General features: G+C 31.8%; 90 protein-coding genes (2 of these 90 cut by a window edge). 55 read left to right on the plus strand and 35 right to left on the minus strand.

Annotated features, from left to right (window positions below; translation table 11 throughout):
• From BMX42_RS07080 to BMX42_RS07150, 15 genes are all read left to right on the plus strand, one after another.
• Window positions 1–139: the 3' portion of an ATP-grasp domain-containing protein gene (locus tag BMX42_RS07080; protein ID WP_091311239.1), read on the plus strand. The gene continues 839 nt to the left of window position 1, outside the view; only the last 139 of its 978 coding nucleotides appear in the window; its start codon lies off the left edge, out of view; its stop codon occupies window positions 137–139.
• 4 nt (window positions 140–143) lie between these two features.
• Complete coding sequence (locus tag BMX42_RS07085; protein ID WP_091311243.1) at window positions 144–788, plus strand: HAD family hydrolase; 645 nt, start codon at window positions 144–146, stop codon at window positions 786–788.
• Window positions 789–793: 5 nt separating this feature from the next.
• Window positions 794–1,726 (plus strand): glycosyltransferase family 2 protein, encoded by a 933-nt coding sequence (locus BMX42_RS07090; protein ID WP_091311247.1) that lies wholly within the window; start codon window positions 794–796, stop codon window positions 1,724–1,726.
• Window positions 1,719–2,351: an acetyltransferase gene (locus BMX42_RS07095; RefSeq protein WP_091311250.1), complete on the plus strand. Its 633-nt coding sequence runs from the start codon at window positions 1,719–1,721 to the stop codon at window positions 2,349–2,351. The genes BMX42_RS07090 and BMX42_RS07095 overlap by 8 nt, the downstream gene beginning before the upstream one ends.
• Window position 2,352: 1 nt before the next feature.
• The gene (gene rffA, locus BMX42_RS07100; protein ID WP_091311253.1) at window positions 2,353–3,477 is read left to right on the plus strand and encodes a dTDP-4-amino-4,6-dideoxygalactose transaminase; all 1,125 of its coding nucleotides are present in this window, start codon (window positions 2,353–2,355) and stop codon (window positions 3,475–3,477) included.
• Window positions 3,478–3,636: 159 nt separating this feature from the next.
• The gene (locus BMX42_RS07105) at window positions 3,637–4,698 is read left to right on the plus strand and encodes an NAD-dependent epimerase/dehydratase family protein (protein WP_091311767.1); all 1,062 of its coding nucleotides are present in this window, start codon (window positions 3,637–3,639) and stop codon (window positions 4,696–4,698) included.
• A complete protein-coding gene (locus BMX42_RS07110) occupies window positions 4,695–6,587 on the plus strand; it encodes a hypothetical protein (RefSeq protein ID WP_091311258.1) in 1,893 nt (630 codons plus the stop codon). The genes BMX42_RS07105 and BMX42_RS07110 overlap by 4 nt, the downstream gene beginning before the upstream one ends.
• Window positions 6,587–7,648, plus strand: coding sequence for an NAD-dependent epimerase/dehydratase family protein (locus tag BMX42_RS07115; protein WP_091311261.1), 1,062 nt, complete (start codon window positions 6,587–6,589; stop codon window positions 7,646–7,648). The genes BMX42_RS07110 and BMX42_RS07115 overlap by 1 nt, the downstream gene beginning before the upstream one ends.
• The gene (locus BMX42_RS07120) at window positions 7,648–8,382 is read left to right on the plus strand and encodes a glycosyltransferase family 2 protein (RefSeq protein ID WP_091311265.1); all 735 of its coding nucleotides are present in this window, start codon (window positions 7,648–7,650) and stop codon (window positions 8,380–8,382) included. Before BMX42_RS07115 ends, BMX42_RS07120 begins: the two co-directional genes overlap by 1 nt.
• Before the next feature lie 64 nt (window positions 8,383–8,446).
• Window positions 8,447–8,992, plus strand: a complete 546-nt coding sequence (locus BMX42_RS07125; protein WP_091311269.1) for a hypothetical protein — start codon at window positions 8,447–8,449, stop codon at window positions 8,990–8,992.
• 46 nt (window positions 8,993–9,038) lie between these two features.
• Complete coding sequence (locus BMX42_RS07130; RefSeq protein ID WP_091311272.1) at window positions 9,039–9,701, plus strand: class I SAM-dependent methyltransferase; 663 nt, start codon at window positions 9,039–9,041, stop codon at window positions 9,699–9,701.
• A 12-nt stretch (window positions 9,702–9,713) separates the two neighbouring features.
• Window positions 9,714–10,973 (plus strand): oligosaccharide flippase family protein, encoded by a 1,260-nt coding sequence (locus tag BMX42_RS07135; RefSeq protein ID WP_091311277.1) that lies wholly within the window; start codon window positions 9,714–9,716, stop codon window positions 10,971–10,973.
• A 1-nt stretch (window position 10,974) separates the two neighbouring features.
• Window positions 10,975–11,787, plus strand: coding sequence for a glycosyltransferase family 2 protein (locus BMX42_RS07140; RefSeq protein ID WP_091311280.1), 813 nt, complete (start codon window positions 10,975–10,977; stop codon window positions 11,785–11,787).
• A 72-nt stretch (window positions 11,788–11,859) separates the two neighbouring features.
• On the plus strand, window positions 11,860–13,071 hold the full coding sequence (locus tag BMX42_RS07145; protein WP_177169137.1) for an O-antigen ligase family protein: 1,212 nt from the start codon (window positions 11,860–11,862) through the stop codon (window positions 13,069–13,071).
• Window positions 13,072–13,220: 149 nt separating this feature from the next.
• Complete coding sequence (locus BMX42_RS07150) at window positions 13,221–13,745, plus strand: acyltransferase (RefSeq protein WP_177169138.1); 525 nt, start codon at window positions 13,221–13,223, stop codon at window positions 13,743–13,745.
• A gap of 7 nt (window positions 13,746–13,752) precedes the next feature.
• Here BMX42_RS07150 and BMX42_RS07155 read toward each other — a convergent pair whose 3' ends face one another.
• Together BMX42_RS07155 and BMX42_RS07160 are read right to left on the minus strand one after the other, a co-directional pair.
• Complete coding sequence (locus BMX42_RS07155; protein WP_091311293.1) at window positions 13,753–14,913, minus strand: glycosyltransferase family 4 protein; 1,161 nt, start codon at window positions 14,911–14,913, stop codon at window positions 13,753–13,755.
• A gap of 9 nt (window positions 14,914–14,922) precedes the next feature.
• Window positions 14,923–15,699 carry a 2OG-Fe(II) oxygenase gene (locus BMX42_RS07160; protein WP_091311297.1) on the minus strand — a complete coding sequence of 259 codons (777 nt, stop codon included), beginning with the start codon at window positions 15,697–15,699 and terminating at the stop codon, window positions 14,923–14,925.
• A gap of 179 nt (window positions 15,700–15,878) precedes the next feature.
• Between BMX42_RS07160 and BMX42_RS07165 the strand changes: the two genes are divergently transcribed.
• From BMX42_RS07165 to BMX42_RS07185, 5 genes are read left to right on the plus strand one after another with little or no spacing between them, the layout of a single operon-like run.
• Entirely contained in the window at window positions 15,879–16,994 is a 1,116-nt protein-coding gene (locus BMX42_RS07165) for a DUF1972 domain-containing protein (RefSeq protein ID WP_091311300.1), read from the plus strand.
• Window positions 16,930–18,282 (plus strand): O-antigen ligase family protein, encoded by a 1,353-nt coding sequence (locus BMX42_RS07170; protein ID WP_091311303.1) that lies wholly within the window; start codon window positions 16,930–16,932, stop codon window positions 18,280–18,282. The genes BMX42_RS07165 and BMX42_RS07170 overlap by 65 nt, the downstream gene beginning before the upstream one ends.
• Window positions 18,283–18,316: 34 nt before the next feature.
• Window positions 18,317–19,300 carry a UDP-glucuronic acid decarboxylase family protein gene (locus BMX42_RS07175; protein WP_091311306.1) on the plus strand — a complete coding sequence of 328 codons (984 nt, stop codon included), beginning with the start codon at window positions 18,317–18,319 and terminating at the stop codon, window positions 19,298–19,300.
• Window positions 19,301–19,349: 49 nt separating this feature from the next.
• Entirely contained in the window at window positions 19,350–20,651 is a 1,302-nt protein-coding gene (locus BMX42_RS07180) for an undecaprenyl-phosphate glucose phosphotransferase (RefSeq protein WP_091311770.1), read from the plus strand.
• Window positions 20,651–21,415, plus strand: coding sequence for a glycosyltransferase family 2 protein (locus BMX42_RS07185; protein WP_091311308.1), 765 nt, complete (start codon window positions 20,651–20,653; stop codon window positions 21,413–21,415). Before BMX42_RS07180 ends, BMX42_RS07185 begins: the two co-directional genes overlap by 1 nt.
• 162 nt (window positions 21,416–21,577) lie before the next feature.
• Here the strand turns inward: BMX42_RS07185 and BMX42_RS07190 are convergent, their stop codons facing one another.
• Window positions 21,578–22,885, minus strand: coding sequence for a phenylacetate--CoA ligase family protein (locus BMX42_RS07190; RefSeq protein WP_091311313.1), 1,308 nt, complete (start codon window positions 22,883–22,885; stop codon window positions 21,578–21,580).
• A 110-nt stretch (window positions 22,886–22,995) separates the two neighbouring features.
• On the opposite strand from BMX42_RS07190, the gene purD reads away from it, so the two are divergent.
• Window positions 22,996–24,267 (plus strand): phosphoribosylamine--glycine ligase, encoded by a 1,272-nt coding sequence (gene purD / locus BMX42_RS07195; protein ID WP_091311317.1) that lies wholly within the window; start codon window positions 22,996–22,998, stop codon window positions 24,265–24,267.
• Window positions 24,268–24,346: 79 nt separating this feature from the next.
• Here the strand turns inward: purD and BMX42_RS07200 are convergent, their stop codons facing one another.
• The gene (locus tag BMX42_RS07200; protein WP_091311321.1) at window positions 24,347–24,580 is read right to left on the minus strand and encodes a DUF6341 family protein; all 234 of its coding nucleotides are present in this window, start codon (window positions 24,578–24,580) and stop codon (window positions 24,347–24,349) included.
• A gap of 44 nt (window positions 24,581–24,624) precedes the next feature.
• Between BMX42_RS07200 and BMX42_RS07205 the strand changes: the two genes are divergently transcribed.
• On the plus strand, window positions 24,625–25,551 hold the full coding sequence (locus BMX42_RS07205) for a DUF6427 family protein (protein WP_091311325.1): 927 nt from the start codon (window positions 24,625–24,627) through the stop codon (window positions 25,549–25,551).
• Here the strand turns inward: BMX42_RS07205 and upp are convergent.
• Complete coding sequence (gene upp, locus BMX42_RS07210) at window positions 25,546–26,199, minus strand: uracil phosphoribosyltransferase (RefSeq protein WP_091311327.1); 654 nt, start codon at window positions 26,197–26,199, stop codon at window positions 25,546–25,548. The genes BMX42_RS07205 and upp overlap by 6 nt on opposite strands.
• Window positions 26,200–26,268: 69 nt before the next feature.
• Here upp and BMX42_RS07215 point away from each other — a divergent pair, with 69 nt between their 5' ends.
• A complete protein-coding gene (locus tag BMX42_RS07215; RefSeq protein WP_091311330.1) occupies window positions 26,269–26,874 on the plus strand; it encodes a DUF4254 domain-containing protein in 606 nt (201 codons plus the stop codon).
• Window positions 26,875–27,906 carry a glycosyltransferase family 9 protein gene (locus BMX42_RS07220; RefSeq protein ID WP_091311333.1) on the plus strand — a complete coding sequence of 344 codons (1,032 nt, stop codon included), beginning with the start codon at window positions 26,875–26,877 and terminating at the stop codon, window positions 27,904–27,906. It abuts the gene before it with no gap.
• 29 nt (window positions 27,907–27,935) lie between these two features.
• Here BMX42_RS07220 and BMX42_RS07225 read toward each other — a convergent pair whose 3' ends face one another.
• Complete coding sequence (locus BMX42_RS07225; RefSeq protein ID WP_091311336.1) at window positions 27,936–28,745, minus strand: hypothetical protein; 810 nt, start codon at window positions 28,743–28,745, stop codon at window positions 27,936–27,938.
• Between the two features lie 376 nt (window positions 28,746–29,121).
• On the opposite strand from BMX42_RS07225, the gene BMX42_RS07230 reads away from it, so the two are divergent.
• Complete coding sequence (locus tag BMX42_RS07230) at window positions 29,122–29,964, plus strand: hypothetical protein (protein WP_091311339.1); 843 nt, start codon at window positions 29,122–29,124, stop codon at window positions 29,962–29,964.
• A 44-nt stretch (window positions 29,965–30,008) separates the two neighbouring features.
• Here BMX42_RS07230 and BMX42_RS07235 read toward each other — a convergent pair whose 3' ends face one another.
• The 3 genes from BMX42_RS07235 to BMX42_RS07245 form a co-directional block, all read right to left on the minus strand.
• Window positions 30,009–31,061: a ferredoxin--NADP reductase gene (locus BMX42_RS07235; protein WP_091311342.1), complete on the minus strand. Its 1,053-nt coding sequence runs from the start codon at window positions 31,059–31,061 to the stop codon at window positions 30,009–30,011.
• Window positions 31,062–31,071: 10 nt separating this feature from the next.
• A complete protein-coding gene (locus BMX42_RS07240; RefSeq protein ID WP_091311344.1) occupies window positions 31,072–31,584 on the minus strand; it encodes an acyl-CoA thioesterase in 513 nt (170 codons plus the stop codon).
• A gap of 64 nt (window positions 31,585–31,648) precedes the next feature.
• The gene (locus tag BMX42_RS07245; protein WP_091311346.1) at window positions 31,649–32,638 is read right to left on the minus strand and encodes an HU domain-containing protein; all 990 of its coding nucleotides are present in this window, start codon (window positions 32,636–32,638) and stop codon (window positions 31,649–31,651) included.
• A 279-nt stretch (window positions 32,639–32,917) separates the two neighbouring features.
• Between BMX42_RS07245 and dprA the strand changes: the two genes are divergently transcribed.
• Window positions 32,918–34,021 carry a DNA-processing protein DprA gene (gene dprA, locus BMX42_RS07250; protein WP_091311348.1) on the plus strand — a complete coding sequence of 368 codons (1,104 nt, stop codon included), beginning with the start codon at window positions 32,918–32,920 and terminating at the stop codon, window positions 34,019–34,021.
• 46 nt (window positions 34,022–34,067) lie between these two features.
• Here the strand turns inward: dprA and trpS are convergent, their stop codons facing one another.
• Entirely contained in the window at window positions 34,068–35,039 is a 972-nt protein-coding gene (trpS, locus tag BMX42_RS07255) for a tryptophan--tRNA ligase (protein WP_091311351.1), read from the minus strand.
• 221 nt (window positions 35,040–35,260) lie between these two features.
• Between trpS and BMX42_RS07260 the strand changes: the two genes are divergently transcribed.
• A complete protein-coding gene (locus BMX42_RS07260; RefSeq protein WP_091311353.1) occupies window positions 35,261–36,001 on the plus strand; it encodes a lysophospholipid acyltransferase family protein in 741 nt (246 codons plus the stop codon).
• A gap of 140 nt (window positions 36,002–36,141) precedes the next feature.
• Here BMX42_RS07260 and BMX42_RS07265 read toward each other — a convergent pair whose 3' ends face one another.
• The 4 genes from BMX42_RS07265 to recA all read right to left on the minus strand — a co-directional run bounded on the left by BMX42_RS07265 (window position 36,142) and on the right by recA (window position 40,063).
• A complete protein-coding gene (locus BMX42_RS07265; RefSeq protein ID WP_091311355.1) occupies window positions 36,142–37,917 on the minus strand; it encodes an outer membrane beta-barrel protein in 1,776 nt (591 codons plus the stop codon).
• 91 nt (window positions 37,918–38,008) lie between these two features.
• Window positions 38,009–38,551, minus strand: coding sequence for an RNA polymerase sigma factor (locus tag BMX42_RS07270; protein ID WP_091311357.1), 543 nt, complete (start codon window positions 38,549–38,551; stop codon window positions 38,009–38,011).
• 6 nt (window positions 38,552–38,557) lie between these two features.
• Window positions 38,558–38,965, minus strand: a complete 408-nt coding sequence (locus BMX42_RS07275) for a hypothetical protein (protein WP_091311359.1) — start codon at window positions 38,963–38,965, stop codon at window positions 38,558–38,560.
• Window positions 38,966–39,058: 93 nt separating this feature from the next.
• Window positions 39,059–40,063 (minus strand): recombinase RecA, encoded by a 1,005-nt coding sequence (gene recA / locus BMX42_RS07280; protein WP_091311362.1) that lies wholly within the window; start codon window positions 40,061–40,063, stop codon window positions 39,059–39,061.
• A 158-nt stretch (window positions 40,064–40,221) separates the two neighbouring features.
• Between recA and trhO the strand changes: the two genes are divergently transcribed.
• From trhO to BMX42_RS07330, 10 genes are all read left to right on the plus strand, one after another.
• Window positions 40,222–41,592: an oxygen-dependent tRNA uridine(34) hydroxylase TrhO gene (trhO, locus tag BMX42_RS07285; RefSeq protein ID WP_091311364.1), complete on the plus strand. Its 1,371-nt coding sequence runs from the start codon at window positions 40,222–40,224 to the stop codon at window positions 41,590–41,592.
• Window positions 41,593–41,766: 174 nt separating this feature from the next.
• Complete coding sequence (locus BMX42_RS07290; RefSeq protein ID WP_091311367.1) at window positions 41,767–42,921, plus strand: PSP1 domain-containing protein; 1,155 nt, start codon at window positions 41,767–41,769, stop codon at window positions 42,919–42,921.
• The gene (locus tag BMX42_RS07295) at window positions 42,911–43,399 is read left to right on the plus strand and encodes a gliding motility lipoprotein GldH (protein ID WP_091311774.1); all 489 of its coding nucleotides are present in this window, start codon (window positions 42,911–42,913) and stop codon (window positions 43,397–43,399) included. The genes BMX42_RS07290 and BMX42_RS07295 overlap by 11 nt, the downstream gene beginning before the upstream one ends.
• Window positions 43,400–43,409: 10 nt before the next feature.
• Window positions 43,410–45,731, plus strand: coding sequence for a penicillin-binding protein 1A (locus tag BMX42_RS07300; protein ID WP_091311370.1), 2,322 nt, complete (start codon window positions 43,410–43,412; stop codon window positions 45,729–45,731).
• Between the two features lie 8 nt (window positions 45,732–45,739).
• Entirely contained in the window at window positions 45,740–46,441 is a 702-nt protein-coding gene (locus BMX42_RS07305; RefSeq protein WP_091311373.1) for a CoA transferase subunit A, read from the plus strand.
• Window positions 46,442–46,443: 2 nt separating this feature from the next.
• Complete coding sequence (locus BMX42_RS07310; RefSeq protein WP_091311376.1) at window positions 46,444–47,103, plus strand: CoA transferase subunit B; 660 nt, start codon at window positions 46,444–46,446, stop codon at window positions 47,101–47,103.
• Between the two features lie 161 nt (window positions 47,104–47,264).
• Complete coding sequence (locus tag BMX42_RS07315; RefSeq protein ID WP_091311379.1) at window positions 47,265–51,212, plus strand: GEVED domain-containing protein; 3,948 nt, start codon at window positions 47,265–47,267, stop codon at window positions 51,210–51,212.
• A gap of 281 nt (window positions 51,213–51,493) precedes the next feature.
• Window positions 51,494–54,988 carry a M4 family metallopeptidase gene (locus BMX42_RS07320; protein WP_091311381.1) on the plus strand — a complete coding sequence of 1,165 codons (3,495 nt, stop codon included), beginning with the start codon at window positions 51,494–51,496 and terminating at the stop codon, window positions 54,986–54,988.
• 197 nt (window positions 54,989–55,185) lie between these two features.
• Window positions 55,186–58,236: a M4 family metallopeptidase gene (locus tag BMX42_RS07325; RefSeq protein ID WP_091311384.1), complete on the plus strand. Its 3,051-nt coding sequence runs from the start codon at window positions 55,186–55,188 to the stop codon at window positions 58,234–58,236.
• An 89-nt stretch (window positions 58,237–58,325) separates the two neighbouring features.
• The gene (locus BMX42_RS07330) at window positions 58,326–59,492 is read left to right on the plus strand and encodes a class I SAM-dependent rRNA methyltransferase (protein WP_091311387.1); all 1,167 of its coding nucleotides are present in this window, start codon (window positions 58,326–58,328) and stop codon (window positions 59,490–59,492) included.
• A 100-nt stretch (window positions 59,493–59,592) separates the two neighbouring features.
• Here BMX42_RS07330 and BMX42_RS07335 read toward each other — a convergent pair whose 3' ends face one another.
• From BMX42_RS07335 to uvrC, 11 genes are all read right to left on the minus strand, one after another.
• On the minus strand, window positions 59,593–61,194 hold the full coding sequence (locus BMX42_RS07335; RefSeq protein WP_091311389.1) for a fumarate hydratase: 1,602 nt from the start codon (window positions 61,192–61,194) through the stop codon (window positions 59,593–59,595).
• Between the two features lie 86 nt (window positions 61,195–61,280).
• A complete protein-coding gene (locus tag BMX42_RS07340; protein ID WP_091311391.1) occupies window positions 61,281–62,726 on the minus strand; it encodes a nucleoside recognition domain-containing protein in 1,446 nt (481 codons plus the stop codon).
• Between the two features lie 4 nt (window positions 62,727–62,730).
• Complete coding sequence (gene pgi, locus BMX42_RS07345; protein ID WP_091311393.1) at window positions 62,731–64,371, minus strand: glucose-6-phosphate isomerase; 1,641 nt, start codon at window positions 64,369–64,371, stop codon at window positions 62,731–62,733.
• A 3-nt stretch (window positions 64,372–64,374) separates the two neighbouring features.
• A complete protein-coding gene (locus BMX42_RS07350; RefSeq protein WP_091311396.1) occupies window positions 64,375–65,610 on the minus strand; it encodes a M23 family metallopeptidase in 1,236 nt (411 codons plus the stop codon).
• Window positions 65,611–65,626: 16 nt separating this feature from the next.
• On the minus strand, window positions 65,627–66,547 hold the full coding sequence (locus BMX42_RS07355) for a tryptophan 2,3-dioxygenase family protein (protein ID WP_091311399.1): 921 nt from the start codon (window positions 66,545–66,547) through the stop codon (window positions 65,627–65,629).
• A gap of 5 nt (window positions 66,548–66,552) precedes the next feature.
• Window positions 66,553–67,326, minus strand: coding sequence for a DUF3108 domain-containing protein (locus BMX42_RS07360; protein ID WP_091311401.1), 774 nt, complete (start codon window positions 67,324–67,326; stop codon window positions 66,553–66,555).
• Between the two features lie 434 nt (window positions 67,327–67,760).
• Entirely contained in the window at window positions 67,761–68,924 is a 1,164-nt protein-coding gene (hppD, locus tag BMX42_RS07365) for a 4-hydroxyphenylpyruvate dioxygenase (protein WP_091311405.1), read from the minus strand.
• Window positions 68,925–68,976: 52 nt separating this feature from the next.
• On the minus strand, window positions 68,977–70,134 hold the full coding sequence (locus BMX42_RS07370) for a homogentisate 1,2-dioxygenase (RefSeq protein WP_091311409.1): 1,158 nt from the start codon (window positions 70,132–70,134) through the stop codon (window positions 68,977–68,979).
• A gap of 299 nt (window positions 70,135–70,433) precedes the next feature.
• Window positions 70,434–71,903, minus strand: a complete 1,470-nt coding sequence (locus BMX42_RS07375; RefSeq protein WP_091311412.1) for an APC family permease — start codon at window positions 71,901–71,903, stop codon at window positions 70,434–70,436.
• A 71-nt stretch (window positions 71,904–71,974) separates the two neighbouring features.
• Window positions 71,975–74,224 (minus strand): patatin-like phospholipase family protein, encoded by a 2,250-nt coding sequence (locus BMX42_RS07380; protein WP_091311416.1) that lies wholly within the window; start codon window positions 74,222–74,224, stop codon window positions 71,975–71,977.
• A 3-nt stretch (window positions 74,225–74,227) separates the two neighbouring features.
• Entirely contained in the window at window positions 74,228–76,018 is a 1,791-nt protein-coding gene (gene uvrC, locus BMX42_RS07385) for an excinuclease ABC subunit UvrC (RefSeq protein ID WP_091311419.1), read from the minus strand.
• Between the two features lie 69 nt (window positions 76,019–76,087).
• Here uvrC and BMX42_RS07390 point away from each other — a divergent pair, with 69 nt between their 5' ends.
• From BMX42_RS07390 to BMX42_RS07410, 5 genes are all read left to right on the plus strand, one after another.
• Window positions 76,088–77,047 carry a succinylglutamate desuccinylase/aspartoacylase family protein gene (locus BMX42_RS07390; protein WP_245748270.1) on the plus strand — a complete coding sequence of 320 codons (960 nt, stop codon included), beginning with the start codon at window positions 76,088–76,090 and terminating at the stop codon, window positions 77,045–77,047.
• 74 nt (window positions 77,048–77,121) lie between these two features.
• Entirely contained in the window at window positions 77,122–78,360 is a 1,239-nt protein-coding gene (locus BMX42_RS07395) for a pyridoxal-dependent decarboxylase (protein ID WP_091311424.1), read from the plus strand.
• Window positions 78,353–78,928 carry a 5-formyltetrahydrofolate cyclo-ligase gene (locus BMX42_RS07400; protein WP_091311430.1) on the plus strand — a complete coding sequence of 192 codons (576 nt, stop codon included), beginning with the start codon at window positions 78,353–78,355 and terminating at the stop codon, window positions 78,926–78,928. Before BMX42_RS07395 ends, BMX42_RS07400 begins: the two co-directional genes overlap by 8 nt.
• A 65-nt stretch (window positions 78,929–78,993) precedes the next feature.
• The gene (locus BMX42_RS07405) at window positions 78,994–79,410 is read left to right on the plus strand and encodes a hypothetical protein (protein WP_091311436.1); all 417 of its coding nucleotides are present in this window, start codon (window positions 78,994–78,996) and stop codon (window positions 79,408–79,410) included.
• A 76-nt stretch (window positions 79,411–79,486) separates the two neighbouring features.
• A complete protein-coding gene (locus BMX42_RS07410; protein WP_245748271.1) occupies window positions 79,487–79,936 on the plus strand; it encodes a septal ring lytic transglycosylase RlpA family protein in 450 nt (149 codons plus the stop codon).
• Window positions 79,937–79,948: 12 nt separating this feature from the next.
• Here BMX42_RS07410 and BMX42_RS07415 read toward each other — a convergent pair whose 3' ends face one another.
• Window positions 79,949–80,416 carry a CYTH domain-containing protein gene (locus tag BMX42_RS07415; protein WP_091311781.1) on the minus strand — a complete coding sequence of 156 codons (468 nt, stop codon included), beginning with the start codon at window positions 80,414–80,416 and terminating at the stop codon, window positions 79,949–79,951.
• Window positions 80,417–80,507: 91 nt separating this feature from the next.
• Between BMX42_RS07415 and dinB the strand changes: the two genes are divergently transcribed.
• The 5 genes from dinB (at window position 80,508) to BMX42_RS07435 (ending at window position 88,527) form a co-directional block, all read left to right on the plus strand.
• The gene (gene dinB / locus BMX42_RS07420) at window positions 80,508–81,584 is read left to right on the plus strand and encodes a DNA polymerase IV (RefSeq protein ID WP_091311446.1); all 1,077 of its coding nucleotides are present in this window, start codon (window positions 80,508–80,510) and stop codon (window positions 81,582–81,584) included.
• 44 nt (window positions 81,585–81,628) lie between these two features.
• Window positions 81,629–81,856: an addiction module protein gene (locus BMX42_RS07425; protein ID WP_091311516.1), complete on the plus strand. Its 228-nt coding sequence runs from the start codon at window positions 81,629–81,631 to the stop codon at window positions 81,854–81,856.
• Window positions 81,856–82,032, plus strand: a complete 177-nt coding sequence (locus tag BMX42_RS14520) for a hypothetical protein (protein ID WP_177169139.1) — start codon at window positions 81,856–81,858, stop codon at window positions 82,030–82,032. Before BMX42_RS07425 ends, BMX42_RS14520 begins: the two co-directional genes overlap by 1 nt.
• A gap of 289 nt (window positions 82,033–82,321) precedes the next feature.
• Window positions 82,322–84,118 (plus strand): translation elongation factor 4, encoded by a 1,797-nt coding sequence (gene lepA / locus BMX42_RS07430; RefSeq protein WP_091311520.1) that lies wholly within the window; start codon window positions 82,322–82,324, stop codon window positions 84,116–84,118.
• A 122-nt stretch (window positions 84,119–84,240) separates the two neighbouring features.
• Complete coding sequence (locus tag BMX42_RS07435) at window positions 84,241–88,527, plus strand: T9SS type B sorting domain-containing protein (protein WP_177169140.1); 4,287 nt, start codon at window positions 84,241–84,243, stop codon at window positions 88,525–88,527.
• A 70-nt stretch (window positions 88,528–88,597) separates the two neighbouring features.
• Here the strand turns inward: BMX42_RS07435 and BMX42_RS07440 are convergent, their stop codons facing one another.
• The 7 genes from BMX42_RS07440 to BMX42_RS07470 form a co-directional block, all read right to left on the minus strand.
• Window positions 88,598–89,002 carry a response regulator gene (locus BMX42_RS07440; protein ID WP_091311527.1) on the minus strand — a complete coding sequence of 135 codons (405 nt, stop codon included), beginning with the start codon at window positions 89,000–89,002 and terminating at the stop codon, window positions 88,598–88,600.
• Window positions 88,992–90,299 carry a sensor histidine kinase gene (locus BMX42_RS07445; RefSeq protein WP_177169141.1) on the minus strand — a complete coding sequence of 436 codons (1,308 nt, stop codon included), beginning with the start codon at window positions 90,297–90,299 and terminating at the stop codon, window positions 88,992–88,994. The genes BMX42_RS07440 and BMX42_RS07445 overlap by 11 nt, the downstream gene beginning before the upstream one ends.
• A gap of 385 nt (window positions 90,300–90,684) precedes the next feature.
• Window positions 90,685–92,115: a pyruvate kinase gene (pyk, locus tag BMX42_RS07450; protein WP_091311535.1), complete on the minus strand. Its 1,431-nt coding sequence runs from the start codon at window positions 92,113–92,115 to the stop codon at window positions 90,685–90,687.
• Between the two features lie 2 nt (window positions 92,116–92,117).
• The gene (locus BMX42_RS07455; RefSeq protein WP_143055614.1) at window positions 92,118–92,609 is read right to left on the minus strand and encodes an IPExxxVDY family protein; all 492 of its coding nucleotides are present in this window, start codon (window positions 92,607–92,609) and stop codon (window positions 92,118–92,120) included.
• Window positions 92,610–92,699: 90 nt separating this feature from the next.
• Window positions 92,700–93,446 carry a ribonuclease III gene (gene rnc, locus BMX42_RS07460; protein ID WP_091311543.1) on the minus strand — a complete coding sequence of 249 codons (747 nt, stop codon included), beginning with the start codon at window positions 93,444–93,446 and terminating at the stop codon, window positions 92,700–92,702.
• A 3-nt stretch (window positions 93,447–93,449) separates the two neighbouring features.
• Window positions 93,450–94,703 carry a beta-ketoacyl-ACP synthase II gene (gene fabF / locus BMX42_RS07465; RefSeq protein ID WP_091311547.1) on the minus strand — a complete coding sequence of 418 codons (1,254 nt, stop codon included), beginning with the start codon at window positions 94,701–94,703 and terminating at the stop codon, window positions 93,450–93,452.
• Window positions 94,704–94,897: 194 nt separating this feature from the next.
• A complete protein-coding gene (locus BMX42_RS07470) occupies window positions 94,898–95,134 on the minus strand; it encodes an acyl carrier protein (RefSeq protein ID WP_007137004.1) in 237 nt (78 codons plus the stop codon).
• Between the two features lie 246 nt (window positions 95,135–95,380).
• Here BMX42_RS07470 and purN point away from each other — a divergent pair, with 246 nt between their 5' ends.
• Both purN and rnhA read left to right on the plus strand, forming a co-directional pair.
• A complete protein-coding gene (gene purN, locus BMX42_RS07475) occupies window positions 95,381–95,938 on the plus strand; it encodes a phosphoribosylglycinamide formyltransferase (protein ID WP_091311551.1) in 558 nt (185 codons plus the stop codon).
• Between the two features lie 6 nt (window positions 95,939–95,944).
• Window positions 95,945–96,424 carry a ribonuclease HI gene (rnhA, locus tag BMX42_RS07480; protein ID WP_091311554.1) on the plus strand — a complete coding sequence of 160 codons (480 nt, stop codon included), beginning with the start codon at window positions 95,945–95,947 and terminating at the stop codon, window positions 96,422–96,424.
• A 97-nt stretch (window positions 96,425–96,521) separates the two neighbouring features.
• On the opposite strand, the gene thiL is transcribed toward rnhA, so the two are convergent.
• Entirely contained in the window at window positions 96,522–97,571 is a 1,050-nt protein-coding gene (gene thiL / locus BMX42_RS07485) for a thiamine-phosphate kinase (RefSeq protein WP_091311557.1), read from the minus strand.
• A 430-nt stretch (window positions 97,572–98,001) separates the two neighbouring features.
• A complete protein-coding gene (locus BMX42_RS07490; protein ID WP_245748272.1) occupies window positions 98,002–98,481 on the minus strand; it encodes a regulatory protein RecX in 480 nt (159 codons plus the stop codon).
• A 184-nt stretch (window positions 98,482–98,665) separates the two neighbouring features.
• Here BMX42_RS07490 and BMX42_RS07495 point away from each other — a divergent pair, with 184 nt between their 5' ends.
• From BMX42_RS07495 to BMX42_RS07520, 6 genes are all read left to right on the plus strand, one after another.
• Window positions 98,666–103,285, plus strand: coding sequence for a putative Ig domain-containing protein (locus BMX42_RS07495; protein WP_091311561.1), 4,620 nt, complete (start codon window positions 98,666–98,668; stop codon window positions 103,283–103,285).
• Between the two features lie 110 nt (window positions 103,286–103,395).
• A complete protein-coding gene (locus BMX42_RS07500; protein ID WP_091311565.1) occupies window positions 103,396–107,436 on the plus strand; it encodes a reprolysin-like metallopeptidase in 4,041 nt (1,346 codons plus the stop codon).
• 149 nt (window positions 107,437–107,585) lie between these two features.
• On the plus strand, window positions 107,586–111,758 hold the full coding sequence (locus tag BMX42_RS07505) for a T9SS sorting signal type C domain-containing protein (RefSeq protein ID WP_091311568.1): 4,173 nt from the start codon (window positions 107,586–107,588) through the stop codon (window positions 111,756–111,758).
• A 135-nt stretch (window positions 111,759–111,893) separates the two neighbouring features.
• The gene (locus BMX42_RS07510; RefSeq protein WP_091311572.1) at window positions 111,894–112,817 is read left to right on the plus strand and encodes a PfkB family carbohydrate kinase; all 924 of its coding nucleotides are present in this window, start codon (window positions 111,894–111,896) and stop codon (window positions 112,815–112,817) included.
• Window positions 112,818–112,887: 70 nt separating this feature from the next.
• Complete coding sequence (locus BMX42_RS07515; RefSeq protein ID WP_091311576.1) at window positions 112,888–114,786, plus strand: amidophosphoribosyltransferase; 1,899 nt, start codon at window positions 112,888–112,890, stop codon at window positions 114,784–114,786.
• Window positions 114,787–115,038: 252 nt separating this feature from the next.
• On the plus strand, window positions 115,039–115,343 hold the start of the coding sequence (locus BMX42_RS07520) for a Crp/Fnr family transcriptional regulator (RefSeq protein ID WP_091311580.1). Its footprint extends 322 nt past the window's final position; the window shows 305 of its 627 coding nt (coding positions 1–305); its start codon is at window positions 115,039–115,041; its stop codon lies off the right edge, out of view.

Raw genomic sequence — 115,343 nt, forward strand, 5'->3', positions numbered from 1 at the left:
ATATTTGTTGGACCAAGAAGCAGACCAGATTAAACCAATAAAAGGAATTGCTACCAGAATTTTATTAGATGTAATTTATCCTGAAGCCACCAATTTCGACGACCTAAATAACAAATCTGCAAAACACAGTATTTATTAAAAAAATGAAACACGAAATTAAATATATACTTTTCGATGTAGCTGGAACATTGCTACATAAACCGCAATTTTATGATTTGTTATTAACTATTTTAAACGAAAATGGTTATGAAATTGATGTGTCCGATTTGAAACTGAAACATAAATTAGTTTCAGAAGTTATACAATTTCCAGACAGAACGAATAAAGAATTTTACAATCAGTTTAATAAAACCTTACTATTTTCATTAGGAATCATTCCGAACGAAAAATTAATAGATGAAATTTTTACAAAATGTTCTTATTTACCATGGGAAAAATTTGAAGACACGAAAATCTTGTCGGAAATTAATTTGCCAATAGGAATTATTTCCAATTTTAATACCACATTAAAATCCAAACTAAATGATTTTTTTGGACCAGTTTTTAAAGACATATTAGTTTCTGAAGAACTAGGTGTTTCAAAACCTAATATCGAATTTTATAAGCAAACCGTAGATAAAATAGGTGTTTCACCAGAAAACATTTTGTACATTGGCGATTCTTTAAGACTTGATATTCAGCCAGCTTTAGAATTAGGAATAAAACCCTTACTTATTGATAGAGATAAGTTTTATCCAAATTCTAAATATGCCATTCAAAACTTGAATCAAATTTTTAATCATTTGTAAAAAAGATGAGAAAACTCCTTTCACTAGTCGTCCCTGTATATTATGAACAAGAAGTAATTTTACAGTTTTTATCGGAAACAAAAACCGTTTTAGATCAATTAGATATTGATTATGAATATGTTTTTGTGGATGACGGAAGTAAAGACAAAACGGTAGAAATCATTTCAGAACAAGCCAAATCAAATCCAAAAATAAAACTAGTTGTTTTTTCATACAATCACGGAAAAGCCGCAGCTGTTACAGCTGCAATAGCAAATGCAAAAGGTGATTATTTGTTATATATGGATCCTGATTTGCAAGATCCACCAATTGAAATTCCTAGGTTTTTAGAAGAAATAGAAAAAGGATATGACCTTGTTTGGGGAATAAGATCAGAAAAAAAAGATACTTTTTTAAACACATTGTTTTCTAAAATATTTTGGGGAAGTTTAAATAAATTTACTGGATTAGATATTCCAAAAGGAATTGCAGTAATGAGAATTTTTAACCGAAGTTTTGCAGACGAGTTTTTAAAATATAATGAAGCCAATCGTTTCATTGAAGGAATTTTTATAAACATTTCTAAAAACTGGAAAACAATTGAAATCTCTCAAAGAGAAAGATTTGCAGGTAAAACGAAATTTAATTTCAGAAAAAAAATGCAATTGGCTTTCGATGCGATATTTGATTTTTCAGAATTACCATTAAAAATGGCAGTAAGAATAGGAGTTGTAATTTCCATTTTAGGATTTATAGCCCTTTTTGTTTTACTTTTTTTAAAATTCTTTATCATTGATTTCGAATCGGGTTGGCCATCTATAATTGCTTCAATAATTACCGGTTTTGGATTGCAACTTTTCTTCTTAGGAATTGTATCCTTATATGTTGGTAGAATTTATAAAGAAGTAAAAAGAAGACCAAATTATTCTATAAGAAACAAAATAAACATCAATGAATAAAATTTTAGCAATAATCGGTTCAGGCGATTTAGGGCAACAAATTGCTCATTATGCGATTTCTGATATGCATTATGAGAAAGTGGTGTTTATTGATGATTTTACAACCGAAAAAACAGTATTAGGACACGAAGTAATTGGTAAAACAGATCAGATTGAGTTCCTTTTCGAACAAAAAAAATTTAGTGAAATCCTAATAGGAATCGGATACAAACATCTCCAAATTAGAAAAGAAATATTTGAAAAGTATAGCAAAACGTTACCTTTCGGAAAAATCATACATTCTACAGCATGGCTAGATTCTACTGCAATTGTAAAAAGCGGAAGTGTAATTTATCCGAGATGTTCATTAGACGCAAATGTTGTAGTTGAAGAAAATTCAATTTTAAATATTGCAACAACTATTGCACACGATACAACTATTGGAAAGCATTGTTTTCTATCACCAAGAGTTGCAATCGCTGGTTTTGTTTCGGTAAAAGAACAATGTATTATAGGGATAAACTCAACAATAATTGATAATATTGTAATCTGTAACAATACCCAAATAGGTGGTGGTACAGTTGTTATAAAAAATATAGAAAAAAAAGGACTTTATGTTGGTAATCCAGCAAAATTTATAAGATAATATGATTCCATTTAATAAACCATATTTAACAGGAAAAGAAACCGAATACATCACAGACGCAGTGGTTTCTGGGAAAATATCAGGAAACGGAAAATACACGCAAAAATGTCAACAATTTTTTGAAAACAAATTCGGATTCAAAAAAACATTATTGACGACATCTTGCACAGATGCTTTAGAAATGGCAGCTATTCTTATCAATCTTAATGAAGATGATGAGGTAATTATGCCATCTTATACTTTTGTGTCTACTTCTAATGCTTTTGTTTTACGTGGTGCAAAAATTGTTTTTGCAGATAGTTTACCTAATCATCCAAATATGGATTGTAGTACTTTGGAAGCATTAATTACTCCAAAAACAAAAGCGATTGTTCCAGTTCATTATGCTGGTGTAGCTTGTGATATGGATGTAATTATGGAATTGGCAAAAAAACACAATTTATTTGTAGTAGAAGATGCGGCTCAAGCCATTGATAGTTATTATACAGGAAAAGATGGCGTTAAAAAAGCATTAGGTTCAATCGGACATTTAGCAGCATTTTCATTCCATGAAACAAAAAATATTATTTCTGGTGAAGGTGGAATGCTAGCCATAAACGACGAACAATTTATTGATCGTGCAGAAATTATTTGGGAAAAAGGAACCAATCGTTCTGCTTTTTTCAGAGGAGAAGTAGATAAATATGGTTGGGTAGATATAGGAAGTTCTTTTTTACCTTCAGAAATTATTGCCGCTTTTTTATGGGCGCAATTAGAAAACTTAGAAGACATTCAGAAAGTAAGAAAACAACATTGGGATGCCTACAATTCACAATTAGTAAATTGGGCAGCGAAAAATGATATTGAATTACCACTTGTACCAAATTATGCTACAAACAACGGGCATATGTTTTTTATAAAATGTAAAAACATGGAGCAGCGTTCAGAAATAATAAATAATTTAAAAGCAAAAAACACACATCCTGTTTTCCATTATATAAGCCTACATTCTAGTCCTTATTATGCAGAAAAACACGATGGTAGAAACTTGCCGAATACAGATAATTTCACAGATACATTATTAAGATTGCCTTTGTTTTACGAGTTAGATGTGCAGACAGTAATTAATCAAATTTTAGTTTTTTAATTATAATTTTTAGATAATTATGTTTTTTGTAATAGAATTATATAGTTTTACTGCTAATTCACTCTCTAGCTAAAAAACCAATATATAGTGTTTTGGATAAAATAAAGAAGGTATTTGTGTTGAAATTAAAAATTGGGAAGTGAATTTAAAAAAAATAAAATGAAAATAGTAGTAACTGGAGGAGCCGGTTTTGTTGGTTCAACACTTTGTTTACAGTTAAAAGAGAAATATCCACAATACGACATTGTGGCTTTTGATAACTTAAAAAGAAGAGGTTCAGAATTAAACTTAATAGATTTTCAAAAGAATGCCATTTCTTTTGTGCACGGTGATATTAGAAATAATGAAGATTTACAATCTCTAGGAAGTTTTGATATTTTAATTGAAGCTTCTGCAGAACCATCTGTTACAGCAGGATTAGATTCAGACCCAACTTATGTTATAAACAATAATTTATATGGTTCAATCAACTGTTTTAATGCTTGTATAAAAAACAAAGCAAAGTTAATTTTCTTGTCTACGAGTCGAGTATATCCAATTGAAACGATTGAAAACGCTCTTTTTAATGAAGAAGAAACTAAATTTTTATTTAAAGACAATCAGGATATAAAAGGGATTTCTTCAAAAGGCATTTCCGAAGAATTATCTCTTGAAGGTGCACGTTCTTTCTACGGAACTACCAAATTGAGTTCAGAATTATTTATACATGAATATGCTGCATTTTATGGTTTAAAAGCAGCTGTTACCAGATTTGGAGTTATTGCCGGACCTAGACAAATGGGTAAAACAGACCAAGGTGTGGTTACTTTATGGATGGCAAAGCATTACTGGAAACAATCTTTAAAATACATTGGATATGGCGGTAAAGGCAAACAAGTTAGAGATTTACTTCATGTTGATGATTTAGTAGAATTGATTGACTTTCAAATTCATAATATTGATAAATTTGTGGGCAAAGTATATAATGTTGGTGGCGGATTAGAAAACAGTGCTTCCTTACAAGAAATGACAGCAATTTGTGAAAAAATCACAGGGAACAAAATTCAAATAGACGAAGTTGCAGAAACGAGAACAGCAGATTTAAGAATTTTTATCACAGATAACACAAAAATAGAAACTGAAATTGGATGGAAACCAAAAAAATCAGTAGAAACCATTTTTAAAGATATTTATCTTTGGATTCAAGAAAATGAAAAACAATTAGAATCAATTTTGAAATGATAGATTTAAAACAGATTATTAAAACTAATAGAATACCAATATTAGTTGCTTTAGTTGGTGCTTTTTTAATGTTTCCAAGTCAACTTCATATAGTTGTTAATGCAATTGATTCAGATTTGAATTTTTGGAAATCACTAGATCCTTCATGGACAATAGCTTTAAATTATTCCATCATTAATGATTTGAATTTTGGAAAAGATATAGCATTTACGTATGGACCACTATCGTTTTTAATTACAAGAGTAGCTTGGGGCGTAAATAAGTATTATTTTATTTTATTTGATATTTTCTGTTTTGTTAATTATTTTTATTTAATATATTTTACTTACAAAAAAGCTAAAGTAAAACTAATTTATTTGTTGTTTCTAGCTTTTTGTATATTATGTCTACCAATAAATAACTCAGGAGGTTATTCAATAATACTGTTTTTTATCTTTATATTTTGGATGTCTCTGTGTTTAGATAACTTTAAAAAAGTATACTTAATTTCACCAATTATATTAACAATATTATTGTTTTATATAAAATTTAACACTGGATTAATCACGCTGTTGGTTTTAAATATTTTTATTTTTATTTTTTATTTTAAGTCAAACATCACTTTTAAAGAATTAATAGTATTAGTAATTGTTCCTATAGTTCTAATTATATTATTATCGTTTGGATTAAATGTTGCATTATTAGAATACATTATTTCAGGATTTAATTTAGTAAAAGGATACAATGAGATAATGTATGTGAATGATGGTGGTGTCTTAAATTTAAAGGTATTATCATTTTTAGTTTTCTTTATTAGTGTGTTTTTTATGCTTTTTAAAACAATTAATAAGAAAGAAATAGTTAGTTATTTAAAAACCATTATTCCTTATTTAATACTGTTTTTTATAGGCTTTTTTATATTATATAAACAATCATTTGTGAGAGCAGATAAAGCTCATACAGAAGATTTTTTTAAATATTTTTTATTTTTAATCATTTGTATTAACTTGTTTTTTAACAAGGAATTAAAAGTTTTAATAAACGTTTTATTAATCACGCCTCTACTATTTATTTTTTATTTAAAAACAAACCAAGAATTTAGTTTTTATTCTGTTACTGAAAAAATAAATAAAATAAAATATTTCAAACAATTAAATAATTTTTCAAAAATCTCAGGAATGTATTTGTTTCCAAATGACAACAAATTACCTGATGATATTCTTACTATTATTGGAAAATCTACAATAGATACCTTTCCATGGAATATACACATGTTAATTGAAAACAATCTAAACTATACACCAAGACCAGTTTTACAGGCATATTCTTCATATACAAAACAATTAGAAGAATTAAATTTTAATTTTTATAATTCTGAAAAAGCGCCTCAATTTGTTTTATATGATAACGCTTCGATTGATAATAGATATCCATATTTTGATGAATCTAGAGTTTATGCATTATTAGAAAAAAAATATAGACCAATTAAAACATTTAATTATTTGGATAGAACTTTATTACTTTTGGAAAAAATTGATAATGAAAAAATCAAATTAGTTAAATCAAAAGTTTTTTCTTCAAAACTGAATTCGGATATCATTTTGCAACCGGATATGTTTTATGAAATTAAATTAAGAAAAACAGTTTTGGGAGAAATTTCATCAATAATTAATTATTCACCAGAACTTTCAATTACAATTTCAAGTAGTAAAAGGTCTATAATAAATAGAACTTCTTTATCATTGTTAGAATCTGGAATTTACGCAACAAATTATATAGAAACCACTGAAGACTTTTATAAATCATTCAGTAACAAAGATAATTACATTGAAAAAATTTCTATTGTTCCATTAGATAATGATTTTTTTAAAGAGGAAATTCAAATAACTGAATATAAAATAACAAAATAATGAATATTTGTATCATCACCGGTTCTTCCGGTTTAATTGGAAGTGAATCTGTTAGTTTTTTTGCAGATAAATTTGATAAAGTTATTGGTATAGACAATAACATGAGAGCCAAGTTTTTTGGAGAAGACGCTTCAACAGAATGGAACACAAAAAAATTAATTGAAACTATTCCAAATTTTGAGCATCACCACGCAGATATTCGAAACATTGAGGAGTTAGAAATCATATTTTCAAAATATAATTCTGATATTAAGTTAGTGGTTCACACTGCCGCACAACCTAGTCATGATTGGGCTGCAAACGAGCCAATCACCGATTTTACTGTAAATGCCAATGGAACGTTGAATCTATTAGAAATGACAAGATTGCATTGTGAAAAAGCGGTTTTCATTTTTACTTCAACAAACAAAGTATATGGTGATACACCAAATTATTTACCTTTAGTTGAGCTAGATAAACGTTGGGAAATTGACGAAACGCATCCTTATTTTAAAGATGGTATAGATGAAAAAATGAGTATCGACCACACTAAACACTCTTTATTTGGAGCTTCAAAAGTTGCTGCAGATGTTTTAGTGCAAGAATATGGAAAATATTTCGGAATGAATACTGGAGTTTTTAGAGGAGGATGTTTAACTGGTCCTAATCATTCGGGAACAAAACTTCATGGTTTTTTATCTTATTTAATGAAGTGTGCTATTACTGGAGATAAATATACAGTGTTTGGTTATCAAGGAAAACAAGTACGCGATAACATTCACAGTTGGGATTTAGTAAATATGTTTTGGCATTTTTATCAAAACCCACGTCAAGGTGAAGTATATAATGCTGGAGGCGGAAGACATTCGAATTGTTCTATGGCAGAAGCTATTGAAATGTGTGAAAAAATTACAGGTAAACCAATGAATTATGAATATTCTGAAATCAATCGAATTGGAGATCATATATGGTGGATAAGTGATGTTTCCAAATTTAAAAACCATTATCCGGAATGGACATGGAAATACAATATTAATGATATTTTAACTCAAATATTTGAGGCAACAAGTAAAAAGCAATAATGAAATTAAGTATCGTAATGCCAGCATATAACGAGGAAGAATCTATTTCTGAAACGGTTGATCAAATTGAGGCGGCATTTTCTAAAGTAAACATTGAACACGAAATTTTTATTGTTAATGACAATTCAAAAGACGGAACATTAAAAGTTTTAGAAGCATTAGCGCAAAAATATCCAGCAGTAAAATATGAAACCAATTTAGGACCAAATGGTTTTGGATATGCTGTACGTTATGGATTAGAGCGATTTTCTGGAGATTGCGTTGCAGTTATGATGGCAGATTTATCGGATTCGCCTTATGATTTAATTCGTTATTACACCACAATGGTGGAAGGAAATTATGATTGTGTATTCGGAAGCAGATTTATAAAAGGTGGTAAAGTAATTGATTATCCATGGGTTAAAAAAATAATCAATAGAATTGCTAATTTTATAATTAGAGTCGTGATGCGAATAAAGTATAACGACACAACTAACGCATTTAAATTATATAAAAAAGAAGTGATTGAGGGCGTAAAGCCAATTTTATCGCCTCATTTTAACTTAACAATAGAATTACCTTTAAAAGCAATAATCAGAGGATATTCGTATACAGTTGTACCTAATTCATGGACAAATAGAAAGTACGGAGTTTCTAAACTAAAAATTAAAGAAATGGGAAGTAGATATTTTTTTATTTTAGTATATTGCTTTGTTGAGAAATATTTTTCAAGAGGAGATTTTAAAAGAAAATAAAATAAATTTATAATATTTGCGTTATAACAAAATATAATTTTAAATTTGCAAAAAAAAACACAAAATGAAAACAAAATTTTTAACCTTATTATTGTCTTTATCATTATTATTTGGATGTAAAAATGAGAATTCAGATTCAAGTGAAACAGATTTAACAAAACAAGAACAAAATAATTTATTTAGAGTAACAGTTGAAGCTAAAGTATTAGCTGATGATTTTATACATTTATATTATACTGAAGACGGATCAATTGATTTTGGAAAAAACAAACCAATTTCTTCTAAAGTAGTTGGAAGTAAAGATTTTCAGTATGTGATTTTTAATTTACCTGAGGATGTAATTCCAAATGAATTACGTTTTGACTTTGGTAGTAATGAAAAGCAAGAGGATATATACTTGAAAAGTATCAAGTTTGATTATGGAAATAAAACGAGATTATTAAGTGGGATGGAGATAGGTAGTTTCTTTAGAGCTGATGGAAGTAATTGTTTATTTGAAATAAATACTGGTAAAATATCAAGCATTAAGAAAGATGGCAAAAGACAAATGCCTTTATTATATCCACATGAGGTTGCTTTAAAGAATGAAATTGAAAAAATGATAAAATAATATTTAAGGAAGTTTTAAAACTTCCTTTTTTTTTCTCTAAACAGTTATGAATTACGATAAAAAAAACCCAGATTATTATTCTAACATAAGGCTAGATTTGGTTCAATTCATAAGTAATGAATCAAACTTAAAGATAATGGAAATTGGAGCAGCTTATGGAGAAACTCTGTTTTATTTAAAAGAAAATGGTATTGCATCAGAAGCCGTAGGAGTTGATTTATTTGAAGACAAAATAAACCCACAAAACTATAAGCCTTTAGATAATTTTATTTTTGGAAATATAGAAGAAATTCATTTAGAACAATATGTAAATTATTTTGATGTAATTTTTCTTCCAGATGTTTTAGAGCATTTATTAGAACCAAAAAATGTTTTAAACAAAATATCGCAATATTTAAAAAATGATGGCAAAATAATTATTAGTATGCCAAATATTCGTCATTATTCTGCTATAAACAAAATTTTCTTTAAAGGCGATTTTAGCTATGAAGAAAGCGGTATTTTTGATTATACTCACTTGCGTTTTTATTGTAGAAAAAACATTATACAATTAATTGAACAATCAAATTACAAAGTTATAATAGAACAAAGCTCAATAAAAAACTATAAAGGAAAATCGCTAACAAAAATATTTAACCAAATTACATTTGGTTTTTTTGAAGAATTTTTGAGTTATCAATATTTTTTTGTTGCAACAAAAGTAAAATAAAATCTCTTTTTAATGAGTTTTAAAAAAATTTTCACTTCATCAGGAGTAAATTTCTTATTCCGAATATTTGGTTTAGGAACCTCTTTTTTTACTACTATTATAATTACTAAACTTTTCGGAATAAATACTTTTGGAAACTACTCACTTATATTTGCAATAGCACAAATTGCAGCATTGTTTTTTACATTAGGAATACCAAATACATTAATAAAAATAATAGGAAATGAAAATTTTAGTTATTTACAAGCTAAAAAACTACTGATAAAAGGTTTAAAAGGAGCATTAGCATTTTCAATTATTCCAATGTTTTTCTTTTATTTTGGAGCAACTTTTTTTTCAGAAACAATTTTTAATAATGTTCAATTAAAAAATTATTTTCTAATTATTTCCATAGCAACACCTTTGTTTGTTGTTCACGAAATTTTACTTTATTTTTTTATTGCCACCAAAAAATTTATGAAATACAATTTTTTTATGTTTGTATTGCCAAATGTACTTTTAATTTTATTTCTGTTTTTGTTTTATAATTTAAAATTTGAAAATCACTTTACCTTTATTGCTTTTTCAATTTCTATATTATTAACAGTTTTAATCGAAGTAACTACTATTTTTGAACTAAAAAATCAACAAATAAAAAGTTCTATTTCCACACTAAATTTAATAAAAACAGCTTCACCTTTACTTTTTAGTGGTTTGTTTATCTATTTGTTAAACAATACAAATATAATTTTATTAGGTGTTTTGTCAAACGAATCACAAGTTGGAATTTATAATATTGCCTATAAAGTGGGTAGTGTTGGTTTTCTTGTAATTGTTTCGGTTAGCACAATCATAACACCAAAAATGGCCGAATTGTATGGTCAAAACAATTTGCTTGAATTAAAAAAACTAACACACAAAGCCACACAATTAATAGCTTTTTTATCCTTTCCTTTAGTTTTAATTTTAATCCTTTTTAGTAAATTTATTTTATCATTTTGGGGCGAAAACACTAGTTCAGGCAGCACTGCAATGATAATAATATCAATTGGAGTGCTACTTAGCGCAATTGTTGGAAATGTAGATCAAATATTAAACATGACAAACAATCAAAAAATTTTAAGAAACATTACAATATTTAGTTTTTTTATACACATCATAGTTAGTTATTTTCTTATTAAAGAATATGGAATAAATGGAGCCGCAATAGCTACGTTAATTACTAATGTTTTAATTAATGTACTATGTTTGTATTACATAAAAAAGAAATTAGGATTTTACACTTTATTTTAAAATGAATTTAGAATTATCAGTAATTATCGTTAATTATAATGGGTTAAAATATTTAAAAGATTGTTTAGACTCTTTATACAAAAATTTAGAAGAAATTTCTTTTGAAATTATTATTATTGATAATAATTCTGTTGATGCAAGTTGTGATTACCTTAAAACAAATTTCCCAGAAGTTAAGTTAATTGAGTCAAAAATAAATTATGGTTTTGGAAAAGGAAACAATGAAGCTGTAAAAACTGCAAAAGGAAAATATTTATTATTAATAAATAATGATACGATTGTTTTAGATAATATAAAGTCAGTTTTAAATTTTATTGAAAGCAATAATAATGTTGGAGTGGTTGGTATCAATATGTTAAATAAAAACAAAGAATATCTTCCTGCTGCTGGTATTTTTCCTAATATTAGGAACATGTTTCAATTTAAAAATCTTTTAGATTTAGGACCCGAATTTAAAAAGGGAAAATTTTCAAAAGAAAGCTACGAAGTGGATTGGTTATGTGGATCTTTTTTGTTTTTAGCTAAAAATACTTACACTACAATTAATGGTTTTGATGAAGATTATTTTATGTATGTAGAAGATGTTGATTTTTGCAAAAAAATAGCTAATATTGGATTAAAACGTGTTTTTATTCCAAATATAAACTACATTCATTTTGTTGGATTTAATTCAAATAAAAACCCAATGCTAGTAAAAGGATATAAGATTTATATTCAAAAACATTTTTCTGGAATTGAAAAACGATTAGTTTATGGCGTACTATTTATTAATTCGTTAGTAAAAGAAATAAAAGTAGCTTTTAAAAAAAATTAATTCTGTATTTTTGATGCTTAATTAATGTTAAAGATGAAGATAAACAAAAGCAATTTTTATTCAATACTTTTCATGATTGTAATTTTTTTGCAATTGTATCTTCCTTCTTTTAAAGCAAACATATTTATTCAAATAGGAGTATTAGTACTCTATTTTTTTATAGAAAAATCAACTATTTCATTAGGTTTTATTAAGGCATTAGTGCCACTTGTATGTATTTTTTTTTTAGGTTTTTTAGGTACATTGATTCATAAATACTCATTATACGAGATACTAAAAGATATTTTCCATTTTTTAAAACCAATTTTAGGATTGCTAATAGGATATCTTTTTTTTACTAAAATTAACGACTTTAAATTATTTGTAAAAACAATTGTAATTGCGGGTTTAATCTCCGCATTAATTCATATTATTTTAGTTGCTTTTTTCAGCAGAACCGAAACAGTTTCTGATTTAAGAGAATTAGGTAAAGATAATTTTTTAGAGTTATTTGCGCTGTTTTTTTTAGGTTACTACAAAAAGTTTAAATTAGAAAACTTATTTAATAGCAAAACTATTTTTAGAATTATATTTTACATGCTACTATTGTCTTGTGTTTTATATTTTTCAAGAACAATGATTGTAATTGCCATACTGCTTTTTTTATCTGTTTATGGTTTTACAAAAATTACGAAGACTACAATAAAAATTATTACTATTTTTACTTTTTCCATAATTATATTTTATGCCTATTTGTTTTCAATAAAATTAGATAGAAATGGAAATAGCCTCGAGTCTTTTTTATACAAAGTACAAATTGCGCCATCTGAAATTTTAAAAACAAAAATAGATCGTGAAAACCATAAAGATTTATGGGATCATTGGCGCGGTTATGAAGCAAAACGAGCTTTTGCTTTAATGGAAGATAATCCAAGTAGTTTTGTATTTGGATGTGGCCATGGATCATTAGTAAACCTTAAATTTTACGCACCATTAACCAATAATAAAAACGATAAAGGATTAAGATACATTTCGGAGTTACACAATGGATATCCATACATTTTATATAAAACGGGAGTTATTGGGTTGTTTTTTTACCTTGTTTTTTTAATAGGCTTTTACAAGAAAATTTATAGACCATTCAGTATGGAAGCCATATTTATATCAGCAATCGGATTGATGTTTTTATTTTCAACTTTGACAATAACAGGAATTTATAATTCTAGAGATATTGTCGTATTTATTTTAGGCGCTTTATTGTACTTTGAGAGAATCGTAAGTAAAAACAAAATTTTAGAACGATGATAAAAAAAATTTTTCAGAAACTATTACATAAGTCAGGCAAGAGCTATACTATAGACTCTAGAATTCCAAGTAGCTTATTTTTTTATACTTTGAAAACAAGAGGATTTATGCTTTTTCGAGGTTTGTTATTTCTTAGAAAGAAAGTTTTTTTGGGAAAAAATTGTACAATACTCAATAAAAAAAACATATGTTTTGGTAAAAATGTAACAATTGAACAAAGCACAAGACTTGATGGATATGCTTACGAAAAAATTATTTTAAGTAATAATGTTAGAATTGGTGCATATTCTTATCTTACTTGTACAAGCCATATGAGTAAATACGGTAAAGGTTTAAAGATGGGAGAAAATTCTGCAATAGGAGATTTTACACATTTTGGAGCGTCAGGAGGAATCGAAATTGGCGACAATGTAATTATGGGTTCCTACATAAGTTTTCACTCAGAAAATCACAACTTTAAAAACAAAGAAATACTAATCAGAGAACAAGGAGTTACCTCTAAAGGAATTAAATTAGGTAATAATATTTGGGTTGGAGCAAAAGTAACTTTTTTAGATGGTTCTTGCATTGGCGACAATTCAGTTGTTGCAGCTGGCGCAGTTGTTAGTGGTATTTTTCCTGAAAATTCCATAATTGGTGGTATTCCGGCTAAAGTGCTAAAGCAAATTGATTAACTTAAAATTATGAAGTAAGTTCAATATATTTTTTTTCAAAAGAAGACACATATTGTTCAGTAGAAAAAACATCTTTTACTCTTTTATTTCCATTGTTTCCATATTTTTCTCTCAAATCTGGATTCAATACCAATATTTCTAATTTTTTTGCAAGATCATCTACATTTCTTGGTTCAAAAAACAATCCTGTTTCATTATCAACAACAATTTCACACAAGCCTCCATGTTTTGCAGCAATCACAGGTTTGTTAGAAAGCATGGCTTCAGTAGCAACTAAACCAAATGGTTCCGGTTCAATAGATGGAACTACCGATATATCTATAGCATCATATATTTGCCAAATATTTTTTTGAAAGTCAACAATAGTAACATTCTTTTCTAATTTGAATGACGCTATTAAATCGTTTAATTTGACTAAAAAATGATCTTGTCCAGGTGGCGTTGAACCAACAAATACTAAATGTATATTGGAATGTTTTTTTATTAATTTATCAAATGCTTCTAATAGAAGATACTGACCTTTCCATCTGCTAATTCGTCCCACTAAACCAATAACAATTGCTTCTTGTTGTGTTTTTAAAACAGTTTCTTTTAATACAGTAATCAATGTTTTATCTGAAATAGGAAAGTTTCTTGATTGACCATTATATATTACCTCAGATTTTTTTTCAACTTTTGGATATATCTTTAAAAATTGATTATAAGAAGCTTTAGAATTATAAATAATTTTGTCTGAAAAAAAATTCACAATTCGAGGATATAATTTCGCAATCGTTTTAGGACTTTCAACTATTTCATGAACGTGCCATAAATGAGGTTTATTGTAAAATAAAGAATAAAAAGCACCAATAAGCACAGAGATTGCATTAGAGTGAACCAAATCAATAGTTATTGTTTTAGTTTCTTTGCTAATGATATAAAACCCTCTTATCGAATCTACAAAAACCCTATAAATTCCATAAAAACTTAAAAGCGATCGATTCAATTTTACTACGGGACATTTTATTACTTTAATTCCTTTCTGTAACAAAATTTCCTTTAAAGGGCCTTCGTTTTCTAAAACTACAATTGGGGTAAAATTTTTAGGAAAATTATCAATTAGTTCTAATAAAGCTTTGTCAGCCCCATATAGTTCTGATGATTGATTAATAATTAATACGTTTTTCATAAAATACTATTACTGATTCTTAGCAGTCGCACTTCCAAAAAACTTATTTTTAGTTTTAACCAAAAAATTATAATTTTTAGCAAATAATTTTTTTAAAGCAGACGCATCATCTTTTGGAAACCAATCTGTTGTTCGAGGTGTTTCAATAATACGCTCATGAATTTGATACGCATAAGTAGCTATTGATGTTCTAAATCTTCCCTCAGGAAAGTTTGTCATATCATAACCATGTAAAGTATAAGGCGCACATTGTTGAATAATCATTCTGTTAAAAGGAACGTCTAGTTCAGCTTCATCATTAGTTCTTAAATCTTTAATTCTCAAGCCACCTTTGTATTCTGGTTTCCAATCTTTATTTAAATAAAGCAACAAGTTCAATTCTCTATACCAGTTTTTATGTAAAGGATGATAATTAAAATCAAGATGCATATCCAAGAAACTGTTTTTCTTTCCTTGGTGTAAACCTCCACCAAAATTTTTAGGATCTACAAAAGTTTTCTTTGCAGTGATATAAGTTAGAATAGTATTAAATCGTTCGGATGCTAAATCATTGTATAACTCTAAAAATTCTGGACAAATTTCTTTGTAATTTGATTTTTCAAATTTATTCCCTGCAAAGCCATAATCCCTACTTTTATTATTCAGCTCAGGAACATTTTCATACGCTTTTAATAATTTTTCCTCATCACAAAAGGAATCAATAATCAAATGCGGAAAGGGTTGAGCAGTTAAGTATTGAGTTCTTAATTTATCTAAATTATTTTCTAAAAAAGTAAAATTTATCATAGCACTAGGAATATTATATTTTACAAATGTAAAAAGAAATGCAATACAATTATTAGATAAAAATCATTAAAATCTATAATTGAATAAAAACAAATCAAGATTTGATAAGACATATTAATTTTAACATTTTCTTAAAACCTTTTTTTCATTACTTTTGTCAATTGAATGAAAAACGTTTTATGAAAATAGCTATTCTTGGCACACGAGGTATTCCCAACTATTATGGTGGTTTTGAACAATTTGCTGAATTTTTTTCTGTTTATTTAGCAGAAAAAGGTCATGATGTGTATTGTTACAATTCACACAATCATAAATACCAAGAAAAAACGTTTCATGGCGTAAATTTAATACATAAGCACGATCCTGAATATAAATTCGGCACTTTTGGCCAGTTTATTTACGATTTTAACTGTATTATGGATAGCCGCAAGAGAAATTTTGATATCATTCTTCAATTAGGATATACGAGTAATTCAGTTTGGTTTTTTCTTATGCCAAAAAAATCCATTAACATCATCAATATGGACGGTTTAGAATGGAAACGTTCGAAATATTCCAAACCCGTACAACAATTTTTAAAACTGGCAGAATGGTTGGCCGCAAAATCGGGTGATTATTTAGTTTCCGATTCGTTAGGAATTAAAAAATTTTTGCTAGAAAAATATAAAAAAGAGTCTACTTACATTGCTTATGGTGCGTATCCATTCAATTCGCCAAACGAAGATATTTTAAAGGAATATCAAGTTGAAAAAGAAAATTTCAATATGATAATGGCACGTTTTGAACCAGAAAATAATTTAGATATGGTTTTGGAAGGCGTGGCTTTAAATTCAGAAGATAAAACACCTATTTTAGTTGTTGGAAATCACAATACCAAATATGGAGAATATTTAAAAAACAAGTTTAAACCTCATGAAAACATTCGTTTTATGGGTGGGATTTACAATTTGCAACACTTAAATAATTTACGTTATTATTCTAAATTATATTTTCATGGTCATTCGGTTGGGGGAACAAATCCGTCATTATTAGAAGCAATGGCATCTCAAGCACTTATTGCTGCTCATAATAATGATTTTAATAAAGGCGTTTTAAAAGAAAATGCGTTTTATTTTTCTAATCCAACAGAAGTGAAAAATTTGTTAAATAATAGCAAAAAAAGTAATAACTTGCCGTTCATAAAAAACAATTACGAAGCGATAGTTAATGAGTTTAATTGGACTAAGATAAATGGCGATTATTTACAACTTTTTGAACAATGTATGGAAAGATATAAAGCAGGAAAATCAAAATAATTTTGCTTTTATTTTCATCCTATTATTATTGCTTTCTTTACCATTTAAATTAGCTGTTACCAATACGATACTTACTTTTTTTGGAGTAATAGTTTTTTGGAATTATAAAAAATTAAAGTTCAATTTATCTTTTTCTTTACTACTTCCTATTCTGCTTTTTATTTTAATGATGTGTTCTTTTTTCTGGACAATTGATATGGAAAGAACTGTAAAAGCTGCGCCAAAAGAAGCTTTTTTATTAATTATACCGCTTCTATTTGCTATAATTCCTAAATTTAGTAGAGATCAAATTAGCAAAATCTTAAAATATTACACTTACGGTTTTTTGATTTTTGCGCTTTTTTTCATTTTTAGAGCCGCAATCAGGTATTTAATTTTAAAAGATACCGCCGTTTTTTTCTATCATCAAGATCAATATAAAGACTTAGGATTAATTCCAAAAGATTTAAACGCCATTCATTTTTCTGTATTTTCAATACTTGCTTATGTATATTTTTTAGCAATTGAAATAAAGAACATTTGGCAAAAAACAGCTATGGCAATTTTATTGTTTTTTATATTGTTACTTTCTTCTAAAAACATCATTTTAGTCGCAATACTTATCACCTTAATTTATATATTCTATTTTGCGAAATCAGCAAACAGAATGAGGTTGCGAAATCTAATTGTCTTTACATTAGTTGTAGGAAGCGTAGTGTTTTTGGGAAGAATTAAAAAACGTTTTGAAGCGGAATTTCAGTCTCACACCAATAAAAGTATCAGCCATAATGTTATTGATGGTGTTCCTGATAGCGTTCACTATGTTAGTATATATGAAGCTTGGAACAACCAAACATTTTCACCAAATGATTATTTTCCAGGTACGGCATTTAGAGTTTATCAAACACGGTTATTTATTGAATTTTTATCTGAAGAAAGCATTTTTTGGAAAGGGTTCGGACTAAATGCATCGTTTAAAAAACTTGAAGAAAAAGGAGACAAATACAATATATATAAAGGAACAGGAAATGATGATGGTTATCAAAATAAAAACTTCCACAATCAATATATACAAAATTTTGCCGAATTAGGAATTTTCGGATTGCTAATTTTGCTAATGATGTTGTTTGTTCTGTTAAAAAAAGCATTTCATAACAAAGATTTTATACACTTTACTTTTTCAATATTAATGATAAGCGTATTTTTGACAGAATCTTTTTTGTGGAGACAAAGAGGTGTGGTGTTTTTTGTGTTGTTTTATTGCATATTTATGTCTGAAAATCACAAAAACAAAGAATTAATTGAATAACTCTTAATGAATATGAGTTTTAAGAAATAAAAAAATGAAAAGAATATTAATAACAGGAGCAGCAGGGTTTTTAGGATCACATTTATGTGATAGATTTTTGGAAGAAGGCTATTTCGTAATTGGAATGGATAATTTAATTACAGGAGATTTAAAAAACATAGAACATTTGTTTAAAGAAAAAAACTTTGAGTTTTATCACCATGATATCACCAAATTTGTTCATGTTCCTGGTGAATTAGATTATATTTTACATTTCGCTTCGCCTGCAAGTCCAATTGATTATTTAAAAATTCCAATTCAAACCTTAAAAGTAGGTTCGTTAGGAACACATAATTTATTAGGTTTAGCGAGAGTTAAAAAAGCAAGAATTCTTATTGCATCCACTTCAGAAATATATGGTGATCCACTAGTGCATCCACAAACCGAAGAATATTACGGAAACGTAAATACGATTGGACCACGTGGGGTGTATGATGAAGCAAAACGTTTTCAAGAATCAATTACAATGGCCTACCACACTTTCCATGGTGTAGAAACAAGAATTGTTCGTATTTTCAATACCTACGGACCAAGAATGCGATTAAATGATGGTCGCGTTATTCCTGCATTTATCGGACAAGCCTTACGTGGTGAAGACTTAACTGTTTTTGGAGATGGAAGTCAAACCCGTTCATTTTGTTATGTAACCGATCAAGTTGAAGGAATTTATAGATTATTACTTTCAGATTATCATTTACCAGTAAATATTGGTAATCCAGACGAAATTACCATTTCCGATTTTGCAGAAGAAATTATAAAATTAACAGGAACCAATCAGAAAGTAATTTATAAAGATTTACCTGTAAATGATCCAATGCAACGTCAACCAGACACTACAAAAGCAAAAGAAATTTTAGGATGGAGCGCTAAAGTAAACAGGGAAGAAGGAATGAAAATTACATATGAATATTTCAAATCTCTTTCACCTGAAGAATTAGCAAAAGAAGAACATAAAGATTTTTCAAAATATATTTATTAGTTTGACAGCCAAAAAAGGTAGATACTCGGGAATACTAAGGCCTCTTGTAATGTTTTTAGATTTATTAATTATAAATCTATTGATATTAGTATGCCTTCGTTCTGCTATGAGTAATTTTGGATATCATGCCATTTTATCTGTTTTTTGGCTAATTATTGCTTATTATATAGGTTATTACGAAGTTTATAGAAATACAAAAGAAATATCTATTTTTATTAGACTTCTAAAACAATTTCTGTTTGTTTGGTTAATTACATTTGCCTATGTAGGCTATAAGTATAAGTATGTAACTACAAATGAAATTTTTTATTATGTTTTTGTTTGTTTTTTGTCTGTTGGTTTTTTGAAATTCTTTGTTTTTTATTTATTAAAAAAATACAGACTTCTCTATAAAGGAAATATTCGAAGACTAATTATTTTAGGATCTAATAAAAACACAGAAGAATTAGTAAGTTATTTTGATAAAAATCCTGATTTAGGATATAATATATTTAACAAGTTTGAGGTTAATAAGAAAAAAACAATTAACTATAAAGAAATATTTGAGTATATTATTGAAAATAAAATAGAGGAAATATACGCCTCTTTAAAGGATCTGAAAGATAATGATATAGAAAAATTAATTGACTTCTCTGATAATAATTATATAACATTAAAATTAATTGCCGACAGTAAAAGTACACTTTATAGAAACTTAGCTGTGGAGTATTATGGTTATATACCAATTATAGCTCTTCGGAAGACACCTTTAGAGAAACAAGTAAACATAAAGTTTAAAAGAACTTTTGATATAGTTTTTTCATTATTCGTAATTTTATTTATACTTTCTTGGTTAACACCTCTTTTAGGCTTGCTAATAAAAATTGAATCAAATGGTCCTATTTTTTTTAAACAAAACAGACCAGGCCTTATGGAAAAAGAGTTTTTTTGTTATAAATTTAGATCCATGATGATTAACAAAACTACCGAAAGAGAAGCAACTAGGAATGACCCTAGAGTTACAAAAATTGGTAAATTTATCAGGAAAACTAGTATTGATGAAATGCCACAATTTTTTAATGTTTTATTAGGAGACATGTCTGTTGTTGGACCAAGGCCACATCTTTGGGCACAAAATAAATTATATGGGACCAAGATCAAAAAATATATGATTAGACATCATGTAAAACCTGGTGTGACTGGATTAGCACAAGTTAGAGGCTATCGTGGTGAAATTGAAACAGATGAAGATATGGTTAATAGAATAAAATTTGATGTTTATTATATTGAAAATTGGTCACTTTGGATTGATATAAAGATAATATTTTTAACCGTAATTAATATTTTTAAAGGGGAAGAAAAAGCCTACTAATGAACTCGTTAGTTTCCATAATTACGCCATGTTTTAATTCTGAAAAGTATCTTTCTAAAGCCGTTCAATCGGTTATTTCTCAAACACATCAAAATTGGGAATTGCTATTGGTAGACGATTGTTCTTCAGATGCAACGTTCGCTATAATCTCAAATTTTGCTAGCCAAGATTCTCGTATAAAAGCCTTTAAATTAGATAAAAATTCGGGAGCAGGTGTAGCAAGAAACTTCGCCATTCAACAAGCTTCAGGAAATTATATCGCTTTTTTAGATGCCGACGATTTATGGAAATCTGATAAATTGGAGAAGCAGATTAACTTCATGCAAACCCAAAATATTCCGTTTACTTTTTCGTTTTATGAAACGATTGATGAAGTAGGAAATTTGCGTAATGAAACGATTACAACTCCTTCAAAAATAACGTACCAACAATTATATTTTTGCAATTGGATTGGGAATTTAACTGGGATTTATTCGGTAGATTTCTTTGGTAAAATTCCGATTTCGTCCATCAAGAAAAGACAAGATTGGATGTTATGGTTGCAAATCGTAAAACAAATAGAAACTGCTATTCCATTTCCAGAAAGTTTGGCTTATTACAGAGTTCGAGAAGATTCTATTTCCGCTTCAAAATGGAAATTGATAAAATATAATTTCAAAGTCTACCGAAATTTTCACCAACGTAATTTCTTTATGGCTAGTTTAGATACGATGCGATTTTTATATGTTCAGTTGGTTATCAAACCAAAATTTAAGAAAAAGTAAATAGATTTTTACCACGAAATCAAAGATTCAGCGCAGCTAATTTCCGAATTGAATATTTTTTTAATTCGTCCCGATGATTCGGGATCGTCAAAGACGAACTAATTTTTAGCCAAATTAAATTTAAAATTCGTGAATTCGTGGCTAAAGAAAAACAAATAAAACTTACAACAAAGAAGTAAATTGTTTCAACTTCCCACGGTTGCTTCTCGTTAAGAAGTCTTTTCGAGCGTAAGTAAATTTTAAATTCGGTTCCAAATACAAATCAATCGCTTTCTGAATTTCATCTATTTGTACAGAAGAAAGTGCTTTTTCACTCACATAATCAATTTCAAAACTATCCAATTTCGTTTGCTTAATCACGAATTCTTTCACGTTTCCGTCATCTTCAATGATACTTTTCGTCACATAATAAAACGTTAATCCTGGTGATTTTTTGCCGCTTGGTAAAACAGCCACATCATTCGTTCTACCAATTAATTGTTTCAAAAGTGGTTTTTTCCAAGTACTTTTTTCGTCTAAAATTCCAATATCGCCAATCTCATAACGAATAAAAGGATGCGCTTTGTTGTATAAAGAAGTTACCACAATTTTACCAGAAGTTCCGTTAGCAACTGGCTGATTATTCTCATCTAAAATTTCAATAAATAAGGTTTCAGAATTGACTTGCCATTCGCCTTTTGGATTCTGGAAAGCTAATAAATCTAGTTCCGAAGCGCCATATTCATTAACAATCGGAATGCCTAAATATTTTTCAAGTAGTATTTTATCATCATCAAAAAGCATTTCAGATGTCACCATACAGACTTTTAAAGTCGGACAAACATCTTTTAAAACAATATTTTTCGATTGTAAAAATTTAGCAAAAAGCACCACAGAACTCGTGTATCCATTAATATAATCAAATTTCTTTTGTTGAAATTTTTTCAGAATTTCTTCTAAAACCACATCCGATAAATCGAAAATAGGGAAACGATATCTTTTGGCTAAAAAATCTTTGAAGCGTTCTTTATAATATCCAACTTTATCCAACGGAACACCATAAAATCGCGCTTGAAACGACGAATTAAAATCAATGCCAAACCAACCAAAGCGGTAAATATTAGAATACCAAGTTAGCGCATGCGAAAATTTATCTTTCGCGAAAATAAACGGATCACCACTAGAACCAGACGTTTTATTGATGTAAATATTTCTTTCAAAACCTTTGGAAAGTCTTTCTGCTAAAGGAACTTGAAGATTTTTTTTAGTTAGAATAGGTAAATTATTCCAATCAGAAACATCTCTATTTCCAACCAAATTTTTATAGAAAGTATTGTTGTCTAAATGAAACTGTACAATCTCTTTTCTTTTTTCTTCAATGAATTTTTGATAATCAGATTCAGAAATTTGCAGATTTTTTTCAAACTCCAATTGGGCTTCCTTCATGGGAAAACCATTAATTTTTAACGTTAAATTGAATAAGTTGAGCACGTTTTCTGAATTTATTCAAAAATAACAAACCTAATTTTATAATCTAGTAAAGACTTACTTTTTTTTCCAATTAAAACGAACTATTTTTGCACAAACAAACAACACTCTATATGAACATTTTACTTTTAGGTTCGGGCGGAAGAGAACATGCTTTTGCTTGGAAAATGACTCAAAGCTCACTTTGCTCACAACTTTTTGTAGCACCAGGAAACGCTGGAACATCTCAAATAGCTACAAATGTTGCTATGAATCCAAATGATTTTGAAACCGTTAAACAATTTGTTTTAACGAATGCTATTGAAATGGTTGTGGTCGGACCAGAAGATCCTTTAGTAAATGGAATTTACGATTTCTTTAAAAATGACGCAGCTTTAAACGCGATTCCTGTAATTGGACCATCAAAATTAGGCGCACAATTAGAAGGAAGTAAAGAATTCGCTAAAGAATTTTTAGTAAAAAATAATATTCCAACGGCGAGATACGAAAGTTTTACTTCAGCAACAGTTGAAAAAGGTTACGCTTTCTTAGAAACACTTTCTCCACCATATGTTTTAAAAGCCGATGGTTTAGCAGCCGGAAAAGGAGTGGTGATTTTAAACGATTTACAAGAAGCTAAAGACGAATTAAAAGCGATGTTAGTAGATGCTAAATTTGGTTCTGCTAGCGCGAAAGTGGTTATTGAAGAGTTTTTAGATGGAATCGAATTAAGTTGTTTCGTTTTAACTGACGGAAAAAGTTATAAGATTTTACCAACGGCAAAAGATTACAAAAGAATTGGTGAAGGTGACACAGGTTTAAATACTGGTGGAATGGGCGCTATTTCTCCAGTTCCATTTGCGGATGCGGCTTTGATGCAAAAAATTGAAGAGCAAGTTGTAATTCCAACTATCAATGGTTTAAAAAACGACAATATTGAATACAAAGGTTTTGTGTTTATTGGTTTGATTAAAGTGGGTGATAATCCTTTTGTGATTGAATATAATGTAAGAATGGGTGATCCAGAAACGGAAGTAGTTATCCCAAGAATTAAATCTGATTTAGTAGCTTTATTTCAATCCGTTGCGACTGAAAAATTATCAAATTTTGAATTGGATTTAGACGAAAGAACGGCTGCAACAATTGTTGTGGTTTCTGGAGGTTATCCTGAAGAATTTGAAAAAGGAAAAGAAATTTCTGGATTAGATAATAACACAGAATCTTTAGTTTTTCATGCAGGAACAAAAGAAGAAAACGGAAAAATTTTATCTAATGGAGGTCGTGTTTTAGCGGTAACTTCATTCGGGAATACGTTTAAAGACGCTACAAAAAAATCTTATGAAACCATAGAAAATCTAAAGTTTGATAAGATGAATTATAGAAAAGATATTGGGTTCGATTTATAATAGAACCTTAACTTTATACAAGCAAAAATACCCGTAATAGTTGTTATTACGGGTATTTTTTTATATTTTAAATGCTATTTTATTTTGTTAAGAAAGAGTGAGCAGTTGTATCTTGCTCGTCTTCTCCTGAACTTTTGAATATTGCTAGTTGTTTCGTCCAGTAATATGTCCAATAACAACAGATAACAATAAATACCCAGTTGATAATATTTGCACCCCACCAGTTAGTTAATTCCCAACTTCTTAATAAGTCCATTGGTACAAAAAGTACTTCAACAAATAAAAATTGTATTGCTTCGAAAAATGCTTTCATTTTTTTATTATTATATTTACACTACAAAAATATAAAATATCTTTATGATTGCAAGCCTTTTTAGTAAAACTCGACCAATTAATTACGCATTAATTTTTTTAATGCTACTTTCTTGCTTCTTTTTATACCAATTTCAACTCGAAAACATCGATTTTACAACAAAAATTATAATCGAAAAAGCGGCAGTTCTGGTTTTAATTATATTTTCGTTTTTTTTAGTAAACTTTATTTCTCTAAAAAATTCGCTAACTAAAAACGACAATTATGCGATTCTTATATTTTTCATTTTCATCCTTTTATTCCCAACGATATTAGACGATTCGAAAATTGTATTGTCAAATGTGTTTTTATTATTGGCTTTGAGAAGATTGGTTTCCTTAAAAACTTTAAACTCTCCAAAAGAGAAAATATTTGATGCTTCTTTTTGGATTTTCCTTTCTGCAATATTCCATTTTTGGAGTATTCTGTATATTGTTTTAGTGTTTATTTCCATCATTTTTCACTCAGGAAAAGATTTTAAAAACTGGTTGTTGCCGTTTGTTTCTTTCCTTTGTGTTTGGATATTGTACATTTTTGCAAGTTTGGTTTTGTTTGATAATTACACCATTAACGACAATATTTTTGATGTAAGTTTTAACTTTTTCGCTTTTGATAATGTCTATCAAAACATGGCTTTGGCACTGTTTGTGTCTATTTCAGTTTTGTTTTTTGCTTCTCAAACTTTCGATTATCAAAACAAACCATTGAACATGCAGTCCTCTTATAAACAAATTTATTTTTCGTTTATTTTAGCGGTTGGAATTTATATTTTTTCACCAAATAAATCTAACGATTTACTAATCTATTCTTTTGCGCCTTTATCTATTTTAGGTGCGAATATGTTCGAAAAATTTGAAGATTCCGTTTATAAAGAAGTTTCTTTATATCTGTTATTTGCAGTTGGATTGTTTTTCTTTTTTGCGCAATTATAGTTTATTTCCATACGCTAAATCGCCAGCATCACCTAAACCGGGAATGATATAATCTTTCTCATTTAGTTTTTCGTCAAGTGAAGCCACCCATAAATTACAACTGTCGGGTAAATTTTCTTCTAAATGTTTAATTCCTTCTGGTGCGGCAATTACCACAGCAATATGAATTTGTGTCGGTTGATGATCGACTAAAAGCTTATTTAAAACCGCAACTAAAGATTGCCCAGTAGCCAACATCGGATCAATTAAGATTAAACTTTTATTAGTTAAAGTTGGTGTGGCTTTGTATTCTACCAAAATATCAAATTCATCATCGTTATTATAATGATGTCTGTATGCCGAAACAAAACCGTTTTCTGCATCATCAAAAAAGTTCATAAACCCTTGATGAAGTGCCAACCCAGCTCGTAAAATTGAACATAAAACAATACTTTCTGCAATAGTTGTTGTGTGTTTTACGCCTAAAGGAGTTTGAACAGCAATATCTTTATATTCTAATTTTTTGCTTAATTCATAAGCCATAATCTCACCAATGCGTTCTATGTTTTTTCTAAAGCGCATGCTGTCTTTTTGAATGGTTACATCTCTAAGTTGAGTAAGAAAATGATTTAAAATACTATTTTGTTCGGAGATATAATGTACGTTCATGTGAGATAATTTGAAAATTGAGGTTAAAAGTACAAAAAATCCTTATTTTTGTAAATTAAATCAGAAACTATGTTTGCAGAATTTGCCTTTCCTATCTTTGAACAATCGATAAAAGATTATCATATTATTAACGATGTATATCAACCTGTTTTGAATCCATTTGAAAAAGGTTCAGTAGAACACTTGTTATATGCTAAAAACTGGGTAGATACCGTACAATGGCATTATGAAGATATTGTTCGTGATCCAAATATTGATCCAGTTGCTGCGTTAGATTTAAAACGTAAAATTGATGCTTCAAATCAAGTGAGAACAGATATGGTAGAATATATTGACGGGTATTTTTTACAGAAATATGCGCACGTTCAAGTAAAACCTAATGCAAGAATTAATACAGAAAGTCCAGCTTGGGCAATTGATAGATTATCGATTTTAGCTTTGAAAATTTACCACATGAATGAAGAGGCAACTCGTGAAGAAGCAACTGCAGAACACAGAGCCAAATGTCAGGAAAAATTAAATGTTTTGTTAGACCAAAAAAACGATATGTTTATCTCAATTAGTCAATTAGTTGAAGATATCGAAAACGGTGACAAATTCATGAAAGTATACAAACAAATGAAAATGTACAACGACGAAGATTTGAATCCAGTTTTGTACCAAAATAAAAAATAAATGTCGCAACACATTTTAGTTATCAGGCTTTCAGCTATGGGCGATGTCGCTATGACAGTTCCTGTGCTGAAAGCTTTTTCTTTGCAATATCCCAATGTAAAAATCACAGTAGTTTCTCGACCTTTTTTCAAACCTTTTTTCGACGATATTGAAAACGTAACTTTCTTTGCCATCGATTTAAAAGAAAGACATAAAGGTTTTCCTGGTTTGTTAAGCTTATTTTCGGATTTACGAAAACTGAATATTGATGCAGTAGCCGATTTACATAACGTCTTACGTTCAAAAGTAGTACGAGCCTTATTTGCTTTAAGTGGTAAAAAAGTAGCAGCGACTGATAAAGGACGACAAGATAAAAAAGAGCTTACGAAGTTAGTCATCAAAACCATTTCTCCAACAAAATCCATGTTTGCTAGACATGGTGAAACGTTTGAAAAGTTAGGATTCCCTTTAGATTTAAGTAAACCAACATTTCCTGAAAGAGCTATTTTATCAGAAGAAATAATTGCAATTACTGGAAAAAAAGAAGGAAGTTGGATTGGAATCGCACCTTTCGCACAATATGAAAGCAAAGTTTATCCAATGGATTTAATGCAAGAAGTGATTGATGAATTAGCTAAAAATGCTTCAAACAAAATTTTCTTATTTGGTGGAGGAAACGAAGAAATTAAGAAGCTAGATCAACTGAAAAATAATTATGAAAATGTGATTGTTTTAGCGGGAAAAACTAACTTGAAAGAAGAATTAGCCATCATATCTAACTTAAATGTGATGCTTTCTATGGATTCTGGAAATGCACATATTGCAGCTATGTTGGGTGTAAAGGTCATTACACTTTGGGGCGCTACACATCCTTTTGCTGGATTCAAACCGTTCCATCAACCAGACAATTTCTGTATCACTTCAGATAGAGAACAATATCCATTTTTACCAACTTCGGTTTACGGAAATAAAAAAGTAGAAGGTTATGAAAATGCGATGCGAAGTATTTTACCAGAAACGGTTATCGATAAAATAAAAAAGGAGCTTAATTAGCTCCTTTTTATTTATAAGACAAAAAAAATTTATTTTCCTAAATAAATAACATTAATCTCACATTCGTTACCCAGTATTGCCGCAGATCTACCCACAACATGACTTAAAGCAGTTGTGTTATTTGAATATCCATCAGTTGCCACACCATTATATGCAGCATTAAGAGTGCAAGTACTTCCAGCAGTTAGAGGAATTTTTACTACTACATTAGATTCATTAAAAAGCTGGAAATATTGCATACTAGTTGCATGATTGTAATAACTTACGGAGTAGGAATATTTTTTATAGTCCACGCCATTTATTGTCATCCTGAAATTTCCTTCAACCCAACCGAAATTATTGTCGGTAAAAAGAATTGAACCAACAGGTGTGTCAGATCCCAAATATCCAGTTAACGTAAATTGGTATATTCCATCATAAGGTACAATAAAGCTTAATGCCCCTAAACCAGGAATGTTTGTATAAGTAGATGCTGTTTTAGCGACCGCTAAGTCGGCAGATTGCACGAATCTTTTTTCAAAACCTCTTTGAAATTGTGGTACCCATTTTGTGCCATCCCAAAAATATAATCCTGGCACAACTCCAGTTATTCCAGCAGTTGATGCCGTATTAAACACCATAGTTCCAACTTCAAGCACACCTGATGCTGGATTTACAACAGGAGCAGCAACATTTATGTCGGTTAATGCTACTCTTGGCATTAGAAACCCTGTTGTTGTACTGGTGATGTCTAAAGCAGCTTCAGGATTTGTAGTGCCAATTCCTACTTGAGCATTAATGAGAATAGGTAAAAATGCGCATATTAAAAAAACCAGTGTTTTTTTTGTAATTTTTTTCATTTGTCTTGTTTTTTAGATAGTTAGGTCGCAAATATAATTTTACTAAAAGGGCATAACTAACTTTAAAAGAGACTTAAGTTGACTATAAAACAACCATAACTTTTAATTATTAAAAATATTTAAATTTATTTTCAAGTGAAATTGCAGATGAAATGAAAGAAAAACCTAAAAACAATCAAATTTCAAACAATTTGTTTTTTTTTAGGTTTTTTCATTGTATATATCACAATAAAAATTACTTTAGCACTTTACTTTTTATTAAATAAGCAATAATCTTTTTGTTCTATAAAGAAATTGCATATTTGTTAACATATAAAAAAAAGGGGGGCTTATTGGAGTTTGATTTTGATAGTAATTATAAAAGAAGAAATTCAGGATGGAAAAAATTATTGAAAAATTAAAACAAGAAATCATTAATCATGATATTGTTAAAAACAGTTCATTGTTTGGTTCATTTCAGTGGAAAAGAGCACAATACATTTTATTGTCTGATATAATTTATGAAAGTTTGTCTAAATCTGAATTTATGCAAGGCTCCAAAAAAAACGATTTAGGCGTTTCCATTTCAAGTACCACTTTGCAAAGAATATTTACTAATAATTATACTGTTAACGGCAATACCGATTTACGATTTTTGAAAACACTTGATAAATTGGCCATTTTTTTAGGTTATCCTAACTTAAATAGTTTCTTATTACACCATTCAAAAAGTGAAAAAACAGAAGTTGAAAAGGAACCGACAGAAACGGTTAGTGAGATTCAAGATACTAATCTTCCAATTCATTTTTTTACAGAAATAGTACTTAATTCTTGTAAAGAATATTTTGAGCTTTTGAAAAAATTACCAACAGTAGACATGGGAAGATTTTCCGAGTATGTTTTTGAGGAAAGCTCTGTATTTAAAAGAATTTTTGACTTACATGTAAAATATTCCGAATTAGACTACCATTTAAATTGTGAAAATAACCGTTCCAATTTTGAAGTTTATGGGTACAAATTGCGCAGTATTAGTGAAGATACCGCAGTTATTGGCACGAAGGAATTTTGGAACATAGGCTTTGTGGATAGCAATGGGAAAAACAAGTATGTAATCAATGAGGTAACTCGTCAATTATATTTTTTAAGGAAAATAAATGGTGTTTGGAAAATTTGGGACAACCATAATCCCGGTTATGACACATTAGCTGCCGATTTCTTAAAAACAAAAAGTGACATATAAAAAAAGGAGCTTAATTAGCTCCTTTTTTATATACATTAATATTCTTAAATATTATCAAAATCAACTTTAATTTCAGCTGTTGTTGGTATAGCCTGACAAGCTAAAACCAATCCTTCTGCTACTTCGTTGTCTGTTAAAATTTGGTTTTTATTCATCACCGCACTTCCTTCTGTAACACGACAAATACAACTACTACAAATCCCGCCTTGACAAGAATATGGTACATCTAAACCTTGTTTTAATGCTGCTTCTAAAATGGTTTGTTTCTGACTCATTTCAAAAGTAACTTCATCTGAATCTACTAAAATTGAAATATTAGTATGACCATTTTGTCCTGCAGCTGCATTATTTTCTGGTGCTGGAGAAGTACCAAATAATTCAAATTTGATATCTTTTTCAGCCACGTTATTTTCAGTTAAAGTTGCCGAAACCACTTTAATCATTTCTTCTGGTCCACATAAATAGAACTTAGAAAAAGTCTTATCTGCATGCTTGTTTTTAACAACAGCGTTTACCACAGATTTGTCAATTCTTCCAAATAATTCACCAGTAACATTAGCTTGACTGTAAACAAAATGTACAAAAAAGCGACCTAAATTTTTTAATTGTAAGGCGTGTAATTCATCGTGAAAAATAGTTTCTGCTTCTGTTTTATTTCCATAAACCAAAACAAATGTACTGTTTGGTTCTTCTTCTAAAACACTTTTCGCAATAGATAAAACAGGGGTAATTCCACTTCCAGCAGCAAAAGCCGCATAACTTTTTTGATGCTCGTGTTTGGCTTCAAAAACAAATTTTCCTTCCGGAATACTTACTTCTAACAAATCGCCAACGGCTAAATTTTGATTCGCAAATTTTGAAAACACACCACTTTTTACTTCTTTCACAGCAATTCGCATTTCGCCGCTTTTTGGAGAAGAACAAATAGAATATGCTCTACGAATTTCTTTTCCGTCTAAAGTTAATTTTAAGGTAACATATTGTCCAGCAATAAATTGATATACCGCTTTTAATTCCTCAGGAATATTAAAAACAATTGAAACCGCACTTTTGGTTTCTCTTTTGATTTCTTTTATTGCTAATTTATAAAAATCCATATTTCTTTTTTTAATTTGTAAATAATGCTCTTAATTCTGTTGCATCACTAGGTTTCATTTTTCCAGCTAATACTAAACTTAATTGTTTTCTTCTTAGTGCCGCTTCAAAACGTTGAATTTCTAATTCTGTTTGTGGTTCAATTGGAGGAACTGGCATTGGAGTTCCCATTTCGTCTACGGCTACAAAAGTATAAATACCTTCATTTGCTTTTACTTTTATACCAGATTCTCTGTCTTCAATCCAAACATCAATATAAATTTCCATAGAAGTAGAAAACGTTCTCGACACTTTTGCTTCCACAGTAACCACACTTCCTAATGGAATTGATTTATTAAATGCTACGTGATTTACAGATGCGGTTACACAAATTCTACGAGAATGACGACGAGCTGTAATACTCGCAGCTCTATCCATACGAGCTAATAATTCACCACCAAAAAGATTATTTAAAGGATTAGTTTCACCAGGTAAAACTAAATCTGTAAGAACAGTAATTGAGTCTGAAGGATATTTGTTTTGCATTGTTTTTTTACAAAGATAATAACTCTAATTAAAAACAAGCCAAAAAAAAATCCCAAAATTGGGATTAGTCTATTAGCAACCAAGCATCGATGCTATCTTTTTCTTTTATATTATGTTTAAAGTTCTGTGCTTCTTTTAAACTAGAATAACTTCCGAAAGCAACAGGAATTAATCCGTATTTGTTTTTTGTTAAGATGTGCGCATCAAAACCTTGAGAAACTAATTGTTTTAATGCTTTGTTAGCATTTTGCTCACTTCTATAAGCGCCAGCCACAACGTGATATTTAGCATTTGGTTTTTCTTCCAAAGTTAAGTCAACAGCTTCCATTGGATTTGGTAAAACGAAAGTGGCTTCTTGTAATTTCTGATTTACTTTTTCTTGAACTGATTTTTCTACCAAAATGGTTTTCTGATCAATCGTATAATCGTAATACATTTTATAACCATAGGTTCCAGCTGTTGAAAGCACAATTACAGCTGCTGCAGCATATTTTAGCCAATTAGTGTTTGGTTTAGATTGTACTAATGGAATAACTGGTGTTTCATCTTCAATAATAACTTCTTCCAGAATTTCATTTTCTAAAACTTCTGGAGCGATAGAAATGGTTTCAGTCGTGTTTTGAGTTTGATTTTCTCTGATGATTTCTGGAGAATTAAAGCCCGATAAACCAAAAGAATCCATTAAATAATTGACAGAAGTATTCGGTTTAAAAACTAAATTATTTTCAGAATTTGAAAAAACTTCACCAATATTTTCTAAGGTTAAAACTTCTTTGTTTTGCAATTTCTCTAACCAAAAAACAACTTGCGTTTGAATTTTCGCTAAAGCACTTTCGTAGCTAATTTTTTCTTGCAACGCGATATGATTCGCTAACAAACCGTCATTGGTTTTGATGTTTGAATTGAAAGAAATTACTTTTCTTGGTGGAACAAACGAATTATGACCTTCAGCTATTTGTGCCGATTGCCATTCGCTTAAAAAAGCACCAAAACCAGGAATGCTAACGCATTGGTATCGGTACAATAATCCAGAAATGTATTTCTCTATTTTCATAAAAGCAAAATTAAGTATTCAAAGACAAAAACAAAATTTTATCAACAATTTTTATTAACAATCTGCTCTTTGAGTTTGTTGTGGTTTGATTTTCATACAAAGTTATTTATTGTTTTTTATTGGTCGTATGGTATAGCCTTTATTTTCAATGGTGTTTATCTCAACAATTTTATTTATTATTGGTTTTCGATGATTTTCAATTGTTTTCACAAACTTGTTTTTTAGTGGCTATTTCAATTTCATAAAAAATAAATATATTTGCAGGATATATTATACGCCATGTTACATACTGAATTATTACACGCACTCGCACTCTTAAAAGTGGAAGGAATTGGTGATGTTGTTGCCAAAAAATTAATAAACCATTGTGGTTCTGCCCAAGCCGTTTTTCAATCTAAGAAAAAAACACTGTTAGCTATTGATGGTGTTGGCGAAATTCTCTACAAAAAATTACAAGAAAAAACCGTTTTTCAGTTAGCTGAAAACGAACTTCGATTTATCGAGAAAGAGAACATTTCTATTTCTTATTATTTAGATGAAAATTATCCTGAACGATTGAAACATTGTATCGACAGTCCAGTGATTTTGTTTCAATCGGGAAATATTAATTTTGAAAACAGAAGGTTGATTAATATTGTTGGAACACGACAAATAACACCTTACGGAACAGAATTCACTAAAAAACTAATTGCTGATTTAGCACCTTTAAATCCAATTATCGTGAGTGGATTTGCTTATGGAGTTGATATTGTAGCACATCAAGCCGCGATGGAAAATAATTTGCAAACGATTGGCGTTTTAGCGCACGGATTGAATCAAATTTATCCGAAAATGCACAAAAAATATATGGCGAAAATGGAACAAAATGGTGGTTTTATGACTGAATTTTGGAGTACTTCAAATCCAGATAGAGAAAATTTTGTAAAACGAAATCGGATTGTGGCTGGAATGTGCGAAGCTACAATTGTGATTGAAAGTGCCGAAAAAGGTGGTTCGTTAATTACAGCAAATATCGCCAACGATTATAACCGAGATGTTTTTGCTGTTCCAGGAAGAATTACAGATAAATATAGTCAAGGTTGTAATAATTTGATAAAAACACAACGCGCCCATTTATTAAATAGCGCAGCAGATTTGATTTATATTTTGAATTGGGATTTGGCTGATAAAACCGTGAAGCCCATTCAAAAACAATTGTTTGTTTTCTTAACGGAAGATGAGCAAAAAATTTACGATTATCTTCTAACCAAAGATCAAGAACTTATGGACATTATTGCTTTAGATTGCGATTTTCCAATTTTTAAAATTTCTTCTTTATTATTGAATATGGAATTGAAAGGCGTAATCAGGCCTTTGCCAGGAAAGTTGTTTGAAGCGGTGTAAAATAAAAAAGCCGACTGAAAAGCCGGCTTTACATTTATTGAGGATTTTACATAAACCCTAATTTCTCTCTTACTCTTTTTAAAACTCCATCTGCGACTTTACCCGCTTTTGATGCTCCTTCGAAAAGTAATTTATCTACTTCTTCTAAGTTGTTGATGTAGTAATTGTATTTTTCTCTTTCTGTTTTGAATTTCTCCGCAATTAAATCATATAATTCTTGTTTGGCGTGTCCGAAACCGTAATTTCCAGCTAAATATTTGGCTTTCAATTGTGCGATTTGTTCTTGTGAACCTAATAATTTATATAAGCCAAAAACATTACAGGTATCTGGATTTTTTGGTTCTTCTAAAGGAGTACTATCAGTTTCAATACTTTTAATTTGTTTTAATAATGCTTTGTCGTCTAAGAAAATATTGATAAAGTTATTACGAGATTTACTCATTTTTTGTCCATCCGTTCCTGGAATTAACATCGTGTCTTCGCTCGTTTTTCCTTCTGGTAATACGAACGTTTCTCCCATTTGATGGTTAAAACGCGACGCGACATCACGCGTAATTTCTATATGTTGCATTTGATCTTTTCCAACTGGAACAATTTCTGCATCGTATAATAAAATATCTGCCGCCATTAACATTGGATATGTAAATAAACCTGCGTTTACATCCTCTAATCTGTCGGCTTTGTCTTTAAAAGAATGTGCTAAAGTCAAACGTTGAAAAGGGAAAAAACAACTCAAATACCAAGTTAATTCTGCTGTTTGTGTCACATCAGATTGACGGTAAAAAACCACTTTACTCGTATCTAATCCGCACGCTAACCAAGCCGCAGCTGTGCTATAGGTGTTTTCTTTTAATTCGGTTGCGTTTTTAATTTGCGTAATCGAATGTAAATCGGCAATAAATAAAAACGATTCATTTGCAGGATTATTTGCCATTTCAATAGCTGGAATAATTGCACCTAATAAATTTCCTAAATGTGGTGTTCCCGTACTTTGAACACCCGTTAATATTTTTGCCATTTTGTTTCTTGTTTTTGCAAATGTAAGTTTTTATGTAAAAAGTAAAAAGTATTCCGTCGCAGTTTTCTATTTTCTCTTAAAAGGAGAACGTGATTAATAACCCCGATTGCAGTGGCATCCTGTTATAAATTGCTACTTCAAAAGCAATTTGTAACAGATATAACGGAAAGCGGGTGAGGTTTTGTTTTGAAATGTTATATTTGTGTTTCTAAAAAAGAAAAATGAAAGTATTTAAATATCCGTTTTGGTTGCTATATAGAATTTGGTTTTACATTTTAATGTTAGTGCCAATTATTGTATTATTTCCTTTTATTTTGGTGACTATTTTAAATGAAAAAACCTATCCGTTATTTTTTAAAATTGCACGTCTTTGGGCTAAAATTATTTTAATAGGAATGGGTTTTAGATATTCGATTGAAGGCGATGAAATTTTTGAAGATGGAAAAAGTTATATGTTAGTGGCTAATCATACTTCTATGACTGATATTATGTTGATGCTAATTGCCGTAAAAGAGCATCCGTTTGTTTTTGTGGGTAAAAAAGAATTGGTTAAAATTCCGATTTTCGGATTCATTTATAAACGCGTTTGTATTTTGGTGGATCGAAAAAGTAGCAAAAGCCGATATGAAGTTTTTGAACGCGCACAAAAAAGAATTCAACAAGGGTTGAGTATTTGTATTTTTCCAGAAGGCGGTGTGCCAGACGAAAGCGTTTTATTAGACGAATTTAAAGATGGCGCTTTCAGAATTGCTATTGAACATCAATTACCCATTGTTCCGATGACTTTTTTCGATAATAAACAACGTTTTTCGTATACTTTTTTTAGTGGAACTCCAGGAAAAATGCGAGCGAAAATTCATACACCAATTGAAACAAAAGGCAAATTGATGGAAGAAAGACATCATATAAAAGAAGAAGTTCGAAAGATTATTTTTGCCGATTTAGAAAACGATAATAAGTAAATAATCCTTCTTTCTCCCTCTCTTTTGGAGCGGGTTGGGGTGAGGCAATAAAAAAGCGCCATTGGTGTGGCGCTTTCTCAGCTTCAAACTTTACTAAATAAAGAATTGAAACAACTTAACTAAATTCTGTATAACTAACTTTAAAATTTGTAACTAATTCCGGTATTTACACCAATAACATAGGGTGAAAAATCTTCGGAGTTTTTATTAAATGTATTGATCTGATATTTTAATGTTGGTTCTAAATTCAACTGAAAATTTTTCATAAAATTATAGCTAAAGCCTAATCCCACATTACTACTAAAGTGAACATCATTTAAATTTGATGCTTTTCCAATTTGCATATTTCCGTCTGGAGCTTTTATAGAAATCTCATTCTCTGTTAAAAATAAAGTACTCATTCCGCCTTTTATAGCTACGCCAAATTTTTTGTTTAGTATAGCGTACGACATTTCTAAAGGCACTTCAATATATTGTGTTCTTTGATTTAAATTTCCTGTATTTTGACTAGACTGCATTACCTGATTTTCAACAGTATTTTTAGAAACATTTTTTTCATGTTTTAATACTAAGTATTTACTGTTGGCATTTCTTTCAATATTAGTGTTTGCAATTTTCGATTGATCTTCAAAACTAGAATAGAAAGCAATATCTTCGGTATCATAATCTAAGTTTAAATTGCTAATTCCTGTTTTTATTGAAAAACGTTTGTTTAAGGCATAAGCGACACCAACACCATAACTGGTAGAATTATTAAACGTTTTTTCGTTGGAAGCAAACTCATCTGAAATTGGAGAACCACTTGTAAAAGAATTGAAGAAAATAGGCGAAACATAACTGTTTACTGCCCATTTACTCCATTTCTCTTTTTCATTAACAACTTTTTTTGTTTCTTTTTCACGAAGCAATTTTTCCAGCGGGTTTTCCTCAGTTGTAACTGTTGCTAATGCTATAGTATCTATTTTTACGTCTTCAACAGCAACAATAGCAGTTGAAATATTTGAATTTTCTAAGCTCTTATCTGCCAATACTTCAGTAACAATATTTTCGTTTTTTGTTGTTTGATTAGAAGAATTGATATTTGTTAATTCAGAATTTTTATTTTTTAATGAATTGAAATCAGTATTAGTATTTAAATCTGATATTCCGGAATTAGTAGTGTTAATTTTGGTTGAATTAAATTTATTAAAAGAATTTAAATCAGAAATTTCAGAATTTGTGTTGTTATTTTTAGACAAATTAAAATCAGTAATTTTAGAATTTAATTGGGATTCGTTTTTAGATTTATTTCTATAATTTCTATGACTTTGATTGTTGGTAACAATTCCAGAATTGGGAGTAGTAAAATAACTTTTGTTCTTTTTGAAAGAAATATTTTGGTCGATTGCTTGGCTTCGATTGGTAACAAAATTAGAATTCGATTTGTAACTTTTTGAATTTTGTGCAGCACCTTTATTTATTTTAGAATCGGCTTTAGAAATCGTATTTGTTGAATTATCATTATTTACGAGTGAATTGGATTTTGAATTACTTCCAGTTTCATTTGTAAATGAGGAATTCGATGCGTTTTGATTGGTGTTTGTTTCTGAGGTATTAAATGTATTGTTTTCAACATTCTGATTAGAAGCTTTATTTTCTTGAGCTGTTCCAGAATTAACAACTGCATTATTATTATTTGTGTTGATGGTATTCGTGTTGTTAAAGTCGCTATTTGTATTGTAAAAAACAACAGAAACAATGGCAACGAAAGAAGCTGCAATTCCAGTGGCTTTAAACCAAAACGGAATAACTCTTCTTTTTTGCTCTTTTGGATGTAATTTCTCTTGAATGTTTTCCCATACAAAATCTGGAGGGGAAACTTCAAAATCTTTAAATTTTTCCTGAAAAAGGCGTTCTATATTTTTGTTTTCTTTCATTTGTTTTTAACTATATTTTTTATCGGTAACAAATGGTATCGCTTTATAATTTATTGATATTTGTTCACGCAAACACGTTTCAGTATCGATTTTATTTTGTTCTTGAAATCGCGGTATTATATTTTTGTATTTTTTCTTTTAAAATCATTTTAGCTCTTGCTAAGTTTGATTTAGAAGTGCCATCTGTTATTTCTAACATTTCTGCAATTTCTTTATGTGAATAGCCGTCAACAACATATAAGTTAAAAACTAAGCGGTAACGATCTGGCAGTTCTTGAATAATTTTTAATAGAAATTCCATGGTTACAGATTCGTCATCTATTTCAACTTCTTCTACATTCGGAATTTTATCTGAAACCAATTCTAAAAAAGCGCCTTGTTTTCTATATTGTTGTAAAACATAATTTACGACTAATCTTTTGGCCCAACCTTCAAAAGAACCATTTCCATTAAACTGTTTTAGTTTTTCAAAAATGATTAAAAAACTTTCTTGTAAATTATCTTGCGCTTCTTCATGATTTCTCGAATACTTTAAACTAACCGCAAACAATTTAGGAGCTAAAAGCTTATACAATTGTTCTTGAGCCTGAGTATTATTTTTCTTACATTCATGTAGAAGGCTTTCAATCATTATTTATATTTATTGGACATCAACAGATATTTCTTCAAAAATATCATCACCATTTGTATCTTTTCCTTTCCAAAATTTGAATAAATAGGTTCCCGTTTCAGTTGGTTCGAATTGTAGTACTTTTTCTAACCCCTGATCTGTTAAATTTGTACAGTTATCTTGTTCGATTACAACACTTTGAATTGCAACTGTTCTGGTTAATCCATCTTTTTCATAATAAAATCCATCAAAACCATGACAACTTGTAGGTCTAAAAAATTTTATGATAATATCATTATTTGTATTAGCATAAAATTCTGTTGGCATTACTACAGATTCAACAGGTAGTAACTCTAAATGCATCTTCGTTTCTTCGGTTTCTGGTTCGCATGAAATCACCATCAAGAAAACCCCAATAAGTGCTAGTATTTTTTTCATTTTGTTTTTTGTTTTACTTTATAGATGCAAAAATTACAAAAAGGTTGCGTCATAATCAAAAAAAAATCACCCAAATGGATGATTTTTAATTTCTTACGCTGTTTGTTCTTTTAGTAAAGCTTTAATTTTAACTTCTAATTCATCCATTAATTCTGGATTATCTTTAATTAATTGTTTTACAGAATCTCTTCCTTGTCCTAATTTGGTTTCACCATAACTAAACCAAGAACCGCTTTTCTTTATAATTTCAAAGTCAACGGCTAAGTCTAAAACTTCTCCAACTTTAGAAATTCCTTCACCATACATGATGTCAAATTCGCAAGTTCTAAATGGTGGGGCTACTTTGTTTTTTACAATTTTTACTTTTGTTCTGTTTCCGATAACATTGTCACCATCTTTAATTTGAGAAGAACGTCTGATGTCAATTCTAATAGAAGCATAAAACTTTAATGCATTTCCTCCAGTAGTCGTTTCCGGGCTACCGAACATCACTCCAATTTTATCTCTCAATTGGTTGATAAAAAATACCGTACATTTTGTTTTATGAATTGTTCCAGTTAATTTTCTTAAGGCTTGTGACATCAAACGAGCGTGTAATCCCATTTTGCTATCACCCATATCACCTTCAATTTCACTTTTTGGTGTTAAAGCTGCAACTGAGTCAATAACTACAATGTCAACTGCTCCAGAACGGATTAAACTTTCAGCAATTTCTAATGCTTGTTCTCCATTATCTGGTTGAGAAATAATTAAATTATCAATATCGATTCCTAATTTTTCCGCATAAAAACGGTCAAAAGCATGTTCTGCATCAATAAAAGCGGCAATTCCACCTGCTTTTTGTGCTTCTGCTATGGCGTGTAAAGTTAAGGTTGTTTTACCAGAAGATTCTGGTCCGTAAATTTCAATAATTCTTCCTTTCGGATATCCATTTACACCTAATGCAATGTCTACACCTAAAGATCCTGATGAAATGGTTTCTACTTCTTCTACGGCAGAATCTCCCATTTTCATTACAGTTCCTTTACCGTAAGTTTTGTCTAATTTGTCTAATGTTAGTTGTAAGGCTTTTAATTTTGCTTCTTTTTCCGTGCTCATAATAAAAAATTTTTCGTAAAAATACAGATTTTTTTAATCGGAACAAACATTGTTAATATGTTTCTGATTTTTACAGATTTAAAAAATATTTTTATATTTGCAGCAGAATTCTTCCAATTAGAGTTCACTTATTTATTTCTCACTTAATTGTTTATAGCATGCAACTGTATAACACCTTAAGCGCAGAAGAAAGAGCCAAGTTAATTGATCAAGCCGGTCAAAGATTAACACTATCTTTTTATGCGTATGCCAAAATTGAAAACCCAACACAATTTAGAAACGACTTATTTCTGAAATGGAATAAATTAGATGCCTTAGGCCGAATTTATGTCGCTACCGAGGGAATCAACGCACAAATGTCTGTGCCAGCAGAAAATATTGATGCATTCAGAGAAACGTTAGATAAGTACGATTTTATGAAAGGTATTCGATTGAATATTGCAGTGGAACACGACGATCATTCTTTCTTAAAATTAACGATTAAAGTGCGACACAAAATTGTTGCCGATGGTTTAAATGATGAAACGTTTGATGTAACGAATAAAGGGGTTCACTTAAACGCGAGAGAATTCAATGCGATTTTAGATGATCCAAATACAATTGTGGTTGATTTTAGAAATCATTATGAAAGTGAAGTCGGACATTTTACGGGTGCGATTACGCCAGATGTAGAAACGTTCCGTGAAAGTTTGCCAATTATCAACGAGCAATTAAAAGATTTCAAAGAAGATAAAAACTTAGTGATGTATTGCACCGGAGGAATTCGTTGTGAAAAAGCTTCTGCATATTACAAACATCAAGGTTTTAAAAACGTTTTTCAATTAGAAGGTGGTATTATTAATTATGCCAAACAAATAAAAGAAGAAGGTTTAGAAAGTAAATTTATTGGTAAAAATTTCGTTTTCGATCATCGTTTGGGTGAAAGAATTACGGATGATATTATTGCACAATGTCATCAATGCGGTGAACCTTGTGATACGCACGTAAATTGCGCGAATGAAGCGTGTCATTTGTTATTTATTCAGTGTGATTCTTGTGCTGAAAAAATGGAAAGTTGTTGTTCTACAAAGTGTGTTGAAACAATTTATTTACCGTTAGAAGAACAAGAAAAATTAAGAAAAGGAGTTAAAAATGGAAACATGATTTTTCAAAAAGGAAAATCACCAGATTTAAAATTCAAACAACCTTCAGAAAGAAATATTTTTGAAGAACTGGCTCAAAAACCGATAAAAGTTTCAGCGGTAACGCAAATCAGAAAAAGAAAAATTGCCTCAGAAAGAAAGTTATATATCGGAAAAGGTCAGCATTATTTTTCAAAAGCGCAAGTCGGTCAATTTCTTATAGAAAACCAAGAGTTAAAAACAGGCGACACGATTTATATCATCGGACCAACCACTGGAAATCAAAAAATTGAAGTGGGAACAATGTTTGTAAATGGTGTTGAAAGCAATGTAGCAAAATCGGGTGATAAAGTCACATTTGTCGTGCCATTTAAAATTAGAGAATCGGATAAAATTTATAAAATATAAATCCAAATTCATAAGAAAATGAAACCTGTTGCGTTAGTATTATGCAGCAGGTTTTTTTGTTTGTAAAAACTTAAAAACGCATAACAATATTTTAAGGTAAAAAATGCTATCTTTACCCTCAAAAGTAATTTTGCAAAGTAGTTCCAAATTTAGGAGCGATCAATATATATAATTATGGCATGTACAAGTTGTTCAACTTCCGATGGTGGTGCACCAAAGGGGTGTAAAAATAATGGGACTTGCGGCACCGATAGCTGCAACAAATTAACTGTTTTCGATTGGTTAGCAAATATGACTCTTCCTGGCGGACAAGCGCCTTTTGATTGTGTTGAAGTTAGATTTAAAAACGGAAGAAAAGAGTTTTTTAGAAATACCGAAAAGTTAACTTTAAGCATTGGCGATGTGGTTGCTACTGAAGCACAATCTGGTCATGATGTAGGTTTGGTGTCTTTAACGGGAGAATTAGTTCGTGTTCAAATGAACAAGAAAAACGTAAAAGACAACACTGAAGTTCCTAAAGTTTATAGAAAAGCAACTCAAAAAGACATCGATATTTGGCACGGCGTAAGAAATAAAGAAGACGCTATTCAAGTTAGAGCTCGTGAAATTGCAATTGCTTTAAAATTAGAAATGAAAATTTCTGATATCGAATTTCAAGGTGATGGTTCTAAAGCGACTTTCTATTACACGGCAAATGATCGTGTCGATTTTCGTCAATTAATTAAAGAATACGCAGGTGAATTTAAAATCCGTGTAGAAATGAAACAAGTGGGTTTCCGTCAGGAAGCAGCTCGTTTAGGAGGAATTGGGTCTTGCGGACGTGAATTATGTTGTTCTTCTTGGTTAACAGATTTTAGAAGTGTAAATACTTCAGCAGCACGTTACCAACAATTATCATTAAATCCTCAAAAATTAGCAGGACAATGTGGTAAACTAAAATGTTGTTTAAATTACGAATTAGATACGTATTTAGACGCACTAAAAGGTTTACCAGATATGGACACTAAATTGCTTACAGATAAAGGTGATGCGTATTGCCAAAAGATAGATATTTTCAAAAATTTAATGTGGTTTTCGTATGCAAATGCGCCAGCTCATTGGCATACCATCAAAGCAGATAAAGCAAAAGAAATTGTTGCCTTAAACAAACAAGGTAAAAAAATTGCACAATTAGAAGATTATGTAGAAGAAGTTTCTTCAATAAATATTGAGAAAAAATTCGAAAATGTAGTCGGTCAAGATAGTTTAACACGATTTGATCAACCTAAGAAAAAATCAAACAATAATAATAAAAGAAAAAAGAAACCGTTTAAGAAAAATGAACAATAATTTTTTTAAAATACTAAGTTTTGCCTTGTTTTTTATGGTAGTTTCTTGCGATAAAAATCAAGTTTTCGACGAATATAAAGAATTTGATGGCACTTGGAAAAAAAACAAGAAAGCCACTTTCACTTTCGAACAAAAAGACACTACTGGTGTGTATAATTTGTTTTTAAATGTGAGAAACAATAACGAATATCCGTACAATAATTTGTTTTTAATTGTGTCTTTAAATCAACCAGACGGAAAAGTTTTAGTGGATACTTTAGAATACCAAATGGCTTATCCCGACGGAACTTTAATGGGAACTGGTTTTTCAGATATTAAAGAAAGTAAACTGTGGTATAAAGAAAACTTCAGTTTTGAAAAAGCAGGGAAATATACAGTTGATGTAGAACATGCCGTAAGACAAACAGGTAAAGTACAAGGTGTTCAGGATTTAATTGGGATTACAGATTTAGGATTAAGAATTGAAAAAAGAAAATAAATAATAGAATATGGCAACTACTAGCACCCAAGTCAATTATTCAGATTACGTAAGGAAATTTTGGAAATTATTCTGCTACACTTTTGGTGGCGTTTTATTGTTTTTTCTTTTAGCATCATGGGGATTTTTCGGGAAAATGCCTTCGTTTGACGAATTAGAAAATCCAGATACCAATATCGCTACAGAAATTATTTCTTCTGACGGTGTAACTTTAGGTAAGTTTTATAAAGAAAACAGAACACCAGTAAAATATCAAGAATTACCAAAACACTTAGTGGATGCTTTAGTGGCTACTGAAGACGAACGTTTTTACGAACATTCTGGAGTAGATGCGAAAGGAACTTTGAGAGCTATTTCAAGCTTAGGAAGAAGTGGTGGAGCAAGTACAATTACGCAACAGTTAGCCAAAAATTTATTTCACGGTGAAGGTTCAAAATTTTTACCTTTTCGTATCATTCAAAAATGTAAAGAATGGATTATTGCTACAAAACTAGAAAGACAATATACCAAACAAGAAATCATTGCATTATATTTAAACAAAGTTGATTTTGTAAATAGTGCTGTCGGAATTCGTTCGGCTTCAAAAATTTATATGGGTAAAGAACCTAAAGATTTAACTTTAGAAGAAAGTGCTTTGTTTGTGGGAATGTTAAAAAACCCTGCATTATTCAATCCAACAAAAGAAAAAAGAAAAGAAAAAGTTTTTAATAGAAGAAATACGGTTTTAGATCAAATGGTTAAAAACAAGTATTTATCGGAAGCTAAAGCGGAGCAACTTAAAAAAATGCCCGTAAAAATTAACTTCAAACCTGAAAGTCACGCAGAAGGAACGGCAACGTATTTTAGAGAATATTTACGTGAAAGTTTAAAACCAATCATCAAAGCCATTGAAGAAGAAAAAGGAGAAGAAATTGATCTTTATACTGCTGGATTAAAAATTTATACGACTGTCGATTCTCGTATGCAACAATATGCTGAAGAAGCTGTTGAAGAGCATTTGTCGAATTTACAACCAGAATTCAATCGTCGTCAAAAAGATAATCCGACTGCTCCTTTTTTAGATATTACACCAGAAGAAACTCAAAAAATCATGAATTCAGCCATGAAAAATTCTGAGAGATGGCGTATTATGAGTATCAACGGAAAATCGGATACAGAAATTAAACAATCTTTTGATATTCCTACCAAAATGAAAATTTTCACTTGGAAAGGTGAAAGAGATACCATCATGAAACCAAAAGATTCGATCCTTTATTATAAGCATTTCTTACAAACTGGAATGATGGCTATGGAGCCACAAACTGGTCATGTGAAAGCTTGGGTGGGTGGAATTAACTATAAATATTTCCAATACGATCACGTGGGTCAAGGTGCGCGTCAAGTAGGCTCTACTTTTAAGCCATTTGTTTATGCTACTGCTATTGACAGATTAGGAAAATCGCCTTGTGATTTGATTATGGATTCGCCATTTACCATTTTAAAAGGTGATAATAACGATAAAGATTGGACACCAAACAATTCAGATGGAAAATTCCGTGGATTGGTTTCTATGAAAAAAGCATTAGCCAATTCTATTAATACGGTTTCGGCTCGTTTAATTGACGAAGTTGGTGCGCCTGCCGTTGTGGAAATGGCCAAAAATTTAGGAGTTTCTTCAACTATTCCTAATCGTCCAGCAATTGCACTAGGAGCTGTGGAAATTACTGTTGAAGAAATGGTGGCAGCTTTCAGTACATTCGCCAATGAAGGTGTGTATATCAAGCCACAATTAATTACGAAAATTGAAGATAAAAACGGAGTAGTAATTTACCAAGGTATAGAAGAATCTCATGATGTTGTAAATAAAGATGTAGCCTATTCAATTATTAAATTGATGGAAGGTGTTACCGAATCTGGTACGGGTTCTCGTTTGCGTTGGGCAGCTTCTGCACCATCAAATTATTTAACGGGAGTACCTTATAATATTAAAGGACCGGTTGCAGGAAAAACAGGAACTTCTCAAAACAATTCAGATGGATGGTTTATTGGAATGGTTCCAAATTTAGCCGCCGGAGTTTGGGTGGGTAACGAAGACCGTTCCGCGCATTTCAAAAGTACCAATATGGGACAAGGTGCTACAACGGCTCTACCAATTTATGGAATTTTTATGCGAAAATGTTTAGCAGATCCAACGTTGAATATATCACAACAACCATTTAAAAGACCAGCAAATATGTCTATTAAAGTAGATTGTGGACCAGAACCTAAAGCGGTTGTAGATTCAACTGCAGTAGATTCAACTGCAGTTCCAATTGATGCACAACCAGATACAGAAGGAATAGACGGACTATAAATTATATTATGATTTCAAGAAAAGTAAACAACGTACAAGAAGCGCTTGAAGGAATTCAAGACGGACAAACAATTATGCTAGGAGGTTTCGGACTTTGTGGCATTCCAGAAAACAGTATTGCAGAATTAGTACAAAAAAATGTTACTGATTTAACTTGCATTTCAAACAATGCAGGTGTAGACGATTTTGGTTTAGGATTACTATTGCAAAAACGTCAAATTAAGAAAATGATTTCTTCTTATGTAGGTGAAAATGCCGAATTCGAACGTCAAATGCTTTCAGGAGAATTAGATGTAGAATTAACGCCTCAAGGAACTTTAGCAGAAAAATGCCGTGCCGCTCAAGCCGGAATTCCTGCGTTTTTTACACCTGCTGGTTTCGGTACTGAAGTTGCAGAAGGTAAAGAAACTCGTGAATTCAACGGAAAAATGCACGTTATGGAATTGGCGTATAAAGCTGATTTTTCTATTGTGAAAGCTTGGAAAGGTGACGAAGCTGGAAATTTAATTTTCAAAGGAACGGCTCGTAATTTTAATGCTTGTATGGCAGGTGCTGCAAAAATCACTATTGCTGAGGTAGAAGAATTAGTACCAGCTGGAACTTTAAATCCAAACGAAATTCATATTCCAGGAATTATGGTAAACCGTATTTTTCAAGGAGAAAAGTTTGAAAAAAGAATTGAGCAACGCACAGTAAGACAAAGAAGTTAATCATGGCATTAGATAAAAATCAAATCGCAAAAAGAATCGCACAAGAAGTTAAAGATGGTTTCTATGTAAATTTAGGAATCGGAATTCCAACTTTGGTTGCCAATTATGTTCGTACAGATATTTCAGTTGAATTTCAGTCTGAAAATGGTGTTTTAGGTATGGGACCTTTTCCTTTTGAAGGAGAAGAAGATGCCGATATCATCAACGCAGGAAAACAAACTATTACCACTTTACCAGGAGCAAGTTTCTTCGATTCTGCTTTTAGTTTCGGAATGATTCGTGCACAAAAAGTTGATTTAACTATTTTAGGAGCAATGGAAGTTTCTGAAAATGGAGATATCGCCAACTGGAAAATTCCTGGAAAAATGGTAAAAGGAATGGGTGGTGCTATGGATTTAGTTGCTTCTGCAGAAAATATTATCGTGGCTATGATGCATGTGAATAAAGCTGGAGAATCGAAAATTCTTAAAAAATGTACACTTCCATTAACAGGTGTAGGTTGTGTGAAAAAAGTGGTTACCGAATTAGCTGTTTTAGAAATTACACCAAACGGATTCAAATTATTAGAACGTGCTCCAGGCGTTTCTGTTGAAGAAATTATCCAATCTACTGAAGCTGAATTAATCATTGAAGGAGAAATTCCAGAGATGATTATAGAATAAATTTAAAATAAATAATCCCTTTAAAAGCAGCCTTTTTTGGCTGCTTTTTTTGTTTCTAAATATAAAAGTTTATAAAAAATATAACAAATTCATAAAATTTTGTTAATATTGTAAACGTTTCCCCAAAAAACTTAATTATTATTAACTTAATCTACTATGTTATGAAAAAAACATTATTGTCATTACTATTGACTATGTTTTCCGTTTTAATGAGTCAGGGACAAACCGACCAACTATGGAAAAGTGTTAATCAAGAAACCTTAAAAATTCAAGAAAAACTTGGCAGAGGTTCTACCCCAAAAGCATTTAAGCTTTTTAACCTAAATTTTTCTGCTTTCAAAACTGTTTTACAAAATGCCTCTTTAAGGGATGCTCAAACAGGATCTGGCCTAATTGTTTCCTTCCCAAATCCAGAAGGAAAATTACTAAAATACACAGTATACGAATCTCCAGTAATGGAAGCTGGCTTAGCCGAAAAATATCCAGACATCAAATCGTATGTTGGACAAGGAATTGATGATCGTACAGCTACAATTCATTTTAGTGTAACATCATTTGGTCTTCACACGATGACACTTTCAGGTTACGCTGGAACAACATATATTGATACTTATACCAAAGATTTACAAAATTATATAGTTTACAAACGTTCTGACTTAAGCAGCTCTAGAGCATTTAGTTGTTTGGTTCAAGATGATCATGAAAAAACAGCTTCAGTAACACCGTCAACAAGTGTCTTAAGAACAACTGATGGAACCAAAAGAACTTATAGATTGGCTATGGCTTGTACTATAGAATATGCTGCATATCATGTTAATGCTGCTGGTTTGAGTGGTGGAACTACAGCTCAGAAAAAAGCAGCAGTTTTAGCCGCAATGAACGTTACTATGACTCGGATTAATGGTATTTATGAAAGAGATTTAGCCGTAAGAATGAATCTTGTTGCTAATAATGATGCGATTATTTTTATCACATCGGATTCTTTTTCAAACACCGACTCAAATGCTTTAATCGACGAAAGTCAATCTGTAATTGATGCAACAATCGGAAGTGCTAATTACGACATCGGACATACAGTTAGTACTGGTGGTGGTGGTTTAGCACAATTATACTCTCCATGTTCTTCTAGTAAAGCAAGAGGAATAACAGGACAAGGTTCTCCAGTAGGTGATCCTTTTGATGTGGATTATGTGGCACATGAAATGGGACATCAATTTGGTGGTAATCATACACAAAACAACGCTTGTAACCGTAGTTCAGCTGCTTCAATGGAACCTGGTAGTGGAAGTACAATCATGGGATATGCTGGTATCTGTGCTCCAAACGTTCAGAATAACTCTGATGCACATTTCCATTCTAAAAGTTTAGATGAAATGTCAGCATTTATAACTGGATCTGGTAATAGTTGTGCTGTAAAAACAGCTAGTGGAAATACAGCACCTACATCAAATGCTGGAGCCGACTTTACAATTCCTAAAGGAACGCCTTTCGTTTTAAAAGGTGCTGGAACGGATGCTAATGGAGATGCATTAACATATTGCTGGGAACAAATCAACCCTGAAACTTCTACACAACCTCCGGTAGCAACTTCAACTTCAGGACCTAATTTCAGATCAAATCCTCCTTCAACTTCTCCTGATAGATACATGCCAAATTTAGCAACAGTTATCGCTGGAAATACTGCAAATACTTGGGAAGTAGTTCCAAATGTTGCTAGAACAATGGATTTTTCTTTAACCGTAAGAGATAACAGAGCAGGAGCTGGTCAACACGCTACTGATAATGTAAAAATAACAGTTAATGGAACTGCTGGTCCTTTCACGGTAAGTTCACCAAACACTGCTGTTTCTTATGTAGCAGGAACTTCTCAAACAGTAACTTGGAATGTTGCAGGAACTACTGCAAATGGCGTAAATGCTGCCAATGTTGATATCTTATTATCTACTGATGGAGGAAATACATATCCGGTTACTTTATTAGCTGCAACCCCAAATGACGGAACACAAGCTGTTACAATTCCTAATACTCCTGGTACTCAAAACAGAATCATGGTAAGAGGTAGCGGACATATTTTCTACGATATTTCAAATGCTAATTTTACAATCACGGCTGGATCTTCTGATACAGTTGCACCATCTGCTCCAACAAGTTTAACAGCTTCAGGAACTACACAAACTACAACAAATTTATCTTGGACAGCTTCTACTGATAATGTTGCAGTAACTGGATACGATGTGTACAGAGGAACTACTTTATTAGGGACAGTTACAACTACAACTTATAACGTTACAGGATTAACAGCATCAACAGCTTATTCATTCTCTGTGAAAGCTAAAGATGCAGCTGGAAATATTTCAGCATCAAGTAATGTAGTTAACGTAACAACATTAGCACCAGCTTCAGATACAACTGCTCCTAGTGCTCCAACAAGTTTAACAGCTTCAGGAACTACACAAACTACAACAAATTTATCTTGGACTGCTTCAACTGATAATGTTGCAGTAACTGGATACGATGTATATCAAGGAACTACTTTGTTAGGAACTGTTGCTACTACAACTTATAACGTAGCAGGATTAACAGCTTCTACTGCTTATTCATTCTCTGTGAAAGCAAAAGATGCAGCTGGAAATATTTCAGCTTCAAGCAATGTGGTCAATGTAACAACATTAGCTGTGGTTTCTGTTTACTGTACCTCACAAGGAAATAGCGTTTCTGATGAATTAATTGGAAGAGTGCAAATTGGAACAATCAACAACGCTTCAACTGGCGGAACGGGTTATACTGATTTCACATCAATTTCAACAAACCTTACGAAAGGTGTTTCAACTACAATTACAATTACACCAACATGGACAGGCTCAGTTTATGCAGAAGGTTATGCGGTTTGGATTGATTACAACAACGATAAAGATTTTGCTGATGCAGGAGAATTAGTTTGGAGTAATGCAGCCGTTTCAACTACTCCAGTTTCAGGATCTTTCACAGTTCCAACAACTGCAACAACTGGTGCAACTAGAATGAGAGTGTCGATGAGATATAACGCAATTCCAGCATCATGTGGAAACTTTGATTACGGTCAAGTGGAAGATTACACCGTTAATCTAATCAATGCAGCTGCAGATACTACTGCACCAAGCGCTCCAACAAGTTTAACAGCTTCAGGAACAACACAAACTACAACGAATTTATCTTGGACGGCTTCAACAGATAATGTTGGGGTAACTGGATACGATGTATATCAAGGCGCAACATTAAAAGCTACAGTTACAGGAACTACGTATGCAGTTACAGGTTTAACAGCGGCTACAACTTATACTTTTTCTGTAAAAGCGAAAGATGCTGCTGGAAATATTTCTGCATCAAGCAATGTGGTAAATGTGACAACATTATCAAATACAGTAACATATTGCGCTTCCCAAGGAAATAATGTTTCAGATGAGTTTATCGATTATGTAGCAATTGGTGGAATCGCAAATACAACTGGAGCTAACGCAGGTTATGGTAATTTTACAAACTTGGTAGGAAATATTCCTTATGGTTCAAATACGATTACTTACAGTACTGGTTTCACTGGATCTGCTTATACAGAATTTTGGTCGGTGTGGATTGACTACAACAAAAATGGAACTTTCGAAACTACAGAAAAAGTAGCTTCTGGATCGTCTTCAAGTAGTGCTAATTTATCAAGTACTTTTACGGTACCAACATCGGCTTTAGCTGGAACAACTAGAATGAGGGTTTCGATGAAATATAACGCTGCACCTACTGCTTGTGAAACTTTTACTTATGGAGAAGTAGAAGATTATACAGTAAATATTGGAGTTTCAGCTAGACCTCAATCAGAAGTTGGAGAGCAAATAGGAAGCGAATCGTCTATTTATGATTTAACTTTATATCCGAATCCTACAGAAAGTGAATTAAATATTGCAACGGCAGATGGACGTGAAGTGTCTTTCAGAATTGTAAATCTGATGGGTCAGGAAGTAAGAAAAGGGAAATTTTCGACTAAAGGAAATATTAATGTGAGTGACCTTAACAATGGAATTTATGTTTTTGAAATCAATGATGGTCAAAAAACAGTTTCAAAGAAATTTGTAAAGAAATAATATAAATTTTTTAAATAATTAAAAAGGCGGGATATTAATTCCGCCTTTTTTATTCTCTCATTTGTTATAAAAATAACATAATAATTAAATTATAATATAAATTTTAACAATTTTTACGGGAAATCCTTACCTGTTTTTTTGTCTTACACCTAAATTTGAATAACCTAGAAAAAATTTCAATTATAAAATACTTGTTACGAGTGAATTATAAAATAATTTCAAATTTAAAAAATCAATCTGACCAATTGATTTAATTATTAACCAACTAAAACAAATCTATTATGAAAAAACCTTTAAACAGTATTGTTTCGGTATTTGCATTGTCATTATTTGCGCTGTCTGTATCAGCTCAAGAAACAGACAAAAATGTAAAACAGAAAAACCATAGCGAGAATGGTTTGCCTAGTTTAATCACATTTAGTGAAAAATCGACTTATAAAAGTTCCGATTTTCAAAAAATCTTCAAAGACCAACTCGGTCTAAAACAAAACCAAAATTTTTCTAAAATTAAAACAGAATCCGATGGAGATGGTTTTACACATGAAAAATTCCAATTATTCCATCAAGGTTTAAAAGTTGAATTTGCCACGTATACCATGCATTCTAAAAATGGCAAATTGGCTTCAATGAGCGGTGAATTTTATAACATTGGAGAAATAAATATAACACCAGCTATTTCTGCTGAAGTTGCACTTAATAAAGCAACTCGTCAAATTGGAGCTTCAAAATATCTGTGGGAAAATCAGGCAGAAGCCGATTTGATTGGATATCAAAAACCACAAGGTGAATTACTATTATTACCATTAATGCCGGAAGAAGGCAAATCAAAAACTTCAAATGATATAAGACTAGTTTATAAATTTGACATCTATGCCACTAGCCCTGCAAGTAGAGGAGATGTGTATGTAGACGCTCAAACGGGAGAAGTTTTATTTTATAACGCAACAATTAAACACTTAGGAGAACATGCGCATGGCACAAAAACTACGAAACAAGCTTTTACTAAAAATATAGAAAAACCTAAATTTTCTGATCTTTTCAATAGCAATTCTTTACTTGTAGCAGGAACTGCTGCAACACGTTATAGTGGATCAAGATCTATTGAAACAACTCTAACAAGTGGAAGTCATAAACTTAAAGACGCTACAAGAGGATTAGGAGTTGATACCTACAACATGCAAATGGGTATTAATTATAATAATGCGGTCGATTTTTCAGATGTTGATAATAATTGGACGGCTGCTGAATTTAACAACACCGCTAAAGACAATGCAGCTTTAGACGCACATTGGGCTGCCGAAAAAACATACGATTTTTTTAAAACAACCTTCAATAGAAACAGTTACGATAATGCTGGAGCAAAAATTAAAAGTTATGTACATTTTGACTTAGTTGAATATGGCTATTCAAATAATGACAACGCCTTTTGGGATGGTTCAAGAATGACTTATGGTGACGGAACATCTTTTCAACCGTTAACTTCTGTTGATGTAGCGGCACACGAAATAGGACATGCTATCTGTACTTATTCTGCAAATTTAGCCTACCAAAGAGAATCTGGTGCGATGAATGAAGGATTTTCAGATATTTGGGCTGCTTGTGTGGAGTATTATGCGGATCCTACAAAACAAACTTGGGTATTGGCTGAAGAAATTGGTGGGCCAATTCGTTCTTTCTCTAATCCAAATGCAAAAAGTCAACCAGATACTTATGGAGGAACCTACTGGAAAAATGTAAACTGTGGTACTCCAACACAAAGTAATGATTACTGTGGTGTTCACACGAATTCAGGAGTATTGAATCACTGGTTCTATATTCTTTCTGTTGGTAAAACAGGAACAAATGATATTGGAAATGCCTTCAACGTAACTGGAATTACAATTGAAAAAGCAGGTAAAATCGCTTATCGTTTAGAAACAGCTTATTTATCCGCTAATTCAACATATGCTGATGCCAGAACACATGGTATTCAATCTGCAATTGATTTATACGGAGCGGGTTCTGCTGAAGTTATTGCTACAACAAATGCATGGTATGCAGTAGGTGTTGGTGCGGCTTACGCAGGTTCAGGTGATACTGTAGCGCCATCTACACCAGCTAGTTTAGCGGCATCTGGAACAACTTCATCTTCAACTAACTTATCATGGACAGCTTCAACTGATAATGTTGCGGTTGCGGGTTATAATGTATATAGTGGAGTTACTTTATTAGGAACAGCATCTGGAACTACTTACACTGCTTCAGGATTAACTGCTTCTACAACGTATTCATTTACAGTGAAAGCAAAAGATGCAGCTGGAAATTTATCTGCTTCAAGTAATGCAGTTAGTGTTACGACTTTAGCCGCTACAGCTTCATATTGTGCTTCTCAAGGTGGTAGTGTTGCCGATGAATTAATTGGTAGAGTTCAAATAGGAACAATCAACAACGCTTCAACTGGTGGAACTGGTTATACAGATTTCACATCAATTTCGACTAACCTTACTAAAGGCGCTTCAACTACAATTACAGTAACACCAACTTGGACAGGAAGTACTTATCCAGAAGGTTATGCTGTGTTTATTGATTATAACAACGATAAAGATTTTGCCGATGCAGGTGAATTAGTTTGGAGTAAAGCAGCCGCTACAACAACTCCAGCTTCTGGAAGTTTTACTGTTCCAACAACAGCAATTACGGGTTCAACAAGAATGAGAGTTTCGATGAAATACAACGGAATTCCAACAGCTTGTGAAGCTTTTCAATACGGACAAGTTGAAGATTATACGGTTAATTTAACTACAGGGACTGTAGATACAACTGCGCCATCTGCTCCAACAAGTTTAACTGCTTCTGGAACATCTCAAACAGGAACAAATTTATCTTGGACAGCTTCAACAGATAATGTTGGTGTAACTGGATACGATGTATATCAAGGTGTAACTTTAAAAGCTTCAGTTACTGGAACAACTTATGCAGTAGCAGGTTTAACTGCTGCAACAGCTTATACTTTTTCTGTAAAAGCGAAAGACGCAGCCGGAAATATTTCTGCTGCAAGTAATGTAGTGAATGTAACAACATTATCAAATTCAGTAACTTATTGTGCTTCTACTAGTAGCAATACATCTGATGAAAAAATTGGTAGAGTTCAAGTAGGAACGATTAATAATCCTTCAACTGGAACTGCTGGTTATGAAAACTTTACCGCTTTATCTACTAATTTAACGACAGGGACAGCCAATACAATTACAATCACACCTTCATGGACATCAACTGTTTATAGCGAAGGTTATGCCGTTTGGATTGATTACAACAAAAACGGATTGTTTACAGATGCTGGCGAATTAGTATTTTCAAAAGCAACTTCTACAGCGACTACAGCAACGGGTTCTTTCACAGTTCCAACAACAGTTAGTGTAGGCTCAACAAGAATGAGAGTTTCTATGAAATACAACGGAATTCCAACTTCATGTGAAACATTAGCTTACGGACAAGTAGAAGATTATTCTGTGAATATTGTTGCAGGAACTCCAATTTCAGCTATTACAGAAACGAATTCAAATGAAGTTTTAACAACACTTTCTTTATATCCAAATCCAACTAGAGATGTCTTGAATATTGAAACAAATAGTGATTCGAAATTAAACTATTCAGTTACTAATTATTTAGGACAAGTTGTAAAAACGGGAAGTATCGAAAATAACGTGTTAAACGTTTCTAGTTTAAATTCTGGAATTTATATTTTAGAAATTAATGATGGACAAAAATCGGTTACCAAAAAATTCATTAAAGAATAAATTTTTAGTTTAGTTTATTAAAACGTCTCGAATTTCGGGGCGTTTTTTTATGCTTAATGTTAGAGTTGTAGCGGGTTTATGATTTAGGAAATTTTAAGGTTAACTTAAGGATTATTTAAGTTAATCATCTAAAAAACAATTAATTACATTTGTTTTCCCCAACAAACCAATTATTAACCAATTTAACCTACTAATTTATGAGAAATCACTACCGTAGCATAACTTCGGCATTTGTATTGTCTTTGTTTGCGTTATCTAGTTTCGCTCAGGAAACAGATAAAAATGTAAATCAAAAAAGCCATGGTGAAAATGGCCTACCGAATTTAATTACTTTCAAAGAAAACACGGCGTATAAAAGCTCAGATTTTCAAAAAATTTTCCAAGAACATTTAGGATTAAAACAAAACCAAAGTTTTTCACGATTAAAATCAGAATCGGATAAACTGGGTTTTACACACGAAAAATTTCAATTATTCCACCAGGGAATAAAAGTAGAATTCGCTACTTACACGATCCATTCTCAAAATGGTAAGTTGACCTCTATGAGCGGTGAATTTTACAAATTGAATAATGTAATTACAACTCCTTCAATTTCGGCAGAAGTAGCTTTTAATAAAGCATTAGCTCAAATTGGCGCAACAAAATACCTTTGGGAAGATAAAGTTAGTGCTGAAAGTATGGAGTATGTAAAGCCACAAGGCGAACTAGTTTTATTGCCTTCTATGGAACAGCAAGGCGAAAAAAGAACTTCAGACAATGTGCGTTTAGCTTATAAATTTGACATTTATGCAACAGCACCTATGAGTAGAGGAGATGTTTATGTTGATGCAGTAACTGGAGAAATTTTATTTTACAATGCAACTATCAAACATTTAGGAGAACATAGCAACTGTAAAGGAGATACTCATGCAGCTGTACCATTTTCTAAAAAAGAATCCAATGCGGTGGTGGCTGGAACTGCTGCTACTCGTTATAGTGGATCACAGCCAATTCAAACAACATTAAGTGGTTCATCTTATATTTTGTCGGATGTTACTCGTGGAGGCGGAATTCAAACCTATAACTGTAACAGAACAGGTACGCTTGGCACTACAAACTTTACTGATGCTGATAATAACTGGACAGCAGCAGAATATAATAATACGAACAAAGACAATGGAGCTTTAGATGCACATTGGGGATCTGAAATGACATATGATTATTGGTCTGTTGTTCACGGAAGAAACAGTTATAATAATGCGGGTGCAAAAATGAAAAGTTATGTACATGTTGATTTAGTTGCTGCTGGATATTCAAATGATCAGAACAATGCATTTTGGAATGGAAGTGCCATGATTTATGGTGATGGATCTGGAACTGGTGGTTTCGATATTTTAACTGCTCTTGATGTTACAGGTCATGAAATTGGTCATGCTGTTTGTAGCAGTACAGCTAATTTAGCTTATCAAAGAGAATCAGGTGCAATGAATGAAGGATTCTCTGATATATGGGGAGCTTGTGTGGAATTTCGTGCTGCACCTAATAAAGCAACTTGGTTAATAGGTGAAGATATCGAAAGAAGATCAGGACATGCTTCTTTACGTTCAATGAGTAATCCAAACGTTGAAGGACAACCAGACACTTACGGAGGTACGTATTGGAAAAATGTAAATTGTGGTACACCAACACAAAGCAATGACTATTGTGGTGTTCATTATAATTCAGGTGTGTTAAACCACTGGTTTTATATTTTAACTACAGGAAAATCAGGAACAAATGATATAGGAAGTGTTTTTAATGTAACAGGTATTGGAATTGATAAAGCAGCCCAAATTGCTTTCCGTACTGAAAGTGTTTATTTAACTTCAAATTCTACCTATGCAAATGCAAGAACATATGGAATTCAATCTGCTGTCGATTTATACGGCGCAGGTTCTGCTGAGGTTATTGCTACAACAAATGCATTTTACGCAGTAGGAATTGGAGCTGCTTATGTTGGTCCAGCTGATACCATTGCCCCGTCAGCTCCAGCTAGTTTAGCGGCTTCAGGAACTACTCAAACAACAACAAATTTATCTTGGACAGCTTCTACTGATAATGTAGGTGTTACTGGATATAATGTATACCAAGGAACAACGTTGAAAGCAACTGTTACAACTACAACTTATGCTGTAACTGGATTAACTGCTTCAACAGCGTATGCTTTCTCAATAAAAGCAAAAGATGCTGCAGGAAATATCTCAGCGGCAAGTAATGTAGTAAATGTAACTACTTTAGCACCAGCTGCTGATACTTCAGCTCCAACAACCCCAACAAGTTTAACTGCTTCTGGAACTACACAAACTTCAACAAATTTATCTTGGACAGCTTCAACAGATAATGTTGGTGTAACTGGATATGATGTTTACAGAGGATCAACTTTAGTTACAACAGTAACAGGAACTAGCTATACTGCTACAGGTTTAACTGCTGCAACTGCTTATACTTTCTCTGTAAAAGCTAAAGATGCTGCTGGAAATATCTCTGCATCAAGTAATGTAGTTAATGTTACAACTTCATCTACATCAGTTACGTATTGTAATTCAAGAGGAAATAGTGTTGCTGACGAATTTATTGATTATGTATCAATAGGTGGAATTTCAAATGCTACTGGAGCAAATGGTGGTTATGGTAATTTCACTAATCTTGTAGGAAATCTTTCTTATGGTAACAATCCAATTATTGTGAGTGCCGGATTTACAGGTTTAGCTTACACAGAATATTGGGCTATTTGGATCGATTTTAATAAAAACGGAATATTTGAAATCTCAGAGAAAGTGGAATCTGGATCTTCTTCAAGTAGTGCCAACTTAACAGGAACAGTAAATGTACCAACGACAGCTTTAGCTGGAACAACAAGAATGAGAGTTTCAATGAAATACAATGCAGCACCAACTGCTTGTGAAACTTTTACTTACGGAGAAGTGGAAGATTATACTGTAAATATTGGTGGATCTAGTGTTACTGGAATTGCTACTAATGAATTTACAAATGAATCTAATATTTATGATTTCAACATCTATCCAAATCCAGTAGAGAATGTATTGAAAGTTTCTTTACAGGATAACAGAAAAGCTTCTTATAAAATCTATAATTTAATGGGTCAAGAAGTGAAAAGCGGAAACGTAAATCAATCAGAAATCTATGTTGCTAATTTAAATTCTGGTATTTACATTTTTGAAATGAATGATGGTCAAAAAACCATCACTAAGAAATTCATTAAAAAGTAATTTTTTAGTTTAGTTTATTAAAACGTCTCGAATTTCGAGGCGTTTTTTTATTCCATTAAGTTAAAGTAATTTTGCAAAAAAGATAAGCAATGAGTTTTCCAAAAGTAATTTTAAAGAAAGGTAAAGAAAAATCTATTCAACGTCGTCATCCTTGGGTTTTCAGTGGAGCGGTTTATGCCGTTACACAAGAATTGAATGATGGTGAAATGGTTGATGTAGTCGATTCAGATAACAACCATTTAGGAACAGGATATTTCAGTGATAAAGGAAGTATCGTGGTTCGTATTTTAACTTTTGGAACGGAAGTTTTTTCAGAAACTTTTTGGAAAGACAAATTGCAATCGGCTTGGTATTTACGTACACAATTATTGGATTTTGAAGTAACTAATGCATTCCGTGTGATTCATGGAGAAGGTGATGGAATCTCTGGATTAATCATTGATTATTACGATAAAAATTGGGTAATTCAAGCCCATTCAACAGGAGTTTTTCTTCAAATGAAAGAAATTGCTGAAGCGATTCAATCTAACTTTCCGAATCATTGCGATACGATTTATTGTAAGAGTTCAGGAACGTTACCAAATACAGGAACCGATTATTTCTTATTCGGAACTAAATCAGAAACAGTTGCTAGAGAAAACAACATTTTATTTTCTGTGAATTGGGTAGAAGGACAAAAAACAGGTTTCTTCTTAGACCAACGTGAAAACAGAAAATTATTAGGCGAATTTTCAAAAGGTAAAAAAGTACTAAATACATTTTGTTACACGGGTGGTTTTTCCATTTATGCGATGAACGCTGGAGCAGAATTAGTAACTTCGGTTGATATTTCTCAAAAAGCAGTCGATTTAGCCGCAAGTAATATGGAATTAAATTTTCCAAAAGCGAATCATACCGCTGTGGCTGATGATGTGTTTAATTTTATGAGAGAACACACCCAACAATATGATGTGATTGTTTTAGATCCGCCCGCTTTCGCGAAAAGCATCAAAAGCAAACATACTGCAACTCAAGCATACAAACGTTTAAATATAGCTGGTTTAAAAGCCTTAGCACCAAATGGAATTTTATTCACTTTCTCTTGTTCGCAAGTAATTGATGATGTATTATTTTACAATACTGTTGCGGCAGCAGCCATCGAATCTGGAAGAAACATTAGAGTGTTACACAAATTAGGACAAGGTCCAGATCATCCAACGAATATTTATCATCCAGAAGGACATTACTTAAAAGGATTGGTGTTGTTTGTGGAATAAAGTTTAAAGTCGCAGTCTCAGTATATAAAAAAGCCCAAAAATTATTTTTGGGCTTTTTTGTATTTATTTTTTAAAACTGAAAACTGTGACTGAAACCTTTTTAAAGGTTCGCAAAGAAATCATTTCCTTTATCATCTGTAATAATGAATGCTGGGAAATCTTTTACCGTAATTTTACGAACGGCTTCCATTCCTAATTCTTCAAAATCAACAACTTCAACAGATAAGATATTTTCCTTCGCTAAAATAGCAGCAGGTCCACCAATGGATCCTAAATGAAACCCACCATATTTGTGACAAGCGGTTGTTACATCTTTGCTTCTGTTTCCTTTTGCTAACATAATCAAACTTCCACCAGCGGCTTGGAATTCATCAACATAGACGTCCATTCTTCCCGCAGTTGTTGGTCCGAAACTTCCAGAAGGCATTCCGTCTGGTGTTTTAGCTGGACCAGCATAATATACTGGATGGTTTTTGAAATACTCTGGCATTGGTTTTCCAGCGTCTAATAATTCTTTAATTTTAGCGTGAGCGATATCACGAGCTACAATCAATGTTCCGTTTAATTTTAAACGTGTTTTGATTGGATATTTCGATAATTCCGCTAAAATTTCTTTCATTGGTTTATCCAAATTGATATCAACAGCTGGTTCTAAATGTGGCGCTGTTGCTGGTAAAAACTGACCAGGATTCGTTTCTAATTGCTCTAAGAAAATTCCATCTTTTGTGATTTTTCCTTTGATATTTCTATCTGCTGAACAAGAAACTCCCATTCCAACCGGGCAAGAAGCCGCGTGACGTGGTAAACGAATTACGCGAACATCATGTGTTAAATATTTTCCACCAAATTGTGCTCCAATTTGACTTTCTTGACAAATTACTTGTACTCTTTTTTCCCATTCTAAATCACGGAAAGCTTGACCCGCCATGTTTCCAGAAGTTGGTAAATTGTCATAATAACCAGCAGATGCTTTTTTCACAGTCGCCAAAGTAGCTTCTGCTGAGGTTCCACCAATTACTAATACTAAGTGATAAGGCGGACAAGCCGCAGTTCCTAAATCGTAAATACGTTCACGAACAAATTCTTCTAAAGATTTATCGTTTAATAACGATTTTGTTTTTTGATATAAGAAGGTTTTGTTTGCCGAACCACCACCTTTTGTTAAAAATAAGAATTCATAAGAATTTCCTTTTTTAGCATAAATATCAATTTGTGCTGGAAGATTCGAACCTGAATTTTTCTCTTCGAACATTGAAATAGGTACAATTTGCGAATAACGAAGGTTTTTATTTTGGTAGGTATTGAAAATTCCTTTCGACAACCATTCGCCATCATCTGCGCCAGTATAAACGTTTTCTCCTTTTTTTGCCATCACAATTGCAGTTCCTGTATCTTGGCAAGAAGGCAATTGTCCTTCCACTGCTACAGCCGCATTTTGCAATAAATTATAAGCTACAAAACGGTCGTTGTCTGTTGCTTCTGGGTCTTCAATAATGTTTTTAAGTTTTTGTAAATGTCCTGAACGTAACATAAAAGAAACGTCGTCCATAGCTTCTTGAGCTAACAACTCTAATCCTTTTGGGTCAACGACTAAGATTTCTCTGTCGCCTAATTGCTCCACTTTTACAAAATCTGAAGTTAATTTTTTGTAGGGTGTATCGTCTTTTGAAATCGGATACGGATCTTGATATATAAAGTCCATTTGTATGTGTTTTGAAATGTAAAGTTAAGAAATATTTTAAAAAAACCCTCCAAGAGTTTGAAACTCTTGGAGGGTTGATGAGATGGCTATTTCACAAAAAACCAACTAGCTACCAAAATTGCAGTAATCACACAGATTAAGTCTACTAATAACATCATAGCTAAGGTGTAACGTGTGTTCTTGATGTTGATACTACCAAAATAAACGGCAATTACATAAAACGTAGTTTCAGCACTACATTGGAAAATACAACTCAATCTACCAGTTAAGGAATCGACACCAAAAGTTTTCATCGAATCTATCATAAATCCACGTGAACCTCCTGAACTAAATGGACGTAACATGGCAACTGGTAATGAATCTGTAATTTGTTTAGAAACACCAATATTTGAAAAAGCAAATGAAAGGCCGTTACTAATAATTTCAAACAAACCACTATTTCTAAAGAATGAAATAGCCACTAGCATTCCCATTACGTAAGGAAAAATTTTGACACCAGTGTTCATTCCGTTTTTCGCTCCATCTACGAACGTATCGAAAATGGTTGTTTCTTTTTCAACGAATTTTTTCTCGTGTATGAAAGAAAATATTAAAGTAAAAGCAATAATTGCAATTAGCATTAAGCCTGATAAATTACCTGTAAAGTAATTTTTACCAATAATATCTAAACCGTTTATGTACCACATTAATCCTGTAATTGCACCAACGATAATACCAATTGATCCTAGTAATGTAAAACTTTTGAAGTTTAATTTTTGTCTGATTCCAACCAACAAAAACGCTGCAATTGTACCAATGAAAGACGTAATAATACAAGGTAACATCACATCAGCTGGATTGGCAGCATTTTCTGCCGCTCGATAACCAATAATTGAAGTTGGAATTAAAGTTAATCCCGCAGCATGTAAACACATAAACATAATTTGTGCGTCGCTCGCTTTGTCTTTTTCAGTATTTAAGGTTTGCAAACTTTCCATGGCTTTTAATCCGAATGGTGTTGCTGCCGAATCTAATCCTAAGAAGTTCGCTGCGAAATTCAACGTCATGTACGAAATAGATTCGTGATTTTTTGGAATAGAAGGGAAAACTTTTTCAAAAACAGGACTTAGTTTTTTTGCTAATTTTTCCGAAGCACCTGAAATAATTAACAATTCCATTAATCCACAGAAAAAGGCTAAATAGGCAATTAAAGGTAAAATTATTTCGAATAAACTGAATTTACACGTTGGCAATAAACCATCAGATTTTTGTTTGCCACTAAATATTTTTACGGTTTGACTTTTATAAACATAAGTCGTATCCGGATTTATAGTATCACGATTTATGGTAAACGTTTTTTCATCCGATTTTTGAATACTGTCTTGAATAAACTTTGGTATTTCTTTTAAATATTTTTCAGAAATTAAAATAGGATCGTCTTTTTTTCCATTTAAAACGAAATCAATTGAATAACTATTTCCTGTAAATAACCCAATAATCACAAATGCTATTGATGAGATAAAAATCGCTAACCAAAATCTACTTAATACCATGTTGTTATTTTTTTAAAAATTTATTGATAAGTTGCGTGGTAGAACTATCGTGTTTTTTGACAGCACTATTTTCAATTTCGGTTAAAATAGAATTGGCCAATTGTTTTCCTAACTCAACGCCCCATTGATCGTAACTATAAATGTTCCAAATAATTCCTTGTACAAAAATTTTGTGTTCGTACATAGCGATTAAAGCGCCTAAACTTTCTGGAGTTAGTTTTTCAATTAATATAGTGTTGGTTGGTTTGTCTCCTTGGAAAATTTTAAAAGGAATTAAATGCGAAACTTCTGTTTCTGTTTTGCCTTGTGAGATAAATTCTGAAAGCACTTCTTCTTTAGATTTGCCTTTTAATAATGCTTCGGTTTGAGCGAAAAAGTTCGACATCAATTTATTGTGATGGTCTTTTTCTTCGTGAAGTGGTTGAACAAACCCAATAAAATCGGTCGGAATTAATTTCGTTCCTTGATGTATTAATTGGAAGAAAGCATGTTGTGAATTGCTTCCAGGTTCGCCCCAAACTATTGTTCCTGTTTGATAATTTACTGGAAATCCATTTCTGGCAATCGATTTTCCATTGCTTTCCATATTACTTTGTTGTAAATAGGGCGCTAATTTTTGTAAATATTGTGTGTATGGAATTAAGGCTTCCGTTTCAGCTCCAAAAAAATTATTGTGCCAAATGCTCAATAATGCTAATACTACTGGAATATTATTTTCAAAAGGTGTGGTTTTAAAATGGGTATCCATTTTGTTTGCACCTTTTAATAATTGATTGAAATTATCGTATCCAACGGCTAAACTAATGGTTAAACCAACGGCACTCCATAATGAAAAGCGTCCGCCAACCCAATCCCACATTGGAAAAATGTTTTCAGGAGCAATTCCGAAATTGGTTACATTTTGTAAATTACTAGAAACCGCCACAAAATGTTTGGCAATGTCTTTTTCTGTTGCAGACTTCAAAAACCATTTTTTAATTGTTTCCGAATTGGTCAACGTTTCTTGAGTTGTAAACGTTTTTGAAACTATGACAAATAAAGTGGTTTCTGGATTTATTTTTTTTAATATTTCTTGTACATGATCTCCATCTACATTAGAAATAAAGTGTGTTTTTAAATTGTTTTTATAGAACTGAAGCGCGTCAACAACCATTGCTGGACCTAAATCTGAACCACCAATTCCAATGTTTACTACATCGGTAAATGCTTTTCCAGAATAGCCTTTGGCTTCTCCAGAAATAATATAATTTGTAAAGTTTTTTATTTTGTTTTTGGTAGCGAAAATCTCAGGAATTACATTTTTACCTTCAAATAGAATAGTATCGTTTTCATTTGCACGCAAAGCCGTATGAAGCACTGCTCTGTCTTCGGTTTCATTGATTTTTTCTCCTGAAAAATAGTTTGAAATAGCTTCTTGTAAACCTACTTCGTTGGCTAATTCAATAAGTAAACTTAAGGTTTCTTTGGTCCAATTATTTTTAGAAAAATCCACATAAAAATCGTTCCATTCAATATGGAATGTTGCTGCTCTTTTGGCATCTTTTTCAAACAAATCTTTTATCGATTGAAACTCAATTTCAGAAAAATGTGTTCTTAATTTTTGCCAAGCGTTAGTTTCGGTTGGATTTATGGTATTAAGGCTCATTTTTTACTCTTTAAAAGTTTTTGCAGTAATGTCTTCTAATTCTTTTTTAAGCGGTGCAATTGTAGCCAAATATTTTTCCTTTTGTTTTTTTGTCATCGGCTCCGAAGAAGGTAATTTCAATCGCAATGGATCAACTTGAACTCCATTTTTCCAAAAACGATAACACACGTGTGGACCAGTCGCTAAACCAGTGCTTCCAACTTTACCTATGACTTGTCCTTGTGTTACAGATTGTCCTCTGCGAACCAAAATTTTAGACATGTGAAGGTATTGTGTGGCATATTTTGAGTTGTGTTTTACTTTTACGAAATTTCCATTTCCTGAAGTGTATCCGGTGGCTTCCACAACACCAGAAGCTGTTGTCTTAATTGGCGTTCCGTGTGGTGCCGCATAATCTGTTCCGTTGTGCGCTTTCCAAGTAAATTGTACGGGATGAAATCTTCGAGCTGTAAATTTTGATGTTAATTTAAAGAAAGAAAGAGGTGCTTTTAAAAACATACTTTTCGCACCAGATGCTTTTTCGTCAAAATATTCTGGTCTTTTTTGTTTTTCGTTGATTTTATATGGGAACGCGTAGATTTTTTTTCCTTTGTATTCGAAATACGAAGCTTCCACTTCATCTACACCTAAATATTCGCCATTTTCGAAATATTTTTCTTTGATTGTAACGGCAAATTTGTCGCCTTTTTTAAGTTTGAAAAAGTCGATTGAGTATTTATAAATTTGAGCCAATTCGTTTGCTAAAGAAGCGCTAACGCCATTTCTTGATAAGGTTTCAGATAGTGAACCATCTAATTCAGCCGCAATTGTTCTTCTTTTAATTACAGTTGGACGTTTCTTAATTTCTACCTTAATTGAATCTCTTAAATCGACAACCAAATAACTCGTTTTGTCCTGAACATAAACTAATGCTTTTATGTTTTTTTTATTTTTTTTGTCAGATAGAGTGATGAAAGGTTTACCTGCTCGAATATTTTTTATATTGAAAGAATCTTTGATTTTCTCTGTAACATCAAAGGTTTTTAAACTATCTGGTAACGTATACGCTTCTAAAATAGTACTAAAAGTATCTCCAGATTGCAAGGTGTCTTCCACCACCGAAAAGTCATTAAAAGTAAACCCGTATTTTTTAATAATAGGTTCTTTTTTAACGATTTTTTCTGCAATTTTTTTATCACCTTCTTTGTTTTGACAAGAAAATGTTAGTAGTAGTATAAGTGCGTATAGTAAATATTTCAAACTGTCTTTTTTTGTATTATTCTCCCCAATTTTTTAATTCTTCTTCACTCCAAAGTTTTGGAAAGAAAATTCTTCTTTGGTATTTTGGTAACATGTATTTTTTCCAATCGCTTCCACCAGTTGCTTCATGATTCCCGGGAACGCTTTCAATATATTTTTTAGCAGCATTGAAATGACCCATTACCCAAGTGATATTTACTGTTTTGTCGTAATGACGCATAGCGGCCACTAAATCTGGGTTTTTTTGATCTGCTTCTGGTAATTGTTGGAATTTCTGCCAAAGATTGATGTTACTGTATTCTTCCATAAAACACAAAAATTCTTTTTTGTATTTGCGTTCAAATTCGCTTAACAAATAAGATTTTTCTCCTGTATGATAATCTTTTCCGGCAGCTTGCCAGTACATGTGTTCTAAAGTATTTGAATAAGATGCTGCGGTGTCAAATCCTGCTCTATATCTGATATCTACAAGATTGATTAAATCTGTTGATGCAAATTCAATCATTCTATATTGGGCACTTTGAAAGCCACTTGCAGGCGTTAAAGTATTTCTGAATTTTAAATATTGTTCTGGCTCCATTCCATCTTTCATAATATCAAAAGAGGTAGTAAGCATATCAAAATATCTGCTAATTCTGTTTAATCTTTCTGTAAAAAATTCTGTGGTTGTTGCGGCATTATGACAAAGTTGTTCCATTTCCCAAAGAATCATTTTGAATACCAATTCGTTGACTTGGTGGTACATGATAAATACCATTTCATCTGGTAATGTAGAACGCTGGATTTGTAGGTTCAAAAGGGCATCAGTTTGAATATAATCCCAATACGTAATTGGTTTAGCCCAAAGCAATCCTTCTAAATGAGTTTCTGTTTTCTGATTAATCTTATCAAACTTTTCGTTTAATTGTTCAATTTTTTCTTCGATATTCTCTTGCAAAATAATTATTTTTTAAAATTTATAGGATGTTTCAATCCTTTATATTGGTCGATATCCGCTTTGATAGAACCAACTGCTAAACTTGCTTTTACTCGAATTGGAATTTTGTTATTATCGTCTGAAATCCAAACGGTTAAACTTTCCTCTTCTTTGAAAACACGACCTGCTTGAACCAATGGTCTAAACATCATACAGTTAATTTCACCAAATTTAGAGTTTATATTTTCTCTGCCTACAAATTTAAGTTTAAATTTCGTAGTTTCATCATCAAAAAACATATCAATTGTGATAGATTCACCAATATTTAGTTTGTCAATTTTTGGATGATTTCTTAAATAGTAAAATGCCGAAACAATATCTTGTACATTTTCTGGTACATTAAACGTTTTTTCGGTTTTGTTTTTATAATCTTTTACTAAAACAGTATTGTTGTTTTGATTGAAGTAACCTTGTTGGTTTTTTTTATAACCACCTTCATTTATGTTTCTAATGAAAACATATGGTTTGTTGGTTTCTTTATTAAAATAGCTTTCGTAGTTGTCTACTACTTTAAACATCATTTTTGTTACACCAGTAGTATAGCCTTTACCTACAACATGGTGCATTTTTCTGCCATTAAGTGCGGCGTCTTTAACTTCTAAAGTAGCATAGCCCGCATTAATAAGTCCGTAATGTATTCTTAGTTTAACAAATTCTCCTACAGTATAAGAATCTGCTTGTTTTGTATCAAATGAATTTGATAAAACAAACACAGTAAAAAGTAAAATTATCTTTTTCATTTTATAAGTTTTCTTAGAAGAATACAATTATTGTTCCAAAGTTACAAAAAACAAAAAACCCAGTCAAATGATATGACTGAGTTTTTATGTTTTAACCAACCAAAAAACTATAAATTATGAAAACTTATATACAATATGAGTCTACTACCTCTCAATTGCCCTGCAAAGATATGTTAAGGTTTTGAGTTTTATTTAAAGAAAAATCAACTTTAACACTTTTAACAGAATAATATGTAAGAAAAGTGGTTAAAATTTAACAAAACAAAAAAATACCGAACTATTATTGAGTATTTGATAATTTAAATTTTTAACTTATTGGTTTTTAATGGTTTAAAAATCATGAAATTTGTCTTTTTTTAGACAAATTCTTCCTGAAAATCACTGTGTTAAGAATATTTTATAACAAAAGCAGCTTTTTATGGCTGCTTTTGTTTTTATAATGTACCTCTTTTGGCTTGTTCTCTTTCAATTGACTCAAAAAGAGCTTTGAAGTTTCCTGCACCAAAACCTTTAGCACCCATTCTTTGAATAACTTCGAAGAAAAGTGTAGGTCTGTCTTCAATTGGTTTAGTGAAAATTTGTAACAAATACCCTTCTTCATCCGCATCAATCATGATACCTAGTTTTTGTAATTCGTTAATGTCTTCTTTAAATTTAGACATATGATCTTTCAACCTTTCTGGGATAGCATCATAATATGCCTGTGGAGGCGTACTTAAAAATTCGATTCCACGAGAACGCATATCAGCAACAGTTGTAATAATGTCATCAGTCGCAACTGCAATATGTTGTACTCCTTCACCTTCATAGAAATCTAAATATTCTTCAATTTGAGAACGTTTTTTTCCGTTAGCTGGTTCATTGATTGGGAATTTTATTCTTCCGTTACCGTTACTCATTACTTTCGACATCAATGCAGAATATTCTGTAGTAATTTGTTTGTCGTCAAAAGAAAGAAAATTCACAAATCCCATTACATCTTCAAACCATTTTACGGCTTCATCCATTCTGTTCCAACCAGTATTTCCAACCATATGGTCAATAAATTTTAACCCAACTGGTTCTGGATTGTAATCAGATTTCCATTCACTGTATCCTGGTAAAAAGATTCCGTTATAATTTTTACGTTCCACAAAAACAAAAACAGTTTCCCCATATGCACCATAAATACCTGCACGTACTACTTCACCATTATCATCTTTTTCAACAGTTGGTTCAAAATATGGTTTTGCTCCACGTTTTGTAGTTTCTTCAAAAGATTTGCGAGCGTCTTCTACCCAAAGTGCAATAACTTTAACACCATCACCATGTTTTTTTACATGTTCTCCAATAGGTGAATTGCTGTTTAAAGCTGTTGTTAATACCAAACGGATTTTATCTTGTTTTAATACGTAAGATGCTCTGTCTTTTACACCTGTTTCTAATCCTGCATAAGCTAATGATTGAAAACCGAAGGCTGTTTTGTAAAAATGTGCCGCTTGTTTCGCATTTCCAACATAAAACTCTACGTAATCTGTTCCTAATAAAGGCAAGAAATCTTGTGCGCCTTCAAATATTTTTTCTAAGCCGTATTCGACTGATTTTAATTCCTCTGACATAATGTTATATTTTTTGGTAATCAATTTACCTAAGTTGTGTTTAATTAATTTTTTATTCTACCCAAGATTTATAATACTGACCATCGTCTAATCCCATCGCTTCTTCTGTTACCATTAACGGACGGAAAGTATCTACCATAACAGCTAATTCTTTTGTTTCGGTATGACCGATACTTCTTTCCATTGCTCCTGGTGCTGGACCGTGAGGAATTCCTTTTGGATGTAAAGTGATGTGACCTTGTTCGATATTATTTCTACTCATGAAATCACCATCTACATAATATAACACTTCATCAGAATCGATATTACTGTGATTGTATGGAGCTGGAATTGATTTTGGATGATAATCGTATAATCTTGGTACGAATGAACAAACCACAAAAGTTGCCGTTTCAAAAGTTTGATGAATTGGCGGTGGTAAATGCACACGACCTGTTATTGGTTCGAAATTGTGAATTGAAAAGGCATACGGGAAATTGTATCCGTCCCAACCGATAACATCAAATGGATGTGTAGCATAAACTACTTCATGCATCATTCCTTCTTTTTTGATTTTGATTAAGAAATCACCTTTCTCGTCATAGGTTTCTATTTCCGAAGGCAATTTAAAATCTCTTTCGCAAAATGGAGAATGTTCTAAATGTTGACCCGATTCGTTTTTATATCTTTTTGGTGTATAAAAAGGTGCAAATGATTCTACATAAAACAAACGATTGTCTTCTGAATTGAAATCGATTTGATAAATCATTCCGCGTGGAATAATTAGATAATCACCATATTCGAAATCAATATTTCCCATCATTGTTCTTAATTTTCCAGAACCTTTATGGATAAATATCATTTCATCAGCATCGGCGTTTTTATAAAAATAACTACGTAATGATTTTCTTGGTGCTGCTAAACCAATCGTACAATCTCTATTGACTAACATGTCTTTACGACTTTCTAAAAAATCGTCAGCTGGTTTTAATTCAAAACCTTTTAGTAATAATGATTTGATGTTTTTACCAATGGCAATTTTTGGTTCAACAGAATATGATTTAATAATTTCTTTAACTTGTGTTGGTCTGTGAACATGATACAATAATGAAGAATGTCCATGAAATCCTTCTGTACCAAAAAGTTGTTCGTAATATAATCCACCGTCTGGTTTTTCAAACTGTATGTGGCGTTTTTGAGGAAAATCTCCTAATTTATGATATATTGGCATTTTCTTTTTTTGTTTAAAAGTTGATACTGTAATGACTTTAAAAGATTAAAATCATAAAATTTAAAAAAAGAAGTTTAGCTCATTCAGGATTTCTCTTGATGAGGAATTTCAAATACGCTAATAATCCATTCCAATTTTTCATATTTGTAAAAACTTATTTTTTAGCGGTCAAATATGGAATCGCTATTTCTTAAGTGTTTTGCTATCGCAAAGTTTTATGCTTTAGCGATTTCATTACACAAATATCGGAAAAATATATTATAAAAAAAAACGACTTCAATTTGAAGTCGTTTTTGATATTATTCTTGTTCTTGTTTGTTATTTAGTTTTGAATTTCGTTTACCATAAATGAAATATACTAAAATACCAATTGCTAACCATCCTAATGATAACAATTGTGCATCATGGCTTAAGTTAATCATTAAGTATGTATTAATTGCGATACCACAAACAGCAATTACTGGTAAAGCAGGAACTTTGAAAGTACGCTCTAAACCTGGTTGTTTTACTCTTAAAATCCAAACCGCAATACAAACCATAGTGAAGGCAAATAAAGTACCAAAACTTGTCATGTCAGCTAATTTATTAATTGGAGTGAAGGCAGCAACAATAGCTATAAATCCTCCTAAGATCATTAAGTTATTTTGTGGAGTTCCAGATAATGGATTAATTTTAGAGAAAACAGAAGGAATTAATCCATCTTTAGACATTCCTAAGAAAATTCTAGATTGTCCCATAATCATTACCATTAATACTGAAATTAAACCAATAGTTGCAGCAATAGTAATAATGTAACCTGCCCAAGCTTGTCCAGCAATATCAAAGGCATAAGCTACTGGCGCTTTAATTGCTTCTGGATATTTTCCAAGTGGATTAAAATCGTGGTAACTCATCATACCTGTTAATACTAAAGAAACTAAGATATAAAGAACTGTACATACTAATAATGAAGCAATAATTGCGAAAGGAACATCTTTCTTAGGGTTGATCGCTTCACCTGCTTGAGTTGAAACGGCATCGAAACCTACATAAGCAAAGAAAATTGCTGCAGCTCCAGAAACAATACCACCAACACCGTATGCTTTATGCGTTCCAGCTTTGTCAACAATTTCAGCAACTTCTGGAATAAATGGTGTCCAGTTGTCAGTATTTATAAAGAAAGCACCAGCGATAATTACGAAAATAACAGCAGAAACTTTTAAAATTACAATGAAGTTATTTGCGTTAGCCGCACTTTTTGTTCCTTTAATTAAGATAGAAATTACAAACAATACAATTAAAAACGCAGGTAAATTCATTGAAAACCCTTCACCTGTATAACTTGCAGGGTCTGTAGTTAGCCAATCGGGTAGCTTGATACCAAACATTTTGAGCAGTTTATTAAAATATCCAGACCAAGAAACGGCAACCGTCATGGATCCCATGGCATATTCTAAAATTAATCCCCAACCTATAATCCAAGCGAAAACTTCACCAATTGTTCCGTAAGCATAAGCATAAGCAGAACCTTCTACTGGTAAAATAGAAGCAAATTCAGAATAACATAATGCAGCAAATACACAAGCAATACCTGCAATAATAAATGAAATTGCTAATGCTGGTCCAGCGTGATAGTAAGCTCCTGTTCCGGTAAGTACAAAAATACCACCACCAATAATAGCTCCAATTCCAATTGCTGTTAAGCTCCATTTACCTAGAACTCGCTTTAATTCACTTTTTTTCATATCCGCTTCAAAAGCTGATACTGGTTTAACTCTCCAAATAGACATAAAGTAATAATTTTTTTAGTTGCGTCAAATATAGGATATTTTCATTTAATTAACCAAATCAAAATTTTTAATTAAAAAGTGAAGCCTAAATTAAACCAAAAAGCAGAGAAATGTGTTTCAGGTGACCAAGTATATTTAATTTCAACTGGACCAATAAGTGTATCTAATCCGTAACCTAATCCAAACCCTGTAAAGGAAGGCTTGTTTAACCAAGTTTTTGTGGCATTAAATATAAAATCGCCCACAATTGATGCGTTGTAAGTAAAGTTCACGTGGTTCTTTTTGTAAAATTCAAAATCAATAACAGAACTAGCTTTCACATAAGAATTTCCACTTAAGCTTAAAAAATCGTAACCGTAAAAAGAACGAATATTGTTGGTGTCTTTAAATCCATTTCCACCTAAAACAAAATCGAAATAAGGTAAAGCAGAATATCCAACTTTAAACCCACCTTCGTTTTGAATAATTACAGAAATTTTTTTTATGGGTTCAAAAGCAATCGCCATATCGGCTTTTGCGATAGAAAACTTAGTAAATTGATTCGTATAATCAGAAGAATGGAAGTAATAATTAAAATTACTTTTAAAATACCATCCTTTTTTTGGAAAAAATTTATTGTCAAACGTATCGTGATTTAAATATCCAAAAAACGAAAAATAATTACTGTTTTCTATTGTTTTGTTAGCTTGGGGTAAGTTTTCCGATTTTAAATTTAAATGTTGGTGTTCTAAACCACCTCCAATATTATATTTTCTTAGGAAAACAGTCTGAAGAAAGATTCTATTATTTAAACTAGAATAATCTAAATTTATTTTTTCTAAATTACTGTTTAAATAATTTTTAATTCCAAATGAATTATTTACGTTTTTATTAAATTTACTCAAACTTGAAGAGGCTCCAAAACTAAAATAATAACCATTGTCAATTAAATAATTGAAATCGTATCTGAAATTATCTCCTAAAATTATATCTAACGAAACCATGTCATTTTTAGATAATAATTTTTTATGTGTAATGTTTATCAAAGCTGCACTTTTAAATAATTCATCATAATGTAATGCGAATTTTAAAAAAGTATTGATTCTGTTTTCTCTTAAACTGATAAAAACATCTTTATCATTAAACTGATATTTTACCGAACTAAAGTTTTGTGTATTGTTTAAATTTTGAATCCCATTTTGAAAATGTTCGAAACTAATTTTAGAATTAGGCTTAAAACGTAATTTTCCTAAAACATAAGCTCTAGTGTAGTTTTTAAGTTCTGTAAAGCCAATGTTTCCAATATTTATTGAATCTTTCACATGAGAAAGCTCTGGTTTTTGATACGCTGGATTTTGAAAAACTGAAAGTTCAGTTAAGAATTTTTTAGCGGCATTTTCTCCATTTTCAATTATTTTTTTTCCGTTTTCGAAAGACAAAACGTTGAAACCTTTAATATCTGGTTTGATATAAATGTCAGTAAGTTTTCGCTTACTTTCCATTTGAGATTGTGTATTGAAATTAGACATTTGACTAAAAATAGTCGTAATTCCTTGTAAATCTTTTCGAGTTCTTAATTCTTCTTGAACATCTACACCAATAACAAAATCGGCACCTAATTCTCGCAATTTCTCAACAGGATAATTATTGGTTACGCCACCATCAACTAATAGTCTCCCATCAATTTCAATTGGATAAAAAATAGTTGGAATAGAACTACTTGCCACTAAAGCTTGCGGAAAAATTCCTTTATCTAACACGACTTGTTGTCCCGTTTCAATGTCGGTTGCCATACAGAAAAAAGGAATCGGAAGCTTTTTAAAATCACGAGTATTTCTTACGTGATAACTGATTTTTGAAAGAAAATTGAAATTATACAAACCTTTAGAAAGTGCGTTTGGCGTTTCTAATTTCAGATTTTTAAAAGGTAAAACCAGCGCATAAATATCGTCATTTCTTTTATTGATAAGAATTTTAGATTTTCTCGGAATGTTATCTTGAACTAAATCATCAATAGTTAATGTTTTGAAAATAGAATCGAGTTGTTTTCCAGTATAACCTGAAGCATACATACCGCCAACAATAGCGCCCATACTGGTTCCGCCAATATAATCGATTTTAATCCCTAAAGAATCTATTACTTTTAAAACACCAATATGCGCCAAACCTTTTGCACCACCACCAGAAAGTACCAATCCAATTTTTGGTTTTTTTGTGGTTTCTTGCGCATTTGAATTTGAAGGTAAAAGTAAAAAGGTAAAAGTAAAAAGTAGGATATAAGTAAACTTACCAATTAAGCAATTTACTTGGTTCTTTTTACTTTCTACTAGGTATTTTATCATGTGTTATTCTTTTTTGTAAAAGTCGGTAATTTTTTTCGCTTTTGAAAGTCCAATTATGTCAGAAATTTCTTTTTCTGTGGCTTCTTTTAATCTTTTTACACTTTTGAAGTGAGAAATTAATGTAATCATGGTTTTTTCGCCAATTCCAGGGATATTTTCCACCGAAGAATTTAAAGCTGCTTTACTTCTTTTGTCTCTATGATGTGTGATTCCAAAACGGTGTGCTTCGTTTCGTAATTGTTGAATAATTTTCAGTGTTTCACTTTTCTTATCTAAATATAAAGGAATCGGATCATCAGGATAAAATAATTCTTCCAAACGTTTCGCAATTCCAATTATGGCAATTTTTCCTCGTAAACCTAAATCTTCCAAACTTTTTAAAGCAGAAGACAATTGTCCTTTTCCACCATCAATAATGATTAATTGTGGTAACGATTCCTTTTCATCCAATAGCCTTTTGTATCTTCTGTAAACGACTTCTTCCATGGAAGCAAAATCATTCGGACCTTCAACTGTTTTGATATTAAAATGACGATAATCTTTTTTACTCGCTTTTCCATCTTTAAAAACCACACAAGCGGAAACCGGATTGGTTCCTTGAATGTTCGAATTATCAAAACATTCAATATGTCGAGGTTCTACAGAAAGGCGTAAATCTTTTTGCATTTGCGCCATAATTCTATTGGTATGACGATCAGGATCTACAATTTTTATTTGTTTGAGTTGGTCTAAACGGTAATATTTGGCATTGCGTTCCGACAGATTTAAGATTTCTTTTTTGTCTCCTAATTTTGGAACAGTCACTTTTATCGTTTCTCCTAAATCTATTTCAAAAGGTACGATAATTTCTCGAGATGTTAAAAAGAATCGTTCTCTAATTTCAACAACCGCTAATTCTAATAATTCTTGGTCGCTTTCGTCTAATTTTTTCTTCAACTCTAAAGTATGTGAACGAATAATAGCACCATGAGAAATCTGTAAAAAATTCACATACGCCATCGTTTCATCTGAAATAATTGAAAACACATCAATATTGGTAATCTTCGGATTTAAAATCGTCGATTTCGCCTGATAGTTTTCTAAAACTTCAATCTTATCTTTTATTTTTTGTGCTTCTTCAAACTTCATTTCCGAAGCTAAAACCTGCATGTGATTTTTGAAATCTTTTAAACTTTCTTTGAAATTTCCTTTTAAAATTTCTCGAATGGCCGTAATTTGAGTTTGATAATGTTCTTGTGTTTCCAAACCTTCGCAACCGCCTCGACAATTTCCAATATGATATTCTAAACACACTTTATATTTTCCAGCACGAATATTGGATAACGACAAATCGAAATTACAAGTTCGCAACGGATACAATTCTTTAATTAAATCTAATAACGTGTTTACGGTTTTAAAACTGGTGTACGGACCAAAATATTCCGAGCCGTCTTTTACCATTTTTCGGGTTGGAAAAACTCTCGGAAAAGCTTCTTTTTTAATGCAAATCCAAGGATAAGTTTTATCATCACGAAGTAAAACATTATATCTTGGTTGTAAGGTTTTAATCAGATTGTTTTCTAACAACAAAGCATCGGTTTCTGTAGGAACAACAATGTGTTTGATGGTCACAATTTTTTTTACAAGTACCGAAGTTTTATAGTTTTCGTGATTTTTTTTAAAATACGATTGAACGCGTTTTTTTAAATTTTTTGCCTTACCAACATACAATATTTTATCTTCCTTATCGTAATATTGGTACACACCAGGATTATCGGGTAAGGTTTGTATTTGTAGTTCAAGAGGTGTTGGCATGAAGTGATATTTTTTACAAATTTAGATAATTTTATTTTTACTATTTTAGCAAAAAACATATTTCGAGCAATGCATAAAGAAATTACCATTTTTAACGAAACAATTTTACCTGGAGAAAGTAAAACAATTAACATGCAAATTGGAAAATTGCATACCATGACCGATTTACATATTCCTATTATTGTAGAAAGAAGTAAAAAAGAAGGTCCAGTTGTTTTGTTAAGCGCAGGTTTACACGGTGATGAAATTAACGGAACAGAAATTGTAAGAGAATTGATTGTTCGAAAAATTAACAAACCAAAATGCGGAACTATTATTTGTATTCCAGTAATTAATATTTTTGGTTTTGTAAATCAAACCAGAGAATTTCCTGATGGACGTGATTTAAATCGAATTTTTCCTGGAAGTAAAACGGGTTCTTTGGCAAGTCAGTTTGCGTATTATATCTTAAAAGAAATTGTACCACATTTAGATTATGCAGTAGATTTTCATGCTGGTGGAGCGAGAAGATTCAATGCGCCACAAATTCGAATTGTGCCAAATAATGAAGAACTAAAAATACTTTCTGATGTTTTTGGAGCACCTTTTACGTTGTATTCTAATAATATTTCAGGTTCGTTTAGAAGTTCGTGTGACAAAATGGGTGTAAAAATGTTGTTGTTTGAAGGTGGAAAATCAGTTGATATTAATAATGAAGTTACTAAAGAAGCAGTTGAGGGCACAAAACGTTTTTTATCACATTTGAAAATGCTTCAACCAAAACATTCCGTTTCTGAACGACACAAAACCATTTACATTGAAAAATCAGATTGGATAAGAGCCAATTATTCAGGTATGTTTCACGGATTAAAATCTATTGGAAGTTTTGTAGAAAAAGGCGAATTAGTTGCCACCATTTCAGATCCTTTTGGAAAAGTGAGTCATAAACTAAAAGCACCACAAACCGGATATTTAATAAATGTAAACGACGCACCAGTGGTATATCAAGGTGATGCTGTTTTTCATATTTCAAGTCAGTTGGAAGAATAGATTAAAAACTAAACCTAACAATTATCATATTTTATTTCAGAATTGCCACCTAGATTTGCTTAAAAAATTTAGGTATGCACTATTGGAAAAAATTGACTCCGCAACAAAGACAAGATAGAATTGATGAAGCCTTGGTTCAAAATGTGAATTTTGCTACAGATACTTCTTTAGGATTTCCTGCTTCCCGTTTAGACAGTAAAGTATTTTATGAAGAAGCTCCTTTTTTGAGAGATGCGCCAACCATGAGAGCTTATGTTGCCAATCCAAATAACATTGGTTGTCATACTTTCGGGATTTCGGAAAATGCTTTTTATGGCACACAAGAAATTGAACGAGAAGTTTTAAATGTTTTAGCAGTTGATGTTTTTAAATTTCAACCCAATGAATTTGATGGTTATATTTCTCCAGGCGGAACTGAAGCTAACATTCAGGCAATTTGGGTGTTTCGAAATTATTTTTTCAATAAATTTAAGGCGAATCTGCACGAAATTGCCATTTTAGCTAGCGAAGACACGCATTATTCTATTCCAAAAGCATCGAATTTATTACAAATTGATTGGATTTCTATTCCTGTTGATTTTAATTCGAGAGCCATTCAAAAAGACAAACTAGAATCTTTAATTGTAGAAGCTAAAAATAAAGGCGTAAAGTATTTTATAGCCATTTCAAATTTAGGAACAACCATGTTTGGTTCAGTAGATAATCCAAATGAATATATTGAAGTTTTAGAGCAACATCAATTAGAATATAAACTACATATTGATGGTGCTTACGGCGGTTTTGTATATCCATTCAGTAATGAAAAATCCGATATTAATTTCACTAATCCAAAAATCAGTTCCATTACCATTGATGCACACAAAATGCTACAAGCACCTTACGGAACTGGCGTTTTTATTTGTAGAAAAGGCTTAATTGAAAATGTGTTAACCAAAGAGGCTGAATATGTTGAAGGCATGGATTTAACTTTATGTGGAAGTCGTTCTGGCGCTAATGCCGTAGCAGTTTGGATGATTTTATTTACCTACGGACCTTATGCTTGGTTCGAAAAAATTAGTGTTTTAATGATGCGAACACAGTTTTTAACTAAAGAATTAGACGCATTAGAAATTGCCTATTACAATTGTCCGTTCATGAATATTGTGACGATTAAAGCAGAATTTGTTCCAGAAAAAATCGCTCATAAATATGGTTTAGTACCACAACAACACAATGAAAACAACAAATGGTATAAAATTGTGTTGATGGATCATGTAGAAATCGAACATTTAACTAACTTTATAGACGAAATGAAAGCGTCTAAAAATGAATAAAAAAGAATTAAGAAAAAAGTATAAAGAATTACGACAAAATTTATCGGAAGAAAATATTGAAGAATTGTCTTTGCAAATTGCCAATCAACTTATTCGTTTGGATATTTGGGAATATAATTTCTATCATCTTTTTTTACCAATTGAAATTCAGAAAGAAGTCAACACCGAATATATTTTACAAGTTTTAGCCGGAAAAGATAAAAACATCGTGATTTCTAAATCTGATTTCGAAAGCAGAGAATTGACACATTTTTTATTGACCGATAGCACAAAAATCAGTAAAAATGAATATGGAATTCCAGAACCTATCGAAACAGAAATAAGCGGAATCGAAATCAATTCAAAAAAAATAGATGTGGTTTTTGTGCCGCTTTTAGCTTTTGACGAAAAAGGACACCGAGTAGGTTACGGAAAAGGTTTTTACGACAAATTTTTATCGGAATGCAAGCCAGAAATCTTAAAAATTGGCTTGTCTTTTTTCGAATCTGAAAACCTAATTTCAGATGTTTTAGCAACTGATATTCAGTTAGATTTATGTGTTACACCATCGAAAGTTTACAATTTTTAATGTTAAAGTAAACGGCAATTACATATATTTTCTTACATTTGATTTTCTAACTAAAAAACTAAACTATGATTCAATCTATTCATTCTACGTTAGCTTATGCTGTTTTAGCAGTATTAGTAATTGCAGTAATAAATGCTTTTTTAGGACTTTCATCTAAAAGAAATTTCACAAAAAACGACAGAAGTTTGTCTTTAGTGGTGTTGATTTTAAGTCACATTCAACTAGTTGTTGGTTTGGTTTTATGGGTAACTTCTCCATTAGGAAAAGACGCTTTGAGTCAAATGAGTAATGCAGCTTTACGATTAACTGCCGTAGAACATCCTTTAATAAATATTATTGCAATTGTATTAATTACTATAGGTTGGAGTAAACATAAAAAAGAAGAAAGTAGCAACGGAAAATTCAAAAAAATTGGAATTTTTTACGCTTTAGGTTTACTATTATTCTTGTCAAGAATTCCTTGGTCGAATTGGATGGCATAATTTTTGCCAAACCAATAAAAAAATAAAAAGAAGTAAGTGGGAATTTGCTTCTTTTTTAATCTTATACCAAATGAAGATGAAGAAATTTATATACTTATTACCGCTTTTGGTTGTGCTTTTTTTTCAGAAGGAAAATTTAAAAATGACACCTTCAAAAGAAAAACAAAAAACAAAAGTTGTCGATACCATTAAAAATGACACCTTAAAAGCAGCTGAAAAATTAGAAATGTATCATAAAGGAGCACACGCCTCTTATTATGCTAATAAATTTAACGGCAGAAGAACCGCAAGTGGTGCTCGATTTAACAATAACGACATGACATGCGCTCACCGAAAATTACCTTTCGGAACCAAACTAAAAGTTACAGGTGTTAAAACTAAAAAAGTGGTTTATGTTACGGTCACAGATCGTGGGCCATTCGTAAAAACAAAACATATCGATTTATCTAGAAAAGCTTTTATGGCTGTCGCACCAAAATCTTACGGCGGACATATAGAAGTAGATTTAGAAATTGTGAAGAAATAAAAAAAAAGCCTTTTACCAAGTAGTAAAAGGCTTTTTGCTTAAATACGCATTATAATATTTTTCATCATTGGTCACTTCTTCGGCTAGCCAATTTGGTTTTTCAAAAAATTCATTTGCATCCGAAAGTTCTATTTCTGCCATCACTAAACCTTTGTTTTCGCCTTCAAAAATATCCACTTCAAATGTGTGATTTCCTTTTGGAATTAAATAGCGAGTTTTATCAATTACGCCTGTTTCGCATAAATTTAGTAAGGCTTCGGCTTCCTGCAAATCAATTTCTTTTTCCCATTCAAAACGCGTGGTTCCAGTTTCATCACCTTTTCCTTTAATGGTAATAAATCCTTTATCGTCTTTGATTCGAATTCTGACTGTTCGTTCTGGTGCCGAATTCAAATAACCTTGAGCGATTTTTTGAGCTTGAGTAGCTTCCGCGATAAAGTCTAACGAATGCACTAAAAATTTGCGTTCAATTTCTTGCATAATTTTCAAAATATTAAGAATCAAAATAACGAAAAAAATTAAAATAAATATCTGTTTTGATTGATTAAAATTTCTGTAATTTGTATTCACTATGGAAACCTTACAACGAAAAATAATTCACATTGATATGGATGCCTTTTACGCATCTGTAGAGCAATTGGACAATCCTGATTTAAAAGGAAAACCAATTGCTGTGGGTGGAAATGAAGTTCGTGGTGTGGTGAGTGCTGCCAGTTATGAAGCACGAAAATTTGGAGTCAGAAGTGCGATGAGTGGAGCACAAGCAGCTCGTTTATGTGCTGATCTAATTTTTGTGAAACCCAATTTTAAACGTTATACAGAAGTTTCAAAACAAATTCGAAAAATATTTCATGAGTATACCGATTTGGTAGAACCACTTTCGTTAGATGAAGCGTATTTAGATGTTACGGAAAATAAAAAAGGAAATCCGAGTGCGACATTAATTGCGAAAGAAATTCGTCAAAAAATATTTGAAGTAACAGGTTTAACCGCTTCGGCTGGAATTTCCATAAATAAATTTGTAGCGAAAATTGCGAGTGATTTCAACAAACCAAACGGACAAAAAACGGTCAATCCGGATGAGGTGGAAGCATTTATTGAAGTTTTAGATGTGAAAAAATTCTACGGAATTGGTAAAGTCACGGCCGAAAAAATGTATCAATTAGGTATTTATACAGGAACAGATTTAAAAACCAAATCGTTAGAATACCTAGAAAAACATTTCGGGAACAGCGGAAAATCATACTATAATTTATCTCGAGGCATTAGTTTTAGTCAAGTCAAACCGAATCGAGAAATGAAATCTGTTGGTGCGGAACGCACCTTTAATAAAAATTTGTCTTCCGAAATTTACATGGAAGAACGCTTAAAAAACATCGCAGAAGAAATTGAACGTCGTATCAAAAAACACAAAATAGCGGGAAAAACGGTTACGTTAAAAATAAAATATTCCGATTTCTCACAACAAACTCGAAGTAAAACTTTACAATATTTTATTTCCGATAAAGGTTTGATTTTCGAAACCGCAAAAGAATTATTGTATCAAGAAAAATTGAAAGATTCCGTACGATTATTAGGCATTTCCTTAAACAATTTAAACACGCATCAGAAAAAATTTGTGGTTTATCAATTGAAGTTTGAGTTTTAAATTATTGATAAATTTCGTATATTTGTTTTCAGATTTTTAAAATTATGGATAGTTTACAATTAAATATTAATTTAAGTTTTCAGCAGTTATTAGAAGTTGTAAAACAATTATCTCCAGCTGAAAAATTACAACTTAATGATGCCATTTGGGATGAAGCATCTGAAATTCCTGTGGAACATCAAAAAATAGTTTTAGAAAGAAAACAAAAATCCAAAGTAGATCCTTCAAGAATGTTAGATTGGGAAGCTGCCTTAAAAAAGTTAAAATCTTGATGCAGAAATTTTCAATTAAAATTGATGTTGAAGCACTTGAAGATATTCAAAAAACTACCGATTGGTATAATTCAGTTAAAAATGGATTAGGAGTCAAATTTCAAAAACAAGTTATTTCTCAAATTTCAAAGTTAATAAAAACCCATACTTATTCACTATTAAGTATGAAAATGTGAGATGTTTTTTAATTTCAAAATTTCCTTTTTTAGTGCATTATAGTCTTGATGAAGAAAACTTTGTAATTGAAATTTCTGCGATTTTTCATACAAGTCGAAATCCTCAAATTTGGTTAGAAAGAAAGAAAAAATAATTTCACTTCATTGGCAAAAATAAATACATAATTTAGTTTAATTTCCTTTACCTTTGCAGATTATAACGTAAGTAAAAGAACATTTTAAATTTGAAAATAAGGTTTGTTGAAGAACGAATTTTGAGTTTTGAGTTTTGAATTTTGAAAGAGAACAAATGAAACACATTAGAAATTTTTGCATTATTGCACATATTGATCACGGGAAAAGCACATTAGCCGATAGACTTTTAGGCGCAACACAAACTGTAACTGCCAGAGAAGAAAAAGCACAATTATTGGATAATATGGATTTGGAGCGCGAACGTGGAATTACCATTAAAAGTCATGCGATTCAAATGGAATATACATACCAAGGTCAAGAATATATTTTAAACTTAATTGACACTCCAGGACACGTAGATTTTTCTTATGAAGTTTCTCGTAGTATTGCCGCTTGTGAAGGAGCGTTACTAATTGTGGATGCTGCTCAAAGTATTCAAGCACAAACGATTTCAAATTTATATTTGGCTTTAGATAACGATTTGGAAATTATTCCAGTTTTAAATAAAGTCGATTTACCTTCTGCCAATCCGGAAGAAGTTTCAGACGATATTATCGATTTATTAGGTTGTAAATTAGAAGACATTATTCACGCTTCTGGTAAAACAGGTTTTGGTGTGGAAAATATTTTAGCAGCCATTATTGAAAAAATTCCTCATCCAAAAGGAAATAAAGACGAACCCTTACAAGCCTTAATTTTCGATTCGCACTACAATCCTTTTAGAGGAATTGAAGTAATTTTCCGTGTGGTAAACGGTGAAATTAGAAAAGGTCAGAAGATTAAATTCATGGCAACTGGTAAAGAATATTTTGCCGATGAAGTTGGGACATTAAAATTAAATCAAGTTCCAAAAAATGTCATTTCAACAGGAGATGTTGGCTATTTAATTTCTGGTATTAAAGAAGCAAAAGAAGTAAAAGTTGGAGATACCGTTACAGACGCGAAAGAACCAACAACCAATATGATTACAGGTTTCGAAGACGTAAAACCAATGGTATTCGCTGGAATTTATCCAGTTGATACAGAAGATTACGAAGATTTACGTTCTTCAATGGAAAAATTACAATTGAACGATGCGTCGTTAGTGTTTTTACCAGAAAGTTCTGCCGCTTTAGGTTTTGGTTTCCGATGTGGATTCTTAGGAATGTTACACATGGAAATTATCCAAGAACGTTTAGAGCGTGAGTTCGATATGACAGTTATCACAACAGTTCCTAACGTTTCGTACTTGGCTTACACGAAAAAAGAACCAGAAGTTGGTTTCGTAATTAACAATCCTTCAGACTTACCTGAACCAAGTAAATTAGACCGAGTAGAAGAACCATATATTAAAGCAACTATCATTACAAAAGCAGATTATGTAGGAAACGTAATGAGTTTATGTATTGAAAAACGTGGTTTAATTACCAATCAAACGTATTTAACTACGGAAAGAGTAGAATTAAATTTCGATATGCCTTTGGCGGAAATTGTATTCGATTTTTATGACCGATTAAAAACGGTTTCTAAAGGATATGCTTCTTTCGATTATCATCCAATTGGAATGAGAACATCTAAATTAGTTCGTTTAGATGTGTTATTAAATGCGACTTCAGTTGATGCACTTTCAGCATTAATTCACGAAGATAACGCGTATAACATCGGTAAAAAAATGTGTGAAAAACTGCGTGAGTTAATCCCACGTCAGCAATTTGATATTCCTATTCAGGCGGCAATTGGTGCTAAAATCATTGCTCGTGAAACCATAAAAGCACTTCGTAAAGATGTAACCGCTAAATGTTATGGAGGAGATATTTCTCGTAAACGTAAACTTTTAGAAAAACAGAAAAAAGGTAAAAAACGTATGCGACAAGTAGGAAATGTTGAAATCCCTCAAGAAGCATTTATGGCCGTTTTAAAACTAAACGATTAAGAAATAAACAAACATTTATTTAACATGATTCGTATAAAAATTTATTTTTTTACGAATCATTGTCATCTAAAATGGATTTTATTAAATTTATAAAGAATAAGCATCTTACCCAAGAAATGATTATGAAAAGGATACTATACATTTTGTTGCTGTTTTCGGTAACTTCATTTTCGCAGACCATTACAGTTGATAATACAACTAATTCTCCAGCAGATTTAGTGAATTTATTATTACAAAATTCTTGTGTTGAAGTTTCAAACATTTCAATTTCTTCTAATCAATCGGTTGGTTATTTCAATAGAAATGGTTCAAGTTTTCCAATCAATGAGGGTATTATTTTAAGAAGTGGAAACATTTTAGACACGCAAGGTCTGTATACAGGTTCAAATATGGGATCAACTACTACTGGTGGTGGAACAGATGCCTTTTTGCAAAACTTAAGTAATACAAGTAGTGGCACTACAGCTCCATTAACAGACTTGTCATTTTTACAATTTGATTTTACACCTATTTCATCTTCTTTTAATTTCGATTTTTTATTTGCTTCAAATGATTATGGGCAATTTCAATGTTTATCAAACGATATTTTTGCTATTGAATTGACAGATTTGCTTACAAATACAACTACAAATATTGCTGTTATTCCTTCAACAAGTAACCCAATATCTATAAAATATATTAAAAACGCTAGTTATAATAATACGTGTAGTTCAACCAATCCTGAATTATTTTCAGTTTATAATGTTACTAATCCTGCTGCCTCGACTTTAAATATGCGAGGTCATTCAGTTGTTTTGAACGCTTCGGGAACTACAATTCCAAATAACCCATACCGTTTAAAAATGGTAATTGCAGACTACATAAATTTTAATTATGATTCTGCCGTATTCATTTCACGTGGAAGTTTTGCAAATGCAGTCAATTTAGGTCCAGACCAAATAATTTGTTCGGGTGACACAGCTGTTTTGGAAGTACTATTAGACAATACTTACAATTACCAATGGTTTCAAGATGGCAATCCAGTTGGTGGAAACACTTCTACTTTTACAGTAAATGGTCCAGGAACTTATACAGTTGAAATCACTAAAGGTTCTTGTTTTTTAACGGATACTATTGTTTTTAATGACTTACCAGTTTCTAACCCTATACATTTGCAAACTTGTAATACGGGAGCAGCTAGTTATACTTTCGATTTAACAACTAACAACGAAGCACAATTAGGAATTGACGATGCTACTTATAATTTGTTTTACTATACTTCAATGGCAGATGTTGTTGCAAATAATTCAATAGCCGTTCCTACAAGTTTTTCAACTCCTGCTGGACAAACTATTTTTGTGAAAATTTTTAATACTATTACGAATCAATTTTGTGACGCAGTTTATCAATTTGATTTGTTGATTAATGCAACAGTAAATGCTACACAACCCATAGATGTTGAACTTTGTGAAACTCCAGGAAGTACTTTTTATTTGTTATCAAATTTAAACGCAGAAGTTTTAAGTGGTCAATCAGGTTATACGGTTTTGTATTATAATTTACAAGCCGATGCAGTGGCTGGAAATGGAGCTACAATTACACAAGTTGATATTCCAAATGGGGCAACAACGGTTACGGTTTGGATTAGAATGCAAGACAGTGCCAATTCAGCTTGTTTTGATGTTACAAGTGTAAATATTATTGTAAATCCGTTACCACCAGTTGATGAATTAGCAGATGTTGTGGAATGTAGTAGTTATGTTTTACCTCCACTAGTCAACGGTAATTATTTTACAGGTCCAAACGGATCAGGTACGCCATTATTTGCTGGTGATATTATTGATGAAGGTACAACTTATTATATTTATAACGGACTAGATGCTAATGGTTGTTTTAATGAATCAACTTTTAATGCAACATTTATCGATGAATATGAATTAAACTTAGATAATTGTGGTTCATTTACAATTCCAGGGCCGCCATATAACATTGGTGCTTTTTATACCGCAGCTGGTGGACCAACAGGATCTGGAACATTAATTCCACAAGGAACAATTTTCACAAACACAACTGCATCAACAATTGTACAAACCGTTTTTTATTATGCTGAAGTAAATAACGTGTTTTGTAGAGATCAACAGTTTGATATCAATATTCATCCGGTTCCATTAGTAGACGATCCTGCTGATGTGATTGCTTGTGACTCTTATATTTTGCCTTCTTTAACAAATGGTTCTTATAATACTTCATCAGATGGGACTGGTATTACATTGAATCCTGGAGATGTAATAAGTGTAATTAATCCAAATTTCCCTAGAACTTACTATGTTGTTAATTCTATAGCTCACACTAATAGTGATGGCACTTCAGGATCATGTTCTGATTTTAATGGTTTTGTAGTTAATCTTGTTGATACTACTCAGTTCACTACTGTTTCAGGTTGTGAAAGTTATACGTTACCAGCAATAACTTTTGGAGGATATTATACTGCTCCAATGGGTGGAGGAACTCCAATTACAAATTTTACTATTACTACATCTCAAATTGTTTATTATTTTGCTAATACTACGTTATTACCAAACTGTACAGATAATTTAAATTATGATATTACCATTAATCCATTACCAAATGTAGACACTTTGCCAGGTGGTACATTTTGTGGTGAATACATTTTGCCGCCACTGACTAACGGAAATTATTATACTTTATCAGGTGGACCAAATGTAATTGGACAAATCGCATTAAATGCGAATCAAATAATAGATTTAACAGGTGATAATTTAGCGCCAGGAACATATTATATTTATAATCAGGCAACCTATAACAATCCAAGCGGAATATCAACTTGTTCTAATGAAACTAGTTTCACAATAAACATCACTCCTTTTCCAGGTTTAGAACAATATATAAATACAATTGAGTGTTCTCCATACACGATACCTGCTCCAACTGTAGGGCAAGTTTATACCGAACCAAACGGTCCGAATGGAATAGGAACAATTGTTAATCCAAGTACAACTTACAATTCAACACAAACATTTTATTTGTATTATGTTGACCCAACAACAGGTTGTAAGATTGATAAAAAATTCACAAAAATTTTTAAAGGAATCAATTTGCCGATTATAGCAGATATTAAAGCTTGTGACACATTTACTTTAGATACTTTAATTCCAGATCCACTTACACATTTGCCTCCAGAGCCTGAAATTAATTATACAATTGAATATCATTTAGATACTCCAAACGGACCTGTTGTTTTACCTAGTTTTGTTTTTGATATTACAAACGCTATAACTCCAAGAACAATTTGGTTAACCGCTGTAAACTCTGATGGATATTTGATAAATTGCCCAGAAGTTAGATCTTTCACTATAACTGTTTCGGAAACACCAGTAATTACTCCAATCGTTTTTCCTGCTGAAAGTTGCGGGACTTATGTGTTGCCAACATTACCAACTGTAGGTTATACTATTGGCTATTTTTCACAACCAAATGGAGTAGGACCAATTACGAATTTAAATATTATAAACAATACAGGTGCGCCTGGAAATCCACCAGCAGAATCTTTAGATTTTACTTATTACGTGTATGCAATGGCTACAAATAATCCTGATTGTCATGACGAACAAGCTTTTTCTTTTACGGTTCATCCTTTGTTAGATTTGACTTTACAAGGCGGAATTATTTGTGTAGATCCTATAACGAATACTGCAATTGATACTCATACTATTCATACTGGATTAAATCCTGCACTGTTCAATGTAAACTGGTATTTAAATGGAACCTTAATGGGAACAGGAGTAAGTTATACGGCATCTCAAGCGGGAGTTTATGACGTTGAATTTGTAAAATTAACTCCAGATGTTGGTACAGATTGTAATTATAGAGATACAACAGTTACGATAATTGCATCGAGTCCAGCTATAGCAAGTTTTACAGTGAGTCAAGAGTTTGATACAGATAACACTTTTATTACAGTTAATATTTCTGCTGGAAGTTTAGGTAATTATTTATTCCAATTGGAATATCCAGATGGAACTACAAGTGCTTTTCAAGCGAGTAATGTATTTAACAATTTAGAACCAGGTGAATATTTTGTCAATATTTATGATACGTTAGGAAATTGTTCTCCAACTCAAGTTGGACCGATTTACATCATAAATTATCCAAATTATTTTACTCCAAATGGCGATGGTGTCCACGATACCTGGAATATTCTCGATTTAGAGAAACAACCAAATAGTGTCATTTCTATTTTTGATAGATATGGAAAACTATTAAAGCAAATCACTCCGGCTGGAATAGGTTGGGACGGAAAATACAATGGAAAAGACATGCCGTCTTCAGATTATTGGTTCACAGTTGAGTATATATCGCAGAGCAATCAAAAAGGTATTTTCAAATCGCATTTTAGTTTGAAGAGATAACAAATAAAAATCCCAAATTCAGTAAGTGAATTTGGGATTTTTTTGTTTCATAATATTTACATTTATCAAATTAAAAATAATCTATAATACTTATTATTTCTTTAAACTGACTTAACGATAGCGGTTTACTAAACAACTTTTTTACATAGCAATTTTCATTAGCCCTTTTTAAATCGTTTGGGTCTAATGAAGAAGATAGCATAAAAATTTGTGTTTTCTTTTTTAAATCCTCTGGGAGAGCATCATATTTTGCAAGAAATTCGAAGCCATCCATTTGAGGCATTTTTATATCTAGTAAAATGATTAATTGATCTTTACTAGTATAGTTAAATTTATAGAGCCAATCCATTCCTTCTTTTCCATCACTAACTACATTAAATTGAAAATCATCAAAAGTGTTTTTTAGCAATTTTGTTGTAATAAGTTGGTCAATTAAATTGTCCTCTATAAGTAAAAAGGCAGCATTAGTTTCCATGATAATTAGGTAAAGTAATAGTAAAAATAGTTCCTTCTTTAATTCGAGAACTAGCAGAAATAGTTCCGCCAAGCACTTGAACAGCTTCCATCGTAATATAAAGTCCTAATCCAGAACCAATATTATGATTCGTTCCAAAAAACATTTCAAAAATTCGAGGTAAAATTTCTTCGTTAATTCCGAGTCCATTGTCCTTTATCTCAATTTTGAATACATCATTTTCTTTATAAATTTTTATTTCAATTTTTTTCACCGATTTTTCGGGATCACCATATTTAATAGCGTTGGATATCAAGTTGCTAAAAATTATTTTTAATCGCAAAGGATCGCTATGTATTTCGTCAATTTCTAAATTTTTCTCAATTTTAATGGTTTTTATTTTATCATTATGGTTGTATTGTTGTACAATATCGTCAATCAATTGATGTAAGTTTACCGGTTCTAAAGTTTTTCCTACTCTTTTATTACGAGAGTAATCAATAATGTCCATAATAAACTGATCTTGTTTAGAAATGGTTTGATCCATAAGTTCAAAATAGTATTTAATTTGTTCTAAATCTTCTTCTTCTTTTGCAATTTGTACGAGTCCTTTCAGTGAAGTTAATGGCGAACGTAAATCGTGTGATGTACTGTAAACAAACCTATCTAATTCTTTATTGGCAAGTATAAGATTTTCATTTTTTAATTCTATTACTTTGGTTGATTCCAATAATTTTTTCATCATCATAGAAAAGTAGATGCCCACACAACTAATGATAATCAGAATAAAAAAAATATTAGCAAAAATCAGATAGCTTTTCATTTTCCATGAAGCGTGTACTATCGCATCTGTAAAATTTCTTTCAAGAATGGTGAATTTTTCACCAATAATTTCAATTTTTTGTAATAAACTATTTTTCTCTACTTCTGCTAAAGTATTCGAAACCATTTTTTTATGAACTTCATTTCCAAGCAGTGTTAATTCGTCGGTAAGAATATTTGCTTCGCCCCATATCTTAAAAATAATGGAAAACATTGAAATGTTTCCAAACTTTTTATAAAGCCATATGATATCATCAAGATCTTCATCTTTATTCCTACCAGCCCTTAGACCCACTTTAACCTTTTCATCATCAGGATTACTGTGTAATGTATTTAGAGCAAGTTTGTCTCCCTTATTTATTTCAATTTCTCTTAAATAGGAATCCCAATATTTAGCATTTTTGGTGTGTACATAGGTTGTAAGATAATATACAGCATCTTTTTGGGCTTTGGAATATTGCGATTCACCAGTTACATACGCTCTATTAGCTGACAAAATTCTAATAGTAGAATAATTTAAAAAAATAAGTGAAGCACAAGACAAGAAAATAATACCAAAAAGAAAGTATACGCTCGGATATTTTATTTTGTTAGTTTTTTTTTCATTCATATTTATATGATAAAATTTCGTTTTTTATCATTGAACAGATGGAATTACCTTTTTAAACACAGTTATTTTTAGTTTGTACTAAACAAATTGTTTTGGGTAATTCTGTAAAAAAATACTAGTGGGGTTTTTAAGAACTCTAATTTACTACTTTTCAATCAAATAGCCAATTAAAAAGGGATTAAAATTATGTTATCAATTTTAATTTTAATAAAAAATCCCAAATTCAAAGAGTTGAATTTGGGATTTTTATATTTTTTAGAAACAGTAAGCTTTACTCTATATCAGAAATTCTCAACGTATTCACCATTCCTTTGTTGGCAATTGGCATAGAAGCCAAGTTAATTACCATATCACCTTTTTTAACGTAATTCATTTCTTTACAGATTTTATTGATGTCATCAATTGTGTCATCTGTACTGGTGAATTTATCGTAAAAGAAAGCTCTCACACCCCAAAGTAAATTCAGTTGCGTTAAAATCCTTTCGTTTGAGGTAAATACTAAAATATGTGCGTGTGGACGCCATGCCGAAATTTGAAAAGCTGTGTAACCACTATTTGTTAATGTTGTAACCGCTTTAGCATTGATACTATCTGCCATTGAAGCCGCATGATAACAAATTGATTTTGTAATATAACGAGCATTCTTTTTCGTTGGTGGAATATGAGGCACATTAATAAGCGGAGAATCTTCTACACTTTCAATAATGCTTGTCATCGTTTCAATAACTTGAACAGGATAATTACCTACTGAAGTTTCTCCAGAAAGCATAACCGCATCGGCGCCATCCATAACCGAGTTGGCTACATCATTTACTTCTGCTCTAGTTGGTGTTAAACTCGTAATCATCGTTTCCATCATTTGAGTGGCAACGATTACTGGAATACGCGCTAATTTCGCTTTTAAAATTAGTTTTTTCTGAATTAAAGGCACTTCTTGCGCTGGAACTTCCACTCCTAAATCGCCACGAGCTACCATTAATCCATCACAAGCAATTACAATTTCGTCAATATTTTCAACCGCTTCTGGTTTTTCAATTTTGGCTACAATTGGAATTTTATGTTCTGAATGTTTTTCAATTAAATCTTGTAAATCTTTGATGTCTTCTTTAGTTCTCACAAAAGAAAGTGCCATCCAATCGACCTTGTTTTCACAAGCGAAAATCGCATCTTTAACATCTTTCGTAGTTAAAGCTGGTAATGAAACTTTTGTATTAGGTAAGTTTACACCTTTTTTAGATTTCAAAGGTCCGCCTTGAATGACTTTACAAACAACTTCATCAATTCTGTTTGTTTCAATAGCTTCAAACATAAGCTTTCCATCATCTAATAAAATTCTTTCACCCGGATTTACATCTTTTGGAAATTCTTTGTAGTTCATGTACACGCGTTCTGCTGTTCCAGGAACATCGTCTGAAGTTTGAAACGTAATAATATCTCCAGGATTTACTACAACATCTTCTTTCATGACACCCACACGCAATTTTGGCCCTTGTAAATCGGCTAAAATAGAGGTAGTGTATCCAAATTCTTTGTTTAATCCTCTAATGATGTCAATTTTTTCTTTGACATCTGTATAATCTGCATGTGAAAAGTTAATTCTGAAAACATTAACTCCAGCGTCAATCATTTTTTTGATTACTTCTTTTGTACTACAAGCTGGCCCTAATGTGGCAACAATTTTTGTTTTTTTATTTGTATGCATTTTTAAAAAATTAAATTGTTTATCGATTTTAAATTATCTGTATCTACTTTATAAACGGTAGAAATATTTTGTATTGTACTTATGTTTTGTATTATTTCGTCACTTTTGAAACCAGGCTCTACATTATCTATTTTTAGTAAATAATCGGCCATTTTTAATTCGGGAATCAAATTCATAGTGATGCTGTCTTCTTCAAAAAAACCTACATTTTGTTTGTTCGAATTAAAATTGGTTTGATTTTTTATCAGTTCCCAAGTGATATCATGTTTTAAATCGTCATAACTAAACCTAGAAAATTTTCCAGTTCCATCATTTGATTTAATGGTTATTTCGTTATCATTTCTGGCTAACAAAACATTCAATTTTAAATTTATTAAAAAGGTTAATTTAAAATCTTTTAAATTAGTATGAATCGCAATTAGCTCAAAATCATTTGATTCAAAATCGTCTAATGTAAGTTTCAGATTTGCCATTCCGTTTTTTAATAATTGCAAAGATAGGTTTAAAAAGTAGTATACAGTTGTAAAATAGGTTTCTAAACCATTAAATTTTTAATTCAAACGTTATCGTTGATAAAAAATTTATTATTTGTTTTCAATTCTATCTTGTAATGCAAAAAAGGCTCTTTTGGCAGCAGTTTCTTCGGCTTTTTTCTTAGAAGTTGCTCTGGCCTTGCTAATCACTTCATTGTCCATTAATAATTTGATACCAAAGTGTTTTACACCTTCTTTACCATCATCTTCAAAAACCTCAAATTTAAAATTGATTTTTTCTTTCTGACACCATTCGATAATTAAACTTTTATAGCTGATGACTTTACCCTCTAATCGTTCAATATCCACATATGGTTTGATGATTTTTTCGTGAATGAACTTTTCACAATATGGAAAACCTTTGTCTAAATAAATAGCTCCGATAAATGCTTCGCATAAATTACCGTGAATATTATCGCCAAAATGAGAAGGATTGACTTTACTTTCAATGAATTGCACCAAATTGAAATCGCGACCCAATTCATTTAAATGCTCTCTACTTACAATTTTAGAACGCATTTTGGTTAAATAACCTTCATCTCCAGTTGGTACTTTTTTGTACAAATGTGCAGCTATTACACTACCTAACATGGCATCGCCTAAAAATTCTAAACGCTCATAACTAATCGGATAACCGTTTTCATCTGTTTTGTTGGATGAACGATGTGTGAATGCGTGTTTGTAATAGATTTCAGAAGTCGGTTTGAAACCTAAGATTTTGGTTAGTTGTCCAAAAAAAACCCCGTCTTGATTAGAAGATGGGGATTTTTTCAATATTTTTTTAAAAATTCTGCGCATGAATTATTCTTCTATTTTTTTGAAAAGCACACAAGCATTGTGTCCACCAAATCCGAAAGTATTACTCATTGCTACTTTAATGTCTCTTTTTTGAGGAACATTTAAAGTTAAATTTAATGATGGGTCGATGTTTTCATCAACCGTTGTGTGGTTAATTGTTGGAGGAACGATACCGTGTTTCATAGCTAAAATAGAAGCAATCGCTTCAATAGCACCAGCAGCTCCTAACAAGTGACCAGTCATTGATTTTGTAGAATTAATATTAATGTTTTTCGCGTGAGCACCAAAAACGTGACTAATTGCTTTTAATTCGGCAACATCACCTAATGGCGTTGAAGTTCCGTGTGTGTTAATGTGATCTACATCTTCTGGTTTCATACCGGCATCACGTAATGTGTTTTCCATTACTGCAATTACTCCAATTCCTTCTGGATGCGGAGCCGTTAAGTGGTACGCATCAGATGACATTCCACCGCCACCAACTTCACAATATATTTTAGCACCACGTGCTTTTGCGTGTTCGTATTCCTCAAAAACTAAGGCGCCAGCACCTTCTCCTAAAACAAATCCATCTCTGTTTGCATCAAATGGTCTTGAAGCAGTTTCAGGTGAATCGTTTCTTGTTGATAAAGCTTGCATTGAGTTAAATCCACCCATTCCTGCAATTGTTACAGCTGCTTCAGAACCACCAGATACAATCACATCACACATTCCTAAACGAATGTAGTTGAAAGCGTCAATCATAGCATTTGCTGAAGATGCACAAGCAGAAACAGTAGTATAGTTTGGACCCATAAAGCCATTTCTCATAGAAATATGAGCTGGAGCTATATCGGCAATCATTTTAGGAATAAAGAAAGGATTGAAACGAGGCGTTCCGTCACCTTTAGCATAACTTAATACTTCTTCTTGGAAAGTTTCTAAACCACCAATTCCAGCACCCCAAATTACACCAACTCTTTGTTTGTTTACGTTTGAATCTAAAATTCCAGAATCTGTAATAGCTTGCTCTCCGGCTACAATAGCATATTGAGCAAATTTATCCATACGTCTTGCTTCTTTTCTATCGATAAATTCTTCGATATTGAAGTTTTTGACTTCACAAGCAAATTTTGTTTTATGTTTTTCAGTGTCATAATAAGTAATTGGAGCCGCACCGCTTTTTCCGCTAATTAAGGCATCCCAATATTCTTGAATGTTGTTTCCAATTGGAGTTAAAGCTCCAAGTCCTGTAACTACTACACGTTTTAGTTGCATAAATTTTTTTTTAGTGATATAGAAAAACCCAATGTATCATATTATAAATATAAACATTGGGTATTACATAAATGTCTTATGTTGAATGATTGTAATACAATCAATGTTTTTACAAATCTAAACAAAGATTTTTAAAAACAGAAACAAAAATAACAACATCCGTATAAAAATAACTTTATACGGATGAATGGTTATTATTTCTTAGCTTCTTCGATGTAAGAAATTGCTTGACCTACAGTAGCAATGTTTTCAGCTTGGTCGTCTGGAATTTGAATATCAAATTCTTTTTCGAATTCCATAATAAGCTCTACAGTGTCTAATGAATCAGCACCTAAATCGTTAGTGAAGCTTGCTTCTGTTACTACTTCGTTTTCGTCAACACCTAATTTGTCCACGATAATCGCTTTTACTCTTGATGCAATGTCTGACATAATTTTCAATTTTTAATTTATTTGTTGGCAAAAATAAAAAACTTTATTTTAAAACAACATTTTTGTTAGTAAATATAACTACGAATTTATAAAAAAAACTTTCAATAGCCTAATTCTCTATCCTTTTCCTTTAAAAAATATTTTTATTTCTTTCGATTTTAGTGTCTAAACCTAAAGGAATTTATACTTTTGTGTGAAATTTAGACGATTTATTGTTGTAATAAGTTGAAAAAAAAGAGATTTAACATGAAAAAGATTGTACTTTTTGCTTCGGGTAATGGTTCAAATGCCGAAAATATTATGGCACATTTTGAGAAATTGGGTCAAGGAACTGTAGTCGGCTTGTTCACAAACAATTCACATGCCAAAGTAATTGAAAGAGCAAAAAAATATAATGTTCCAACTTATGTTTTCAACAAAACGGAGCTTTCTGACGATACGGTTTTAAACAACTTGCAAGAATTACAACCTGATTTAATTGTTTTGGCTGGTTTCTTATTGAAATTCCCCGTTCATATTATAAATGAGTTTCCGAATAAAGTCATTAATATTCATCCAGCATTGTTGCCAAATTATGGTGGAAAAGGAATGTATGGCATGCATGTGCACAACGCCGTTTTAGAAAATAAAGAAAAAGAAACGGGAATTACCGTTCATTATGTCAACGAACATTTTGATGAAGGCGAATTTATTTTTCAAGCCAATGTAAATATTGAAAATTGTTCGTCAGCGGAAGAAATCGCACAAAAAATTCACGAATTGGAAATGGAGCATTTCCCGAAAGTGATTCAAAATTTAATATAAGTAAAAATGTCATACCAAGTTCACATATACACAGATGGCGCTGCCAAAGGAAATCCCGGTCCAGGTGGTTATGGTGTGGTGATGGAAATGGTAGGCACACCTTATAAAAAAGAATTTTTTGAAGGATTTAGACATACCACAAATAACCGAATGGAATTATTAGCGGTAATTGTAGGTTTGGAAAAATTGAAAGCACCTAAAACGTCAGTACTAGTGGTTTCGGATTCTAAATATGTGGTGGATTCGGTAGAAAAAGGTTGGGTTTTTGGTTGGGAGAAAAAATATTTCAAAGACAAAAAAAATCCCGATTTATGGATGCGATTTCTAAAAATTTACCGACAACATAATGTGAGATTTATGTGGATTAAAGGACACAACAATCATCCTCAAAACGAACGTTGCGATGAATTAGCCGTTATGGCATCGCAACAAGAAAAACTAAATATTGATACTTTTTACGAAACGGAAGAACAAAAGTTGATGTAATTATATAAAAAGACCTGATAGATTTCTAAAATCCTTCAGGTCTTTTTTTAGATACTGAAACAATCCCGAAGTTTCAGGACAGTATGACAATATTGTCTTATTCTTCCATTAAACTATTCCATCCTCTAGCTTTTAATTCAATTTTTGTGTTAGCACGAGTTACTAAATGCATGCCTTCACTTTCGGCAACCATATGACCAATAATAGTGAAGTTTGGATTGTGTTTTATTTTTTCGAAATCTTCCATTTTAATGGTGAAAAGTAATTCGTAATCTTCACCACCGTTTAAAGCGATTGTAGTAATATCTACATTAAATTCTTCGCACACATTAATTAATTGTGGATCAACCGGAATTTTTTCCTCGTATAAATTACAACCTAATTTGTTTTGCTTACAAATGTGCATTACTTCAGACGATAAACCGTCCGAAATATCAATCATAGCTGTAGGTTTAATTTCTAATTTTTCTAATAATTCTTTCACGTCATTTCTAGCTTCTGGCTTTAGTTGACGTTCAATCAAATACGTATAATCGTCTAAAATAGGTTGGTTGTTCGGGTTGACTTGAAATACTTGTTTTTCTCTTTCTAAAACTTGTAAACCCATGTATGCTGCACCTAAATCGCCAGAAACCACTAATAAATCGGTTTGTGCAGCGCCACTTCTATAAGCGATTTCATCTAAATTCGCTTCGCCAATGGCAGTTATACTAATAATTAATCCTTTTTGAGAAGAAGTCGTATCGCCACCAATTACATCTACATTATAGGCATTGGCTGCTAAAGTAATTCCAGCAAAAAGTTCTTCCATAGCTTCTAATGGAAAACGGTTAGAAACAGCAACAGAAACGGTAACTTGAGTTGGCACCGCATTCATCGCACAAATATCAGAAACATTCGCCACGATAGCTTTGTATCCTAAGTGTTTCAAAGGCATGTAGCTTAAATCGAAATGCACACCTTCAATTAATAAATCTGTTGAAACGATTACTTTTTTATCTTTAAAATCTAAAACAGCGGCATCGTCACCAATACTTTTAAGGGTGCTTTCTTGATTAATTTTGAAATGTTTGGTTAAATGCTCAATTAATCCGAATTCGCCTAAGCTGGCAATGCTGGTTGTTTTCTGATCTTTATTTTCTAACATGGAATTTTATTTTTTGCAAAGATATAGCTTTTATACACAACTAAAAACGTATAATTTTTTAATACAAGCTTCCTTCATGTTAACATTTATATAATCTTATTTCTAATTTCTATTAATATTGAGCATTTAGATTTGCAATTGAAAAAGAACAAATAATTGGTTTAAAATATGATTACAAGATTAGATAAGGATAAAAAATATTTTTGGTGGATGATGTTTTACCAAATACAATTAGTGGTGTTTTTTATTTTGTTTATTTGTTTGATAGTATTAATTTATTAATACTAAGAGTGGTTATTTAATAGCGTATTTCAATAAGGTTGTGTTTGTTGATTTACTTTTCAGTTTCATTTGGAAAAACGATTTTTGTAGGTTTTCGTTATAATTTCAGTGAAGATGTTTAAAAAAGGTTGGGTTTTTCAGCCTTTTTTTATTTGTCTAATTCTTTCAATTTTTCAAAAATCAAATTGGTTTCATATCCTTTACGAAGTAAGAAATCGACGAATTTTTTATTCTTCTTTTGCCCTTTTCTTTCTTTTATAGAGTTCCAGTTTTTTTCGGCAAGTGCATGAAAATTTTCTAGATATATTTCATTAGGAAGTTCTAGCAAAGCTAAATCAATGTTTCTTTTAGAAATTTCTCTGAATTTTAATTCTTGAACAATTCGGATTTTGCCCCAACCTTTGTAGTTGTGCTTGCCACGCGCAAAACTTTTAGCAAAACGTTCTTCATCGATGTATTTATTTTCGATAAGATGAACAATTATTTGCTCTTTTAGTTCTGGAATTAGTGTCAGATTGCGAAGTTTTTGCTCCACTTCTTTATGACAACGGTCTTGGTAGGAACAATAATATTCCAATTTATTAATCAACTCATTTTTAGTGAGTTCAGTGTTTTTAGGGTTTCCCAAATTGTTAACAATTTATTCATATAAATAATCTACAAAACTACAGCTTTTGTTATAATTTTGTATAAATTTGTCGCCCTTTGTTTAAAAAAGACTAAGGATTCGTAAAAATACAGAAATATAAATAATTAGTATAGTGTTTTTTCATAAAATACTATGCAAGCATAACAAAACAACCCCCTAAATTATGAAAATTAAATTATTATTTGGTTTATTCTTGGTCTCGGTTTTAAATTGGGGCCAGGTTAATATTACCCCAATTAGGACTGATGTGACAGGTTTTCCAACTTGGGCAGACACTGCAATTACTGGAACAACATATTTGCAATTGATAACCAATACTTCGACTACAATAAGTCCAACCATGAATTTTTCAGGTTACACTTCAATAACATTAGATTTTAAAGCAAGAATGTTTGGAGGGCCAAGTGCTGCAGAAAAAGTGATTACGGTTTCAATATCTACAGATGGTTCAACTTGGACTACTTTAGGGACTAACTCACCGGCGACAACCACTTTAACAGCAGTAACTCAGTACAATTTAAACACCTATATTGGACAAACAACAGTAAGACTGAGATTTCAAACTTTGGCCGCTGCTGGAAGTAGAGGATCAGGTATTGATGATATAGATATTAAAGGAACTATTCCTGGATGTACAGCGCCAGCCACACAAGCATCAGCCATTACAACAAATGGAGAAACTTTAGATGGTTTTAATATAAACTGGACAGCTGGTGATGGGAATGGAACTATGATTGTAATTAGACCTTCTGTAGCTGGCACTACTGCTCCAGTGAGTGGTACAGTCTATACTCCAAATACAGCTTGGGCATCGGCAGGACAAATCGACACAAACAATCGTGTTGTTTTTAGAGGAGTCGGTACAACTACAGGAACTCTTACAGGTTTAACAGCTGGAACTCAATATACAGTTAACGCTTATGAGTATAACACTGCTGGAAATTGTTATAAAACTACTCCAAGCGCTATTGGTACAGGTTATACAAGAGCTCTTGAACCAACTGCGCATGCAGCAACATTTTCTTGTACTACTGTTTCTACAACACAAATAAATTTAGCTTTTCCTTCTCGTGCAACTATTCCAAACGCAAGAGCATATTTAATTTTACAAAAAATTGGATCTGCACCTACTGGAGTACCAACAGATGGAGGGTTTTATGTTCCTGGTGCAACAATTGGAGATGCAACTGTTGTAGGTTCAACTGCACTTGATGGTACTGAGACATCATACTCGGTTACTGGATTAACTCCAGGGACAAATTATTATTTTTCAATAATTCCATTTAACGCTTATTTAAGTGTACCAAGCACTATAAATTATAATACGAATGCAACTATTCCTATTACTAATTGTACAACAAATAGTTTAAGTCCTCCAGTTATTACAAGTGTTTTAACGGGTTCTGGCGCGCAAGGTTCTTCATTTACTTATACTATTACGGCTACTAATACACCAACAAGTTACAACGCAACAGGTTTGCCTACTGGATTGTCAATTAATACTACAACTGGTGTAATTTCAGGTACACCATCAGTTTCAGGAACTTTTAATGTAACAATTACGGCAACAAATGGTTTTGGTTCTGATAATCAAACTTTAGTGATTACATTAGGGACAGGGCCGTGTTTAAGTGAAGCTTTTGCAGTTAATGCTTTGCCTGCAGGTTGGATTCAAACTAGTGTAACTTTCGCTTCTAACAGGGCAGAATTTAGCTCAAATAATGGGCAGTTAACAACAGTTGCAGTTAGCAATCCAGCTAGTTTAACTTTTACATTGGAAAGAACTGGAAGTACAGTTGTAAAAACAATGTTAATTGAGGTTTCAACTACTACACAAGGAGGAACTTATACGACAGTTGCAACATATGATCATTCAAACACAACTTCAAGTGGGACAGTTAACTGTACTGTTGATTTATCAGCTTATACTTCCTTTTCAACTGTTTATATTAGGTTTAGAAAAGCATCAGCTTCATCTGTTGCAAGATGGGGATTAGATGATATTCAGGTATTTTGTGCTGCGCCATGTACACCAGCAACTATTACTGCAACACCTACTTCAGGTCCAGTAGGAACTGAGGTAACAATTACTGCGTCTACAGGAAGTTTAACTGGAGCTTCAGTTAGTTTTGGTGGAATTAATGCAACTATTGTTTCAAATGATGGAACTCAAATGGTAGCGGTAGTTCCTATCGGAGCAACGACAGGAAATATTAAAGTGACTGATGCACAACCATGCGATGCCACTACAGCTTTTACTTTAATTTCAAAAGACAATTCTTCATGTGAAGGAACTTCTCCTACTACTGACTTAATTATTTATGATATTCATGACGAACAAACTGGTTCGGGTGGATTTATAACACTATATAATGGCACAGTTGCAACAGTTAATTTAACAAATTATAGTATTTGGAGAACAACTGTTTATGGAGATGGTAATGAGATTGATTATGCTAATTTAACTGGGACAATCGCTCCTGGAGCATTAGCAATATTAAAAGTTTCTGTTGGTAGTTGTGGACCTGCTTCAACAAATGGTACAATAGACGGAGGGTTTAATGATGATGATGGTATTCAATTAAGAAATGCGACAGGATCAGTAATAATTGATGATGTTCATACTTATGTTTCTGGTCCAGGTTATTATATGGTAAGAAATACAGGAGCTTTAAATGCAAGAACATCTTATGTAGCCGCAGACTGGAGTACTACGCCTTTAATCGCTGGTGAATGTTATCCAAGTGCAGGATTAACTCTTCCAAGTGGTGCATCAACACCGCCAATAGTTACTACTCATCCAACCTATTTACCATCATGTGGATCAACTTCTGCAGTTTTAACTTCTGCAGGAAATGAAGGTTATAGTGGTGGAAATACTTTAGCATATCAGTGGTATTTTGCTGCTCCAGGAAGTACAACTTGGGCTGCCGTTACAGATGGTGGAATTTATAGTGGAGCCACAACAGCTTCTTTATCAATTTCAAATGTAACAGGAGTATTAAACTATCAATATTACTGTCAAATTAGAGAAAATTCAGCAACATGTTATTCGGCAACAAATGCTGTGAAAATTACAGACACAAGTGCTTCAACTTGGAACGGATCAGCTTGGATTGGTGGTACACCAACAATAACTAAAGCCGCAATTATTGACGGAACCTATGTAACAGCAACAAATGGTGACTTTAGCTGTTGTAGTTTAACTGTCAATTCAGGTGTAGGAAGAAGTTTAACTATTTCTTCTGGGGGTTATGTTGAGGTGCAAAACAATATTACAAACAACGGAATTCTAGATGTTTTAAGTGATGGATCATTAGTTCAAATTAGTGATGCTGGAGTAAATACTGGAAATATCAGATATTATAGAACTGCAAATATTAGAAAACAAGATTATGTATATTGGTCTTCACCAGTTGCAAGTTTTGCGAGTAACGCTGTTTCTCCCGGAACTAGTTTAGGTTATCAATACAAATGGTTACCAACAACTACTGGTACAAATAATTTTGGAAATTGGGCATTTGCTAACGAAACAATGGTTTTAGGAAAAGGATATTGTTTAAGAGGTCCAGATTATTTCTCACTTTCGGCATTAACAAATTATACAGCAACATTTACGGGCGTGCCAAATAATGGTGTTGTGACAATTCCAATTAGCAGAGGAAATTGGAACGGAGGAACATATTCTACTGGAGTTTCTACAACTTTAGGAACAAATGAAGATGACAATTGGAATTTAGTTGGAAACCCATATCCATCGGCTATTCACGCAATTAATTTCTTGACATTAAATACAAACATTGCAGGTTTTGTTAACATTTGGACGCATGGTACATTGCCATCAAATGCTACAGCTGATCCATTTTACAATGATTATGCTTATAATTATACGCCATCAGATTACATCACTTATAATGCAGCAGGAGCTTCAAGTGGACCTGGTGTATTTAATGGAAGAATTGCTGGCGGACAAGGGTTCTTTGTGTCGATGTTACACACCTCTGCAGTTACAACTGAAAATTTAATTTTCAATAATTCATTAAGAAATAAAGTACATAATAATAGTCAGTTTTACAGAACTTCCGCGAATACTATTAATAATGGAGATTTAGAAAAACACAGAATTTGGTTCGATTTAGTTACACCTTCTGGAACTAGTGTGAGATCATTATTAGGATATGTTGAAGAGGCTACAAATGGTAAAGACAGATTGTTCGATGCTTTCTCAAATCAAAAACTATCATTTAATATTTTCTCGTTAATTGAAGAAGAACAAATGTTAATTCAAGGTAGAACACTCCCATTTGATAACAACGATAAAGTTAACATTGGAGTTTCTATTCCTCAAGATGGAATGTATAAAATTGCTTTAGGAGCTGTTGACGGATTGTTTTTAAATCCAAATCAAAACATCTATTTAGAAGATAAATTATTAAATGTAATTTATGATTTAAAGAATGATCCTTATTCGTTTATGGCTAATAAAGGAACAATTAAAGACAGGTTTGTTATTCGTTATACTAACGGAACGGTGTTGGCTAATGAAACTTTCGATGCAAATAATGATGTTGTTGTAGTTTCTAATCAAGAATTAAGTGTGCTTTCAACAAAAGAAAAAATAAAAAGTATTTTAGTTTATGATGTTTTAGGTAGAAAATTGTTTGAAGGAAAAGATATTGAAGCAAATAATTTTACTTTACCAATTACCAAACATAATGTGCCATTGTTGATAGAAATTGGTTTAGAAAACGGAATTAAAATTAACAGAAAAACAATATATTAATTGTTATATATAGAACATTGATGTTAAAAAGAGTGATTTTTGTCACTCTTTTTTTTGTTTTACAGAAAAATATGTATATTTTTGATAGCTAAACCCCTAAATAATGAATAATGAAAAAAAATTTACTTTTTTTATTTATGATTCTTTCTGCGTACACTTTTGCGCAAAAAACAACAGGCTGGACGGAAGTAGACAAACTTTCTGTTAATCCTTCTGAAAAAATAAGAAGATCCACTTTACCAAAAGAATATAAATTGTATAAATTCGATTACGAATCATTTGTGCAAAAGTTGGTGAATGTTCCACAAAGAGATACTTTTACTGGTGTTTCAAATGTAATTGTTTCCATTCCACATCCAAATGGCGAAATGATGGAATATCGAATTTTGGAAGCTTCTACATTTGAACCAAGTTTACAAGAAAGATTCCCTGAAATAAGGTCTTTTGTTGGGCAAGGTCTTAAAAATGCTGGAGATATTATCCGTTTTAGTATTTCTCCATCTAATGGATTAAGTGCTATGGTACGATCTGTAGATGCTGGAGAAACTTACATTATTGATCCTTTTTCAATGGATTATAAAACAGTTATTGCTTTTGAAAAATCAAAATCTGCGAAAAATTCTGGATTTATTTGTTCTACAGAAGATGTTGTTAAAGAATTTGGCCCTGCTTTAAACCATGAAAATAAAATCCTTAATAATGCTGATGATGCTAGTTTGAGAAGATTTAGAATGGCACAATCATGTACAGCAGAATATGCAAATTATTTTGGAGCAACAAGTGCTGCACAAGTTAATTTGGTTTTGGCGGCATTTAATGCATCATTTACAAGATGTAATGGTATTTATGAAATGGATTTTAATTGTACCATGCAATTAATTGCAAATACAACAGATGTAATTTATTACAATCCAGCAACTGATCCTTATTCTGATGGAGCAACTGGTTCTGGCGGAGCTTGGAATGGCGAATTAGGAGCAACTTTACAAAGTGTAATTGGTAATGCAAATTATGATATAGGTCACTTATTTGGTGCCTCTGGCGGTGGTGGAAATGCAGGTTGTATAGGTTGTGTGTGTTCTACTGATAATTCAAAAGGAACTGGATTTACATCACCTGGTGATAATATTCCCGAAGGTGATAATTTTGATATCGATTATGTAACTCACGAAGTGGGTCACCAATTAGGAGGTAATCATACTTGGACATTTAACGGAAATGAAGGAACCATTGCACAAGTTGAGCCTGGTTCGGGTGTAACTATTATGGGTTATGCAGGTATTACAGGTGCTACTGATGTTGCGCCACATTCTATCGCTATTTTTCATGCAGTTTCTATTCAGCAAATTACAAATAATATAAAAGGTAAATCTTGTGCAACCATAGTAAATATTGCAAATGCAGTTCCAGTACCTTCGGCTTCACCAACTAAAACTTTACCGATTGGTACAGCTTTCAAAATGACAGGTACGGCAACTGACGCTAATGCAGCTGATGTTTTATCATATTGCTGGGAGCAAATGGACGATAATAATGCTGCAACAACTTATCCTTCTACAACAGCGACAACTGGTGTTGCATTTCGTTCATATATGCCAGAAAATGCCGGAACTAGATATTTCCCTAGAATTGCAGATCATTTAGCTAACGGCGTTAATGGTAGTCAATGGGAAAAGGTTCCTGGAGTTGCAAGAACGGTAAATTTTAGAATGACGGTAAGAGATAACAGACCTGGTGGAGGTAATAACGAAAGCGTTAATACTGTTGTAACTTTTGATGCTACAAGAGGTCCACTTGCAATTACTTCTCAAAACACAGCAGGAATTAATTACACACAAGGCTCAACTCAAACGGTTACTTGGTCTGTAAATAATACAAACCTAATGACTGGTGCTGCCAATGTAAATATTAAATTATCTACAGATGGCGGATTAACTTATCCTACAACTTTATTAGCAAATACGCCTAATGATGGCACACAAACAGTAACCATTCCTAATGTTTTTGCTCCTTATTGTAGAATTTTAATTGAGCCAACTGCTAATGATTTTTATGCCATAAACACAACTGATTTTGCTATTGGATATTCTGTTTCAACTATATGTACAGATTACACAAGAACCTTAACTTCAGGAAATATAATCACAGATCAAACGCCTTTAGCATATCAAAATTTCGCATTAAATGTTCCAGATAACGTTATTATTACAGATGTGAATGTTACTTCAAATGTTACTCATGGAAGAAGAAATGAATTATATGCAGCTGTGAATAGTCCAGCAGGAACATTTGTAGCTTTATTTGAAGATGGAGGATGTAATAATTCAATTTCAGATTTGGTTGGAACTTTTGATAGTGAGTCAGGAACTGCAGCAGGTTGTGGCGCAGATAATAATTTTGGTACCATGCAACCCGTTTCAACTTTACAAGCATTAAACGGACAGAGTTCACTTGGTAACTGGTTGTTTAGAGTTGCGGATGTTGAGCCAACAAGAAATGGTGTTTTAAATAGTTTTACAATTAGAATTTGTCATAAGCAAATTATCGAAACACCAGTTGCTTGTGGAACGATAACTTCAACATGGAATGGTTCTGCTTGGTCTAATGGAGTTCCTGTAAGAAACGTTGCTGCTATTTTTGCTGGAAATTATACTTCTACTGCAGATTTAGAGGCATGTTCTGTTACGGTAAACGCTGGAGCTAATGTTACAATCGCTACAGGACATTCATTAATTGTTGGTGGTAGTGTAACTGTAATCGGTTCAGGTACATTGACAATTAATAATAACGCAGCTTTACGTCAAATTGATGGTGCTGCAGTAAACACTGGAAATATTATTGTTAAGAGAAATTCTGCTGGAATGGTTCGTTTGGATTATACAGCTTGGTCATCTCCAGTTTCTGGACAACAATTACAGGCGTTTTCTCCAAATACTATTTCAACTCGTTTTTATGAGTATTTATATACAGGTACAACAACACCAACGGCTTATCAAACAGTAACTGCAACAACAAATTTCCTTAAAGGAAAAGGATATATGATTAGAGCAGCTAATGATTGGCCAGTTACTTCAACAGTATTTAATGGTCAATTTACGGGTGTTCCTTTTAATGGAGATACAACAGTAAGTTTAGGAAGAGGATTTAATCTATTAGGAAATCCTTATGCTTCACCTATGAATGCAACAAAATTCTTAGATGATAATCCATCTACAGTTGGAGCATTATATTTTTGGACACATACAGTAGCTGCAGTTGGAGGTGTTTATCCAGTAAATAATTATGCTTCATTTACAAAACTTGGAGGTACAGCTTCTGCTGCTGGCGGTGCTGTTCCAGATGGTACAATTCAAACAGGTCAAGGTTTCTTTGTAAGAGCATTTGATTTTGGAACAGCAAAATTCACTAACTTACAAAGAGTTAATGCATCTGTTTCAACTCAATTTTTCAAAAATGCGTCTAATCCAGAAACTCCAATATCTTCTGAATCACACAGAATTTGGTTAAACTTAAATGATAACACCAATAACTATAACCAAATATTAGTAGGTTATATTGATGGTGCTACAAACGGAATTGATAAGGCAATTGATGGTGAAGTATTAGATAAAAATAATACGATGTTGTATAATATAATTAACGATTCGGAATATGTAATTCAAGGAAAAGGATTGCCTTTTGCAGATACAGATGAAATTGCCTTAGGATTAAAAGCAACAACTTCTGGAAACTATTCAATTGCATTAGAAAACGTAGATGGATTATTTACTTCTCAAAATGTATATGTAAAAGATAATGTTACTAATATTATACACGATATCAAACAATCTCCTTATGCATTTACAACTTCTGAAGGTGTGTTTAATGATAGATTCAAAGTAGTCTTTACCAATAAAATTTCAGAAAACCAATCACCTGTTTCAGATGAAAGCGTTGTAGTATTTACACAAAATGAAGAATTAATAATTAATGCTTCGCAAGAAATTACAACGGTTGAAATTTTTGATGTGCTAGGAAGAAACATTTACAACAATTTAAAAGTAAATGATAAAGTACTAAACATTTCATCTATCGCAAACAGAAACCAAGCATTATTAGTGAAGGTTACTTTCAAAACAGGCCAATCGGTTACTAAAAAAGTAATCAAATAAAATAATCTCAATACTATTGAAATCTAAATCTCGATTCTGATACTTTTCGGAATCGAGATTTGTTGTTTTTAACACTTTATCCCCCTTTTTTGTTATTTATCTATTTTTTTATATATTTGGAATCCTTAAACCCAAATCACTATAATAAAATGAAAAAAAATTTACTTTTTTTATTAATGTTCTTTTGTGCTATTTCTTTTGCTCAAATAAAACAACTTAAAAAACCTTTTGTTCCAGTACAAGGATTAACTCCATCTGGGCATGTAAGATGTCATACTAACGAAAATGAAGCAGCGCTTCAAGCTAAATATCCAAACAGAGCTACAAATGAAGAGTTTGAAGCTTGGTTAGCACCTATTGTTAAGAAAATTAATCAAGATAGAGCTAGCGGAAGAAATATTCAAGTGGTTTACAACATCCCAGTAGTAATTCATATTGTTCATAATGGAGATGCATTAGGAACTGGTGAAAATATTACAGATGCTCAAGCGATTTCTCAAATTACAGTAATGAATCAAGATTTTAGAAGACTTGCAGGAACTCCTGGAGGAACTAATTCTACTGGTTTAGCTGTAGATTGTGAAATTAATTTCTGTTTGGCTCAAACTGATCCAACTGGTGTTGCAACAACAGGAGTTGTAAGACATGTTATTGCGCCATATTCAAATAATGTTACGAATGGCTCTGGGGGTGCAGATTGGGAAACAAACGCAGATGTAGAAGCGATGAAAGCAGCTACTCAATGGGATCCAAATAATTATTTAAATATGTGGACAATTCGTCCTGGTGGACTGTCACTACAAAATGGTGGTTTAAATGGATTATTAGGATATGCACAATTTCCAAGTAATTCTGGTTTAGCTGGTTTAAATGCTAATGGAGGTGCTGCAAATACAGATGGTGTTGTAGCGGCTTATAATGCTATGGGAACAATTGCGTTAAATGATGGAACCTTTATATTAAATCCAACGTATAACTTAGGAAGAACAATGACTCACGAAGTAGGTCACTGGGTGGGTTTACGTCATATTTGGGGAGATGATGCCTGTCCTGCTTCAGGTGGTAATGTGAACACAAATGAAGATTTTTGTGCCGATACACCAGCAGCGGCAGACGCAAATTATTCTTGTACAGTCGTAAATTCTTGTACAGCTATTGCAGGTAATGATATGATTCAAAATTATATGGATTATACTAATGATTCTTGTATGGATACATTTACAGCTGATCAAAAAACACGTATGATAGCAGTAATGACAAATTCACCAAGAAGAAATACTTTAAATGCATCTACAGCTTGTCAAGCACCAACACCAATCATTAGATTTACTAATCCAACTGGTTCGATAAATGAAAATACAAATTGTAGTTATACTGATGTAACCTTCCCAATAACTATAGGAAAAGTTGCTACGCAAAATGCAACTCTTACATTTAATGTAACCGGCGGAACAGCTACTTTAAATACTGATTATAGTATAGTAAATAGTACTGTAACTTTCCCAGCTAATACAACAGCATCACAAAATTTAACAATTAGAGTTTTCCATGACGGAATTGTAGAACCAAATGAAACTTTAATTATTGATATGACACTAAACGCAAATGGCGGTAACGCTGTTTTGAATAGCTTAGCAAAAACAATGACTATTACTATTGTTGATAATGATGTAGCACCAATTGCAACTCAAACAAACGTTTTACTTACTGAAGATTTTGAAGATGTTACAGGATGGACTATAGTCGATTCAAATGCAGATCAGTGGGGTGTTGTTACTGGACTTAATGGGTTTGGTACCGCACCTAATACACTTGCTGGAAAATGTGCTTACTCAGAAAAAGATAGAACATATTTATCAGGAACAGGTAATGCAAATCCAAATAATTATATAATCAGTCCTCAATTTACAATTACAGCTGGGGCGACTTCCGCTAATTTAACATATATTATTGCAGGATATGGTGCTGATGCGGGTAATTATTCGGCATATTTTACAACAACGTTAAACCCAACAACTGAAGCACAAATTACTTCTGGAGCATTAATTCAAGCAGCAACAACAATTACTTCTGGGACATCTGTTTTACAAAATATTAATATGAATGCATATATTGGACAAACAGGACATATCGCATTTAGACATAATAATAACAATTCGGCAACTGGTTTATTATTGTTAGATACAGTCAATTTAACTTCAGTAACAAATACTAACGTTCAAACCGAAATTAATACAGCAACTCCATATACAGCAACTGTTAATGCAACTGGTAGTTTCCATGTGTTTGATACTAATAAAATTGTATTATCATCAACAAATAATGGAACATTTAATTATGGTTGTACAAACGTAACGGTAAATAGAAGTCAAACTTCTGTTGGTGCTGGTTCAGCATCTTTTATTGATACTAATGCGGCTAATAGAATATTACCAAAAACATATAATATTACTACAGGAAATGATACTGCAACTGGTAATTATACTATCACATTATATTGTACAGCTGCTGAAGTTTTAGCTTGGGAAACAGCTACTGGAAAATCAAGAACGGCTTTACAAATTATTAAAGTAATTAATAATCCGATTTCAACAATCAATGCTTCAAATTATACAAACTATATTATTGAAGAAAAAGCAGCGACTATTGGAGCATTTGGACCAAATGTAACTTTCACAGCAACTTTCAATACCAATATGTCTGGAGGTTATGCTATCGGTCCAAAAACAGGAATCGTTTGTGGTGATATAGCTTCAACATGGAACGGAACAGCTTGGTCTAATGGAACACCATCAAAAGTTACTGCAGTTACTTTCGCAGGAAACTATTCTTCTACAGCAGATTTAGATGCATGTTCAGTAACAATTAATACAGGAAGAAATGTAACTTTTAATGCAGGGCATACTTTAATTTCTGGTAATGCTGTTACTGTTAATGGAACAGGTACATTAACTATTAATAATAATGCTGCTTTAAGGCAAGTAAATGCAGTAGCTAATACTGGAAATATTATTGTAAAAAGAAATTCTGCAGGAATGGTTAAATTGGATTATACAGCCTGGTCTTCTCCAGTTTCTGGACAACAATTACAAGCTTTTTCTCCAAGTACTTTACCAAACAGATTTTATCAATATTTATACACTGGAACAACTACACCAACAGCTTATCAATCGGTTACAGCAACCAATAACTTCGTTGCAGGAAAAGGATATATGATTAGAGCTGCAGATAACTGGCCACTTACATCGACTGTATTTAACGGACAGTTTACAGGTGTGCCAACAAATGGAAATGTTTCTCAATCTGTGGGAATTGGATATAACTTATTAGGAAATCCATATGCATCACCAATTTCTGGAAACCTTTTCTTAGGCGCTAATGCTTCGGTAAATACATTATACTTCTGGACACATACTGCTCCTGCAGTTGGAGGTGTTTATCCAGTTAATAATTACGCTTCTTATACTACTTTAGGAGGTACAGCTTCAGCAGCAGGTGGAGCAATTCCAAACGGAACCATTCAAACTGGTCAAGGTTTCTTTGTAAGAGCAACTGCGGGTGGAAATGCAAATTTCACAAATGCACAGCGTGTTAATGCGTCAGTAAGTACACAATTTTACAGAACTTCTGAAAATGCGGCAACAACTTCTGAAACAGATAAACACAGAATTTGGCTAAACTTAAATGATGCTTCAAATAACTATAACCAAATATTAGTAGGATATGTAAATGGAGCTACTAATGGAATCGATAATGCAATTGATGGTGAAGTTTTAGATAAAGATGACACAATGTTATATAACGTAATCAATGATACTGAATATGTAATTCAAGGAAAAGGATTACCATTTGCAGATACAGATGAAATTGCCTTAGGATTAAAAGCAACAACTGCCGGAAACTATTCAATTGCATTAGAAAACGTAGATGGATTATTTACTTCTCAAAATGTATATATAAAAGATAACGTTGCTAATATTATTCACGACATCAAACAAACACCTTATTCTTTCACAACAACTGATGGTGTGTTTAATAACAGATTTAAACTGGTATTTACAAATGCAGCATTAACAAATCCATCATTTGTTTCAGATGAAAGTGTAGTTGTATTTACTCAAAATGAAGAATTAAAAATTAGTGCTTCACAAGAAATGGCAAAAGTGGAAGTTTTTGATATACTTGGAAGAAACATTTACAACAATTCAAAAGTAAATGATAAAGTATTAAATATTTCTTCTATTGCGAATAGAAACCAAGCGTTGTTAGTGAAAATTACTTTTACAACGGGTCAATCTGTCACTAAAAAAGTAATCAAATAACTACAATAAATTAAATTCTAAATCTCGATTCTGATATTTTTCAGAATCGAGATTTTTTTATACTTAAAATTATCATAACAATTTTCAAACTTCAAACGGAATAACTATCTTTGCCGCTTATTTAAAAAGAAGAAAATGAGTAAATTGGTAATTGTAGGAACGGTAGCTTTTGATGCTATTGAAACACCTTTTGGAAAAACAGATAAAATTTTAGGTGGAGCAGCAACGTATATAGGTTTGTCAGCCTCTTTTTTTAATGTGGATTCGGCAATTGTATCTGTTGTAGGTGAAGATTTCCCACAAGAACATTTAGATTTATTATCAGAAAGAAACATAAACATTGAAGGAATTGAAATCGTTAAAGGTGGAAAAACTTTCTTTTGGAGTGGAAAATACCACAACGATATGAATTCTCGTGATACGTTAGCAACTGAGTTAAACGTATTAGCAGATTTTAATCCTGTGGTTCCTCAAGCATATAAAGATGCTGCAGTGGTGATGTTAGGAAACTTACACCCAATTGTACAATCTTCAGTATTAGATCAAATGACTACAAAACCAAAGTTAGTAGTTTTAGACACGATGAACTTTTGGATGGATTGTGCTTTACCAGAATTATTAGACGTAATCAAACGTGTAGACGTAATTACAATTAATGATGAAGAAGCGCGTCAATTATCTGGAGAATATTCTTTAGTAAAAGCAGCTGCAAAAATCCATACAATGGGTCCAAAATATGTAGTAATCAAAAAAGGAGAACACGGAGCCTTAATTTTTCATAATAAAGATGTTTTCTTCGCACCAGCGTTACCATTAGAAGAAGTTTTTGATCCAACAGGAGCAGGAGATACTTTCGCAGGTGGTTTCTCAGGTTACATTGCACAAACAGAAGATGTTTCTTTTGAAAGCATGAAAAACGCGATTATTCACGGTTCAAATTTAGCTTCATTCTGTGTAGAAAAATTCGGAACAGAAAGAATGGTGGATTTAAGCAAAGAAGACGTTTATGCACGTTTACAACAATTTAAGTCATTAACACAATTTGACATCAAATTATAAGCACAAAATATGCCTCGAATTTTCGGGGCATTTTTAATACAACTAATAAATAATACAACACACAACAACTATGAGCGACGCTATTAAACACGAATGTGGAATTGCATTACTTAGATTATTAAAACCATTAGAATACTATAAAGAAAAATATGGTACAGCTTTTTACGGTGTAGAAAAAATGTACCTTTTAATGGAAAAACAACACAATCGCGGTCAAGATGGTGCTGGTTTTGCAAGTATCAAATTGGATGTAAAACCTGGGCAAAGATACATCAGTAGAATTCGTTCGAATCAAGCACAACCGATTCAAGATATTTTCGGACAAATTAATGCGAGAATTTCAAATGAATTAGCGAATAATCCTTCGTATCAAAATAATGTAGCCTTACAAAAAGAAAACATTCCTTATGTAGGTGAATTGTTTTTAGGTCACGTTCGTTATGGTACTTTCGGAAAAAATAGCATAGAAAGTGTTCATCCATTTTTACGTCAGAATAACTGGATGCACAGAAATTTATTAGTAGCTGGAAACTTCAACATGACAAATGTTAAAGAATTGTTTCAAGATTTAGTAGATGTGGGTCAACACCCAAAACTAATGGCAGATACAGTTACAGTTATGGAAAAAATTGGTCATTTCTTAGATGATGAAATTACCGATTTATATTTAGATTGTAAAAATGAAGGCCTTTCAAAACAAGAAGCTTCACCAGTAATTGCAGAAAGATTAAATATTGGAAGAATTTTAAGAAGAGCTTCTAAAAACTTCGATGGTGGTTACGCAATGGCCGGGCTTTTAGGACACGGTGACGCCTTTGTAGTTAGAGATCCAAACGGAATTCGTCCAGCTTATTATTATCAAGATGATGAAATCGTAGTGGTTGCTTCAGAAAGACCAGTTATTCAAACGGTATTTAATGTGGCGTTTGATGATGTTAAAGAATTAGAAGCTGGAGACGCAATCATCGTTAAGAAAAACGGAAACGTTCAATTCGAAAATATTAGAGAAGCAGGTGAGAAAAAAGCGTGTTCTTTTGAAAGAATTTATTTCTCTCGTGGAAGCGATGCTGAAATCTATCAAGAAAGAAAATTACTAGGAAAATATGTTTTCCCAAGTGTATTGAAAGAAATTGACAACGACATTCATAATTCGGTGTTTTCATTTATTCCGAATACAGCAGAAACTTCTTTTTACGGAATGGCGGAAGCGGCTCAAAAACATTTAGATGAGCAGAAAGTAAAAGACATTATCGCACAAAGAAATACCTTAGATGAAAATGGCTTAAATGCGATTTTAGAAGAGAAAGTTCGTACCGAAAAAATTGCGATTAAAGATGTAAAACTAAGAACGTTTATCACAGAAGATAGTAGTCGTGACGAAATGGTTTCTCATGTTTACGACATCACTTACGGTGTAGTAAAACCAACGGATAACTTAGTTATTATTGACGATAGTATTGTTCGTGGAACGACATTAAAACAAAGTATCATTAAAATTTTAGACCGATTAAATCCTAAGAAAATTGTTGTGGTTTCTTCGGCTCCACAAATTAGATATCCTGATTGTTACGGAATTGATATGAGTACAATGGAAGGTTTTATCGCTTTCAGAGCAACATTAGAGCTATTAAAAGATACAAATCAATATCATATTGTGGATGACGTTTACAAAAAATGTAAAACACAACAAGGATTAAAAGATACAGAAGTAATTAATCACGTAAAAGAAATTTACGCTCCATTTACAGACGAACAAATTTCGGATAAAATGGCAGAAATGTTAACTTCAAAAGAAGTGAAAGCAGAAGTGAAAATTATCTTCCAAAAAGTAGAAGATTTACATAAAGCGTGTCCGAAAAATTTAGGTGATTGGTATTTCACAGGAAACTATCCAACACCAGGTGGAAATAGAGTAGTAAACACCGCGTTTATCAACTTTTACGAAGGTAACGGAGAACGTGCTTATTAAAAAAGTGCATTTCAACGGGAATATGTACTTTATAACAAATATTTTATTCTAGTATAATAACTTGTTCTACTTTTATATCACCAGAAAATTAGTAGGTTAAGTTTTATGGTAGATTTGGGGCAAAAAGGGTGAAACGAAAGTTTCACCTTTTTTATTTTATACCCATCTTAGTTCATAATAAATTAGTTTTTCACAACTATTTGTTGTTGAATTTACTAAATTCGCTTTAGAATTAATATTAAATTCATAAAAATGGAAAACACGCTCCAAAACACATATAATTTTATTTTCGAAGAAGCTTTATTGAACGAAATTTCAGAAGTTTCCAAGATTCATGATTTCAAAGAAGGTGATATTATTATTGATTTTGGTGAAAACATTAAAAGTATACCATTAATCTTAACGGGTGCGATTAAAATTTTACGTGAAGATTTTGATGAAGGCGAACTACTTCTATATTTTATTGAAAAAGGAGATACCTGTGCCATGTCTATGCAATGTTGTTTAGGAAAAGCTAAAAGTGAAATCAGAGCCATTGCAGAAACAGACGGACAACT

The organism is Flavobacterium terrigena (genome assembly GCF_900108955.1).
In the GTDB taxonomy this organism is placed as follows: Bacteria; Bacteroidota; Bacteroidia; order Flavobacteriales; family Flavobacteriaceae; genus Flavobacterium; species Flavobacterium terrigena.

Bases quoted from the DNA above. Each gene is read 5' to 3' on its own strand.
- BMX42_RS07085 (WP_091311243.1), top strand. From the start codon at position 144: ATGAAACACGAAATTAAATATATACTTTTCGATGTAGCTGGAACATTG.
- BMX42_RS07090 (WP_091311247.1), top strand. From the start codon at position 794: ATGAGAAAACTCCTTTCACTAGTCGTCCCTGTATATTATGAACAAGAA.
- BMX42_RS07095 (WP_091311250.1), top strand. From the start codon at position 1,719: ATGAATAAAATTTTAGCAATAATCGGTTCAGGCGATTTAGGGCAACAA.
- rffA (WP_091311253.1), top strand. From the start codon at position 2,353: ATGATTCCATTTAATAAACCATATTTAACAGGAAAAGAAACCGAATAC.
- BMX42_RS07105 (WP_091311767.1), top strand. From the start codon at position 3,637: ATGAAAATAGTAGTAACTGGAGGAGCCGGTTTTGTTGGTTCAACACTT.
- BMX42_RS07110 (WP_091311258.1), top strand. From the start codon at position 4,695: ATGATAGATTTAAAACAGATTATTAAAACTAATAGAATACCAATATTA.
- BMX42_RS07115 (WP_091311261.1), top strand. From the start codon at position 6,587: ATGAATATTTGTATCATCACCGGTTCTTCCGGTTTAATTGGAAGTGAA.
- BMX42_RS07120 (WP_091311265.1), top strand. From the start codon at position 7,648: ATGAAATTAAGTATCGTAATGCCAGCATATAACGAGGAAGAATCTATT.
- BMX42_RS07125 (WP_091311269.1), top strand. From the start codon at position 8,447: ATGAAAACAAAATTTTTAACCTTATTATTGTCTTTATCATTATTATTT.
- BMX42_RS07130 (WP_091311272.1), top strand. From the start codon at position 9,039: ATGAATTACGATAAAAAAAACCCAGATTATTATTCTAACATAAGGCTA.
- BMX42_RS07135 (WP_091311277.1), top strand. From the start codon at position 9,714: ATGAGTTTTAAAAAAATTTTCACTTCATCAGGAGTAAATTTCTTATTC.
- BMX42_RS07140 (WP_091311280.1), top strand. From the start codon at position 10,975: ATGAATTTAGAATTATCAGTAATTATCGTTAATTATAATGGGTTAAAA.
- BMX42_RS07145 (WP_177169137.1), top strand. From the start codon at position 11,860: ATGATTGTAATTTTTTTGCAATTGTATCTTCCTTCTTTTAAAGCAAAC.
- BMX42_RS07155 (WP_091311293.1), bottom strand. From the start codon at position 14,913: ATGAAAAACGTATTAATTATTAATCAATCATCAGAACTATATGGGGCT.
- BMX42_RS07160 (WP_091311297.1), bottom strand. From the start codon at position 15,699: ATGATAAATTTTACTTTTTTAGAAAATAATTTAGATAAATTAAGAACT.
- BMX42_RS07165 (WP_091311300.1), top strand. From the start codon at position 15,879: ATGAAAATAGCTATTCTTGGCACACGAGGTATTCCCAACTATTATGGT.
- BMX42_RS07170 (WP_091311303.1), top strand. From the start codon at position 16,930: ATGGCGATTATTTACAACTTTTTGAACAATGTATGGAAAGATATAAAG.
- BMX42_RS07175 (WP_091311306.1), top strand. From the start codon at position 18,317: ATGAAAAGAATATTAATAACAGGAGCAGCAGGGTTTTTAGGATCACAT.
- BMX42_RS07180 (WP_091311770.1), top strand. From the start codon at position 19,350: ATGTTTTTAGATTTATTAATTATAAATCTATTGATATTAGTATGCCTT.
- BMX42_RS07185 (WP_091311308.1), top strand. From the start codon at position 20,651: ATGAACTCGTTAGTTTCCATAATTACGCCATGTTTTAATTCTGAAAAG.
- purD (WP_091311317.1), top strand. From the start codon at position 22,996: ATGAACATTTTACTTTTAGGTTCGGGCGGAAGAGAACATGCTTTTGCT.
- BMX42_RS07200 (WP_091311321.1), bottom strand. From the start codon at position 24,580: ATGAAAGCATTTTTCGAAGCAATACAATTTTTATTTGTTGAAGTACTT.
- BMX42_RS07205 (WP_091311325.1), top strand. From the start codon at position 24,625: ATGATTGCAAGCCTTTTTAGTAAAACTCGACCAATTAATTACGCATTA.
- upp (WP_091311327.1), bottom strand. From the start codon at position 26,199: ATGAACGTACATTATATCTCCGAACAAAATAGTATTTTAAATCATTTT.
- BMX42_RS07215 (WP_091311330.1), top strand. From the start codon at position 26,269: ATGTTTGCAGAATTTGCCTTTCCTATCTTTGAACAATCGATAAAAGAT.
- BMX42_RS07220 (WP_091311333.1), top strand. From the start codon at position 26,875: ATGTCGCAACACATTTTAGTTATCAGGCTTTCAGCTATGGGCGATGTC.
- BMX42_RS07225 (WP_091311336.1), bottom strand. From the start codon at position 28,745: ATGAAAAAAATTACAAAAAAAACACTGGTTTTTTTAATATGCGCATTT.
- BMX42_RS07230 (WP_091311339.1), top strand. From the start codon at position 29,122: ATGGAAAAAATTATTGAAAAATTAAAACAAGAAATCATTAATCATGAT.
- BMX42_RS07235 (WP_091311342.1), bottom strand. From the start codon at position 31,061: ATGGATTTTTATAAATTAGCAATAAAAGAAATCAAAAGAGAAACCAAA.
- BMX42_RS07240 (WP_091311344.1), bottom strand. From the start codon at position 31,584: ATGCAAAACAAATATCCTTCAGACTCAATTACTGTTCTTACAGATTTA.
- BMX42_RS07245 (WP_091311346.1), bottom strand. From the start codon at position 32,638: ATGAAAATAGAGAAATACATTTCTGGATTATTGTACCGATACCAATGC.
- dprA (WP_091311348.1), top strand. From the start codon at position 32,918: ATGTTACATACTGAATTATTACACGCACTCGCACTCTTAAAAGTGGAA.
- trpS (WP_091311351.1), bottom strand. From the start codon at position 35,039: ATGGCAAAAATATTAACGGGTGTTCAAAGTACGGGAACACCACATTTA.
- BMX42_RS07260 (WP_091311353.1), top strand. From the start codon at position 35,261: ATGAAAGTATTTAAATATCCGTTTTGGTTGCTATATAGAATTTGGTTT.
- BMX42_RS07265 (WP_091311355.1), bottom strand. From the start codon at position 37,917: ATGAAAGAAAACAAAAATATAGAACGCCTTTTTCAGGAAAAATTTAAA.
- BMX42_RS07275 (WP_091311359.1), bottom strand. From the start codon at position 38,965: ATGAAAAAAATACTAGCACTTATTGGGGTTTTCTTGATGGTGATTTCA.
- recA (WP_091311362.1), bottom strand. From the start codon at position 40,063: ATGAGCACGGAAAAAGAAGCAAAATTAAAAGCCTTACAACTAACATTA.
- trhO (WP_091311364.1), top strand. From the start codon at position 40,222: ATGCAACTGTATAACACCTTAAGCGCAGAAGAAAGAGCCAAGTTAATT.
- BMX42_RS07290 (WP_091311367.1), top strand. From the start codon at position 41,767: ATGGCATGTACAAGTTGTTCAACTTCCGATGGTGGTGCACCAAAGGGG.
- BMX42_RS07295 (WP_091311774.1), top strand. From the start codon at position 42,911: ATGAACAATAATTTTTTTAAAATACTAAGTTTTGCCTTGTTTTTTATG.
- BMX42_RS07300 (WP_091311370.1), top strand. From the start codon at position 43,410: ATGGCAACTACTAGCACCCAAGTCAATTATTCAGATTACGTAAGGAAA.
- BMX42_RS07305 (WP_091311373.1), top strand. From the start codon at position 45,740: ATGATTTCAAGAAAAGTAAACAACGTACAAGAAGCGCTTGAAGGAATT.
- BMX42_RS07310 (WP_091311376.1), top strand. From the start codon at position 46,444: ATGGCATTAGATAAAAATCAAATCGCAAAAAGAATCGCACAAGAAGTT.
- BMX42_RS07315 (WP_091311379.1), top strand. From the start codon at position 47,265: ATGAAAAAAACATTATTGTCATTACTATTGACTATGTTTTCCGTTTTA.
- BMX42_RS07320 (WP_091311381.1), top strand. From the start codon at position 51,494: ATGAAAAAACCTTTAAACAGTATTGTTTCGGTATTTGCATTGTCATTA.
- BMX42_RS07325 (WP_091311384.1), top strand. From the start codon at position 55,186: ATGAGAAATCACTACCGTAGCATAACTTCGGCATTTGTATTGTCTTTG.
- BMX42_RS07330 (WP_091311387.1), top strand. From the start codon at position 58,326: ATGAGTTTTCCAAAAGTAATTTTAAAGAAAGGTAAAGAAAAATCTATT.
- BMX42_RS07335 (WP_091311389.1), bottom strand. From the start codon at position 61,194: ATGGACTTTATATATCAAGATCCGTATCCGATTTCAAAAGACGATACA.
- BMX42_RS07340 (WP_091311391.1), bottom strand. From the start codon at position 62,726: ATGGTATTAAGTAGATTTTGGTTAGCGATTTTTATCTCATCAATAGCA.
- pgi (WP_091311393.1), bottom strand. From the start codon at position 64,371: ATGAGCCTTAATACCATAAATCCAACCGAAACTAACGCTTGGCAAAAA.
- BMX42_RS07360 (WP_091311401.1), bottom strand. From the start codon at position 67,326: ATGAAAAAGATAATTTTACTTTTTACTGTGTTTGTTTTATCAAATTCA.
- hppD (WP_091311405.1), bottom strand. From the start codon at position 68,924: ATGTCAGAGGAATTAAAATCAGTCGAATACGGCTTAGAAAAAATATTT.
- BMX42_RS07370 (WP_091311409.1), bottom strand. From the start codon at position 70,134: ATGCCAATATATCATAAATTAGGAGATTTTCCTCAAAAACGCCACATA.
- BMX42_RS07375 (WP_091311412.1), bottom strand. From the start codon at position 71,903: ATGTCTATTTGGAGAGTTAAACCAGTATCAGCTTTTGAAGCGGATATG.
- BMX42_RS07380 (WP_091311416.1), bottom strand. From the start codon at position 74,224: ATGATAAAATACCTAGTAGAAAGTAAAAAGAACCAAGTAAATTGCTTA.
- uvrC (WP_091311419.1), bottom strand. From the start codon at position 76,018: ATGCCAACACCTCTTGAACTACAAATACAAACCTTACCCGATAATCCT.
- BMX42_RS07390 (WP_245748270.1), top strand. From the start codon at position 76,088: ATGCATAAAGAAATTACCATTTTTAACGAAACAATTTTACCTGGAGAA.
- BMX42_RS07395 (WP_091311424.1), top strand. From the start codon at position 77,122: ATGCACTATTGGAAAAAATTGACTCCGCAACAAAGACAAGATAGAATT.
- BMX42_RS07400 (WP_091311430.1), top strand. From the start codon at position 78,353: ATGAATAAAAAAGAATTAAGAAAAAAGTATAAAGAATTACGACAAAAT.
- BMX42_RS07405 (WP_091311436.1), top strand. From the start codon at position 78,994: ATGATTCAATCTATTCATTCTACGTTAGCTTATGCTGTTTTAGCAGTA.
- BMX42_RS07410 (WP_245748271.1), top strand. From the start codon at position 79,487: ATGAAGAAATTTATATACTTATTACCGCTTTTGGTTGTGCTTTTTTTT.
- BMX42_RS07415 (WP_091311781.1), bottom strand. From the start codon at position 80,416: ATGCAAGAAATTGAACGCAAATTTTTAGTGCATTCGTTAGACTTTATC.
- dinB (WP_091311446.1), top strand. From the start codon at position 80,508: ATGGAAACCTTACAACGAAAAATAATTCACATTGATATGGATGCCTTT.
- BMX42_RS07425 (WP_091311516.1), top strand. From the start codon at position 81,629: ATGGATAGTTTACAATTAAATATTAATTTAAGTTTTCAGCAGTTATTA.
- BMX42_RS14520 (WP_177169139.1), top strand. From the start codon at position 81,856: ATGCAGAAATTTTCAATTAAAATTGATGTTGAAGCACTTGAAGATATT.
- lepA (WP_091311520.1), top strand. From the start codon at position 82,322: ATGAAACACATTAGAAATTTTTGCATTATTGCACATATTGATCACGGG.
- BMX42_RS07435 (WP_177169140.1), top strand. From the start codon at position 84,241: ATGAAAAGGATACTATACATTTTGTTGCTGTTTTCGGTAACTTCATTT.
- BMX42_RS07440 (WP_091311527.1), bottom strand. From the start codon at position 89,002: ATGGAAACTAATGCTGCCTTTTTACTTATAGAGGACAATTTAATTGAC.
- pyk (WP_091311535.1), bottom strand. From the start codon at position 92,115: ATGCATACAAATAAAAAAACAAAAATTGTTGCCACATTAGGGCCAGCT.
- rnc (WP_091311543.1), bottom strand. From the start codon at position 93,446: ATGCGCAGAATTTTTAAAAAAATATTGAAAAAATCCCCATCTTCTAAT.
- fabF (WP_091311547.1), bottom strand. From the start codon at position 94,703: ATGCAACTAAAACGTGTAGTAGTTACAGGACTTGGAGCTTTAACTCCA.
- BMX42_RS07470 (WP_007137004.1), bottom strand. From the start codon at position 95,134: ATGTCAGACATTGCATCAAGAGTAAAAGCGATTATCGTGGACAAATTA.
- purN (WP_091311551.1), top strand. From the start codon at position 95,381: ATGAAAAAGATTGTACTTTTTGCTTCGGGTAATGGTTCAAATGCCGAA.
- rnhA (WP_091311554.1), top strand. From the start codon at position 95,945: ATGTCATACCAAGTTCACATATACACAGATGGCGCTGCCAAAGGAAAT.
- thiL (WP_091311557.1), bottom strand. From the start codon at position 97,571: ATGTTAGAAAATAAAGATCAGAAAACAACCAGCATTGCCAGCTTAGGC.
- BMX42_RS07495 (WP_091311561.1), top strand. From the start codon at position 98,666: ATGAAAATTAAATTATTATTTGGTTTATTCTTGGTCTCGGTTTTAAAT.
- BMX42_RS07500 (WP_091311565.1), top strand. From the start codon at position 103,396: ATGAAAAAAAATTTACTTTTTTTATTTATGATTCTTTCTGCGTACACT.
- BMX42_RS07505 (WP_091311568.1), top strand. From the start codon at position 107,586: ATGAAAAAAAATTTACTTTTTTTATTAATGTTCTTTTGTGCTATTTCT.
- BMX42_RS07510 (WP_091311572.1), top strand. From the start codon at position 111,894: ATGAGTAAATTGGTAATTGTAGGAACGGTAGCTTTTGATGCTATTGAA.
- BMX42_RS07515 (WP_091311576.1), top strand. From the start codon at position 112,888: ATGAGCGACGCTATTAAACACGAATGTGGAATTGCATTACTTAGATTA.